This is a genomic window from Mesorhizobium sp. C372A (assembly GCF_030323245.1).
Taxonomy (GTDB): domain Bacteria; phylum Pseudomonadota; class Alphaproteobacteria; order Rhizobiales; family Rhizobiaceae; genus Mesorhizobium.
Map to the genome: position 1 here is coordinate 5,267,647 of NZ_CP100475.1, position 111,131 is coordinate 5,378,777.

Here is a 111,131-nt window from a genome sequence, read left to right on the forward strand (position 1 = left end):
GGCGAGGGCCGGTCCGGGTCGATCTGCTCCAGCATGCGCGCCTCGACGCAGCGCTCGTAGAGGATGTCGGCGGTGCGCGACGCCACGGCATCGACACGGTTGCCCCAGAAGCCGCGGACATCGACCTGCGGCACCGGCAGTGGGCGGAAGGCGAGTTTGCCGGGCTTGGCGGATGGTTGAACGGTCATCGTGTCACTCCGTTGGATATTGGTCATTCACGGCGGGTCATTTCACCGCGCCGGCCATCAGGCCGCGGATGTAGAAGCGCTGCAGCAACAGGAAGAGCACCAGGCACGGCACCATCATCACTGTGACGCCCGCCTGCACGGCGCCCCAGTCGATGGCGCCGAAGCGGCCCGACTGAAGTGCGGTCATCATGATCGGCAGCGTGAATTTGGACTGGTCGGTCATCAGCACCAGGGCGGCCAGGAATTCGTTCCAGGCGCCGAGGAAGGCAAACAGCGCGATGGTGACGATGCCCGGCCAGACCAGCGGCAGCATCACCTTGAGCAGCATGGTGACGTTGTTGGCGCCGTCCATGCGCGCGGCCTCCTCGATCTCGCGCGGCACCGCGTCGAAGGCGTTGCGCATCATGAAGATCGAGAACGGCAATTGCAGCGTGGTGTAGACCAGGACCAGCCCGGTCAGCGTGTTGTGCAGGCCGACCTTGGTCAGCACCAGGAAGATCGGCGTCAGGATGGACTGGAAGGGGATCATGATCGTCGACAGGATGACGATGAAGAGCACATCCTTCATCGGAAAGCGGAAGCGCGAAAAGCCATAGCCGGCCAGCACGCTGACGACGACCGACAGGATCACCGTCATCGAGGCGACATAGAGGCTGTTTTGCGCCGGCAGCCAGAGGCCGTCGCCAAAGGTGTCGAGCGTGCGATAGTTCTCGACCGAGAAGCCGGTCGTCGGCCACGGCGGCAGCGGCGGCTGGCGCGCCTCCTGCGCCGGCTTGAAGGTCGACAGCACGGCCCAGACGATCGGCGCGATGAACAGCACTGAGGCGATCATGCCGGTCGAATGCTCGGCGATCCTGAGCCAGAGGCGGCTGCTGCGGCTTCTTGCCTGCGCCATCAGTCGATGCCCTCCGGCTTGCGCAGCAGCCACAGCTGAACCAGGCTGAGCGCCACCAGTATGGCCAGCAGGATCATCGACAGTGCTGCGCCATAGCCGAGCTTGAACGAGACGAAGGACTGGTTGAAAATCCAGTACACGGCGGTCAGCGTCTGGTTGCGCGGGCCGCCACGCAGGATGATGTAGAACTGGTCGAAGGCGAGGATCGAGCCGGCGATCGACAGGATCAGCGCCAGCGCCAGCGTGCGGCGCATCAGCGGCAGGGTGATGGCGCGAAAGCGCGCGAACGGCCCTGCCCCGTCGATCATCGCCGCTTCCTGCAGATCGGTCGGGATCGACTGCAGGCCGGTCATCAGGATGATCATGGTGAAGCCCGCCACCTTCCAGACGACCATGGCGATGATCGACCAGAAGGCCGGCTGGAACGTCGCCAGAAGGTTGAACTTTTTCGCGGTCAGGCCGAGGTCGTAGGCGGCCGGGCTGAACAGGCCGGAATCGACATTGAGCAGCCAAGACCACAGCAGGCTGGCCGAGGCGAAACCGACGACCGCCGGCATGAAGAAGGATGTCCGGTAAAAGCCGGTCAGCCGCCTGGGCTTTTCGATGAACAGCGCCAGCGGAAAGGCGACGGCGAAGATCACGATGGTGACGATCACGGTGTAGTAGGCGGTGAAGCTCAGCGCGTTCCAGAAACGGTTGTCGCGCAGGATCGCCCGGTAATTGTCGAAGCCGATGTAAAAATGCTCGCCCATCAGCGGCCAGTTGTGCAGCGACATCCAGGCCGTCATGCCGAGCGGAATGATGAAGAACACGACGACCAGCGCCACGGCCGGCGCGACATAGAGCAGGCCGATCCACTGCCGGCGGCCAACGCCGACCAGTTTTCTGGCGCGTGGCGGGGTGGTGGTGATGGCGGTCATTTACCCTCCCCCTTGTGGGGAGGGTCTGCGCAGCAGCGGGGTGGGGGTGCGGCGCCGGCCCCCCACCCGAACCTGCGGTCCGACCTCCCCGCAAGGGAGAGGTAGGGCGTCGGTGCCATGATTGCGAATGCCAGGGGTCATGCCTGCTCTTCCGTTGGATCTCGTAGGGCGGTGGGACACACCTCCCCCACCCCGCTGCTTCGCAGCGACCCTCCCCACAAGGGGGAGGGTAAGGAGCGCCGGCCGCCCGTCCAGGGAGACGGACCGGGCGACCGGATCAGGACCCGCGACGGCAGGGGCGTTGCACCGCCCTCGCCGCCGGCCAGTCCTTATTTCTGCGCCTGGTCGATGATCGACTGCATGGTCTCTTGTGCATTGGCGATGGCGCCATCGACGTCGTCGCCGAAGACGACCTCGTTGATCATCTGCGTCCACGGACCGTTGGCCGAGTTGATCAGGTCGTTGAACACCACGGAATAGGGCGTGCGGCCCTTGGCCATGGCTTCGGCGGCGATCTGGTAGCGCGGATCGAGATCTTTCAGCGCCTCCTTGGCGATGTCGCCGCGCACCGGCAGGCTGCCGTATTTGGCCAGGATGGTCTGGCCTTCGAGCGAATAGGCGAAGTCGAGAAACTCCTTCACCACGGCGAGCTTCTTGGTGCCCTTGGTGACGACGAAATTGTCGCCGCCGGCAAACGAAGACCAGCCGCTGTCCTTGCCCGGCAGGAAGGTGACGCCATAGTCGATGTCCGGATACTGCGTGTTGAGCGCGCCGATGGCGAAGGCGCCGGACGGCGAAATGCCGATATTGCCGGTGGCGAAGGCGGCAAAGAAATTGGCGCCGGTGTCGGTCTGCGCGCCGGCCGGCACCAGATCCTTCTTGACCATCGAGCGGTAGAGGTCGATGGCGCCACGCAGCTGCGGGCTGTCCAGCGTCGCCTTGGAGCCGTCCTCGCTCAAAATGTCGCCGCCAGAGGCCCAGATCAGCGGCGTGAAGGTGAAGATGTTGCAGCCGCCGCAATTGCCGGAGAAATAAAAGCCCTTGATGTCGCCGCCGAGCGCGTTGACCTTTTCGGCATCGGCCTCGATCTCGGCCCAGTTGGCCGGCCCCTTGTCGGGATCGAGCCCCGCCTGCTTGAACAGCTTCTTGTTCCAGATCAGCACCGAGGCGTCGGCCGAGAACGGCAGCCCGTAAATGTGGTCCTTGTAGGTGCCGGTCTTGACATGCGCCGGCGACAGGCTGGCGAAATAGGGCAGCGATTTCGCCCAGTCGGTGATGTCTTCGAGCTGGCCGGCGGCGGCAAAGGATGGCGTGTAGATCAGGTCGAGCGACAGTGCGTCGGGCGCCGTGCCGCCGGCGGCGGCGGCGCCATATTTCGGGATGATCTCGGCATTGGGAATGATGTCCAGCTTGACCTGGTTCTCATGGCCCTTGTTGAAGGCATCGACGATGCGCGGCATGAAGTTCGAGCCGTCGGCGCGAACCCAGATGTTGGCGGTGTCGGCAGCCATTGCAGGCAAGGCAATGATGCTCGCCGCGAGCGCGAACCCGGTAATCATGGTCTTCATGGTTTTCCTCCTCATGGTTTTTCTCCTCCTCCCTGTTGCGGCGCTCTTGGATCGCGCCGCGCGTTCTCCTAGCCGTCCGGTGGACGGCCGCATGACTGACGCACCACCAGCCGGCACGGCAGTTTTCGAATGCCCGGCGCGGCGGCTTGGCCGCCGACGAGCGATAGCAGTGTGAGGCCGGCCTCGCGGCCGAGCGCTGCCAGGTTCATGTCGACCGAGGTCAGCGGCGGGCGGGTTGCCTCCGCCACGATCTCCCAATTGTCGAAGCCGATGACGCCGACATCGCCGGGCACGCCAAGGCCGCGCTCGCGCAGCGCATCGATGACGCCGCGCGCGATCTGGTCGTTGCCGCAGAACACCGCATCGGGTTTCTCTCCCTTGTTGTTGAAGAGCGTTGGGCCGTCGAACAGCTTTCCGACGGCTTCATGCCCCCAGGCTTCCGACCACGAGCCGAGCAAGGGCTCGGTGACCGGCAGGCCGTGCGCGGCCAGCACATCGCGAAAAGCCTGTGCCCGCTCATTCACCACGGCAAAACTTTCGGGACCGCTGACATGGGCGATGCGCCGCCGCCCGAGCCGGCAAAGATGCTCGACCGCCAGCCGCGCGCCGCCGGCATCGTCGGAGACGAAGGCGATGGCATCGGGATCGGGCTGGCTGAAGGCGTAGATGACGGGCACGCCGAGATTGGCGAGGTCGACCGGCAGATGGCGGTCGATGCGCTTGCCGCTGGCGATGATGCCATCGATGCGCTTGTCCAGCATCGCCTCGACATGCAGCTGCGCCAGCCGCGGATCGTCCTCGACATTGCACATGAACACCGAAACGCCGGCATCGACCAGCGCATCGGAAATGCCCGACATGACCGGCAGCGAAAAGCGGCCATAGGTGTCGTTGGTCAACAGCCCGACGGTGAAGGAACGCCGCCGCAGCAGGCTCTGCGCCAGGCTGTTGGGGCGAAAACCGAGCCGCTGCGCCGTCTCGCGAATGCGCTGCCGCGTCTCGGCCGTCATCCGCCCCTGCCCGTTCAGCGCCTTCGAGGCGGTGGCCACACTGACACCAGCCATCGCCGCGACTTCACGCAGGGTGACGGGTTGTTTGGCGGCTGGTGGCGTGTCGGAGGGCATGGGTCGGGTGTCGGTCCTCGGTTTGGGAAAAGGTTTTCTCTTACTGGCCTTTGGCGTGTCGATATGGGTAGGTCGCGGATGCTGCGCGGGCTGGGAAAAGGTTTTCTCAAGGCGAGATTAGGATGAGAATTTGAGGATGGCAAGGGGGTGCGGCGGGTGGGCGACGATCAACGCGGTTGTTCGTCACAGCCGCTTTGCGCCAGAGGCTGTCATTGACGACCAGACGTTCTTGGGCTCCTCCATTCGCATCGCTGGTTCATTCTTTGTTCTTTGCCCAACGCGCGTAAGACGCTAAGGTCCGCGGATGAGCGTCATGCCGAAACCACCTGCCAAGAAAACCAGAGCAATAGTGTCGTCAAGCGCAAGCCAGCGCGACAATTTCGCTGAGCCGACCAAGCGCCTGATGGCCCAACGTGTTGGCTGGCTATGCTCCAATCCGGATTGCAGGAAACCTACAGTGGGACCGCAAAAAGGTGGTCCTGGCACCATGAACCTGGGAATCGCTGCGCACATAACGGCCGCGTCAGAGGGATTTGCACGTTACGACGCGCGTCTGACACGGGAAGAACGAAAAGCGCCGGAGAACGGAATTTGGCTATGCAGTGACCATGCCCACCAGATTGACCACGACGAAAAAGCGTTTCCTGTTGAATTGCTCCACAAATGGAAGCAGGAGGCGGAGGACCGGGCTTTTGAACAGCTGCTAACGGGTGGTCGCGCCCGTGTTGAGCCTATGGGCGGAGAACTCGCGGAGGCCCTTCAGTATCTTCGCCGGCATCTTGGTATTCCGCAGGGTGAGGACCTGACCTCCTCGATGGACAGGGCGCGTTCTGCCGCTGAACGTCACATTGAGACCTTTTCTCACCAGGGTCCCGCGCACGCCGTATCGCTTTCTTTGACGGCGGCCTCATCACGAGGAAAATCGTTCACCCACGTCGAAATGGCCGCAGCGCTACGGTCCTGTGGCATTTTGGACCTTGTAGGCGAACCGGGTCAGGGCAAGTCGACCACCTTAATCCAGCTCGGTTTCGAGCTACTGGAAAGCGGTCCCGTTCCGCTCTTGGTCCCGCTTGCCGAAGTCGGCCCGAGTGTGGACGACCTCTTTTCGTGGATGGCTAGTCGCCAGGCCTTTGCAGGCGTGCGATCCGAGGACCTGAAGTTTCTCGCAGCGCACGGCGAGTTGGCATTCCTATTGGATGGCTGGAACGAGGTGACACCGGCTGCCCGGCTGGCTCTCATGAAAACCCTTCGAGCCCTTCGCCGCGAATTCCCGCTTGTGGTCATTTGCATAACCACGCGCCCTCAGGCCGTGGCGGTGCCGTTTGTGGCGCGGACAATTCACATTGAAACCCTGTCCGACGATCAGCAGGAAGAGCTGGCCTCCCGACATGGAAGCGTTGGGCAGGATTTGCTTGACCGCGTCCGAAGAACTTCGGGCGTTCGGGACCTTGCCCGAGTGCCTTTTTATCTTCAGGCTCTCCTACAGGTGGGAGACACCGGTACCCTGACTACCACCAAAGAAGGCACGATTTCGCTGCTGGTGGCACAGCACGAGGGCATTCCCGAACGCGCGGAGCAGCTACGACAAGGCATGCTGGGGCAACACCGGCGCTATCTGGGTGATTTGGCCGTCTCCATGATGCGGGCGCGGACGACGGCGTTGGATGAGACCGAAGCCCGACAGTCACTCCGGGCAACCAATACGAACCTGTTGACTGAGGGGCTGGTTCAGACCGCTCCGGAACCCGTCAACATCCTGGACACACTCGTCGCTACGCACGTGCTTGTTCATGGCGAAGGAGACAAGTACTCATTCCAGCATCAGCAATTTCGAGAGTGGTATGCCGCTGGGCATGTCGTGGCAATGACGCGTGGGCTTCCCAAGGAAGCCGGCCTCGAAAGCACCTTTGCCCAAGAAATTCTGAACGACCGCATGTGGGAAGAGGCAATTCTTTTCGCCTGTGAGCGACTGGCCGTGGATGCACCCGGTATCGCCGTCGTCGGACAGGTGGTGAGGCTCGCGATGTCTGTGGGACCGATGCTTGCGGCTGAAATTGTGTACCGAGCAGGAGATGACGTTTGGAACTTGGTGGCGCCCGACGTGGAAGCTTTTGCACGTGCATGGCACCAACCTGATCAGGTGGATTTGGCTGTCGCATTCATGATGAAGACTGGCCGGGCTGTCTTCGCCGGTCTGGTTTGGCCACTGGTTTCCAACTCAACCGACCAGATTCAAAGCGAGGCCCTGAACTTGGGCGATCGTATCCGGCCGTCTGTCTTCGGGACCCACCTGCGGGACGATTACGAGCATCTGGAGGAGCGGGTGCGGGAAAGGCTGGTTTCCGGCCTTATCTTCGGCGGGGGCATCGAAGGTCTGGAAGCCGCGTTCGACCTCGCAAAGAAGGACCCCAGCGTCACTGTCAAGTCAGAAGCGGTTGAAGCCCTGCTTTTCCGTGGCGCTCCAAGACAGGCGACAGCGGTGCTCGATGGTGCGGATGATGAAGTTTGGCGCCGCGTTGCCGACCGGGATTATTTCGACGGGCTGACTGCCCCCCATGTCCTGAGCCGCTTGATAGGGCTCCAGGAAGACGACTTGAAGGCCAACCCCAGCCCAGCCCGTAATCTCAATCGCATTGCCCACAGGGCACAGCTTTCGGGGGATGTCACGAACCTCGCCGCGATCCTTGGCAACGAAAAGTTGGACCTCCGCGCAGACTATACCGCGGCCGCATTTCATCAGGCGAATAGCGTGTTTCCGGAAGTCGTTGCAGCGGCGATGAAGGAACGGATTTTGGCCGGCCTGTCGTTGCCCTTTCGGGTCCAAGGATATCTTTCGCCGCAACCTGTGAGTGAGGAAGCGGCCTTGTCGAGGATCGTCGCTGACAGTCAAGACATCGACGAGCAGACGAGCGGTGCTCTCTTCCTAGCCGGAGCCGGTATTGTTACCGGAATGATTGGCGACTTTCTGGCGCTGAAGCCGAAGGTCTATGCGAACGGGATGCCCACTGCGGTCGACTACGCACCTCTTGGGCTACTTCGGGACAAAATCTCGAGAACGCGCCCAGAAGCGTTCGTCGAAGCAGTCGTGTCGTTCTCCGCCGCCCAGGAACATCGCGACATTGAAGCCCTCGCCGACCTCATCACCTGCCACGGCAAACACGGAACAAACGAGAAAATGGACGACGTTTCGGCCGAAAGCCGTCGCAAGCTCGTTGAAGCGCTGAATGGGTGGGCCGCTCGCCTTCTGAGTCCAGGCCCGCCATCGCGGCATGATATGGCCGAGGTTGTAGATGCCATGCGGCGAGTCCCGGACCCATCCCAGATGAAGTGGGTCTCAGTCTTCCTGCAGGAAGACCTTCAGCAGCGGGACGCTCTCAAGGAATTGGCCAAGGCTGGTCGCGACCAAGCGGCGCTGAATGAGTGGCGCACCAGCCATACCCTCTCGTATCGGCAGGCGCTCTACGAGATTGGTACCGGCGAGGCGTACGAGATCGCAAAGTCGCTCCTGCGGCATCCGGAGTTTGGCCATGACGCAGCGATTGCACTGCGGCTCATCGCGATGCCTGCCCTCTTGGAGAAGAGAACGACGTCTGGCCTGATCTGGATCGTGCTCAGGCCGCACTTGAAAGGCGGTCGAGCCAGCCCGACCTGTCGCTTGATGCCGCAGAAAGCATACTGGACGTAGCGGAAGAGCTGGCCGCCGGCGAACCGCCGTATGGTCGTGCTGTAGCGCTGGCCGCGATCGCGGTGGTGATGCCACACATAGCTCGACCAGAACTGACGGCGAAACTTGCCGGGTTCGAGTTCAGGTCACACAACAAGCTCGACCTCTTCAACGGCATGATTGTCGGCGGACTTGTCCCTTCAGCCGATTTGGTCCTTGGGGAATTCCGCAAGGTCTTGGCTGAAAAGGAGAACGGGTGGTGGGATGACCAAACCTCCTACGCGATGTTCAACTGGCTGAAAGTATTTCCGAACACCGATCGTCCGGCCTCCGTTTTTGACGCCTTGTCTCTGATTCCCGAAAAGAATGTTTCGAGATGGCAGATCAGGGATATCCTGCCTCAACTGAGGCTGCTCGACGATGAAACCAGAGCGAGCATGTTGCGTGAGTTTGCCCTGATATCTCCCGATATGCTGTCGGAACACGAGTGGTTCGACCAAGTACGAAAGCTAGGCTTCCGCACGGCAATGGACTTGCTTCTGCAGGGGGCCGAAGGTGATTTAGGTAAGGGCTTCGACCTCAAGGCCGGTCATTTCCTGCTACCAGAGCAGCTCGCATACGCGATGGGTGACGACGATCTGCCCTACGCTTTCGAGAAGCTGGCTGCAGCGCGATCCGAGGGCGCAAAAGCGCTGGTTTTCTCGGTTATTTTGAAGGCCTCTTCGTTAGAAGGTCTGCTCGCCGCCACAGAGTCCCCGGTGGGACGGCAGACCCTACGCCGACAAGGAGAGCCCGGCGTACAAGGCATGATTTATACCAAAGAGCTACACAGCCCTGACGGCACGTCCTACGAGCTCAGACCGCGCAATGCTTCTGAGCTTAGGAAGCGACTGTTTGCGCTGACGATCTCACCCGACCAAGATCAGGCGGCGTTTGCCGTGGAATATCTCAGTCGCATCGACGCGCTTCGGCAGGCCGATGGCGCAGCTGAGGATGAGCCTAGGCATCCTGATATCGAGAGTGGACGGCCGTGGCCCCTACACCGAAATGACCGCCCGTGGTTGCCGTGACTTATGTCAACTTTCGGGCGAACGCAAAGGGATGTGGAATGGCCGAAATAGGGCGCAAAGCGGTCATGTGCGCCCTCACCTGTGCGAGTCTGCTTTAGGTCAGAAGCGGCCGTTTTAGCTCAGTTGGCCACCCGCTTCCTTCATGAGAGCGAGCACGCGGTATTCGTCGCCAGACACCGTATCACCCCGACTGGCGCCACCTTGCCGCCAGCCTCCAGCCAGGGCGCCAATGGAAGGCGCTCATCAGCAAGTGCATCGGCACCATGCCGTCGAGTTGTGAAGCAGCCTGCCCGCCCATGCTCAGCATGGCTGCATCGCGCCATGAGCGCGAAGGCTTCCCAGGCACATTCCAGAAACAAAATTCAACAGTTCGGAAAAACCGGCGAAAAGATCGGGTGGCATAGGCTTCCCAGTCGGGATTCCAGGTTCTTCCTTTTGGAAGCCCTCCACCAACAAAATCGCGGCGACGGCGCAGCGCCTGCTCCAGCGGCGGCATGAACAGCCGGGCAATGCCCAGGTAGAACCTGCCAATTACCAAGCTCAGCTTCATGATCCAAACAGTCTCGGGTCAGATGCGATGGCGGAGCGCGTCGATGATCACCGCCATCGCAGGGGAGAGCTGTCGCCTGCTCGGATAGTAGAGGTGATAGCCCGCAAATGGCGGGCTCCAGTCGTCGAGCACGAGCCTGAGGCGTCCGTCGGCGATGTGGTGGCTGACGAGGTTTTCCGGGACATAGGCGATCCCGAAACCGCTTGTCGCAGCCTCGATCATGGGAATGGACGAGTTGAAGGTGAGCTGGCCTTCCACCCGCACACGAAGGTCGCGGCCATCCCTGGCGAATTCCCAGGCATACAATCCGCCGAACGTCGCCTGCCGCATATTGATGCAGTCGTGATCGACCAGGTCCTGGGGCGCGGTCGGAACCGGATGGCGGGAAAAGTAGTCCGGCGAAGCCACGGCCACGAGCCTCCAATCCGGCCCGATGCGCACTGCGATCATATCCCTGTCGATGCTCTCGCCAAGCCGCACGCCTGCGTCGAAGCGCTCCTCCACAATGTTCTTCATGCCGTTGTCGCTGTAGAGCTCGACGCGCACGTCGGAATTGTCGTTGAGCAAGGGCTCGAGCTTCGGCCAGACGGTCGTCTGGAGCGCATGGTCGGACAGGGTGATGCGGACCGTTCCGGAGGGCTTGTCGCGAAACGCCACCAGGCTTGCAAGGTCGGATTCGATTTCCTCGAAGCGGGGAACGAGAGATTGGAATAGTCGCTCGCCGGCCTCGGTCGGAGAGACGCTCCGCGTCGTACGCGTCAGCAGGCGGACGCCAAGGCGAGCTTCAAGCTCCTTGATTGTCGAACTCAGGGTCGACTGCGAGGTTCCGAGCTTTGCCGCCGCCCTGGTGAAACTGCGCTCCCTGGCGACCGCCACGAACCAGAGCAGATCCTTCATGCCGTCGCGCTGCATAGGGCACCTCCCGCCGGACATTCATATCATGAGCAGATAAGTCCATGCGGATTACTTAGTCTACTTAAATGGGTTCCCCTGCAATATCTTCTGGCAGCGACGGCGGCTGATCCGTCCGGCCGCTTTGCCAGGATGCCAATCATGGAAACCACATACGACACAAGGCTTGTTGAAAACCGCGCCGCATGGGGCGCGGTGTTGTCGATGGCGCTGTGTGTTTTCGTGCTCATCGCGTCGGAATTCATGCCGATCAGCCTGCTGTCGCCGCTAGCGGCCGATCTCGGCATCACCGAGGGCCGCGCGGGACAGGCGATCTCGATTTCGGGCGCTTTCGCCGTGGTGACCAGCCTGCTGGTCGCCGGCCTCACGCGCCACATCGACCGCCGACTGGTCGTGACCGGCTTCACCCTCCTCCTCATCGTGTCCGGTCTGGCTGTCACCTTCGCGCCGAACTACGCGTTGCTCATGGTCGGCCGGGCGCTGCTCGGCATCGCGATCGGCGGGTTCTGGTCGATGTCGACCGCGATCGTCATGCGCCTCGTGCCGCAAGACATGGTTCCGAAGGGTCTCGCCATGCTGAACGCCGGCAATGCCATTGCGGCCACCATCGCGGCGCCGCTGGGCAGTTTTCTTGGCGCCTATGTCGGCTGGCGCGGCGCTTTCTTCCTCGTCGTGCCGTTTGGCCTCCTGGCGCTGGCCTGGCAGTGGACAAGCCTGCCGGCGCTGCCGCCGCGCCGCAGGAATCGTGCCGGCAATCCGCTGGCGCTGCTCGGCCGTCTTCCTGTCGCTACCGGCATGGCGTCGATCATGATGCTGTTCATGGGCCAGTTCGCGCTCTTCACCTATCTGCGGCCCTTCCTCGAGAACGTCACGCGGCTCGACATCGCCGCCCTCTCGGCGGTCCTGCTGGCGATGGGGCTGGCCGGGGTGCTCGGCACATGGTGCGTCGGCCGGCTTTTGCGCACGCGTCTGTTCAGCATTCTCACCGTCATCCCGCTGGTCATGGCTGCGCTGGCCGCTGCGCTCATCGCCCTCGGTGCACTCCCGGGTCCCACAGCGCTGCTGCTCGTTGCCTGGGGCTTCTTCGGCATGGCCGCGCCGGTTGGTTGGGGCACGTGGCTCAGCCGAACGTTGCCGAACGACGCAGAGGCCGGCGGCGGGTTGCAGGTAGCCGTCATCCAGCTCGCCATCACCGGCGGCGCCGCGATCGGCGGCACGCTGTTCGATACGGTCGGCTGGTGGGGACCGTTCACTCTGGGCGCGGTGCTGCTCTGCGGATCGGCGCTCGCCGCCCTTGCCGCAGCGCATATGGCCCGGAGGTCTTTGCCGTGACGATCGAACATGCGCCGCTCAGCCGCCGGACATTGCTCGGCGTCGCGCTCGCGGTGGCGGCCCTGCCTCGCACAGCCGCCGGCCAGGAAAGCCAATCTCCCGTCAGCCAGGAGCCCACCGACATGAAGATCAGGATGGTTTTCAACGGCCGCACCATGACCGCCACGCTCTACGACAATCCCTCGGCGCGCGACTTCTTCTCCATGCTGCCGCTCGACCTCGAGATCGAGGACTACGCCCACAACGAGAAGATCGCCTATCTGCCACGCAAGCTGACGCAGGAGGGAAGCGGTCCGTTCGCCGACGAGCAGCCCTATGACCTGTGCTATTTCATGCCCTGGGGCAACCTGGCCATGTTCTACGCCGACTACCGCCATCCCGGGCTGATCAGGCTTGGCCGCTTCGACGAGGGCGAGCAGGCCCTGCACGTTCGCGGCAAATTCCCGCTTCGCATCGAACGCATTTGAGATCGCAAAGGAGATCACCATGGACATTCTTCGCGCCGGCACCAGGCCTTCCGGCAAGGGACCACCTGACTGGTTCACCGGAACGGTGCGGATCGATCCGCTCTTCAATCCCTTCGACGCCGAGCGGGTTCAAGGCGCACAGGTGACCTTCGAGCCCGGCGCCCGCACCGCCTGGCACACGCATCCGCTCGGCCAGACGCTGATCGTCGTCTCCGGCCTCGGCCGAGTTCAGCGCCAGGGTGGCCCGGTCGAGGAAATCCGTCCGGGCGACGTCGTCTGGTTCGCGCCCGGCGAAAAGCACTGGCACGGCGCGTCGCCTCGGACCGCCATGACCCACATTGCCCTCCAGGAGGTCAAGGACGGCAAGGTCGTGGACTGGCTGGAACATGTCAGCGACGCCGACTACGGCGCCTGATCTCTCCTCGAAAGGAACCAAAATGCTTGCAACCGTTCTTCACAAACCGGGCGACATACGCTGCGAGGAAATCGCCGATCCGAAAATCATGCGGCCGACGGACGCCATCATCAAACTGTCGGCAAGCTGCATCTGCGGCTCGGACCTGTGGCCCTATCGCGGGCTGCAGCCGGTCGCCGGGCCGATGCATATGGGCCACGAATATTGCGGCATCGTCGTCGAGGTCGGCGCAGAGGTGCGCACGGTCCGCCCCGGCCAGTTCGTCGTCGGGTCGTTCTGCCTCTCCGACAATACCTGCCCGCATTGCCGCTTCGGCTTCCAGTCGTCTTGCGTGCAGCGCGAGTTCATGTCGGGCGCGCAGGCGCCTTACGCCCGCGTGCCCCTGGCCGATGGCACACTGGTCGCCACCGCCGAGGTGCCGCCGGTCGACCTCATCCCTGACCTGCTGGCTGTGTCCGATGTGCTCGGCACCGGCTGGTACGCGGCCGACGCAGCCGAGGTCCGCGAAGGATCGACGGTGGTGGTGGTCGGCGACGGTGCGGTAGGCCTGATGGGCGTGCTTGCGGCCAAGGAGATGGGCGCCGAGCGCATCATCGCCATGAGCCGGCACGCCAGCCGCCAAAAACTCGCCCGCGAGTTCGGCGCGACCGACATCGTCGCTGAGCGCGGCGAGGAAGGCGTGGCCCGCATCAAGGAACTCACCAAGGGCGTCGGCGCGGACTCCGTGCTGGAATGCGTCGGCACGGGAGAATCCTTCGACCAGGCGCTGGCCTGCTCCCGCCCCGGCGGCACCATCGGCTATGTCGGCGTGCCGCACGGCGTGAACTTCGACGGCCAAAAACTATTCTTCGGCCAGAAACGCATGCTGGGCGGCCCGGCGCCGGTGCGCCGTTTCCTGCCCGACCTGATGGACCGTGTGCTGCAAGGTCGGATCAAGCCCGGCAAGGTCTTCGACCTCAAGCTGTCGCTGGCCGAGGTCGCTGAAGGCTATCGCGCCATGGACGAGCGTCGCGCCATCAAGGTCATGCTTTCGGTGTGAGCAGCAATCGGGCGGACGGCCTGTGCGCACCAAAACTCAGAAAAGGAACAACATATGACGATGAGATTGAAGATTGCCGCCCTTGCGCTTGCGCTTTCGGTCGCCACGCCGGCTTTCTCGCAAGAGTCCGCGATCATCGGCGCATGGCGCATGATTTCGCTCGAGGCCGGCGCCGAGGGAAACCTCAAGCCCGTGCCATATTCCGGCCAGGTCATCTTCACCGAGGCCGGCACCCTCTCGGTGCAGGCGCAGAACCCCGACCCCAAGGCGCCGGACACGCCTTACACGGCGAATGGCTACGAAGCCTATTACGGGCCGGTCGCCATCAACGACAAGGACAAGACCTTCGTCATCACGATCGAGTCCTCCCTGGTCCGCAACCTTGTCGGCAAGAGCATGAAACGCAAATTCGAGGTCTCGGACAACAAACTGGTCCTCACGCCTGACAACCCGGCCGAAGGCTGGCGCGTGACCTACGAACGCTACTGATCCGAACAGTTGGATTACCGATTGACCAAAATGGCGCGGATATCAGACCGAAATGGCGTCATGGCGGAACTGACGCCGATCATGGCGGCTGTCTTCGCCGGCTTCCTGCTGATCGGCCTGGCGCTACCCGTCCTGCCGCTGCATCTTCACCAGCAGCTTGGCTTCGGCCCCTTCGCAGTGGGACTGGTGACGGGCAGCCAGTTCGTCGCCTCGATGCTGTCGCGCATCGGGGCTGGCAACTATGCCGATGGGCGCGGCGGCAAGCGCGCCGTCGTCGTCGGCCTCATTGCCGCTACCCTTGCCGGGCTATTTTACCTCGGCTCGCTGGCATTGCTCGACCGGCCGGTAGCGTCCGCATCGGCGCTGTTCGCCGGACGGGCGGTGCTGGGCGCGTCCGAGAGCTTCATCATCACCGGCGGCGTCGCCTGGGGCCTCTCCGTTGCGGGCGGACAGAACTCCGGAAAAGTCATAGCCTGGGTGGGCACGGCGATGTTTGCGGCGCTCGCGCTGGGGGCGCCGGTCGGATCTGCGCTTTATGCGGCGAGCGGTTTCACCGCGATCGCGCTCGCGACGATCATCCTGCCGCTGGCGACGCTGCTTGCCATCCTGCCGATGCGCGGCACCAGCGCCGCCTCGGGCAGCGTGCCGCAGTCATGGAGGAGCGTGGCGAAAGCGGTCTGGCTTCCTGGCGTCGGAGCTGCTTTCAGCAGCCTCGGCTATGGTGCTATTCTGGGCTTCGGCGCCCTGCTCTTCGCCGAGCGGGGCTGGCAGCCGGTATGGCTTCCTTTCACGGCCTATGCTGCGTCTCTGATTGTGGCAAGGCTGTGCTTCGGCCACCTGCCCGACAGGCTTGGAGGCGCACGCGTCGCCGTGATCTTCGTTGTGGTCGAGGCGGCAGGGCTGATGCTGATCTGGCTTGCGACCGGGCCTGTTGTCGCCGCAATCGGAGCGGGTCTGACTGGCCTCGGCTACTCGCTGGTCTATCCCGGCCTCGGCGCCGAGGCCGTAGGCCGTCTTCCGTCGCGCAGCCGCGGCCTGGCCATGGGACTCTACACCGTCTTCCTCGACGTGGCGCTCGGCTTCGGCAGTCCGGCGCTCGGCCTGGTCGCTGCGTCGACCGGGCTGCAATTCGTCTTCTTCGCCGTCGCGGCGGCGACGCTTCCGGCGTTGGGCATAGCTCTGCTGCTGGGTCGCCGTAGCGCTCCATTATAGACAGCTCGCCGGCGCCGTCCGCATGAGGTTCGCTCATAGTCTCTTTCCGGGTCGCCACTGAGGCTGAACCCCTGCCCCGCAAGGGTCGACGAGGCCCGGCAAATTCCCGCCCAGACACACTCCAGAAACAAAATTCAACAGTTCGGAAAAACCGGCGAAAAGATCGGGTGGCATAAGCTCCCCGGTCGAGATTCCGGGCTCTTCCTTTTTGGAAGCCCTCCACCAACAAAATCGCAGCGGCGGCGCAGTGCCTCCTCCAGCGGCGGCATGAACAGCCGGGCAATGCCCGGCGAGGACGAGAAAGTATGGACATGGACTACGATATCGCCGAACTGGACAGCGACGCGGCAACGGCGATCGGCAGCCTGGCAAGCATCGATGCGCTGGCAAGGATCGCTCGCGGCCCGGCAAGGGACGGCCAGGTCCTGACGGGCGCCGACTTTGCCCTGCAGCCGGGTGAGCGGCTCGATACGGTCTTCGAGCAGCTCGCCGTAACGTTTGCCGCACTGCCGGCGGTGATCTCCGAAGAGCGCGTGTGGACCTATCAGGAGCTGAACAGCCGTGCCAACCAGTTCGCCCGCATGCTGATCAAGCACGGCGTGCGGCCGGGCCACCGGGTCGGGCTCATTCTCGATCGGTCGGCGGAGACCTATGTCGCGTTGCTGGCGGTGATGAAGGCGGGGGCTGCCTTCGTGCCGCTGGCCACCGCGTTTCCGCAGGAGCGGATGGCGCTGATCATCGAAGACGCCGCCGTCAGCATGATCGTCACCATCGCCGCCTATGCGTCGCGCGCCGGTCAACTGCCCGTTCCCCATGTGCTGATCGACAGCGCCGCCGCCGAGATTTCCGCGCAGTCGCCCGCGCCGCTGAAGCCGCAGGCGGCCGACGACATTTGCTACATCCTCTATACCTCGGGCACCACTGGCAAGCCCAAGGGCGTGGTCATCACGCACCAGAGCTTCGTCAATTTCATACACGTCGCGGCCGCCTCCTACGGCTACCGGCCGGGCGACCGGGTGTATCAGGGCATGACCATTGCCTTCGACTTTTCCTCCGAAGAGATCTGGGTGCCGTTCGTCGCCGGCGCGACGGTGGTGCCGGCTCCTGGCCAGATGCCGCTGGTGGGCGAGGAACTGGCGGATTTCCTGCGCCTCCATGACATCACCTGCATGGCCTGCAGCCCGACCTTGCTGTCGTCGATGACATCGGACGTTCCCAGCCTGCGCACGCTTCTGGTGGGCGGCGAGGCCTGCCCGCACAATCTGGTGGTGCGCTGGTCGAAGCCGGGCCGGCAGATCCTCAACACCTACGGGCCGACCGAGGCGACCGTCACCGCAACGATGGGGGCGCTGACGCCGGACCGTCCCGTCACGATCGGCGCGCCGTTGCCGACTTACTCGATCGTCATTCTCGACGCTTCGCTGCCGCAACTTGCCGAGCCCGGTGAACTGGGCGAGATCGGCATTGCCGGCATCGGGCTCGCCGTCGGTTATCTGAACCGGCCGGACCTGACCGACCAGAAATTCATCGCCGATTTCGTCGGCCTGCCGAACAACCCGTCGCAGCGCATCTACCGCACCGGCGATCTTGGCCGGATCAACGATAGCGGCGAGATCGAGTATGCCGGGCGCATCGACACGCAGGTGAAGATTCGCGGATATCGCATCGAACTCGGCGAGATCGAGGCGGTGCTGCTCGACCAGCCCGAGATCGCCCAGGCCGCCGTGACCACCTGGGAGATCGAGCCCGGCCGCGTCGAACTCGTTGCCTATTACGCGCTTAAAACCGGCGTAGCGGCGGTTTCCCGTGCGGATCTCGCCCAGACGATGAAGCGGCGGCTGCCCGACTACATGGTGCCCGCCTATCTGGAGGAACTGCCTGCCATCCCGATGACCGTCTCCAACAAGGTAGACCTGCGCCAGCTGCCGAAGCCGACGAGCATCCGGCTTTCGGCCGATCGCACGATGGTGCCGCCCGCCAATGAGGACGAGCGTTTCCTGGCGGAAGCGCTGGCCACGGTGCTGAAATTCGACGCGGTGTCGGTCGAGGATCACTTCTTCGACGATCTCGGCGCCAACTCCTTGCTGATGGCGCATTTCTGCGCGCGCGTGCGCACCAGGAAGGAATGGGCGACGACGTCGATGCGCGACATCTATCTCTATCCCACAGTGGCGCGCCTGGCGCTGCATCTGGGGGTAGCGGAGGAGATGACGACGGCAACCAACGAGCCGGTCCTCACCCGCCGGGCCTCGAATTTCGCCTACTGGACCTGCGGCGCGGCGCAGCTTTCGTTCTACGGCCTCTACAGCTACGTGGCGCTCTGGGCGATCAATGACGGCCTCAACTGGATGTATGACGCGCTCGACGATCCGCTGCAGCTCTATATCCGGTGCGTGGCGCTCTCGGCCGCCGTGTTCTTCGGCATGTCGGGCTTTGCAGTCCTGGCGAAATGGGTGCTCATCGGCCGCTGGAAGGCCGAGGCGTTTCCGATCTGGGGCGTGCGCTACTTCCGCTTCTGGGTGGTCAAGACGTTGATCCGCACCGCACCCGTCGTGCTGTTCCGCGGCAGCCCGCTCTACAGCCTCTATCTGCAGCTGCTCGGCACCAAACTCGGGAAAAACGCCGTCATCGAATCGAAGTCCGTGCCCGTCTGCACGGATCTTATTTCCATCGGCGCCAACACCATCCTGCGCAAGGAATCGATGATCCTCGGCTTCAGGGCCCAGTCCGGTTATATCCACACCGGGCCGCTGACCATCGGCCGCGATGCCTTCGTCGGCGTCGGCTCCACGCTCGACATCGACACCAGGATCGGCAACGGCGCCCAGCTCGGCCATTCGTCCTCGCTGCATCGCGGGCAAAGCATTCCCGACGGCGAGCACTGGCATGGATCGCCGGCGGTGCCGACCACGGCGGACTATTGCAAGGTGCGCAATGTCAATCCTTACCAGGTCCGGCGCTTCCTCTATGAAGCGCTGCAGCTGGTCGGCCTGTTTGGCCTCGTCACCCCGCTGCCGCTCCTGTTCCACAGCTACTGGGAATATGTCGGCGACGACTATCAGGAGACGATCGGCCTTGTCGCAATCGGCACCACGGTCACGCTTTTCGGCTATATCGCGGCGGCTTTCCTGGCAGCGACGCTGGTGCCGCGCCTGACGAGCCTGATCTTCAAGCCGGGCCGCACCTACACGCTTTACGGTTTCCGCTACTGGCTGCAGACCGTCGCCGAATTCGCCAGCAATTCCCGCGTGCTCGGGCTCCTGGCCGGCGACAGCTCGGCGATCGTGCACTACATGCGCGCCATCGGCTGGAACCTCAACAGAGTGGTGCAGACCGGTTCCAATTTCGGCTCCAACCAGCAGCACGAAAACCCGCTTCTGTGCGAGATCGGCACGGAGACCATGGTCTCGGACGGGCTGTTCATGATCAACATGCACAAGTCCGCCTCGGCCTTCAGGCTCGAGCCGACGCGCATCGGCGAACGCAACTATCTCGGCAACAACATCTACTATCCGCCGGACGGCCGCACCGGCGACAACGTGCTGCTCGGCACCAAGGTGATGATCCCCATCGACGGGCCGGTGCGCGAGAATGTCGGCCTTCTCGGTTCGCCTGCGTTTGAAATCCCGCGCATGGTGAACCGCGACAAGGAGCTTATCGCCGGCGTCGACGAGGCCGACCGGCGCCGGCGCATCCCGCACAAGAACCGCCACAACCTGGTGACCATTCTTCTGTTCCTGGCAACGCAATGGGTCATGCTGTTCGTCACGCTGGCGATCTGGGACCGGGCGCTGAACTACTATACGGAATGGGCGGAGGTGGCGCTGTTCGCCGCCGTCATCTTGACCTCGGCGATCACCATTCCGTTCTACATTCTGGTCGAGCGGGCAAGCCTTGGCTTTGGCCGGCTGAAGCCGCAGATGACGACGATCTACGACGTCGCCTTCTGGCGCCACGAACGCCACTGGAAGCTGGCGGATTCGCCCATCGTGCGCCTGTTCGCCGGCACGCCGTTCCGGCCGATGATCCTGCGCCTGCTCGGCGTCAAGGTCGGCAGGCGGGTCTATGACGGCGGCAGCAATTTGACCGAGCGTTCGCTGGTCGAGATCGGCGACGACGTCACGCTCAACGAGGGCTGCGTGATCCAGGCCCATTCGCTGGAAGAAGGCGCGTTCAAGTCCGATTTCATCCGCATCGGCGATGGCTGCACGCTCGGGCCTTCCGCCTTTGTCCACTACGGCGTGGTGATGGGCAAAGGCTCGATGGTCGATGCGGACTCCTTCGTGATGAAGGGCGAAGAGCTGGAGCCCAACTCGATCTGGCGGGGCAACCCGGCCAAGCTGCATCGCTTCGTCACGCCGGTGCCGGAGGATAGCGTCAAGGCAACGGCTTGATGAGCGCCGACATCCGCCTCGTTTCGGTGACCGGGGCCAACCGGGCCCTGGTCGCGGCTCTGGAACTGGCTGCGGATCAGATGGATTTCGTCGCCAGCAATGCGGAGTCGCTGGACGAAGCCGAAAGCGACGGGGACGCTCGGCCGCGCGTCGTCATGGCAGGGGATCGCGTCGTCGGTTTCCTGATGTACGAGGCGCCGCAGGACGACGACGAGGCGCGGATCTACCGCTTCATGATCGATCGCGTCCATCAGGGCCAAGGCTACGGCAAGGCCGCTTTGCGCGAAGTGCTGGATGAAATCATGCGGCTCGGCCACATCAGCCACGTTTCGATCTGCTACGAACCTGGGAATGAAGCGGCACGCCGCCTCTATCGCGCTGCCGGTTTCGTCGAAGAAGGGCCCGACGAGGACGGGGAAATGATCGCCGACCTCGCTCTGCGGGGCGAACAGCCATGACGCGCCGGCTCGATGCCGGTGCCAGCCTGTCGGCGCAGTTGCTGGCGGCGATGGCCGCCATGGCACCGGCCGGCGTTCGGATCGGATGCCGCACGATCCGCGAAGGCGATGAGAACCATTTGCTGCCGCAGGAAGCACGCTCCATCCCGTCACGCCTGCCGCTGATGCGGCGGGCGAGTGGCGCGGCGCGGTGGATCGCGCACGAGCTGCTGGCGGATATGGGCTTGAACGACGTCGCTATCCTCCGCGGCTCCTCCGGCGCACCGGTATGGCCTCATGGAGTAACGGGGTCGCTGGCTCACGACGACGAGATAGCCGTGGCGGCCGTCGCGCCGCTCTCCCACGTCGCCTCGCTCGGCATCGATATCGAGCCCGCTTTGCCCCTGCCCGACGACATCTTCGCGCTGGTTGCAGTCCCCGCTGACCGGATCGACGCAACCGACTTGTGTCTTGCCGGTCGCATCCTTTTTGCCGCCAAGGAAGCTGTCTACAAGGCCGCCTACCCGCTTGATGGCGAAGTGCTGGGCTATGAGGACATCACCGTCGATCTCGACGCAAGCGACGCTGTGACGAAGACGGGCCGCAGAGCGAAACTGGTTTACTGCGTTGCTCCGTGTGTGGTCGTTCTGGCGTTTGTCGATGGTGTCCGAAGCGCCCCCCTTTAAGCGCGATGGGCCAGCGCCCGACAGCAACGCCTGCTCAACAAAGCGCTTTTTTTTCGCAGAGCGGTCGCAAAAGGCTCACACGGTTCGTCCTTTGACAGAAGAAGGAGAGCGCCATGAGAAACCTTATTATCACCGAGTTCATCAGCATCGATGGCATCGCCGAGGTCGAGAAGCTGCCCAGCGTGACCTGGAACGATGAGATGCAAAGGTTCAAGGAGGACGAGCTTGCCGACAGCGGGGCCATGCTTCTGGGGCGCACGACCTACGAGATTTTTGCCGGCTCTTGGCCCAAGGAAACCGGAGATTTCGCCGACCGGTTCAATGCGCTGCCGAAATATGTCGCGTCGACAAGCCCGAAGGCACTCGACTGGAAACCGGCCGAGTTGCTGAAGGGTGTGTTGCCGGAAGCGGTTCGGGCGCTGAAGCAAGGCAGCGGCGGCAACATCTATGTGCATGGCAGCCTGAGCGTCGCGCGGGAATTGCTGCGCCATGGTCTGGTCGATCGCGTCAGGCTGCTGAGCTACCCTGGCTCCGTCGGGGAGGGCAAGAAGCTGTTCCCGCCCGATATGCCGGTGGCGTTGGAGCCGATCTCGACCGTACAGTTCAGCAATGGCGTGGTGGCGCTGGAATATGCGGCTGGGAGGGTGTGAGACGCTGGTGGGGTAATCTCCCCTTTAGGGGAGATGTCGCCGAAGGCGACAGAGGCGGTCGGTCCGTCCTGACGCAACCTCCTATCGACAGTAGGAGGTCTAGCTTCACGCGAGACGACCCCCTCTGGCCTGCCGGCCATCTCCCCCTCGAGGGGGGAGATCGGCAGCTCACCCTGCTTTCTTCCCCCGCTTGCCCTTGCCACGCGCCTCGACCACTCTTTCCACCTCGCGCTTCAGTTCGTCCTTGACCTCGTGCGTCTCGGCAAGCAGCGTGTCGATCTTCATGAAATCGAGCACGCGGTATTTCGACACCGGCGGGCGGATCAGTATGTCGGGGGGGCGCTGGTTCAGCTTGTGGGCGATGATCGACTGCATCATCAATTGCGTGGCGCCGTACATCAGATCGACGGTGGTCGGGTGCTTGCGCTCGGCCTCGCTCGGCGCACCGACGACGTCGATCGCGATGATGATGTCGGCGGCGTCTTCGATGAGGTCGAACGGCACCGGATTGTAGATGCCGCCGTCGATCAGCACGCGGTCGTCGCGCGTCACCGGGCGGAACACGGCGGGAATGGCAGCCGAGGCGGCGAGCGCCGAATGCAGGTCGCCCTCGTCGAAGACGGCCAGCTTGTGACCGAAATAGTCCGTCGCCGTCACCTTGAGCGGGATCATCAGCTCGGCGAAGGTTTCCGGGATGGCTTCCGGCAGGAACGCCTTCAAGATGCGCTCTATGTTGAACTGGCTGACGCGGATGCCGCCCTGCATCGCCTCGGCGATGGTGCCGGGACGCGAGCGCCACATGCGCGCCGCCACCTCGGCGCGGCGGCCGAGGATCGAGCGGGCGTAGTCCTCGATGTCCTTGCCGCTCATGCCCGAGGCCATGCCGGCGCCCATGATGGCGCCGATCGAGGAGCCGGCGATGGCCACGGGCTTGATGCCGAGCTCATCCAGCGCCTCGACGATGTGGATATGGGCGAGGCCGCGCGCGCCGCCGCCGCCAAAGGCGATACCGAAGGTGGGGCCCGAGGTGGAGCTCGTCATTTGCCCTCCAGCTTCGGCCCGATGCTCATGATCGCGGGCGCCGGCGTCAGCAGCTTCTTCGCCGCTGCCTTGACCTGATCGAGCGTCACACCGTTGATGAGCGCCGCGCGGCGCTGCACGTAATCGATGCCGAGATTGTCGAGTTGCAATTCGACCAGGGTCGCGGCAATGGCGCTGGAAGAATCCAGATTGCTGATAGCATAGGAGCCGACCATGTATTTCTTGGTGGCGTCCAGTTCGGCCTCGGTCGGCCCCTCCTCGGCCATCTTCTTGACCACCTCCTTGACGATGCCGAGCGTCTCGGCGGCGCGATCGGAACGCGTTGCGGTGGTGATGATCAGCGAGTTGGAATGCTGGTGATCGACCAGGTTGGAATCGACGGAATAGGCCAGGCCGCGCTTTTCCCGCACCTCGTCATAGAGGCGCGAGGTGAAGGTGCCGCCGCCGAGAATCTGGTTCATCAGCACCGCAGGGAAGAAATCCGGCGCATCGCGCTTCACACCGGGATAGGCAAACTGCAGCGAGGTTTGCGGCAGGTCGTAGTCGACCTCGAGCTGCTGGCCGAGCTTCAGCTCGGTATCGGCAACCGGTTGCAGCACCTGCTTTTCCGGCAGATCGCCGAAGACCTCATCGAGCTTCCGTTTCAGCGTCGCGGCATCTATGTCGCCGACCACCGCAACATGCAGGCCGCTGCGGGCGAAATTGGCGTTGTGGAAGGCAGCCAGATCCGCCGCCGTGATGGTGGCGATGCTGTCTTTGGTGCCCTGGTCGGGCCTGGAATACGGATGTTCGCCATAGATGGCGCGCAGCCATTTGGTTTGCGCGACGGTGTTGGGGTCACGCTCATTGGCGATGATGCCGGACAGGATCTGGGCGCGGATGCGGTCGATCGGCGCCTGGTCGAAGCGCGGGCTGGTGACCGCCAGCCTGAGCAGGTCGAAGGCCGCATCCTTCTGCTCGGCCAGCATCCGCATCGCTCCATAGGTGCCGTCGCGCGCCGCTTCGAAGCCCATCTCTGCGCCGGCATCGTCAAGCTTGATCTGGAAGGCCTCGCTGTCGAGGTCGCCGGCGCCCTCGTCGAACAGGCCGGTCATCAGATTGACCAACCCTTCCCGCCCCGCCGGATCCTGCGTCGAGCCGCCATCGAAGACGAAGCGGATGGCGATGATCGGAATGGAGTGGTCCTCGACCAGCCAGGCATTGACGCCCTTTGACGAGGTCACCGGTTGGATGTCCATCGCGTGCGCGGCAAGCGCCGGCAGGATGAGGAAGAAGATGCCGAGGAACAGTGTGGCGAGGGCGTGGAGAACCGCGATGCGCCTATGAGCAATCGCATCAGGCCATTGATCGCCAAGGTCAGCTCCGCCCCTCATCGCGCTGCCGGGCACTTCTCCCCGTATAGTGACGGGGAGAAGGGGTCTCGCCGCGACGCTGGCGCTCTTCTTACGACGCTGATGGTTGGCGAAATCGACGATGACAGCGCCCCTCTCCCCGTCACTATAGGGGGAGAGGATGCCGGCAGGCAGGTGAGGGGCAGCGCTAACGCTCAATCTCGTCATCATCAATTCCCCGCCTGTTGCTGCGGCAAGAGATAGCCGGTCGTCGTACGATCGAGCAGCAGATAGCGTGCGGCGACCGCCTTGATCTCATCGGCGGTGACCTTGCGAATGCGGTCCGGCCATTCCTCGATATCCCTGACGTTGCCGCCGGTGGCGAGCTCGGCGCCGTAGAGATTGGCCATCTCGTCCTGCTTGTCGCGGGCGAAGATCATGGCCCTGATATAGCGGGCCTTGGCCTTCTCCAGCTCGTCCGCGGTGACGCCGTCCTTGACGATGCGGGCGATCTCGGCGTCGACGGCCGCCTCGACGTCGCTCAGCTTGGCGTCGCCGCGCGGCGCGCCATAGACGGTGAAATTGGTGGCGTCGAGCATCGTACCCTGGAAGAAGGCGCCGGTCGCCGATGCGATGCCTTGCTTGACCACGAGTTGCTGGTAGAGCCTGCTGCGGCTGCCGCCGCCAAGGATCTCTCCCAGCAGGTCGAGCGCCTCGGCCTCGCCGGGTTTTGCCGTGTGGTAGGACGGAACCACCCATTGCGTCGAAAAGCTCGGCACCGAAACGCGCCCATCGGTGAGCGTTACCGTGCGCTTGGTGTTCTGCTCCGGCTCGACCGGGCGGATGCGCGGGGGCAGGTCGGGACCGCGCGCGACCTTGCCATAGGTTTTTTCGGCCAGCGCCTTCACGACCTCCGGCTCGACATCGCCGGCCACGATCAGCACCGCATTGTTGGGGCGGTAGTATTTGTCATAGAAGGCAACCGCATCGGTGCGGTTCAACTGCTCCATCTCCTGCATCCAGCCGATCACCGGAATGCGGTAGGGCTGGTTCTGCCAGAGCGTCGCGTCGACCTCTTCGTCGAGCACCGCCTGCGGATTGCTGTCGATGCGCGAGCGGCGCTCTTCCAGGATCACGTCGCGCTCGGTCTTGATGACCTCGTCGGTCAAGATGAGGTTGCGCATGCGATCGGCCTCGAAGCTCATCATCTCACCAAGTGCCGAGGGCGCCACCGTCTCGTGGAAGGCAGTGTAGTCATATGAGGTGAAGGCGTTGTTGGAGCCGCCGATGGCCGATATGGCGCGGTCGAACTCGCCCGCGGCGTGGTTGGTCGTGGCCTTGAACATCAGGTGTTCGAAGAAGTGCGCTATGCCGGACTTGCCTGGCGGCTCGTCGGCGCTGCCGATCTTGTACCACACCATATGGGTGACGATGGGGGCGCGATGATCGGGAATGACCACCACCTCCATGCCATTGTCGAGCAGGAAGTTGGCCACCTTGCCATCATCCGCGGCCAGGGCCGGGCCGGCCATGGTCAGCGCGGTGGCGAGCAAGGCTCTCCGCAGCCATTCAGTATGAAATGTCATTGATGGCTCCGGTTGTTATCGCGCGACGATAGGCAAGGTTAGCCGGGGAGGCAAAGTGAATTGTGCGTCATTTTGAAGGCGCCGATCGCCCCACCCTTACGCAAGCTCGACGAACCGGATCACCGTCTCGCCGTAGTTTCGTTCATCAAGCACCGAGAATTCCGGCCCAATCTCGAAGGGCGCCGAGGCGGCTTCCTCGACCACGCACAGCGCGCCTGGCAGCAGCCAGCCGCCATCCCTGGCCGAGCGCAGGGCGCGCTCGCCAAGGCCCTTGCCATAGGGCGGATCGGCGAAGACCAGGCCGAATGCCGCAAGCGTACCGGCCTCACCCAGGGCAGTCGCGTCGCGGCGGAAGATCTTGGTGCGGCCGGTAAGGCCAAAAGCTTCGACATTGGTGCGGATCAGGCCGCGCCCTTCGGCCGATTCTTCGATAAAGACGCCATAGGAAGCGCCGCGCGACAGCGCTTCGAGGCCGAGAGCGCCGGTGCCGGCGAAAAGGTCGAGCACACGCGCGCCGTCGAGCTTGTCGGCAAAGCGGTGCGCCAACACGTTGAAGACGGCCTCGCGGGCGCGGTCGGTCGTCGGGCGGATGGCATGGTCGCGCGGCGTCGCCAGCGGACGCCCGCGAAATTGGCCGCCGACGATTCTCATTTATGCCCGGGTCTCATTTAAGGCCGGATCTCATTTAAGTCCCGGCATCATCTGGTCCTCGGGCCCTTGGGACCGTTGCGTGGCCGCTCGCCGCCCCGACCGCCATCCGGACGCTCGCCACCCGGCTTGCCGAACGGCTTGGCTCCGCCCGGCTTGCCATAGGACGGCTTGCCATAGGACGGCTTGAACGACGCCTTGCGCGCCTTGGCCTCGGCCGCCTTGGCGGCATCGGCTTCCGCCCTGCCCTTGCCGATCGGACGCGCGCCCGGCGCCATCCAGACATTAGCCTTGCGCTGGCCCGGCGGATCGATCGGCCGCTGCTCGCGCTCGGGCTTCTTGCCGCCGCGCGGTTTGTCACCAAAGGCGCCGCGCGGCTTGTCGCCGAAGCCCCCACGGGGCTTGTCGCCAAAATCGCCGCGCGGCTTTTCGCGAAACTCGCTGCGCGGCTTGTCCGAAAACTCGCTGCGCTCGGGTCTCGGGCCGCGTTCGCCAAAGCTCTTTTCCGGCCTCGCGCCCCTTTCGGGACTGGTCGACAGCTTGCCGAGCGCTTCGTCGCGGCTGCCTTCGCGGCGCTTGCGGTTCTTGATCAGACCGCCCTCGCCGATCGGCCGATGGTCGCCCTCGCGGGTGACTTTCGGCCGTTCCGGCTCCGCGTCACGCTCTCGCCGCACCGGCTGGTTGGAAAACGGCTTGATGATCTCGGCGTCGAAATTGGCGCCGGATTCCTCGACCAGCCGCTCGCCGAGCTGGTCGCGCAAGACGCGGCCCTTGATCTCCAGCACATGGCCTTCGGCGAGATCGTCGAGCTGGAACGGTCCGTAGGAGATACGGATCAGCCGCGTCACGTCGAGGCCGAGCGATCCAAGGATGTTCTTCACTTCGCGGTTCTTGCCTTCGCGCAGGCCGATCGTCAGCCAGGCGTTGGTGCCTTGTTCACGATCGAGCGTCGCCTCGATGGCGCCGTAGAAGACGCCGTCGACGGCAATGCCTTCACGCAGGCCTGCGAGCATGCTTTCCTCGACCTTGCCATGAACGCGCACGCGGTAACGGCGCAGCCAGCCAGTGGCAGGCAGTTCGAGCACGCGCGACAGACCGCCATCATTGGTGAGTAGCAGCAGGCCTTCGGTGTTGATGTCGAGGCGGCCGATGGTCATCAGCCGCGGCAATTCGGCCGGCAGCACGTCGAACACGGTCTTGCGGCCCTCGGGGTCGCGGTTGGTGGTAACGACGCCGGCCGGCTTGTGAAACAGGAACAGGCGGGTGCGCTCGATCGGCGGGATCTCCATGCCGTCGAGATGGATGATGTCGCCCGGCATGACGTTGAAGGCCGGCGAGGTCAAAGCCCGGTTGTTGACCTTGACACGGCCCGCCGCGATCAGGTCTTCGGCGTCGCGGCGCGACGCCAGGCCGGCGCGGGCCAACCGCTTGGCGATACGCTCGCCGGCTTCTTCCGCATCTGCCGGACGCGGGCGCGGCTTGAAGGCGCCGCCAGATGCTTGCGGCCGGTCGCCACCGAAATCGCGCTTGGGGCGATCGCTGAAGTCACGCTTGGGACGATCTCCGGCGTCGCGCTGCGGGCGATCGCCAAAATCGCGCTTTGGCCGGTCAAAACGCTTTTCGCCCTCGGCGGAAGCAGGCCGATCGCCACGCGGTGCGTAGGGCTTGCGCGGCCCTTCACGCTTTTCGAAAGGCTTGCCTTCGGGACGCGGCCCCTTGCTGAATGGCCGATCGCCGCCCTTGAAATCGCGCTTTGGCCGCTCGCCATCGGCCGCAACCGGCCGATCGCCGCGCGGTGCATAAGGCTTGCGCGGCCCCTCGCGCTTTTCATACGGCTTGCGTTCACCCTCGGCCGCCATAGGGCGATCCCCACGCGGCGCATAGGGTTTGCGCGGCCCTTCGCGCTTTTCATACGGCTTGCGCTCGCCTTCGGCCGCCATCGGCCGGTCACCGCGTGGTGCATATGGCCTGCGCGGTCCCTCGCGCTTTTCGAAAGGCTTGCCTTCGGGACGCGGACCCTTGCTGAATGGCCGGTCGCCACTTTTGAAATCGCGCTTGGGCCGCTCGCCCTCAGCCGCTGCCGGCCGGGCGCTGCGCGGTGAATAGGGTTTCTTGGCCCCGAAGGAGGGTTTGCCGCTTTTGCCGGCGGCGCCATCGCGGCGCGGCCCCGCGGCTCCAGGGCCGCTTTTGCCCGGGCCTTTGTGGCGCGGAGATTTCTTGTCGTTGTCGTCCATGTGGCCTTTGCCTTGTTGCGCTGCTACAGCGTGGCGCATCCTTTCGGACGCGCAAAGGACGCTATAGCACTTTGATTTGGCGCATGATCATTTCCGAAAATCTGTTCCGATATTCGGGTTGACGCGCTCCATAACAGGATCACCGCCAAGTGGCGAGGAGATAATCGGAATGGAAACCGCGTGAAGCGGCCGGATTTCATGGCGCTGGCGCTGAAAGAGGCGCAAGCCGCCGCCTTGCGCGGAGAAGTTCCGGTTGGCGCCGTCATCGCCAGCGGCGACACGGTGGTGGCATCCGCCGGTAACCGCACCCGCGAACTTGCCGATCCGACGGCGCATGCCGAAATGCTGGCCATCCGCGCGGCCTGCCAAACGCTCTCCAGCGAGCGGCTGACCGGCCACGACCTCTATGTGACGCTGGAACCCTGCGCCATGTGCGCAGGCGCCATTTCCTTCGCCAGGCTGCGCCGGCTCTATTTCGGCGCGGCCGACGAGAAGGGCGGCGCGGTGGTCAACGGCGTGCGCTTCTTCGCTTCGCCGACCTGCCACCATACGCCCGACATCTATCCGGGCATGGCCGAGGCCGACGCGGCGCTGCTGCTCAGGGAATTCTTTCGGGAAAGACGCGAAACGTAGAGCCTTCAGCTACCGAAGGCGACGGTTCCTACCAGGAGGGCAGCCAGTCGAAGAGCCCGCCGCTCTTGCCCTTGGCGGCCGCTTCCTTCTTGAGGCGGCGTTCCTTCTTGTATTCATCCTCGCCGAGTTCGCCCTGCGGCGCCGTGTCGGAGGCAGCCCGATAGGCCAGAGGCGGCTCGCTCAGATATCTGCGAGTGTTGGGATCGCCCTGCTTTTGCTCTGCGGTGCGGCGCTGGATCTCGGCGGCGCGGCCCTTGTCTGAATCCTTCGGCGACCAGGCCGGCGGGTGGCTTGAGCCCGAATCCGCCAGCGCCTTCTTCACGGAAGCCGGATCGGTCTGCACGTCGTCGACGATCCCCGACTGATAGGACGGGTCGTCCTGGTGGGCAGTGGCGTCGGCACGCAGGCGGGCGCGGCGCTGCTCGGGCGATTCGGGCCAATCGGTGCTCGCCGTCTCGATGCTTTCCTGAGGCGGCGGCAGCACTTCCTTCTGCCCCGGCGCCGGCTTTACCAGCTCCGGACGCGGCCTGTAGTCGATCTGTTCCTTGTGCTTGGGCGTGATGGCGAAGGCGCCGGAAAGGTCGCCGGCAAGCTGCTCGCCAGCCGTCTTGTCGGTGCCGTAGGTCGGCGAACCCATGCAGCCGGACAGAGCGAGGCCGGACGCGACAAGCGGCGCCAGCAGCGCAACGCGCACGGAAGTTCTGTCGATCATGCCAAAAAGTCCCACTCTAGACAGCCTCTCGATCGCCACCGGCCGAAGGTCCGGTCCCCATCGTCCACGCTCTTGCGACGGAATTCCGGCGACAATTTGTCTTCCGGAGTTTCGTCTGTTTAGCTGAACCACTCGTTAAGGGCAACGCGCGGGCGGTTTTCACCCGCCCGCCGTGGCATTTGTGCACCGGCTTATGAGCGCTTACAAACGCCCCAGAGCCTTGAGTTCATGCAGCACGGCGGCATCGCGGGCAGACACGTCGGGGAATTCCACGTCCTGCCCGACATCGGCGGTATAGCGCCACGAGCGCGCGCATTTGACCAACCCACGGTCCTCGGCCTTTTCAACCACCACCGCGACACCCTTGACGTCGTCGAGCGCAAAGGCGCCTTCCGGCGCCTTGCCGTGGGCGATGACGAGATCGCTGGTGATCGCCATTTCGGCGATGTCGACATCGGCGATCGCGGCTTCAAGCGCGGCATCGTCGAGGGTCACGACCGGCACGGCTTCCAGCGAGGCACCGATGACCTTCTGAGCGCGTGCGATCTCGAGCGCGCCGGTGACGACTCGGCGGACCTGCCGCACCTTGCGCCATTTTTCCGCCAGTGCCTCGTTCTTCCAGTCGGCCGGAATCTCGGGGAACTGGTCGAGATGCAGCGAGACAGCATCCGGATGACGGTCGAGCCAGGCTTCTTCCGTGGTGAAGGGCAGCATCGGCGCCAGCCATTTCACCAGGCAGTCGAAGAGGTGGCGCACCACTTGCACCGAGGCCTTGCGCTTCACGCTGGCGGGTCCCTCGCAATAGAGCGCGTCCTTCCTGATGTCGAAATAGAAGGCCGACAGCTCGACCACCATGAAGTCGAGCAAAGTGCGGGTGATGCGTTTGAACTCGAACGCGTCGTAGCCCGAGCGCACGACCTCATCGAGCTCGGCCAGCCGATGCAGCATCAGCCGCTCCAGTTCCGGCATCTTGTCCAGCGGCACCTCCTCGCCATCGTCATGGGCGAGCGTGCCCAGCATCCAGCGGATGGTGTTGCGGAGCTTGCGGTAGGCGTCGATGTTGGTCTGCAGCACGTTCTTGCCGAGACGCTGGTCTTCCCAATAATCCGTCGTCACCACCCATAACCGCAGAATGTCGGCGCCGGACTGCTTGATGACGTCTTGCGGCACCACGGTGTTGCCGAGCGATTTCGACATCTTTCGCCCCTCCTCATCCATGGTGAAGCCATGGGTGACGACGGTGTCGTAAGGTGCCCTGCCCCTGGTGCCGCAGCTTTCGAGCAGCGAGGAGTGGAACCAGCCGCGATGCTGGTCGGAGCCTTCGAGATAGACGTCGGCCGGCCATTTCAGGTCCGGACGGTCTTCCAGCGTGAAGACATGCGTCGAGCCCGAATCGAACCAGACGTCAAGGATGTCCATCACCTGCTTCCATTTGGAGGCATCGTGATTGCCGAGGAAACGCTCCTTGGCGCCGGCAGCGAACCAGGCGTCGGCGCCTTCCTGTTCGAAAGCATCCATGATGCGCTGGTTGACGGCTTCGTCCTTCAGCACGTTGCCATCCTCATCGGCAAAGACGGCGATCGGCACGCCCCAGGCGCGCTGGCGTGACAAGACCCAATCCGGGCGTTCCTCGATCATGGCGCGGATACGGTTCTGGCCGGCCGCCGGCACGAAGCGTGTGTCGTCGATCGCCTTCAGCGCACGGCTGCGCAACGTCGTGCCGTCGCCGAGGTCCTTGTCCATATAGACGAACCATTGCGGCGTGTTGCGGAAGATGATCGGCTTCTTCGACCGCCAGGAATGCGGGTAGGAATGCTTCAGCCGGCCGCGCGCGAACAGCGCGTTGCGCTTGATCAGTTCGTCGATGACCGCCTGATTGGCATTGCCCTTCTTGCCGTTATCGTCGATGACACGCGCGGCGCCACCTTCGCGATCCGGGCCAAAACCCGGCGCGTCCCTGGTGAAGAAGCCGGCATCATCTACAGTGAAGGGGATGGCAGGGTCGATGCCACGTGCGCGCAAATCCGATGCCGCATCCATCCAGGCATCAAAGTCCTCGCGGCCATGGCCCGGCGCGGTGTGGACGAAGCCGGTGCCGGCGTCGTCGGTGACATGATCGCCGGCCAGCATCGGCACGGCGAATTCGTAGCCGCCGCCGAGACCTTTGAAGGGATGTGAAAGTGTAAGGCTTCCAAGCTCTTCGACCGAAACGCTGCGAAGGCGATTCAAGGTGACCTTGGCCTTGGCCGAAGAGTCTTCGGCAAGCGCATCTGCAAAGATCAGCTTTTCACCGGGCTGTGGACCGAACGAATTTTCGGCTGCGGTAACTTCATAAAGGCCGTAGCCGATCCGTGACGAATAATTGACGGCACGGTTGCCGGGGATCGTCCACGGGGTTGTCGTCCAGATGACGACGTGGGCGTTGTCCAAAAGTGCAACGCTTTCCGGAACGCGCATGGACGGTGCAGCGTCTGATACAAAGTGCTCAACGCTCCAAAATCCTGACACAACTGGAAACTTCACCCAGATCGTATCCGACTCATAATCCTGGTACTCGATCTCGGCCTCGGCCAACGCGGTGCGCTCGACCACACTCCACATCACGGGCTTGGAGCCACGATAGAGCTGGCCGGACATGGCGAACTTCAACAACTCCCCGGCGATGCGTGACTCCGAATGGAAAGCCATCGTCGTATAGGGGTTCTTGAAGTCGCCGATGACGCCCAGTCGCTGAAACTCCGCGCCCTGCACGGAGATCCAGTTCGCGGCGAACTCGCGGCATTCGTTGCGGAATTCGTTGACCGGCACCTCGTCCTTGTTCTTGCCCTTGGCGCGGTACTGTTCCTCGATCTTCCATTCGATCGGCAGGCCGTGGCAATCCCAGCCCGGCACATAATTGGCGTCATAGCCGCGCATCTGGAACGAGCGGGTGATGACGTCCTTGAGGATCTTGTTCAGCGCATGGCCGATATGGATGTTGCCGTTGGCGTAGGGCGGGCCGTCATGCAGCACGTATTTTTCGCGGCCGGCCGCCTCCTCGCGCAGCTTGCGATAGAGGTCCATGTCCTGCCAGCGCTTGACCAGCAGCGGTTCCTTTTCCGGCAAGCCGGCGCGCATCGGGAAATCCGTCTGCGGCAGGTAAAGCGTCTTGGAATAGTCGATCGTTTCAACAGTGTCGGTCATTGGTCTGCCATATGCATTGCCCGGCGGGCGTAAAAGCTCGGGCGTGAACTATCATGATTGGAAAAGCGCGAGGGGGCGCGCAAAACTCCCGGCGGCTCCGGCGGCGCTCAGGCCGCCCGGAACACCGGGCCTGTAATTCGTATCGTCAGCGCGCGAAGGCGTGAAAAGCTCGTCATTGCCGGGCTTTTAGCCGAGAAAGCCGCAGGAATAAAGCGTCTCTTGTTCGATTCACTTACATCGCGAAGTCGAAGCGATAGGTGGTCGAGACGCCGGCCGTGAACTGGTTACGGTCGCCGCGCTCCTTGACCAGGCTGGAATCGGCGGCCGGGCCCATCAGGCGCGCATATTCGCCGAACAGGCTGGCGGTCATCGGATCGGTCACCTTCCAGGTGATGGCGCCACCAAGGCCGGTCGATTTCAGGCCGCCGCCAGGATGGTATTCGCTCAGGTCCGAGGCCGCAGCCTCCTTGGCGTTGACACCATAATAAGAGTCGAAATAGCCCGACGAGGCAAAGGACACGCGTGGTCCGCCCGAAATTCTGACAGTCGGCGTCACGTCGTAGAAAGCATCGGCGGCGATGTCGGCGACAAAGCCATCATGGGCACGAATGCCATGGCGCAGTTCGGCGCGGGCGCGCAGCCAGTCCGTCGGATAGATTTCGAAGAAGCCGCCGACCTCACCGCCCCAGCGCACCGGGTCGAGGCCCTTGAGCTCATCCTTGCTGTCGCGCGAAAACAGGAATTTTCCGGTCAGGCCGGCGCGGACGCCGCCATCGTCGACCAGCGCCAGCGAGATGTTGTCGTTGCGCGAGGTAAAGCGCGCGGCCGGGCCGGCCTTGCCCAGCGAGATGATCGGCGATGCGCTGAGCAGATAGCTGTTGGAGCCCTCGAATTTCGGCGCGACCATGCCGGTGGCGCCAAGCGTCAGGTACCAGTCGCCGGACATCCAGCCGAAGGCACCCTCGCCCGCATTGGCGGTGGACACAGTGAGCAGCGCCGAGGCGAGAAACAGCGGAATCGTCCAGACAATACGCATCATCACCCCATACGCGAAACAAACGGAGAGAACACCCGGCAGCCAAAGCCATGGCGCCGGTTCGGTAAAATTTGACTTAAAATCTACAGCAGTGGCGGCAACTGCGACCCTGTTTTTTTGCGCTGTGGCCCATTTGAACAGGGCGCCGCCGGGCCTGTGGCGATTTGACAGAAATAGCGAGGTTGCCTAAATTCGCGTTAGTGCAGACTAACATGAACACATGGACCGCGCTTGGCGACCCGACCAGGCGGACGATCTTCGAACTGCTGGTCGAACAACCCTGTTCGGTCGGGGAATTGGCTCGTGCGCTTCCTGTCACCCGGCCGGCGGTCTCGCAGCACCTGAAGGTGCTCAAGGACGCCGGCCTCGTGGCCAACACACGGCTAGGCAAGCAACGCATCTACCGGGTCGAACCGGAAGGCTTGGCCAGCCTGCGCGCCGAACTCGACCGGTTCTGGAGCAAGACCTTGGCGGCCTACAAAGTGGTCGTCGAACAGCCCTTGAAGGAGCAGGAATGAGCACACATCAACCGCCCGTGAGGCACTCCATCCTTGTCGAGGCTCCGATCGCACATGCCTTCAAGGTCTTCACCGAGGACTTCGGCAGTTTCAAACCCAAAGAGCATAACCTGCTTGCGGTGCCGATCGCGGAGACGATCTTCGAACCCCGCGTTGGCGGTCACGTCTACGACCGCGGTGTGGATGGCAGCGAGTGCCGCTGGGCACGAGTGCTGGCCTACGAGCCGCCGAACCGACTGCTTCTGAGTTGGGATATCAGCCCTCAATGGCAGATCGAGACCAATCCGGACAGGACCAGCGAGTGGGAAGTCCGGTTTACGGCGGAGACGAATAGCCGGACCCCCGCGTCGAGATCGAGCATCGCAATCTCGAACGTCATGGCGAAGGCTGGGAAGGCGTGCGCTTTGGGATTGACGGTGATCGAGGCTGGCCGCTGTATCTCAGGCGATTCCAAGATCTTTTTGCCAGCAAGGTGACCTGAAGGAGCACAATTATGGAACCCTATTGGCTAAGCATCCTCGGTGTACTGATCCTCTGTCTTTTGTCAGTCGCGCTGGCGGTTTACTCGGGTTCGTCCAAGGGATTTGCCGGAGCGCTTTCCGGTCCGGTGATCCCGGCCGACGACGCCAATCTCCTCTACAGGATCGACCGCGTGCATATGAACTCGGTCGAGGCGCTGGCGCCTTTTGTCGTCCCGGCGGTGCTGGCCATGATGGTTGGCGTTGGGTCGGCCACGTTGGCGACCATTGTCTGGGTTCATGTGGCGATACGCCTGCTTCACCTGGGGGTTTACCTACGCGGCGGCAATGCCGCCAAGGGTGGCAGTGTCAGAACGATCGTCTACGTCTCTGGAGCGATCGTCACGCTTGTCCTCGTCCTTGTGACTGGGTGGGCTGCCATAAATTGACACGTACGCGCGAACCTCAAGCCACCAACGCTTTGTTTGTTTGCTAGCCGTCGCCATCGGCTGGACGTCCGCTACAGCCGGGGCTAACCTCCCGGCAAGGTGCCAGGCGATTTCGAGGAGATGCAGCCATGACCCTGCACGGTGATACCCTCAAAGATGCGATCGGCCGGACACGGGACAAATGGGGGTGGTTCGTCGCGCTCGGCGTGCTGCTGCTCATCTTCGGCGGCATTGCCTTCGGCAATCTGTTCATCGCCACCGTCGCCTCGGTCTATGTCGTGGGCTGGCTGATGCTGATGGCCGGCATCATCGAGATCGTGCATGCCTTCGGCGTGAAGACCTGGAGTCGCTTCTTCTATTGGCTGCTCAGCGGCCTACTTTATGCCGTTGCCGGTTTCTTTGCCTTCGACAATCCGCTGCTGGCCTCGACGGTGCTGACCTTGCTGCTGGCGGTGGCGCTGGTCGCTTCAGGCGCGCTCAGGGCCTGGGTCGGCTATAGCCACCGACCGGAAAAGGGCTGGGGCTGGGTCGTCGCGGCGGGCCTGATCAGCGTGCTGGCGGGGCTGACCATCGCCATGGGCTGGCCGGTCAACAGCCTGTGGGTGCTCGGCCTGTTCCTGGCCATCGACCTGATCTTCCAGGGCTGGAGCTTCATCGCTCTCGGACTGGCGTTGAAGAAGTAGGGGCTTGAAGAGGTAAGCGGCCGGAAGGCTCAAAAAGCGATGGCGCCGTCCAGATCCGAAAGCGGCCTGACGCCGGCCAGCAGCGCGCGCGCCTCCGCCTCGTCGCGCTTCATTTGTGCCACCAGCCCATCGAGCCCATCGAACTTCACCTCGGGACGCAAAAAGCCGAAGAGCGATACGTCGCAGATCTCGCCATAGAGATCGCCGGCAAAGTCGAAGACGAAGGTTTCGAGCAGCGGCGCGCCATTGTCGTCGACAGTCGGGCGACGCCCGAAGCTGGCGACACCATCATAGAGCGTGCCGTCGGCGCGGCGAAAGCGGACGGCATAAATCCCTTCCTTCAGAGTCGTTTCCGGCGAAAGCCTCATGTTGGCTGTCGGGAAGCCGAGCGTGCGGCCGAGCTGCTGGCCGCCGATCACTTCGCTTTCGACGGTGAAGCGGTAGCCGAGCAGGCCTGCGGCCTCGGCGACCTCTCCCTCGCAGAGCAGCTCGCGGATACGGCTCGACGACACCACCTCGGCGCCCTCGTCGCGAAAGGCGTCGACCAGGGTGACGCCGAAACCATGGCGCTCGCCTGCCGCCATCAGAAACGCAGGACCGCCCTGCCGGTCCTTGCCGAAGTGAAAATCGAAGCCGGTGACGGCATGGGTGATGCCGAGGTTCGTCTCCAGCACATCGGTCACGAAAGCCTCGGCCGACAGGCCGGCAAAGGCGCGCGTGAACGGCTGTTCGACGAGTGCGGCAAAGCCCAGATGCGACAGCAGCCGCGCCTTCATCGGCGGCGGCGTCAATACGAACAGCGGCATATCGGGCCTGAACACCTTGCGCGGATGCGGGTCGAAGGTCAGCACTAGCGCCGGCACGCCGCGCCGCCCGGCTTCGGCAAGCGCGCGATCGAGCACCGCCTGGTGGCCGCGATGGACGCCGTCGAAATTGCCGATCGCCACCACGCCGCCGCGCAAATGCGGCGGCAGCGGCGCGGTTGCTGAAATGTGTTCGAAAGCTGCGCTCATGCAGCAACCCTACCGCAGTCTCGGAATGACGGCGACCGGCCGGTAGCCGTGCTTTTGCAGAAAGGCTGCAAGCCTGGCGGGGTCCGGCTGCATGGGATCGCCATAGTCGCGCGCGTGAATGCCGCCCGAGACGTAAAGCACGTCGATGCCGTTGTCGGCGGCGCCCTTGACGTCGGTCATCATGCCGTCGCCGATGGCCAGCACCTCGGTGCGCGCGACGTCTCGGCCGAGAAGCACGGCGACCTCCCGCAGCGCTACGTCATAGACCGGCGCATAAGGTTTTCCGGCGATCAGCGTGCGGCCGCCAAGCTGGGCATAGTCGCGCGCCAAGGCGCCGGCGCACCAGATCATGCGCTCGCCGCGTTCGACCACGATGTCGGGATTGGCGCAGATGAAAGGCAGGTTCCTGGCGCGCAGCCGGCGCAGCAGATCGGCGTAATCCTCAGGCGTTTCCACCTCGTCGTCGAACAGCCCGGTGCAGACCGCGCCGGAGGCCTCGAACTCCTCGACGAGCTCGACGTCCAGACCGTCATAGAGGGTGAAATCGCGGTCGGCGCCGATATGGAAGATTTTTCGTGGGCCTTCGGCGATAAGGTCGCGGGTCACATCGCCTGAGGTCACGACGCGGTCGTAGGCGGCGGCGGGAACGCCGATCGCATTCATCTGCGCCACCACATCGGCATTGCGGCGCGGCGAGTTGGTGATCAGGACGACCGGGACCTTCGCCGCACGCGCGGCGGCAAGCGCTTCGGCAGCCGCCGGAAAATGCCATTCGCCATTGTGGATCACGCCCCAGACATCGCACAGGATGGCCGAGTAGGCGCCCGACAAATCCGCGAGCGAGCCGATGATATCAGGCGAATCCGCCATGCCGTTTACCTGCTGTGACGATCATTGCGAGAGCTGCAGCCGACGGTCCGCCGCAACCGGCCCCGCATTAACCGAAGCGTTTCATCCTGTCACCAGCTTTTCGGCACTTGCCAGGCTGTTGCGCAACGGGCTGATCGAAGGTTGCACAGGCAGGAACCACCCTTCTCCGAGCTTCGGTCTATCGAAACAATGTCGCACCGCTGATCACCAGGGCCGAGTGGTTAACGAGCCTTGAAAAGATGGGCCTATGTTGAACGCATTTCAGCAACCTGAAATTTAACGATTTTGTGGGCATCTTCGGACCGATATTGGGGTCCTGGCAGGGGTGCTGAAGGCATGATCCGCAGATTTCTGAACGACAGACGCGGCAACTATGCCTTGATGACAGTGATCACCATGGTGCCCTTGATGGGCGCGCTGGCGCTTGCCATCGACTACACCGATCTCTTGCGCCAAAAGCAGAACATGCTGAACGCGCTGGATGCCGCCGGGATTGCCACGGCACAGCAGATCGTCACCGGGGCGACCGACACGGCAGTCAAGGCCTATGCGAAGGATTTCTTCGAAGCCAATCTCGGCCGCGTCAAAGCAGCCAATACGGCCCTGACGGTGACGCTTCCCAACAACAACGCAGGTGGTGGCACGCTGAAGCTGTGCGCCGAATTGACGTACCACCCCTATTTCCTGCCGGCAGCGGCCATGATGATCGGAAGAACCGCCGCCGACGTCACAACATCGGCATGCTCGGAGATCCGCCTCAAAAACACGCTGGAAGTGTCTCTCGTGCTCGACAATTCCGGCTCTATGAGCATCAACGGCTCCGGCACCGGCCAGCCGCGAATAGATTTGCTCAAGAAGGCCGCGACCGAGCTTGTCAATACAATGGCGCTCCAGGCCGCACAAATGAAGCAGGTGACCAAGCCGGTGCAGTTCTCGCTGGTCCCGTTTTCTGCGTCGGTCAATGTCGGCGCTCCGATCCCCCCGGCTCCATTGCCGACGTGGCTGGACACGACCGGCATTTCCCCGATCCATCATCAGAACTTCGATTGGTCGACGATGACAGCGGCGGCAAATGCCACCAAATGGATCGAAAAAGTAGGCAGCGTTTACTACCAGCGCGGCACGGGCTGGGGCACAGACAAAGACAAGGAGATGACGCGTTTCACCCTCTATCAGGACATGATGGCAACGACCTGTACGAAGAAAAACTCGAACGGCACTTGCAAGACCTCCGTCGTCGCCAAATACGAAGCCTGGAAGGGCTGCGTGGAGGCGAGGCCGTATCCCTATAATGACGACGACACGTCGCCGACCACTGGGACGCCCGCCACCATGTTCGTGCCGATGTTCGCGCCGGACGAAGCTGGCAATTTCTGGACCGACACAACTCGCACCAGCACATCGACGTGGGGTTACGCCAACAATTGGTGGATCGATTATTCCGACACGCTGACTGTCCCCAAACGCCAGGCGGATATGCGCAAGTATTTTCTGACAAAGCCCTGGGACGCAGCAGCCGCTGCGGCCGATGATGGACCCAATTCGGCATGCACGACCGCCGCGATCACGCCGTTGCAGGACATAACCACCACCGATGGCAAGAAAATCCTGACGGATGCCATCAATGCCATGGCCCCGACGGGCAACACCAACGTGCCGGAAGGGCTGGCCTGGGGCTGGCGGACGGTGTCGAGCAACGAGCCTTTTACGCAAGGCCGGCCGAACACCGAAAGAGGCAACGACAAAGTGGTCATCGTCCTGACCGACGGCGCAAACACCTATAGCATCGGCCCCAGCAACGACATGACCAGCAACTACGCCAAGAATGGATCGACCTACGCCGCCTATGGCTACACCGGCCCTAATTTTCCGAAGCCAGTGGAGCCTGCGACCCGCCTGTTCGTCAACACGACCGTCGCCAAGACAACCTATACGGCGACCAACTACACGGCCGCGCTTGACGAGCAGATGCAAACCCTTTGCGCCAATGCGAAGAATTCGAACATTCTCTTGATGACCGTCTCGCTCGACCTTGTTAGTTCCAAGCCGGCGGAAAAGACTGCCATAGATGCGCTCAAGAAATGCTCCTCGGATTCGCGCTTCCGCAAGGATCCGACCGACCCGAGCAAACCGGCGAAGCTGTACTGGAACGCGACCGGCGCCACCTTGTCGCAAAGTTTCAAGGAAATCGCCGACGAACTGTCGAACCTGCGCATCGTCAGCTGATCGGCGCGATCTTTCGAACAAGGCGCTCCGCCTCGGCGGGGCGTTTTGCGTTCGGCAGCTGGCGCATTTGGTTAGCGCCTGGTGAAGCGCTATCCGCGCAATCGAGCAGTTTCCCAAACCCGTCCTTCAACGTTTTGTGAAACTGTGGCGGCATTGAAGAATCCGCAGGCGGGGCCGCTTACATCACATGCGTGAACTCTGGCGCACATTCCGGCGTGACTTCTGGCGTGACCGCCGCGGCAATTACGCTCTGATGACCGTTGTGGCGATGGTGCCACTGATGGGCGGCGTGGCCATGGCCGTCGACTACACCGGCGTGGTCAGCGAGAAGCAGAGGGTGGTCAACGCGCTCGACGCCGCCAACTTCGCCACCGCGCGCCGGCTGGTGGAAGGCGCCACCGACGACCAGTTGCGGGCCTATGCGCTCGACTTCTTCAAGGCAAACCTCAACGACGTCGATCCCGCCGACACGACGCTCAGCGTTACGCTGCCCAGCAGCACGACCGGCGGCGGCATCGTCAAGCTGTGCGCCAGCCTGGTCTACAAGCCCTATTTCCTGCCGGCAGCGGCGATGCTGATCGGCAGGACGTCGGAAAACGTCACCTACTCCGTGTGTTCGCAAGTCCGGCTGAAGAACACGCTGGAAGTGGCCATGGTGCTCGACAATTCGGGGTCGATGTCGAACACGGGCACGGGTGCCGGACAAAAGCGCATCGACCTTCTCAAGCAAGCCGCCAAGCAGCTCGTCGACACGCTTGCCTTGCAGGCCGCGATGATCAAGCAGATCGACAAGCCGGTCCAGTTCAGCCTTGTGCCGTTCGCCGCCTCGGTCAATGTCGGCGCCAGCAACGACAACGCGTCGTGGATCGACGCCTACGGGCTGTCGCCCATCCACAATGAGAATTTCGCCTGGTCCACGCTTAACGCAGCCGACAAATATGCCCAGAAGATCGGCGGCATCTGGTACAAGAAAGGCACTGGCTGGGGTGAGCAGGAGGGGCAGATGCTGACCCGCTTCTCGCTCTACCGCGACATGAAGGTGGTCACCAGCCACGAGCGCATCGTCGGCAGCAAACGCGTGGTCTGCGACAAATATCGCGCCAATCATACATGCTCGGACAGCCACAACGAATACGACTACAACGACACATACGGACCGTTCGCCAGCTGGCAGGGCTGCGTCGAAGTGCGGCCCTATCCCTATAATGTCAACGACGCGCCGGCCTCCGGCGGACCGAACAACACCGGCACCGGCGTCGGCGATCCCGCGACCATGTTCGTGCCGATGTTTGCGCCGGATGAGCCGGGCAATCATTGGTACATAACGCAGGACCCCGACGAGGTGGCCCCCAAGACCTATGGCGCGGCCAACAGCTGGTGGAACGACGATCCGGCGAGCACCACCGGCAAGACCAGGCAATCCAACATGGCCAAATATTTCCAGCCACGGCCGATGAACGCGCCGGTGCTGGGGACGGGTGCCGGTCCGAATTACAGCTGCACCACCACGCCGATCACACCCCTGACCGACGTCGCCAACGCCGCCGGGCTGACAAAGATCAAGGCTGCGATCGACCTTATGGCGCCCAACGGCAACACCAATGTGCCGGAAGGCATGGCCTGGGGCTGGCGCACCGTCTCCAGCACGGAGCCTTTCACAGGAGGACGTCCTGAGACGGAGCGCGGCAACGACAAGGTGGTCATCGTGCTCACCGACGGCGAGAACACCTATTCGACGGTGAGTTCCGACCCCGCCGGCAACAAGTCGACCTATGCCGGCTATGGCTATGCCGGCGTCGGCTACAACGGCACTGCGGTCACCCGCCTGTTCGGCGGCACGTCGAGCGCCATCGGCCAGCTCAACTATTCGTCGAGCAACTACACCGCCGCGCTCAACGAGCAGATGGCGACGCTGTGCAACAACGCCAAGGCGGCCAACATCATGGTGATGACGGTGGCGCTCGATATGTCGACGACCGACGCCGGCGACAAGAGCGCGATGGAGGCACTGAAGACGTGCTCGTCGGACTCGCGCTTCCGCAAGGATCCGACCGACCCGAGCAAGCCTGCAAAACTGTTCTGGAACGCGACCGGCGCCACGCTGTCCGACAATTTCAAGGAAATCGCCAACGAGCTCTCGAACCTGCGCGTGGTGAGCTGAGGGTTGAAGCTGCTGATCTTCCCCCACCTTGCGGGGGAAATTGGCGGCTTCGCCGCTTTCGCCAATTTTCGACGCTGGCGCAAAGGCTCCGGCCATCATGCTCTTGCGGTGAGGTCAAAACGCGTGGTGGGTATCGTCACCGCTTCCCGGAGATTGCCAGTGCCCGAAACCGCCAACCATCTCGCCTTCGCGCTGGTCTGCCTGGGCATGGTGCTGACGCCCGGGCCGAACATGATCTACCTGATCTCGCGCTCGCTGTCGCAAGGCCCGAAGGCCGGGCTGATCTCGCTCGGCGGCGTGGCGGCCGGCTTTCTGTTCTATGTCGTATCGGCTGCGCTGGGCATCACCGCGCTGCTGCTTGCCGTGCCGTTTGCCTATGACGCACTGCGCATTGCCGGCGCGCTCTATCTGCTATGGCTCGCCTGGCAAGCGGTGCGACCCGGCGGGCGCTCACCATTCCAGGTGCGCGAACTGCCGAAGGATAGGCCGCGCAAGCTGTTCGCGATGGGCCTGATGACCAATCTCCTCAACCCCAAGGTGGCGGTGCTTTATCTGTCGCTGCTGCCGCAGTTCATCTCGCTGGGCAAGGGCCATGTGCTGTCGCAGCTTCTGGTGCTCGGCGCCACGCAGATCTCGATCAGCCTGACCGTCAATGCCATCATCGCGGTAACGGCCGGTTCGATCGCGACCTTCCTTGCCGGACGGCCGCTATGGATGGTCATCCAGCGCTGGATGATGGGCACGGTGCTTGCTGGGCTGGCGCTTAAAATGGCGACCGACGCGCAACGCTGATCGGACGCAGCGCGCCGAGACTACATCGGCCGCCGACCTTCCCATTCGAATCGGCCGGCCGAACCTGCACGGAGGCCAGCGATTGAGATTTTCGCGGCCCTGCCCGGCAAAAGCCATGATCGCCGCTAAGTCAGGCAGGCATGACAATGATCTGCACCACCAATCACCCGCTCGCGCAAACCCGCTCTGGCGCAGCAAGTCCAAAACCAAACAGGCGCCTACTGCTGATCGGCCTTGCAGCCATGGCCGGCCTCGCTGCTTGCAGCACGGTCTCGGTGCCGACCGGCGAAGGCGCCGGTGTCTCGTCCTCCGCCACCGCGACGCTGGCCGGCATCCGAGCTTCGGCCGGACTGCCGGCGCTGGTGCCGGACGCCCAGCTCGAGCAGGCCGCTCGGCAGCAGGCCGGCTATATGGCCTCACGCGAACGCATGAGCCACACGACGGGCTGGGGAAAGGATTTCGCGTCGCGGATGAAGGACAATGGCGTGCGGGGCGCCGCCGCCGAGAACATCGCGGAGGGCCGCTTCGACCAGCAGAAACTGTTCGACATCTGGATGCATTCGGCCGGCCACCGCCGCAACATGCTCGATCCGGATTTCAGCCGCTTCGGCCTCGCCTATGTACGCGACGGGCGCGACAGCGCCATCCGCTACTGGAGCCTGGTGCTCGGAAAGTAAAGACCAGCGGCTACGACGCGAGCCGGCCGTCAGCCTTTCGCGATCAACTTGCCAATATCCCCGGCCGACAGCGGTTTGCTGAAATAATTGCCCTGCACCTCGTCGCAATTGTTCTTGCGCAGGAAGGCGACCTGGTCTTCCGTTTCGACACCTTCGGCCAGCACCCGAAGGTTCAACTTCTGCCCCAGGGAAATCACGGCGCCGGTGACCGCCTGATCGTTCTCGTCGGTCGCGAGATCGTTGATGAAGGACTTGTCGATCTTCAGCCGCGCCACCGGAAACGTCTTGAGGGCGCTGAGACTGGAATAGCCTGTTCCGAAATCGTCGATCGATATCTGCACGCCGAGCTTTTGCAGTCCGTTCATCGTTGCGACCGCCAGCTCGAAATCCTGCATGATCAGGCTTTCCGTCACTTCGAGCTCGAGATACCTCGCCTCCAGGCCGCTTTCCTTCAATGCGTTGACGACGCGGTCGATCAGGTTCTTCTCCCGGAACTGCCGCGCCGACACGTTGACGCAGACGGTTACGGGCGACAGACCGGCGCGCTGCCAGGCTTTGTTCTGCCGGCAGGCTTCGTGCAGGATCCAGTCGCCGAGCGGCACGATCAGCCCGGTCTCCTCGGCGGTCGGGATGAACATCGCCGGCGAAACCAGGCCTCGCGTCGGGTGGTTCCAGCGCACCAGCGCTTCGACGGCGAAAACCTGCCCCGATCGCAGATCCACCTGTGGCTGATAATGCAGAGCGAATTCCGACCGGGCGAGCGCGTTTCGCAATTCCTCCTGAAGCAGGAATTTTTCATGTGCCGTTGAGTTGAACTCCGGGGCATAGAACTGGAAATTGTCGCGGCCGAATTCCTTGGCGCGATACATGGCGGCGTCGGCATTGGCCAACAGCGTATCCGGGCTGGTCCCGTCCTTCGGGTAATTTGCGATGCCGATGCTGGCCGTCGTTCTCAGCCGATGCTCTCCGACAAGAACCGGTTCCGCGATCGCATCCCTGATCGTCTGCAGGGTTTCCGAGACCACATCGACATTGGTGGTTTGGTCGAACAGGACGATGACAAATTCGTCGCCGCCAAGCCGCACGACGGTGTCGGTGGCCTTCACGCATCCAACCAAACGGCTGGCGACGGTCTTGAGGAGTTCGTCGCCGGCATTGTGGCCAAACGTATCGTTCACCAGTTTGAAATTGTCGAGATCGATGAACACCACCGTCATCCAGCGATTGTATCGCTGCGCGTAGAGGACCGCCTGGGAAAGCCGATCCTCCAGCAAAGCGCGATTGGGCAGGCCGGTCAGCGCATCATGGTTGGCCATGAAGTGGATCTGGTCTTCCGCCAATTTGCGCTCGATCGCGATGCCGGCAATGTGTGTGGTGAATTCGATCAGGCGGGTCTCGGCATGGGTGGGTTCGCGCACGGTCATCGAATACATGGCAAAGGCGCCCAACACGACGCCCCGATGCGACAGGATCGGGGTTGACCAGCACGAACGATAGCCATGGGGTGCCGCCAGTTCGCGGTAATCGTCCCAAAGCGGATCCTGCAGAATATCGGTAACAATGACCGGTTCCCGCCGGTAGATGGCGGTTCCGCAGGATCCCACCTTGGGACCGATGGCCGCCCCATCGATGGCGCTCGTATAGGCTTTCGCCAGGCCCGGCGCCGCACCGTGACGCAAATGAATGCCGTCCTTGTCGAGCAGCAGGACGGAACCGAATATCCCCTTCAACTGAGCCTCGACGAAGCGCATGAGGCGGTCGAGCACGTCCTCCAGCGGCGCGCTCGTGGCAATCATTTCGAGGATCTGCGCCTGCCCGCTGCGAAGGACATCCGCCTGCTTGCGGGCGGTGATGTCGTGGGCAATGCCAACCAGGCCGAAGATTTCATTTTGGCGATTGCGCAACGGCACCTTCGTCGACGAAAGCCATTTGCCGTTCCCCGACGCATCGACGACAAACTCTTCCGCGTCGATCACTGGTTGTCCGCTCTTGAGCAGGCGCTGCTCGACCAGGCGAAATTTCCGCGCAACTTCCGGGGGGTGGAGATCAAAATCGGTCAAACCGATCATGTCGCTGGTCTTGTTGCGGCCGCTATCGGTCGCAAGGGCGCTGTTGACCACGACGAAACGGCTTTGCGTATCCTTGACCCAGAGATAATCGGGCACCCAGTCGATCAGCGCCTGCAGCGAAATGCGCTCGTCGACGATCTGCCGATTGGCGAGGAGTTCAGTGATGTCCTCATGCGTGGCGATCCAACTGCCATCGGGCATGGGCTGGTTACGGATCTGGATTGTGCGACCATCGACAAGTTTGGCGGTCCAGAGCCGCGAAGCCTTGCCCGAATTGATCGAGCGAGCCGTTGCGAGATAGGTGTCGGCGGCCGTCGCCGCCGTGCCGGCGGCAACGCGGCGTTCGACTATTTCGCTCAGTGTCACGCCAGGCCGCAATTCCTCGGGCGCAATGCGGTAGATTTCCGCATAGCGCCGGTTGCTCAGGATCAGGCGTTCATCGGCATCGAAAAAGCAGATGCCTTGCGAAATATTCTCGATCGCAGTCTCGAAGCGCAGGGTCTGCCCTTCGAGACCCGCAATGGTCGTGCGAAGTTCTCCCTCGAGCGTATCGTAGGAAACGTCAGCCAGTCTTGCCAATGCGGCTACGCCCACCGGCCCGCGCGCCCCGACGGATCTTCTGGATGACTTCGTGACCAAACAGACCTCCTCCGGTTTGGCACCTGAAACAAGAAAGGGCCTCTGTCGTGCCAGACGAAAGTCGACTGACAATGTTACAGATGTGCTAATTCAAGATGAACTGTAACGGAATTGGAGGCGTCAGCAACCAGATACCAAAGGTGCAAATGTCATTTCAAATCAACTTCCAACGGCTCATTATCGATATTCTTTTGCACACGCGGGTTTTGACGATCATCCGAGCAACAATCATCAGGGGCAACCAGCTTGCTGCCAGCGCTACCGGCGCCCGCCTCAATCCATATGCGCGGCAGGAGCGGCCGCGCCGGCCGGAGCGGTCTTCGGCTTGCGCAGCAGGAAGACAAACGGAATGGCAACCAGCGTCATCACCATCAGCAGTTTGAAGTCGTTGACGTAGGAGATCATCATCGCCTGGATGTTGACCATGCGGTCCACCTGCGAAAGTGCCGTCGGATCGCCGCCTGCTGCCGCCGGCGAGGCCGCCCACAAATTGGGGTTGAACGGGTTGATGAAAGCCGACAGTTCGGTGTGATTGACCTGCGTGTTGCGCACCATGAGAACCGTCACCACCGACACACCGATCGACGAACCGAGATTTCGAACCAGGCTGAACAGGGCCGTGGCGTCGGTGCGGAAGCGCACGTCGAGCGTGGCGAAGGCCACCGTCGACAGCGGCACGAACACCATGCCCATGCCCAGGCCCTGGATGACGCCGGAGCTGAGGATCAGCCAATCGTCCATCTGCGGCGTGAAGGAGGACATGGTGTAGAGCGACTGCGCGGTGAGCAGAAAGCCGATGACGACGAGGATCCGGGCGTCGATCCTGCTCATGAGCCGCCCAACGACAAGCATCGAAATCATCGTGCCGACACCGCGCGGCCCCAGGACGACGCCGATGGTGACGGTCGGATAGCCGAAGATGGTCGACAGCATCGGCGGCAGCAGCGACATCGAGGCCAGGATCAGCACGCCCATGACGAAGATGAAGGCCAGACCGGTGACGAAATTGCGGTCGAGGAAGATCTTGGGGTCGATGAAAGGCCGTTCCGCCGTCAGTGTATGGATGATGAAAACCCAGAAGCCGGTGATCGAAAGAGCAAGCTCGATCCAGATTTCGACCGAGGAAAACCAGTCGACCTCGCCGCCGCGGTCGAGCAGCAGCTGCAGCGCCCCGACGCCGAGCGAAATCATGGCGAAACCGAAGAAATCGAAGCTGCGGATCCGCCGGGCAACGACCGGCAAATAGGCTGCCATGCCGAGGAAGGCGATGATGCCGACCGGCAAATTGATGAAGAACACCCAGCGCCAGTTGAAATTCTCGGTCAGCCAACCGCCCAGCGTCGGACCCAGGATCGGCCCCAGCATGATGCCGGCGCCCCAGATGGCCATCGCCTGGCCGTGGCGTTCCCTGGGGTTGATGTCGAGCAGGAAGGTCTGCGACAGCGGCACGATGGCTGCGCCGAACACGCCCTGCATCAGCCGGAAGAACACTATGCTCTCCAGGCTCCAGGCAATACCGCACAGCATCGAGAACACGGTGAAGCCGACAACCGCCGCCAGGAACAGTTCCTTGCGGCCGAAGCGGTCGGCCAGCCAGCCGGTCACCGGCGTCATGATGGCGGCGGCAACGATGTAGGAGGTCAACACCCAGTTGATGTTGTCGGGCGAGGCGCCGAGGTCGCCGGTCATGGTCGGCAGCGCGACATTGGCGATCGTGGTGTCGAGCGCCTGCATGACCGTCGCCAGCATCAGCGCCACTGTGATCAGGCCGCGATGCGGCACTTCCTTGAAAGTTTCTGGTGTGGTCATCATGCGGAACTTCCGACAGGTAACAAAAACGTGTACACTAGGTTTCCGGGCGGCGAGGCCTTCTCTGGTGAAGAGACCCTCATCGCGGTGGGACGCGATCTATCGATGTGGGGGTTACATCGATCGAAGGTCTCGACACATCAGGCGCTTGCCGCCCGGAAATCCAAGGTCCGAAGGATGGGCGCCGAGATGGTCCAGGTTCTGGGCAGGCCGCGATGCGGCCCGGTCCAATCCACCCCTCGTTCAACCTGCCGTCGGACCGATCCTGTCATCTCAACTTCACCTCGCCTGCGGCGGGCGTTCTGCCGGGCCGTGATCCTGCTTTTCGAGATCACGGTCCATTCACAGTCTATTGTGCTTCGCCTGCGGTGGCGTGGCCGAAGATAGTGGGGAACCCGCGAGCAACGCCGGTATCCACCGTAACCGAGGCGCTCATGCCGGTGCGCAGCGCCATTTTGGCGTCGGCATCGGTCAGCTCCAGGCGCACCGGAATGCGCTGCGTGACCTTGACCCAGTTGCCGGTGGCGTTTTGAGCTGGCAGCAGCGAAAACTCCGCGCCGGTGCCGGCGCCGATCGCCTTGACGGTGGCCTCGAAAGTTCTGCCCGGATAGGTGTCGACGACGATCTCGGCCTTCTGGCCAGGCTTCATGTGGGTAAGCTGGGTTTCCTTGAAATTGGCATCGATCCAGGTGTCGCCGGTCTCGACCAACGCAAACAGCGGCGTGCCGGAACCGACATACTGGCCGACCTTGAACGAGGAGGCCTGGCTGATGACGCCGTCGGCCGGCGCCTTGACCGTGGTCTGCGCCAGATCGTAGGCGGCCTTGTCGCGCGCGGCGAGTGCGGCCATCACCGTCGGATGCTTGTCGGTCTCGATATCGGGATTGCCGGCGAGAGCCGCCTTGGCGCTGATGATGCCTTGCTCGGCAACGGCCAGTTGCTGCCTGGCCTTGTCGAGATCGTTCTTGGCCTCGTCCAGCGACGATTTGGCGTTGATGCCCTTCTGGGCAAGGTCGGCGGCGCGGTCATACTGCGACTGCGCGTAGTCGACCTGGCTGGCATCGGACTTTTCCTGCGCCAGTGCCTGGCTGTAGGCGGCGCGCAGCTGTTCGATTCCGACGCGTGCGACTGCGACCGCCGCGTCGGCCTGGGCTAACGCGATCCGGTAGGGCTCGGGGTCGACGGCAAACAGCACATCGCCCTGCTTGACCTGCTGATTGTCCGAGATGCCGACCTGAACGATGCGGCCGGCCGTGTCCGAGGCGATCGACACCTTGGCCTGCTGCAAATTGGCGTTCTCGGTTTCCTGATAGCGGCCGCCGGTCACCCAGACATAACCGCCACCAATGGCCAGCGCGGCCGGCAGGGCGACCATCAGCAGCAAGCGGCCGATGCGGCGCTTCTTGACCGGAGCCGGAGCGGGTTGAACCGGGGGAGCCACCGCGACAGGTGCTGCGGCCGGCTGTGCAGGCGCTTCGGCAGCCGGCTGTGCAGGCGCTTCGGCAGCCGGCTGTGCCGGCGTCTCGATCTTGGTAACATTCTCGTCTAGTTTGGCTGCCGCGTTCATGCTGCTGCCCCTTCCGTACTCTTCAAGGACGACGTCTCGCCGTCCGCCAGGTTTTGCACGATGGTGTCCAGCGCCCGGATCAGGACGCGGCGGTCGTCCGGCGAAACGCCGACCAGCGATTCCTCATAAACTTCGCCCGCAAGGCTTTTGACCTCGGCATAGGCCGCGTTCGCCTTGGCTGTCGGGAAGATCATGCGCACGCGCCGGTCAGTTGCATCGGAGCGCCGTTCGATCCAGCCGCCCTCCTCCATCCGGTCGACGAGGCGTGAAACGCTGATCGGCTCGATTTCGAGAAGTTCGGCGAGGCGAGCCTGGGCGACGCCGGCCTCCTTGGCGACGCGAACCAGAAGCCGCCATTGTGCCGAGGAAAGGCCAAGACCGCTGGCGCGCGCCTCGAAGCGCTTGCGCATAAGGCGCTGCACGTCGTGGATCAAAAAGCCCAATCTATCTATGCCGTCGGAAACCATGAGCGGTATATATTATAAGCGTGCTTACCATTCAAGGCGCCGCATTGCGCCAGAGCCGAAAAAGAGGGATGGCAGCCATGCAGATGCGGTCACGGCACAGGCAATGACGGTTGCGGATGACCTCCCGACCGAGACGTGAATTGCCGTCGAGAACGCCGTGAGAAGAAAGGTCGTCTTGCGCGTCCTCGCCACCGGCACACCTAGGCTTTCGGCGGCATTTCGCCGGCGGCGAAGGCATCGAGCCGGCGGTGGTTCCACAGGGCATAGGCAAGGATGGTGCCCGCACCCAGCGCGCCCGGATATTGTCCCAGCGAGCCAGGCCGAGGCCGCCCAGCAGCGGCTTTCCACGATGGTGACCTGCCACAGTCGACCAGCGCCCTTCGATTTTACGACAGGCGCAATTTCGATCAAACTGGCCTCGCAAAAGCCGACAAAATGTGCCGCCAAATGCGAGGAGACCTATGAACCCGACCGAGAAAGCGCTGTGGTTTGTCGAGAGCCATCTGCCGGAAGCGATCTCGCTTGAAGATGTCGCGCAAAGCAGCGGCGTCTCGCGCTTTCATGTGACGCGCGCCTTTGGCGCCGCCACCGGCCGTTCGGTGATGGGCTATATGCGCGCGCGCCGGCTGACCGAAGCGGCGCGCAAGCTGGCTTCCGGCGCGCCCGACATCCTCGCGGTCGCGCTCGATGCCGGCTACGCCTCGCACGAAGCCTTCACCCGCGCCTTCCGCGACCAGTTCGGCACGACGCCGGAACTGGTGCGCGCGCAGGGCAGCCTCAGCAATCTCGATCTCGTGGAGCCGATCCTGATGGACCAGTCCTTCCTCGCCTCACTGCCGCCGCCGCGCTTCGAGACCGGCCGTCCCTTCCTCATTGCCGGCCTCGGCGAGCGCTACAGTTGCGAAACCAGCGCGGCCATTCCGATGCAGTGGCAGCGCTTCGGTCCCTATATCGGCAACATTCCGGGCGAGACCGGTGACGTCGCCTATGGCGTCTGCGTCAATGGCGACGATGCCGGCAATTTCGACTATATCGCCGGGGTCGAAGTTTCGGATTTCTCGGACCTGCCGAAGGAGCTTTCGCGGGTGCGGGTGCCGGCGCAGAAATACGCCGTGTTCACCCATGCCGAGCATATCTCCACCATCCGCCGCACCGTCAACACGATCTGGAACAAATGGCTGCCGGCCTCGGGGCACGATATAGCCGACGGCCCCGAATTCGAGCGCTACGGCCCGGAGTTCGATCCGCGCAGCGGCAATGGCGGGCTGGAGATATGGGTCCCGGTGGCCTGAACGCCGCTACAGCTCCAGGTTCCAGTTCTGGCCGACCAGATCCTTGCCGAAGGCGTGATGGCGCTCTTCGTCCACCAGCCTGAAGCCGGCACTCTCGTAGATGTGGCGGGCGGCGGTCAGGATGTCGTTGGTCCATAGGGTCAGCGTCTTGTAGCCCTTGGCACGAGCAAAGCCGATGCACTCCTGAACCAGCCGCTTGCCAATGCCGAGGCCGCGCGCCGATGGTTCGACATAGAGCAGGCGCAGCTTCGCCACCGCGTCGGATTTGCGCACGACGAAGACCGAGCCGACCACCTCCCCTTGCCGTTCGGCAATCCAGCTGCGTTCCCATTCTGGATCGAAGGATTTTACGAAGGCGCCGAGGATTTCGGCGACCAGCGCCTCGTAGGTTTCGTCCCAGCCATAGTCCTGTGCGTAGATCTGTCCTTGGCGGCGCACCACCCAGCCGATGTCGCCGACCTGCAAGGGGCGCAGCATATACGGCACTTTGGACTCCGGGCTGTCGCCCAGGAGTTGCTGCACCGTCTGCATGGCCTTGACCAGCCGGTCCTGTTCGGCAGCAGGAAGCCGCTCCAGCAAGGCCGCGACCTGGTCGTGCGAAGCCCGGTTCAGCGGCGCGAAGGCGTGCCGCCCCACCGGCGTCAGCGTGATCGACGACTGCCGCGCATCCGACGCCAGCGGCGCGCGTGCAATCAGCTGCAGGTGCTCGAACTTCTTCAGGAGCCGGCTGACATAACCGGCGTCGAGGCCGAGATCGCGGATGAGATCGCTGGCAGTCAAGCCATCGCGATGCGCCAGCTCGTAGAGCACCCGCGCCTCGGTCAGCGAGAAGGCGCTTTTCAGCAGGCCTTCGTCGAGCAGACCTATCTGGCGGGTGTAGAAGCGGTTGAAAGCCCGCACCGCGTCGATGCGTTCCTTGCCGGGTTGATGATGGATCGTCATGGGAAGCCTCCTGCCCATCAACGATCGGTCATTTATTTGACTTAGTCAAGTATCGAGGAGATGCTCCCCCGGTCGTGTCTCAGGCGATGGCGCGGCGGCGCCGTGCGATCAGGACGAACAGGCCGAGCAGCACGACGCTGGCCGCAGCACTGGCGGCGGCAAATTCCGGCACCGGCCGAAAATCCTTGCCGTCGATCAGCAGCGATGCCGCGACCGGGCCGATCGCCAGACCGAAAAGCTGGGCCGCCGGCACCAGAAGCACGGCCGTGCGCGTCTCGTCGGCGGTGATCGCCAGCCGGATCTGATAGGGCACGATGAACAGAAGGATGAAGCCCATGATCAAGGCCGCGACCCAGAAAACCGTCAGGCCGGGGCTGCCGGCGAGCACCACGGAACTGGCGACGGCGACCACGCCGATCGCCACGATGGCGAAGCGGTAGTCGATACGCGCCTCGAAGACGGTAGCCGTCATTGCGCCCAGCACCTGCAATGCCAGGCTGGCCGAGACGATCAGGCCGACGCTGCGGCCATCGATGCCGTATTGTGCGCCAAGCGGCTCGAGAAACGCCCAGACGGAGCCGAAGAACATAAAGTAGCAGAAGACGCACAGCAAAGCGGCAAGCGAAGGAACGGTCAGCACATTGCTGAACTGTTCCTCCTTGGGCAGGTCGGCATAGCTATCGGGAACGATGAAGGCGACCGCCACCGAAGCGATGCAGACGACGGCAAGGACGATGAAGCCGCCTGCCGATCCGGCGGCCGGGATGACGTAAAGCGCCAGCAGCAGGGCAAGGGCGCATTGCGCCAGGGTCTGAAGGGTGACGAAGAAGCCGCCGATGCGCTCGGCCCGGCGCGAACGGGCGATCAGTTCCGTGGCGACCGCCACCAGCCCACCCTCGGCGAGGCCCGCCACCGCGCGGGCGGCAATCAGCGAGGTCGAGGTCAGCGCATAGGCGGTCGCCCCGTTCGCCAGCGCCAGCAAGAGCAGAAGGACGGCACTTTTCAAGCGCATATTGTGGGCGGACAGCATCATGGCGATGGCCGCCGATCCGATGCCGATGGCGATCATCTCCGCCGTGGCGACCAGCGCGAGTTCGTCACCGCTGACATGCCCTTCGGTGTAGAGCGCGCCGAGAAGCACCGGCTGCAGCCCGAGAACGAGCAGGCCGACCGAGCCGATCCACAATGCCGAGGCGAGTTGCGCCCCAGTGGGGTTGCCGACCAGCCAGTCGCCGTTCCCGGCATCCGCGTTACCAGCAGAAGTCACGGTCGCCTCCCAACGTCCTTGCCTGACGGCAAAAAAACTGACAGTCTGTCAGCATTTAGAAACTGATACTCGATCATATTCGTTTGTCAATCAGTAGCGGGACTTGGCACCAACAAGGCTGGGGATGGTCTTGGCGATCGAATGGTCTGGGCGATCGAGAGGATGGCGGCATGAACGAAGCAGTGCAGATGACGACCGAACCGAGGCGCAGGCCCAAACAGGAGCGCAGCCGCGAGCGCATCGACGCCATCCTGTCGACGACCATGCGGCTGATCGGCGAGAAAGGCATCGACGCCGTCACCATGAAGGAAGTCGGCGCACAGGCCGGCGGGCCGATCGCCACCGTCTATCATTACTTCCCCAACAAGTCGGCGATCCTGGCGATGCTCTACGAGCGATTCTCCGAAGTGAGCCGCGCCCGGCTTGCCGCCATCGTTGCCGACATTGGCGGGCTGGACGACGTTATCGCTGCGGCCGACCGGCTGCTCGACGACTACTATGAGCGCGTCGCCGGCGACCCCGCCATTCAGGACCTGCAAAACGCCATCCAGGCTGACAAGGCGCTGAAGAATCTCGACATCGCCGAAACCCGGCGCCAGGCGACGATGTTCTGCGACCATGTCGGCCCCTTTCTCGCGCCAGAGCGACGCAATGAGTTCGGCCGTATGGTTTTCCTGATCTTCCAGCTGGCCGGCGGCGTCGTGCGCATGGCGCTGACCCAGAACCAGGAGGAAAGCCGCCACACCATCGAGGACTACCGGTCGATCATCCATACGCAGTTGGGACTGTTTCTCTAGCGCCCGATTCGACCCCGTCCGGTCTGGTGGATGAGGTTTTCGAAGCCGTCGGCCAGGTTGGCTGTGCCGGCGGCAACGATCTTCGACAGGTTCCTGGCGCGACCTGGGGTCTTGTTGGCATCGAGCAGCACGGCCCTGCCCTCATGCACGACAAAGTCGAATTTGCCATAGTCGAAGCCCAGCTTCCGACGCAAGGCGCGCAGTTCGTCGGGAACCGCAACCGGCTGCCGGCGGACGGTGTCGTCGCCCTTGACCAGGCGCTGCGGCGAGACATAGCGGGTGCAGCGCTCCCGATCGCCGCAGAATATCCAGAACCGCGCCGCAAACCCGTCGGGCTCGATTTCGGGAATGAATTTTTCCACGATCAGGTCGGCACGCCTGAAAATCTCCGGCGCCACATCGGCCAGCGAGGCATGCACCTGATAACGGTCGAAGGTCTGCGCGCCCGGGAAAGGCACTGCCTTGCCGGCGCGAACGGATTTTCGGTTGAGCTGCTCCTCGGGCGTCCCCCAATGATTGAGGTTGCTCTTCACGATGACCTGGCCGCTCCAGTTGGCACCCTCCTCGAGGATCGCACCACTGATGCGGCGCTTGGAAATGTCGGTTGCACCAAGATTGAGACAAATCGGAAATCCGCGCGCGTAGTCGACATAGTCCGATGGCGTCACTGTCGCGTCGACATGCAGGACGGCAATATCGGCGTTATGACTTGCCGAGGGTCCACGCATGATCTGCACGGAGTGACCGCGCCGTTTCAGCTCCGCCAGGACGTCGAACAGCATGTAGGGGCTGTCCTGGCGCAGCAGGAGGCCCCGCCGGCTCTGGAAGCGGTCAAATTCATGCGTTATGACGGCAATGCGGGCCATGGCCTTTCCTGCATGAGGTAACTCGCAAGGCAACCAACAGCCTGGAAGGAAATATGTCCAGCCTTTCCCCAAACCGTTCCGCATGACTGAGCATTGGGACGCAATTCGCCGTCATTGGCGGCTTCTCGGGTCGCCGCTGTGTCCGCCCCCGGAAGCTGTCGCCGCCTATGAGCGCGAACTTAGCCTGCAATCAGTCGATGTGGTGCTGCTCGGGGTCACGCCGGAGCTTGCCGGCCTCGGAAGGACCATGCTCGCGATCGACGAGTCCACTGCCATGATATCGGGCATCTGGCCGGGCGATACCGCCTCACGCAAGGCGGTGATCGGCAACTGGCTGGAGTTGCCGCTGGGCGACGAAAGCGCCGGGGCGGTGATCGGCGACGGCTGCCTGTCGGCGCTGGACTCCTCGGTTGCACGGCAGGCGCTGCTTGCCGAGATCGCGCGTGTGCTGAAGTCCGGTGGGCGGGCTGCATTGCGCGCCTATGCAAGTCCTCAGGTACAGGATGATCTGCAGGAGGTCCGGGCGCTGACGCTTTCCGGTGGTGTCGCGACCTTCCACGAACTCAAATGGCGCATTGCCATGGCTTGTGCCGGCGGCGATCCCGACCGCGCCATTCCGGTGCGGGCGATCCTCGACGCCTTCGATGCGCTGTTTGCCGACCGGGATGCCCTTGCCGCGACGACCGGATGGGAGATGCCGGTCATCGGCACCATCGATGTCTATGCGAATTCGCAGACTGTCTACAGTTTCGCCCCGGCGGCGACGCTGGTCGAAGAGGCGAGCCGGTTTTTTGACAGTGTCCGCCTCGCGCCGACAGGGGGTTATGGGCTGGCGGAACGATGCCCGCTTCTGGTGCTTGAATCGCCGCGGCGCCGGTAGGGTCTGCCGTCGGATCGCGGCACGGCTCCAATTGGCACAATTGTGCTCACCGTTCGCCTTGACTCTCGAAAGCCACGCGCTTATTTCAGCGCACGTTAGCACTCTCCCCAGGTGAGTGCTAACGCACATCCGGCACCGCCGGATCGAGGAACAGCTCTCACCGTTCTCATTCGAGGAAGAAAAAATGGCAAAGTCGAAGTTCCGCCCGCTTCATGACCGCGTGGTCGTACGCCGGGTCGAATCCGAATCCAAGACCGCCGGCGGGATCATCATCCCGGATACGGCAAAGGAAAAGCCGCAGGAAGGCGAGATCATCGCCGTCGGCTCCGGCGCTCGCGACGAAGCCGGCAAGCTGGTCCCGCTGGACGTCAAGGCCGGCGACCGCATCCTGTTCGGCAAGTGGTCGGGCACCGAAGTCAAGCTCAATGGCGAAGACCTTCTGATCATGAAGGAATCCGACATTATGGGCATCATCGGCTGATCATCGGCCTCACCGTCAACTAATTTCGGGCTTGATCGCAAGCCCCCTGCCAGGAGCTAAAAAATGGCTGCTAAAGACGTAAAATTCTCCCGCGACGCCCGCGAGCGCATGCTGCGCGGCGTCAACATCCTCGCCGACGCAGTGAAGGTCACGCTCGGCCCCAAAGGCCGCAACGTCGTCATCGACAAGTCGTTCGGCGCACCGCGCATCACCAAGGACGGCGTCACCGTCGCCAAGGAAATCGAGCTTGAAGACAAGTTCGAAAACATGGGCGCGCAGATGGTCCGCGAAGTTGCTTCGAAGACCAACGACATCGCCGGCGACGGCACCACGACCGCGACCGTTCTGGCGCAGTCGATCGTCCAGGAAGGCCACAAGGCCGTTGCCGCCGGCATGAACCCGATGGATCTGAAGCGCGGCATCGATCTGGCCGTCACCGAAGTCGTCGCGGCTCTCGGCAAGGCTGCCAAGAAGATCAAGACCTCCGAGGAAGTTGCCCAGGTCGGCACGATCTCGGCCAATGGCGACGAGTCGGTCGGCGCCATGATCGCCGAAGCGATGCAGAAGGTCGGCAATGAAGGCGTCATCACGGTTGAGGAAGCCAAGACCGCCGAGACCGAGCTGGAAGTCGTCGAAGGCATGCAGTTCGACCGGGGCTATCTCTCGCCCTACTTCGTCACCAACGCCGACAAGATGGTTGCCGAGCTCGAGGACGTCTACATCCTCCTGCACGAGAAGAAGCTGTCCAACCTCCAGGCCATGCTGCCGGTTCTCGAAGCCGTCGTGCAGACCTCCAAGCCGCTTCTTATCATCTCGGAAGACGTCGAAGGCGAGGCTCTGGCCACGCTGGTCGTCAACAAGCTGCGCGGCGGCCTGAAGATCGCCGCCGTCAAGGCGCCGGGCTTCGGTGATCGCCGCAAGGCCATGCTGGAAGACATCGCCATCCTCACCGGTGGCCAGGTCATCTCGGAAGACCTCGGCATCAAGCTCGAGAATGTCGGCCTCAACATGCTCGGCCGCGCCAAGAAGGTGTCGATCTCCAAGGAGAACACCACCATCGTCGACGGCGCCGGCAAGAAGGCCGAGATCCAGGGCCGCGTTGCCCAGATCAAGCAGCAGATCGAAGAGACCACGTCGGACTACGACAAGGAGAAGCTGCAGGAACGTCTGGCGAAGCTCGCCGGCGGCGTTGCGGTGATCCGTGTCGGCGGCGCGACGGAAGTCGAAGTCAAGGAAAAGAAGGACCGCGTCGATGACGCCCTCAACGCGACCCGCGCGGCCGTGGAAGAAGGCATCGTTGCAGGCGGCGGCGTCGCACTGCTGCGCGCTTCGGCCAACATCAAGGTCACCGGCGTCAATGCCGACCAGGCTGCCGGAATCAACATCGTTCGCCGTGCACTGCAGGCTCCGGCCCGTCAGATCGCTTCGAACGCAGGTGCTGAAGCTTCGATCGTTGCCGGCAAGATCCTCGACAACAAGGGCGCGACCTACGGCTACAACGCCCAGACCGGCGAGTATGGCGACATGATCGCCATGGGCATCGTCGACCCGGTCAAGGTCGTTCGCACCGCTCTCCAGGACGCGGCTTCGGTCGCCGGCCTGCTCGTCACCACCGAAGCCATGATCGCGGAGGCTCCCAAGAAGGAGTCGGCTGGCGGCGGCATGCCTGGCGGCATGGGCGGCGGCGGCATGGGCGGCATGGGCGGCATGGATTTCTAATCCAAGCTATCTGGCTTATGCATACGGAAAGGGCGCCGAGAGGCGCCCTTTTTTGTTTTGGAAAGCGGATGGTTAGGCGGCGCTGTCCGCCTGCCGCGCAACCTTGCCTGCAAGCACCGCCTGCTCGACAAGTGCCGCCACCTCGTCGGCCACCACCAGCACCGGTGCACGGTCGCGGGTGGCCCGCGCAATCACCATAAGCCCTTCCAGCGACGATTCGATCAGCAGCGCCAAAGCGTGCGCGCGGCGTTCGGGCACCCCTGCCCTGACGAAGGCCTGTCGCAGCAAGCCGATCCATTGCTCGAAAGCCGATCGGCAGAGTTCCGCCAGTTCCGGCACATCGGTGGGTGAATCCAGCACCACCGGCGCGATGGGGCAACCCAGCGAAAAATCATTGTCCTCCAGCATGCGCCCGACCGACTGGTAGATGTGATGGACGGCCACTGCAGGATCGCTTTCGGCTGCCAGTGCTTCGCCCAGCCTTTTCGTGACGTCGGCAACGCTGTTGCGCGTCACCTCGATGACCAGTTGGTCCTTGCCGCCCGGGAAATGAAAATAGAGCGAGCCGCGCGGCGCCCCGCTGGCGCCCAGAATGTCGTTGAGCGAGGTGCCGTGATAGCCGCGCTGCCTGAGCAACAGGCCTGTGGTCTCGAGTATGCGGGTGCGGGTGTCGTTGGCCATGTCAACCTCTGTCAACAGTGACGCATTATAGGCCTCGCCAAGAATATGACAATCGGTCTATATAATATGTGGATCAGTCTATATACTATTAAGGAGAGTGACATGCGCAGCTACCGGCTCGAAGGGTTTGGTGGAACCGAATCCCTGGCGATGCGCGACGAGGCGCGGACGGAACCGAAACCGCATGAGATCGTGGTGCGAGTCCGCGCCGCCTCGCTCAATCGGCGCGACACGATGATCCCTGCACCTATCCGTTGCCGGCGCGGCAAGGCATCGTGCCGCTGAGCGACGGCGCCGGTGACGTCGTCGCAATCGGCGATGCCGTCACCCGTTTTGCCGTCGGCGACCGCGTCACCGGCAGCTACTTCGCCCGCTGGATCGATGGCCGCATCAATGCCGGTCTGATCGACCAGCTCGGCTGTACGCTGGACGGCATGCTGACTGAGTTTGCCGTGCTCGACGAACAATGGGCGGCGCGACTGCCCGATCATCTGAGCTGGCACGAAGCGGCGACGCTGACCTGCGCCGGCGTGACGGCCTGGAACGCGGTGACCGGGACCCGGATTCCGAAGCCTGGTCAATGGGTTCTCACCATCGGTTCGGGTGGCGTTTCGCTGTTTGCTCTGCAGTTCGCCAAGTTGCTCGGCTGCCGGGTTGTCGCCATCACATCGCGCGCGGAGAAGGCCGACAGGCTGCGGGCGCTGGGCGCCGACCTCGTTGTCTCCAGCACCGACATACCGGAATGGGGCGGCTGGGCGCGCGAGCAGACAGGCGGCATCGACCTCGTCGTCGAAACCGGCGGCCCGGCCACCTTCGCGCAGTCGCTGATTGCCAGCACGCTTTATGGACACATCGTGCTGCTGACGCTGCAGGACGCCAGTGGCAGATCGATCGAGATGCCGGCAGCGCTTTATCAGCGCAGCCTCGCCACCATCAGCCGCCTGTTCGTCGGCAGCCGCAGCAATCTCGAGGCCATGCTGCGCGCCGTGTCGCAGCATCGCCTCAAGCCCGTTATCGACAGGGTCTTCCCCTTTGCCGAAGCCCCCGAAGCGTACCGCCACTTCCGGCAGGGCGACGTGTTCGGGAAGGTTGTCATCGACTGCGCCTGACCCAATTGCCCGCTTTTCAACCCCGAACCAGGAGAACGACCATGACCATCCGTGAAGCTTCCGCAGAATGGCAAGGCACGCTGAAGGAAGGCGGCGGCCGTCTGCGGCTTGGCAGCGGCGTCTTCGAAGGCGCCTATTCCTTTCCGTCGCGGTTCGAGAACGGTCCGGGCACCAATCCCGAAGAGCTGATCGGGGCAGCACATGCCGGCTGCTTCTCGATGGCGCTGACCTTCATCCTCGGCCAGGAAGGCCACGTCGCCCGCACCATCCGCACCGTCGCCAAGGTGCATCTCGGCGCGACCGCCGCCGGGCCGACGATCACCCGCATCGAGCTCGAAACGGAGGCGGAGGTCACGGATCTCGCCGAAGACGAGTTCGAACGCCTGGCGCAGTCGGCCAAGGCGACTTGCCTCGTCTCGCGCGCCTTGGCCGGCGTGCCTCAGATCACCCTAAAGGCCGTGCTGGTCAAAGCCGTCAAAGATCGATGAAACCGGGAGAATATGATGAAACAGGAGCTTATCATGGACGCAGTCGGGAATGATTTGTCCCGGCAGACGGCCGAGATCATGCATCGCTTCAACGATGTGTTCCAGCTGCACGATCCGTCCGCGCTTGCCGAGTTGGTGGCGAAGGATTGCGTTATCGAAAACACCGTGCCGGCGCCGAACGGCGCCCGCCATGCCGGCAAAGAGGCATGCATTGACCTATGGTCGGCGATCGCCACCCAGCCTGGCACGCGCTTCGACCTCGAGGAGACATTCGTCGCCGGCGAACGGGCGACGATCCGCTGGCGCTACTTCATGGCCGGCGGCAACTCCATCCGCGGCGTCAATCTGATGCGCGTCGCGGATGGGCTGATCGTCGAGGCGATGGGTTACGTCAAGGGATAGAAGCGTTGCCCGGCACTCCCGTTCCCAGCCCGGAATCTCGCTCAAGTCGAGTTTCCGGGCCGGTTTTCTGGTCACTGGATGACGCGGTGCAGCTTCACCGTGGTGCTGGGACTATTCTGGATGGTCTGGAAGATCACGCAATAGCGATCCGTGAGTTCGAGCAGTTGGTCGAGCTGACTTTGGGGAGCGTCGGTGTCGATGTCGAACCGCAAGCGGATTTCCTTGAAGCCGACTGGAACACCCGCAGTCACGCCGAGCGTGCCGCGAAGATCGACGTCACCTTCCGCGGAAACTTCGGCGGACCTGATCGGAATTTCGAGCACGGCCGCCGCCGCGCGCATCGAGACACCGGCGCATGCGATCAGCGCCTCCAGCAGCATGTCGCCGGAGCACAGTTCCTGGCCGCTGCCCCCGGCCATCGGATGGATGCCGGCAAGCGCCAGCCCGCGTCCGGTCTCGACCTTGCAGGTCACGGTGGACGCGTCGGCGACGCCTTTGGCCTTCAAGGTGAGGAACGCGGCCTTCGCATCCCTGCGATAGAGATCCTTGATCGGCTCCTGCGTGGCGCGAAATGTTGCGATTTCCATGAACAATCTCCTGTCTTGAATTGCCGTTGTCAAAAATGGCGAGCAGTGGCCGGGCCTTATTCCGGCACCGCGATGCCGGAGCCGCCGAGCTCAGCCGGAAAGTCCCTGAGCTTGGGCAGCCCGTCCTTCATCGGCAGCACGGTCTCAGCGTAGTTGACGTGAACTCCAGGCGTGAATTTCACGCCTGGTATCGTTGCCGCATAGACATCGACCAGGCCGAGCGGCGGATGAACGGTCATCAGATGACCACCGCATTTCGTGCAGAACTGGCGATCGCTCATTTCGGTCTTCTCGAACCCGGACAGGAACTCCGCGCCCCCGGTGACCTTGACGTTCTGAGGCTTCCACAGCGTGAATGCGTTCACGGGAGACGCCGACCACGATCGACACGAACCGCAATGGCAATAGCCCATTGCCTCGGCGGCTCCGTGCACTTCGATTTCCACAGCGCCGCAAAAACACCCGCCCTTATGTACCGTCATGATATTTGTCCCTGGTTGGTTTCGACAGCACTCAGCGCCCACTCTCGGCAGCGCTTGAGCACCGGTGCAGGTTTAGGAGTTCTGGCCGCGAACTGAATGATACGGCGTCCGCCTCGCTTGACAGCGCGTCCGGAACTCGAAAGGGATGGCTGGCCGGCTAGCCGGGTGCGGGACGAAACGGAATGGCCGGGGATGCTCTGTCTGACCTGTTGAGGACGGTACGCCTTACCGGCGCGACGTTTTTTGACATTGAGGGCCACGAGCCGTGGGCCGTCTGCTCGCCGGCGCCATCGTCCATCCTGCCGAAGATCCTGCCCGGTGCGGACCATCTGATCTCCTACCATGTGGTAACGGCCGGTCGCTGCTTCGCGCGCATCGTCGGCCAGGAAGCGATCGCGCTGGAGGCAGGCGAAGTCGTCGTCTTCACCAGGAGCGACCCGCATATTATGTCCAGCAATCCGGCGCTGCGCGCCGATCCGCCGACAGCCGACGTTCTCGACATCGCAACATCCAGCCGGATGCCGTTTTACATCAACTGCGCCGGCGACGGCGCTACCTCGGCCAGGCTGGTTTGCGGCTATCTCGCCTGTGATGCACAGCCATTCAATCCCCTGCTCGAGGCTTTGCCGCCGGTGATCAAGGCCGGAGATGCCAAAGGCGATGGCGGCTGGCTCAGCCAGTTCATCAACCTGGCTGTCACGGAGGTGGCGCAAAAGCGCGCAGGCAGTGAAACGGTGCTCACCAAACTGAGCGAACTGATGTTTGTCGACGTGTTGCGCCGTTACTTAGAATCGCTGCCGCCACAAACCACGGGATGGCTGGCTGGCCTGCGCGATCCAAACCTGGCGAGGGCACTGGCGCTGATCCACGACCGGCCGGCGCATAACTGGACGGTGGAGGCGCTGGCGAAGGACTCCGCGCTGTCGCGCAGCGTGCTCGCCGAACGCTTCACCAGGCTGGTCGGCATGCCGCCAATGCATTATCTCGCCAAATGGCGCATGCAGATCGCCTCGGAGCTGCTCAGCGCCGGCACCAGTAACATGGCCAGCATTGCCGCTGAAATCGGCTACGAATCCGAGGCAGCGTTCAGCCGCGCCTTCAAGAAGATGATCGGCCTTCCGCCCTCGGCCTGGCGTCTAGGCATCCGGACCGGATCCGGAACCGACGAAGAGTAGGCCGAGGCCTGGCAGCTCCTGTTCTATCGATCAGCCAGCGCCAGCTTGGCGCCAAGCATGACAAAGGCGCCGGCGAAGGTGCGGCGCATCCAGGTCAGCACCATCGGCCGCGACACGACATGGCTGCGGATCGAGGCCGCAAAGATGCCGTAAGCGACGAAGACGACGAAGGTCAGTAGCATGAAGACGCTCGAGAGTTCGAGCATCTTGGCAAATGCGTTCGGTTCGGTGGTGCTGACGAATTGCGGCAGGAAGGCAAAGAAGAAGATCGACAGCTTCGGGTTCAGGATGTTGATCAGGATACCGGAGGTGATGACCTTGGCTGCCGAGCGGGGTGCCGCGTTTTCATCGACGCTCAGGCCGCCCTTCTCCTTCAGCGTGTTCCAGGCCATGTAGAGGAGATAGGCGACGCCGAGATATTTCAGCGTCTCGAAGGCGACAGCACTTGTGTGCAGCAGCGCCGCCAGGCCGGTGATGGCGGCGGCCATATGCGGGATGATGCCAAGCGTGCAGCCGAATGCAGCAGTGATCGAGGCGCGCGCGCCTCGCGAAAGCCCGGCGCTCAGCGTGTAGAGAACGCCGGTGCCGGGCGAAGCCACAACGATCAGCGACGTCAACAGAAATTCGATGCTCATGGTTCCTCCGACGCCCTGCCCGTGGTCGAAGCTATCGGGGGATGTGGGATGAGGCAAGGTGGGCGTCGGCTAGATCGTTGGCATCTCGTGCGCCTTGCGCGCCATCAGGCAATCGTCGCCGCCAGGCATGCAGGCGTGGCAGACGTCGGGGCGGATCTCGTAGATGCCGCAGGCCGTGTGCTTGCCGATCTCGCCCGTAAGCGCCGAACAGCGCACGCCCTCGCAGCGCATCCCGGACAGGTCGGCGGACACGAACTTTTCCGGAATCCGGTCAAGTTGCGCATCGTCCTCGGTCGAAAAGCGCGGCCATTCGGCCGAGTAGGAGCAGCAGGCGCCGCAGCTCTGGCAATCGAAAACCGGCTGGTCGTCCTGTTTTGACGACCGGATATCCCTGGCGGCCAACGCGACCAGCCCAGGCGCTGCGAGATTGCGATCGGCTTGGTGCGGCAAGGCGCTATTTCTTCTTGCCTGCCTTGCCCTTGGGCGTGGCGGCTGGCGCCTCGAACAGATCGGTCGCCGACGGTTCGGCGGCCTTCGGCGCGGCAGCGGGCTTGGCCTGCTTTGCAGTGGCAGCAGCCGGCGCTGCCGGCTGGTCCTTGGTGGAAAACTTTATGGCCATGTCAGTCCTCGTCGGAAAAGCGGGATGATGGTGCGCGCGGATTGCGCAAGCGGCCGATCAGCGCCGAGACCGCTGTGATGTTCATTTCCTCGGGCGACCAGTTCCTCGCCTCGGCAATGTGGTGCGCCGCCAGTTCGCGATGCGTGCTGCCGCTATAGGCGGCATCCTGGTAGGTGACGCGCTCCTGGGTCTTTTTGTCCTCGCGGACATATTCGACCAGATAGTTCGGGGCTTCGGCACGGCCGCGCACGCCGACGCGCACCTGAGCATCGCCATGCGCGCGCTTGCAGCGCTCGAGCTTTTCCAGCACACGGCGGACATATTCGACCGGCTTGTCCAGGCCCGGGACCATGGACGCTATGGTCGCATCGGCATCGATCGGCGTCGGCGGTACGCGCTTGGTGGCCATCAGCGTTTGCCTGCCCGCTTCGGCAGCGCCGCAAGGGCTGCGGCCGCTGCCATGTCGTCGGCTTCCTTTTCCTTGCGCAGTTCGCGCAAGCGCGCGGTCTTGGCTTCGCGCGCCTCGCTGACGGCATCACGCTCGGACAGGATGCGGTTGAGTGACATCGACTGGGTTTGCGTCTTGCTGAACAGCGAGCCGGCCTGGTCGGCGGTCTTGGATTGAGTGGTCAAAACTTTCTCCTGTCGGGAGCCTGGTGCCGATAGAGCGAGAGCGGTCTTCGATTACGACCAAAGCAATACGGCAGCGGGGCAGTATGGGCGGTTCAGATTGCTGGAGCGTCCCTTAGCACGTTCCGGCCGGCGTGCGGCGCACTTTTAGCGGCACGACGCACAAAATGAAAAAGGCCAGGCACCGCCTGACCTTCCATGAAAGCGCCGCGCATCCAGTTGGATGCGCAAGGCGCTCCTTTCAGCCTTTCATCGGTGCCAGTACATCCGTGGTCACCGGAAGGCCGAATTCCTTATCAGGCCGCCTTCAACTGGTCGGCGGACATCTTGCCCGACTTGTTGTCGCGGGTCATCTCGTAGCCGAGCTTCTGACCCTCGACGATGTCACGCATGCCGGCGCGCTCTACGGCCGAGATGTGGACGAAAACGTCGGCGGAGCCGTCGTCAGGCTGAATAAAACCAAAACCTTTGGTGGCGTTGAACCATTTCACTGTGCCGGTGGCCATGAAGAACCCTTTCCCTGGCAAATATTCGTTCACCATCGTGCGACTGCACAACAGCGTTTTGTCTCGATTTTTGATGGGGAAGTTCGTCAAAGGCGCGCATCATGCGCGGATAACAAAAGTCGGTCAAACAAATATCGACATATTTCTTATAGACTTCTCTTAGCGCCGAGTCAATTTCTGGTTTGGCCACAGCCCAAATTCAACCTGAGGATGCCTGAGGCATAAGCCTCAACTGACGAGGTGGCGGAGCGCAACGCGTTCCCAAAAAATATTCCACGCCCCGGAACCAATCGCAAGCCGGCGCATTTCCATGGTGTCAGCAATTCAGAGAGCAATCTCAGTAATGCTGGCAAAAGGACGCCTCCCGCACATTGAACGGTGCGAGAGGCGTTCTTGTATGTGCCGTTGTCTGACACAATTCCCAAGGGAAAACCGTTTCACACTTTTCCTTAAACTTACGCTCGTCTACAGGATCGCGCTGATCAGCGGCAGGATCTCGTAGCGGAAACCGCGGCCGGAGCTCGACACCGGATCGCCGTCGGTGACCGCTCTTGCCTCGGCTTCGCTGCCGACACGCAGGATCAGCAGACCCCAAGGGCCGGCCGGGTCGGCGACCGGCCCGGCGAGGATCATGGTGCCCTCGGCAAGCTTGCCGCGCAGATAGTCGGCATGCCGGCCCATCAACTCCCTCTCCTCCTCAATCAGGGTGAAGGCGAAGTCCGGCCGAGGCGGGATCAGCCGGCAGTGGAAGATTGTTGGCGCGGTAGTCTCACGCGGTCCATCATTGCTGGCCATCGGTCACTCACCGTGAAGTCATTAGTGGTCCTATTCGTCCGGGCCGGGTTCCGGCCAAGTCTCCTTCGCTGCTTCCGCATACCAGTGCCGCATCGCCGGCGTTGCCAACACGGCGTCGACGTAGGCGCGCGTGTCGGGCGCGAGCTTGCCGCCATAGGTGTCGAAGCGGGTGACGACAGGTGCATACATGGCATCGGCCGCGGTGAAATGACCGAACAGGAAGGGGCCGCCTTTGCCGTATTGTTCCCGGCACTGGCGCCAGATCGTTTCGATGTGCGCGCGCTGCATTTCGCCTTCGGCGTCGAGCGGCTTGTGGCCCTTCGGCCGGCGCAAATTCATCGGCCAGCCATAGCGCACCTCGCGAAAGCCGGAATGCATCTCGGTCGCTACCGAGCGGGCCAGCGCTCGGGCGCCGATATCCTGAGGCCAAAGCTTTTTCTCCGGAAACAGGTCGGCGAGATATTCAAGGATGGCAAGGGTTTCCCAGACAATCCTGCCATTGTGATTCAACACTGGCACAAGGCCGGTGGGCGAGACTTTCGCCAGAGCGGCAAAGGTTTCGGGCGTGCGCAGGCGCACGAAACCTTCCTCGAAAGGGATATCCAGATGCTTCATCGCCACCCATGGCCTCAGCGACCAGGACGAAAAGCACTTGTTGGCGATGATGAGCGTAAATTCAGCCAAGGCGGTCTCCCCAAAATTTCGTCACACTAGTCACACGATACGACGCGGCAAAGCGTTTCGGCGACCATATAAGCGACCAGATGCGACGATGATCGCCGCCCAGGGAACCTAAGCCAAGCCGGCCCGTTTGCCTCCTGCGAATGAATCCCCGGAAAGCCCAGGAGATGTAAAGATGGTGAACAAGGATCAGGTTGCCGGCGTGGCCAAGCAGGTCAAGGGCTCGGTCAAGGAGGCCGGCGGCAAGGCGACCGGCAACAGGCAGACCCAGGCCGAAGGCACGGCCGACAAGACCGCCGGCAAGGTGCAGAAGGTCTATGGCGACGTGAAGGACAAGATCAAAACGGCGCTCTGATTCGATCTTGGAGGCAATGAGGAAGGCGCCTCAAGGCCGCCTTTTTCTTGTCAGAGGCTGAGGCTTTTGCTGAAGGCGCTGGTGAACTTGACCTCGCCGTGGTCGCCGGCCGCCTCGCCCAGCACCACGTCCATGCTGTCCCCGGTTACCCTCACCAGCGCGAAGCCACCCAAATAGGCAGCCTTCGGCTTGAACAGGTCGAGGCCATCGCTTTTGTAGATCATCGGCACTTCGTGCTGATGGCCATGGAAGATGGCGATGACATTGTAGCCCTTCAGCGCCGCCAGCATCGCCTGGCGGTCGGCCTCGCTCCACCAATGCGGCGCGCCTGCGCCGTCATCGTCATAGGTGCGCTTGGCCGGGTCCCAGCGCTCGACCGAGAAAGTGTCCCAGCCATAGTGCTGGAACAGGATGACGGGACGGCCATCCGCCGCGTAGGTCGCCAGATCCTGCTTCAGCCACGGCAGGCTGCTCACCGCGCCATGGCCGGTGTCGCCGGCAAACCGGTGGGTCTGGACGAGATGCAGGCCGCCCCAGTCCCAGGAATAGCAGTCGGTGTCGACATCGTATTCGGTGGCCGGCACCGGGGGCTTGAAGAACACGCCGGGGCGGTGGTTGACCTCGACATAGTCGCGCAGTTCACGCCGATACCAGTCGACATGGGGCGGCGAGCCGTTCTGGTCGAGATCGTGGTTGCCGAGGCCGACATAGACCGGCATGTGCACGCGGTCCGGGCCGACGCCTTGTTGATAGCGCTGGCTGAACTGCAACAGTTGCGTGCCTTCGCTGGGCTCGGTGATCTGGCCGCCGCCATCGTCGGTGATGTCGCCGCCGACAACGAGGCCGAGCGGCGCATCGATGCGGCTGCCGGCCGAACGCAGGCGGGTTGCAACGCCATCGATCTCGACTGGCCATTGCCGGCCGGCCAAGCCATTGAGGACAGCGACATTGCGCAACAGCGCGGCATCGGTCTTGCCTTCCTCCAGGCAGTTGGGGCTGAGGCCGCTCGACATGCGGCAGGCATGGACGTCGGCGATGAACAGAAAGGTGGCGTCGATGGGCTGGATGCGCTTGCCGGTCTGGCCAAGCGCGGCGCGCGGCAGCATGCCAGCCATGGTAAGGCCGGCTGCCTGTGCGAGGAAATTGCGACGGGAGAGGACGAGCTTGCGATTCATGACCTGAAATTCAGCACAGCCGGCGCCCCACCGTCCAGTTGCCAGGAATGGCAGGTCGACACGGCACTGTGGCTCTGGCATTTCTTGGGTCATGCTGGCGCGCAGCAAATACAAGCAGAGGGGGAGGATTTCATGAGAGCCTTTTCGATAGGCGTGGTGCTGGCTGGGTTGCTGCCGGCGGCTGCGGTGCATGCCGCCGATTGTGTCGACGCAAAATCGGCCAAGGCCGGCTTCGTGCTGGAAATGCCCGGCGTCCGCAGCGAGTTTCGGCCGGCGGCCGGCGGCATGGTCTCCGTTGCCAACACCTACGAATCGCAATCGCCGCAGACACAGTTCCTGTTTGCCGGCCTGGTCGAAGTGTTTCGCGACAGCGATACCGGACGGGTGGCGACGATCCCGTTTTCCGATCTGCGAAAACTGTTTCCGCTGAAGACTGGAGCCAAGAGCACGATCGAATTCGTCGAGCTGTCGCCGAACAAGCAGCCGAAGAGCACCAAGACGCTGAGCCTGGTCGTCAAGGGCAAGGAGACGTTCAGTGTCGGCGGCTGCAAATACAACGTGCTGGCCGTCACGGAGACCTTCAAGAACGGCGCCGGCGAAACGCTGGACACATTTACCGCACTTTATGCGCCCGATCTGCAAGCGTCCCTCGCCCGGCGCTACGACGAAGGGACCAGCGCGGAATCGGTGAACGGTTACGAGACGATCAAGCCGCTTTCCAACTAGAACAGCGCAGTTCCGGCCTCAAGGTTTTCCCGGCCGCAGCAGGATCCTGCTACGCCGCTTCGCTCTGCTCGGGAATGGCGGCGTTGAGCTACCCTGAAGTTCGGCCAGGCAATCGCGCAGCACGCTGGCATCCTGTGCCGCCTTGGCCATCGACATGGCGCCGGAATAGGCGGCGATGGCGAGTGCCGCAAAGCGCTCGGGGTCGGTGCCCTGCTCCCTCCCCGACTGCTGGTCGGCTCGCACCTTGTCGGCAACCGCCTGACGCCATCCGGCAAAGATATCGTCCAGAGCGGCGCGGAAATCCGGGTCAGCGAGCGACAGTTCATGCGCCAGATTGTTGAGCGGACAGCCGCGCACGAAGCCTTGCTGCTCAAGCTCGGTCGCCACCGCCTCGAACACCGCGCGCACGCCTTCGCGCGCCGAGCCTGCCGCCCGTACAGGGTTGATCCAGGTTTCATCGAGGGCCGCTGCCACGCGCTCCTCGATCACCGCCAGAGCGAGCGCCTTCTTGGTCGGGAAATGATGATGCAGCGCGCCGCCGCTGACGCCTGCGGTCGTCATCAACTCGCCAAGAGCGGATGCATGATAGCCACGCGCCTGGAACGACGCTTCGGCGATATCGAGCACCTTGTTGCGCAGCCCTTCGGGATCGTTGGTGCGTTTTCGCGGCGGCCCTTTCGGAGCCCGAGCAATCTCTGCTGACATTTGCCAACGATAGCAGATTGACAAAACAGGACAACCGGTCTGTTTTATAAACCGGATGATCATCCTGTTTTTTGGAGACGACACAATGACCGTACCCCTGAATGCGCCTGCGACGGCAAGCCTGCTCGCTTCGCCTGTCGTAGAGTTGCGGCAGTACACGCTGAAGCCGGGCCGGCGCGAGACGCTGATCGACATCTTCGACAGTCGGTTCATCGAAGGCCAGGAACACGCCGGCATGACCATCATCGGTCAATTCCGCGACCTCGACCGCCCCGACATATTCGTCTGGCTGCGCAGCTTCGATGGCATGGAAGCGCGGAAGCAGGCGCTCACCGCCTTCTATGACGGGCCGGTGTGGACGGCGCACCGCGACGCCGCCAATGCGACGATGATCGATTCCGACGATGTGCTGCTCTTGAAGCCGGCATGGCCAGGCGCCGGCTTCGATCTGTCAGGCGCGCAGCGAGGCGCCATGCCGGCGGATGGAAAGCTGAGAGCAGACAATCGCTTGACCGGTGTTGTTGTCATCCAGATTCATCATCTGCGGTCTGGCGCCGAAGCCGATTTCGCCGGCAATTTCGACACATATGCCCTTCCGGTCCTTATCGGCGCCGGCGGACGGTTGCTTGGCGCCTTCATCACCGAGCACGCCGAAAACAGCTTTCCCCGCCTGCCGGTGCGCTTGAGCGAAGACGTCTTTATCGCGGTGACGGGTTTCAACAGTCCCGAGGCGCATGCCAATTACGAAGCCGCAGTTGCCGCTTCGCCCCAATGGCAAGCGGCCGATGTGACCTGGCGGACCGAAACCTTGCGCCTGACGCCGACGTCGCAGTCGCTGCTGCGGTAACCGGATCGGCACGCGGCCAACCGAAGTTCATACTGAGCGATAGGCCGGCGGCTTGACCGCCCTCGCCGATCGGCATTGCCTTCGTGACGCGGGCAACAGCGAGAGCATTCGATGCGACTTGGCCTTCAATGAGACTTTCTGGCAAGCGAGCACTGGTGACCGGCGGCTCGGACGGCATCGGCCTGGCGATATCGGAAGCTTTCTTGCGCGAGGGCGCCGACGTGCTGATCGTCGGTCGCGACACCAGCAAGCTCGAGACCGCCCGCGAGACACTTGCGGCGGCGGGCAACGTCGGCACCCAGTCGGCCGATCTCTCGACCTCTTCCGGCATCGATGCCGTGGTCGATCGCGCGAAAGCAACCGGCCCACTCGACATCCTCGTCAACAATGCCGGCGTCGCTTATCTGGTGCCTTTCGAGACCGTCACCGAGCACCAATTCCAGCAATCCTTCGCGCTCAATGTGACGGCGGCGTTCTTCCTTACCCAGCGGCTGCTGCTGCATCTCGGCGCCAACGCCTCCGTCATCAACATCTCGTCCTACTTCGCCGACAAGATGATCCCGAAGCGGCCGTCGAGCCTGTATTCCTTGTCCAAGGGCGCGCTGAATTCGCTGACCAAGTCGCTGGCCTTCGAGCTTGGTCCGGGCGGCATCAGGGTCAATGCGATTGCGCCCGGCACGGTCGATACCGCCATGCGGCGCAAGTCGATCGACAACCTGCCGGCGGCAGCGCAGGCCGAGCTGAAAACCTATGTCGAGCGCAGCTACCCGCTGGGCCGCATCGGCCAGACCAGCGATCTTCCGGCATCGCCGTCTATCTCGCCAGCGACGAGGCGGCGTGGACCAGCGGCGGCATTTTCGCGATCGATGGCGGGTATACGGCGGGGTGACCGTTTGGACGGCCCTCGGCCTCGAACAAGCGGAGCACTTGACCAAACTTCCGATACCGCGTCTGTCTGCAGATTGAGCAATGCTTCAGACATTCGTGGTGCCATGCCGTCTATCGATCCACTGATCCTCTTCTACACAACGTTCTTCAGCAAACCCGTCGATATCGCGTCGATACAGTGCGAAATGCCCGGGCGGTGGACACTGGACAAACGACGGATTTCCGAGGCCGCGGCAGTCGTCTTCCATATTCCGAACTTTCGCGAAGTTGGCGATGCCTACAAATACCCTGGTCAATATTGGGTCGCCTGGTCGATGGAATGCGGCCAAAACTACAAGCGACTTGCCGACCCCAAAATCATGCGGCACTTCGATATCATCATGACGCATGAATCCCGGTCCGATGTCTGGGTACCCTACCTTCCGCGTGCGGTGTGGTGGAAAGATGCGCTGGCCAGACCAATCGTGCCGAAAACGGAAGAAGCGCCGGTCGCACTCTTCCAGTCGGCCGGCCTGAATTATAGCGGCCGTGTCGATTTGGCGAACGAACTGGCGCGCCACATCAAGATCGATTCTTATGGCCGATATAGCAACAACCGATCGGTCTCTGGCCCCGATCTGGGCTCGAAGACCAAGATCGAAACCATTGCGCGGCACAAATTCTGCCTGGCCATGGAGAACTCGATCGAGGCCGACTATGTCACCGAGAAAATCTATGACGCGTTCATGGCGGGCACGGTGCCGATCTACCTTGGCGCTCCCAATGTGGACGAGTTCGTTCCGGAGCACTCCTTTATTGACGCCAGTGCCTTCGCCAGCGCCAGCGATCTTGCAGCCTATCTCCAGCACCTGATCGCAACGCCGCAAGACTACGAGGCTTATTTCGACTGGCGCTCAAAGCCATTGCCCGACAATCTCGTCAAACGGGTGCAATCATTGGAAACACCCGCGTTCTGCAGACTGATGAGCGTCGTGCGCCAGCGTCTGGAGGCGCGGACAAGCACGCCTTCCGGACGGCGAACACTTCCGTTCGGCTATAGAGCCTATCTCAGGACAAAGCTGCGCCGTTGGAGGAAAAAGGTTCCGAGCTGACGGTCCGCGATCAGGCGCGCTTTCAGCAAAATACCGAGGACAAAGAGCGTCTCTTGCGACGTCGAGACGGCTTCGACCTTGCCGCAATGCATCTTGGAAAACTCCGAGGCCATGTGGAGGCGCTCCCAGGGTGGACTTGAAATTCTCGGCTTCGCGATCCGAAGCTCGATCCGGATGCGATGCCGGATTTTGGTCGGGAAACTGAACAGAAGGACAAGTGCATAAGCTACCTCATCGCTGCTGTTGCCAGTGAGACGCCGGCACGGATGGTAGTTTGTGTGGCAGCGTCGCTCGTAGGTAGAGTAGGTAGACATGAATTGCGCATTGCTGATCCTGGGGGAAGTTTGCGTAGAGCAATCCGCCAGCTCGACATGATCTTATCGAGCTAAATCCGCAAGTTTCCGTCCACTTTATGGGATCAAGCCGCACTGAGGAGCAATTTCCTTCACACGAAAGTGGAGGGTGCAGGATCCCGAAGGGCGGCGCTACTGCTTCAACCGATTTACTGCCTGCCGGCCGCAATCTCTGCTTGAAGGCCATTGTGCAACGCGATACGCCGTTGCCGAATTCGATCGTCGGAGAGACAAGTGACCGCTGCCAGGACCAGAACCGAAACCGACACGTTCGGCCCCATCGAGGTTGCCGCCGACCGTTACTGGGGCGCGCAGGCGCAGCGTTCCCTCGGCAATTTCAGGATAGGCTGGGAAAAGCAGCCGGCCTCGATCGTGCGTGCGCTCGGCATCGTCAAGCGAGCGGCGGCGGAAGCCAATATGGAGTTGAAGCGGCTCGATCCGGCAGTCGGCAAGGCGATCATCGAGGCGGCGCAAGAGGTGATCGACGGCAAGCTGAACGATCATTTCCCGCTGGTCGTCTGGCAGACCGGCTCGGGCACGCAGTCCAACATGAACGCCAACGAGGTGATCTCCAACCGGGCGATCGAACTTCTGGGCGGCGTCATGGGCTCGAAGAAGCCGGTGCACCCCAACGACCACGTCAATATGAGCCAGTCGTCGAACGACACCTACCCGACAGCCATGCACATCGCGTGCGCCGAGCGCATCGTGCACGATCTGCTGCCGGCGCTGAAGCATCTCCACGCTGCGCTCGAGGTCAAGACGAAGGCCTTCGCCCACATCATCAAGATCGGCCGCACCCATACGCAGGACGCGACACCCCTCACGCTGGGCCAGGAATTTTCCGGCTACGCCGCGCAGGTGGCCTCTTCGATCAAGCGCGTCGAGATGACGCTGCCCGGCCTGCAGGAACTGGCGCAGGGCGGCACCGCCGTCGGCACCGGCCTCAACGCGCCGGTCGGCTTTGCGGAAAAGGTGGCGGCGCGCATCGCCGAAATCACCGGCATCGCCTTCGTCACCGCGCCGAACAAGTTCGAGGCGCTCGCCGCGCACGATTCCATGGTGTTCTCGCATGGCGCCATCAACGCGGCGGCCGCCGCCCTCTTCAAGATCGCCAACGACATCCGCTTCCTCGGCTCCGGCCCGCGCTCGGGCCTCGGCGAACTGTCGCTGCCGGAAAACGAGCCGGGTTCCTCGATCATGCCGGGCAAGGTCAACCCGACCCAATGCGAGGCTCTGACGCAGGTCTGCGTGCAGGTGTTCGGCAACAACGCCTCGCTGACCTTCGCCGGCAGCCAGGGCCATTTCGAGCTCAACGTCTACAACCCGCTGATGGCCTACAACTTCCTGCAGTCGGTGCAGCTGTTGGCCGACGCTTCGATCTCCTTCACCGACAATTGCGTCGTCGGCATCGAGGCGCGCGAAGACAACATCAAGGCCGCGCTCGACCGCTCGCTGATGCTGGTGACGGCGCTGGCGCCGACGATCGGGTACGACAATGCCGCCAAGATCGCCAAGACCGCGCACAAGAAGGGCACCACCTTGCGCGAGGAAGCACTGGCCACCGGGCTGGTCAGCGAGGCAGACTACGACCGGCTGGTGCGGCCGGAGGACATGACGCATCCGGGTTAAGCGATTCCAGGGGAAGTGCCTTCCTCGAAGCGCGCAGCCCTTCCTCTTTGGAATTGCGTCAACTAGAAATCCGAATTGTGTGGCGGGACAATTTGCTCCCGCCGCTGCTGGCCGCGACAAGAATTTTGCGTCGGTCGAACGATCCCGAAATGTACGTCCTGTGAACAATGTGTCGCCGGACTGGCGGCTTTGGTGAACAGTCGGCTTGGTCTATCTGACGGGACATCAACCCTTTTCGGAGAGCCACCATGTCCATCAACACTTCCGCTGCCGGCGCCGGCATCGCGTCCAACAGCTCCACCACCATCCTGCTCGGCCGCATCCTGCTCGCCGCCATCTTCCTGCTTTCCGGCTTCGGCAAGCTCACCGCCATTTCCGGCACCGCCGGCTATTTCGGCGCCATGGGCCTGCCGGTGCCGACCATAACGGCCATTGTCGTCGGCCTGATCGAATTGCTCGGCGGCCTTGCCGTGCTCGTTGGCTTTCAGACCCGCATCGCCGCCTGGGTGCTCGCGGTCTTCACCATCGCCTCGGCCTTTGTCGCCCATACCGGCTGGGCCGACCAGAACCAGATGATCCATTTCCTGAAGAACGTCGCCATCACCGGCGGTTTCCTGCTGCTGGCTTCCTCGGGCCCTGGCGCCTACTCGATCGACGCCAAGCGCGGCTGAGCTTTCCCTCCCAAGCCTGAAAAAAGCGGCGTGGAATTTCCACGCCGCTTTTTCGTTGTCTGCCCAAGCGCGCGCCCGCCCGATCCCTGCTAGGATCGGTCTCGAAACAGCCTGCGGACAGACAACGGAGATGACCATGCCCCGCGATGCATTGCTTCTGATTTCCCGGCTGCTGCTCGCCGCCCTGCTCGTTCCCTCCGGCTACCACGCGCTCGCCGACATTGCCGGGACGACCGGCTATTTCGCCGGCCTCGGCATGCCATTGCCGACGCTTGCCGCCTGGGGCACCGGGCTGTTCGAGTTGATTGCCGGTCTCTTGATACTGGTCGGCTTTCAGACGCCGGTCGTTGCGATACTTCTTGCCGCTTTCTGCATCGTTGCAGGCTCCATCGGCCACTACGGCCAGGGCGGCGATGACCCGATGCTCACCTTCCTGCACCAGCAGATGCTGATGAAGGATATTGCCATCGCCGGTGGATTCCTGGCGCTAGCCATGGCCGGCGCCGGGGCCTGGTCGATCGACGGGCGCCGCGCCGCGGTCTGATATCGTCAAATATCGTCCCGGTTGAACCATCGACGTCCGTGCCAGGTCGACCCCCACTCCGTCTCGGCTTCGTCGAGCCACCTCTCCCCCGATCGACGGGGTAGAGGAAGGGCGCGAGCCTATTGCCGCCAACGCTTTCCAACGAGGCTCCCTTCCCTTTCCCTCCGGAGGGGGAGGTGGCGCTGCGAAGCAGCGACGGATTGAGGAAGCCGGTGCTCGAACGCGAGGCCGACGACGACATGGTTTTGCTGTCAGGCCGCGCCTACTTCACCGACACGCTCTGCCCACCCTCGACCGCCAGCACCAGCCGGCGGTTGGTGATCCGCGCCAGTTGCGCCAGCCGTCCGGCCGGGCGTTCGCCGTAAAGATCGGAAAGTGAGGCCGGCAGCACCAGCGCCAACGTGCCATTGCCGCGGTTTTCCCATTTCAGCCGCGGCATGACGCCGGGCATGGCCGCCGTCAGCAGATAGACGACGCGCAGCACCGCCGCCAGGATGCGGGCGCGCTCGAGATAGCGCGGCGTCGCCAGGCCGCGGATTTCCGGCGCCGCATCGTTGAACACGCCTTCGTGGCGGAACAGGCCGACCAGCGCCAGGAAGGCACGGCCGGGGTGATCGACGCCAATGAAGGAGGCGTGGGCAATGATGTTGAGCGACTGCTTGCCGCGATATTCCGGGTGTGCGCGCCAGCCTATATCGGCCAGCAGACAGGCAGCGTGGCGATAGCGCGCCTCATCCTCCGTCTCGTCGATGCCGAAGGCGGCAAAGGTCTTGTCCGTCCATTCGACAAGCTCATGCGCATGGGTGACCGAGCGCGACCGCAGCCGCGCCAGTTCCTCCGAAGCGGAGACCAGCGGATCGGCCTTCTGCTCGGCAGGGTCGAGCAGCGAATAGAGAAACCCTTCGCGCACGCCCAATGCCGAGACGATAATCTTCGACGGCTGCATCGCCGCCATGATCTCCTGCAGCACGACCGCGCCATAGGGCAGCAGCGAACGGCGGTTCTTCGACACACCTTCGATGCCCTTGACCTTCTCGATCTCGCCTTTCGCCACCTGCTTCAGGAAATTGGCGGCGCTTTCGACACCGATCTCATAGTGGTGCATGACGCCAAGCGGGTAGTTGGTCATTTCCATGTGCAGCCGGGCAAGGTTTCGCCAGGTGCCGCCAACGGCGTAAAAGGGCCGTCCCGGCCCGCCCTTCAACAATTTGGCGTGCGCCAGTTCGTCGCGGGTGATCTTTGCCGCCTGGGCGAGCGAATTCCTGGCCATGTCCTGCAGCCGCAGGCCACCCAGCGGCAGCGTGATGCCGTCGCCGATCGCCTCGCCATTGATGTCGATAAGCTCCAGGCTGCCGCCGCCAAGATCGCCGGCAATGCCATTGGCGGGGTGGAAGCCCGAAATGACGCCAAGCGCCGAATAATGCGCCTCCTGCCGGCCAGTGAGCACGCGGATCTCGGTCTTGAGCACATCCTGGGCCCGGTGGATGAAATCGGGGCCGTTGATCGCTTCGCGGGCCGCGGCCGTTGCCAGCACAAACATGTGCTCCGCACCCGCCTGGTCGGAGAGCGCGCGGAAACGGCGGAACTCCTCCATCGAGCGCGTCACCGCCTCGGGATCGAGCTTGCCGGTCGAAACGATGCCGCGGCCGAGACCGGCCAGCATCTTTTCGTTAAACAGCAAGGTCGGCGAGCGCGCCAGCCCTTCATAGACGACAAGGCGGATCGAGTTCGAGCCGATGTCGATGATGGACAGCGGCCGGCGATCCTGCAGCCGGCCTTGGGACGTTGAAATCATCAGCCGGTGTTCTTCTTGCGACGCTTGAACTGCGCGATGCGCTTGGGCGCATGCGACTTCAGCGCGTCACCCCGTCCCGACAGGCTCGGATTGGTCATGAAATATTCCTGCGCGTTGAACGGTTCCTCACCCTCCTCCAGCACGACGCGCCGGGAGGTTCCGTCAGCCAATACGTCGAAACTTTGCTGGTTGTCCATGATGTTGCCCAGCATGATCTGGCCAAGGATCTGTTCATGCACCGTCGGATTGGTGATCGGCACCATGGTCTCGACGCGGCGGTCGAGATTGCGTGGCATCAAGTCGGCCGAGGCGATGTAGACGATCGCCTCGTCCGACGGCAGGCCATGGCCGTTGCCGAAGCAATAGATGCGGCTGTGTTCGAGGAAGCGGCCGACGATCGACTTGACCCTGATGTTTTCCGACAGGCCGGGCACCTGCGGCCGCAGGCAGCAGATGCCGCGCACGACGAGATCGATCTCGACGCCGGCACGGCTGGCGTCATAGAGCGCGTCGATGATGTTGGGATCGACGAGCGCGTTCATCTTCATCCAGATGCGCGCCGGACGGCCAGCCAGCGCGTAGGCGACCTCGTCGGCAATGTGCTTGAGGATACGGCTGCGCAGCGTAAACGGCGAGATGGCGATCCGCATCTCATCGGTCGGCTCGGCATAGCCGGTGATGAAGTTGAACAGCTGGGCGACATCGCGCGCGATCGTCGGATCGGTGGTGAAGAAGGACAGGTCGGTGTAGATGCGCGCGGTCACCGGATGGTAGTTGCCGGTGCCGAGATGGACATAGTTGCGCAGCTTGCCGTCCTCGCGCCGCACCACGAGCGACATTTTCGCATGGGTTTTCAGTTCGAGGAAGCCGAACACGACCTGGACGCCGGCGCGTTCGAGGTCGCGCGCCCAGCGGATGTTGGCTTCCTCGTCGAAGCGCGCCTTGAGCTCGACCAGGGCGGTTACCGACTTGCCGGCCTCGGCCGCGTCGACCAAGGCGCGCACGATCGGGCTGTCGTTGGAGGTGCGGTAGAGCGTCTGCTTGATCGCCACCACCTCCGGGTCGGCCATCGCCTGGCGCAGGAATTGGACCACCACGTCAAAGGATTCATAGGGGTGGTGGACGACGATGTCCTTCTCGCGAATGGCCGCGAAACAGTCGCCGCCATGCTCGCGGATGCGCTCGGGAAAGCGTGGATTGTAGGGGGTGAACTTCAGGTCGTCGCGCGGCACGGCGACGATCTCGGAAATCTGGCTGAGCGCCAGCGGGCCGGTCAGAACGCTGATGCGGCTCGAAGAGACGCCAAGCTCGCCGGCGACGAACTCGCGCAATTCGCCGGGCATCGACTTGTCGAATTCGATGCGGATGACCGAACCGCGGCGGCGCCGCTTCAGCGCCGTCTCGAACAGGCGCACGAGATCTTCCGACTCTTCCTCGACCTCGATATCGCTGTCCCGGATGATGCGGAAGGTGCCGGAACCCTTGACCTCATAGCCGGGGAACAGCTTGCCGATATAGAGGCCGACAGCCTCCTCCAACGGAATGAAGCGAACGTGCTGCTTGCGGTCGGGCAGACGGATGAAGCGCTTCAGCGCCACCGGCAGGCGCAGAAGCGCGCTCATCTCCTCGCCATTCTTGCGATGGCGCAATTGCAGCGCCATCGAGAAGCCGAGATTGGGAATGAACGGAAACGGATGCGCCGGGTCGATCGACAGTGGAGTCAGCACCGGGAAAACCTGGTCCTGGAAATGGTCTTCCAGCCAGACTTTTTCATCCTTGGTTAGTGCATCGCGGGTGATGCTCTCAATGCCTTCCTTGTTGAGCAGCAACATCAGCGCCGAAAGGCTGTTCTGCTGGTCCTCCTGCAGCCGCTCGACCTCGCGCAGCAATTGTTCCAGCTGCTGCTCCGGCGTGCGGCCGTCGGGGCTCTTTAGCGCAATGCCTTCGCGCACCTGGCCCGCAAGGCCGGCGACGCGGACCATGAAGAATTCATCGAGATTGGCGGCCGAAATCGACAGGAAACGGACGCGTTCGAGCAGCGGATGGTGCTCGTTCTGTGATTCCTCGAGCACACGCCGGTTGAACTGCAGCCAGGAGAACTCACGGTTGACGAACCGATCGGGGTTGCCGCCCTCGGGGCTCGCCACCTCGACATTGATGAATTCGCTCTGCACCGGCTTCAGTTCGTTCATGGTTCCTGCTCTTCCCCGCCAACCGTCCCTTGGAGCGCCGTTGGACGTGCCATGCCTCTAACACGCTTTTGTGACGCATGACCCTTCGGCGAAAACCGTTCCGATTTCAGGGACATGCACTTAACCGGCTCAACGTATCCTCTGACAGGCTTTTGCGACAGTTTCATTTCATCGATCTTGCAAACAGGCCTGTTATGTTCCAGATGCTTTTCGACGAGATCAAGGAGACGACGATGGCAGGCGGTTCCATTCCCCATTTCCAGAACGATGCGGGCCATCCGGCAATCGACATCGGCGTCAAGGAATTCATGTGCACCGGCGCCAACCCGCCCTTCGACCACCCGCATGTGTTCCTCGACATGGGCGACGACAATGAAAAGGTCTGTCCCTACTGCTCGACGCTCTACCGCTATTCGGCGAAGCTGAGGGCGACGGAAACGCTGCCGGCTGGTTGCCTTTATATCGACCAGGCCGCCTGATCCTTCCGCGACAAGCCCGATGGAAGACATCAGGTCCCGGCAGGTCATAATCGCCGGGGCCGGCATCGCCGGGCTGACCGCTGCCCTTGCCTTCGCCGGACGGGGTTATCCGGTAAAGCTTATCGAACAGGCACAGCACCTCGAAGCGGCCGGCGCCGGCATCCAGCTTTCGCCCAACGCAACACGCATTCTTGGAAAACTCGGCGTGCTCGACCGACTGCTGCCCGCAGCGTTGCGGCCGGAAGCGGTCGTGCTCAAGGACGCCGGGACGCTGCGCGAACTGGCGCGGGTACCGCTCGGGCACGCCGCCGAAGCGCGCTGGCAGTCGCCTTATCTCGTTGCTCACCGCGCAGATCTGCAGGCAGCGCTGTTGGCGCAAATGGCTGAACGGCCGGAGATTGAGTTCATCACTGGCGCCCGCGTGACCGGCATCGTCAAAGACGCGCAATATGTCGCCGTGACCGCCGAAGTGGACGGCCGCGAGATCGAGGCACGCGGCAAACTGCTGGTCGGCGCCGACGGCGTCTGGTCGGCGGTCCGGGCGCAACTCGCAGGCGAGGACTTCGTCAAAAGCCGTTTTTCGGGCGAACTCGCCTGGCGAGTCACGATCGCGGCCGAGAGCGCCTCCGGCGAAGCCTTTGTCGCGATCGGCGCCGCCGACTGCGTCACCACGTTCCTGCATCCAGGCTTCCACATGGTCGCCTATCCCGTCAGCAAAGGCCGGGCCTTCAATCTCGCCGCCTTCACCAAGGGCGAGCGCATGGCCGAAGGTTGGTCGGGCCATGCCGATCCCGCGATCCTCACGGCTGCCCTGCGCGGCACCGCGCCGGGCCTGACGAAGCTTGTGGCACTGGCCGGCCCATGGACGGCCTTTCCGATCCACACCGTCGAACAACAGCGGTGGACGAGCCCGCAGGGCATCGCGCTGATCGGCGACGCTGCGCATGCGATGACGCCGTTTGCCGCACAGGGCGCGGCAATGGCGATCGAAGATGCCATCACGCTTGCCGACGCTATCGCCGATTTCCCTGGCGATCTGCCCAGAAGTTTTCAAATCTGGGAAAATCTTCGGCGGCCGCGTGTCGCCAAGGCCGCGCGTCGTGGGGCCGTAAACCGCCTCGCCTGGCATGCTGCCGGCCCGGTGGCGATCGCCCGCAATCTGTTCCTGGCCATGCGCTCGCCCGACAAGCTCGCCGCCGACCTCGACTGGCTCTATGGATGGCGAGCGGACACTCGGCAGTCTAGATCGTCGACGTAGCGATCCTTCCCACCCCCCTCTGTCCTGCCGGACATCTCCCCCGCAAGGGGGGAGATTGGATGTCGCCGTCGCCTTCGCCAAAATCGCCGGCGTTGCAGCAGGAGCGCGGGCAAAACGGCTGATCTCCCTCTTGCGGGGGAGATGGCCGGCAGGCCAGAGGGGAGTGCTGTCCCCGCGGTGCGATGAAGGACTGCTAGTTATAAAACCGCATCGACAAGCCCAGCGAGGCCGGCAGCGGGTTCCACCAGCCGGTGCGCAGGCCGGCGGTGCGCAGGCCGGCGGCTGTCCAGGTGTTACAGCCGACAAGCGCGTTGAAATGGCCGTTCGCCTCGAAGAAGCGGTCGAAGCTGGAATAGGCGGCGTTCTCGATGACGACCGGACCATGCGGCCCTTGCTGGAAACTCGCGTCGATATAGTCGAGCAGCGCTGCAAAACGTTCCTCATCGATGTCGAAACCGGTGACAGCAGGGTGCGGCTCGGCGATGGCCCCGGCGATATCGACATGCATGACCGAGGCGTCCAGTGTCAGCGCCTTGAGGACGGGCACTGCTTTCAGCTGCGACCAGCTCGGCGTCTCCAGATAGAAGGCCCGGCCGCCCCAGCCAAAGACGATGTAGCGCACTTCCGGGGCGTCGACAGGGATGCCGGCAGCGACCAGGAAATGGAAGCGCCGGCGCACTTCGTCGTCGACGGGAATGGCGATGTCGGTGTGGATCGGATTCTCCAGCACCAGAATATGGCGCGTGCCCTCACCCGCCGCTGACGCCGGCCACAGCGGACGCGGCACCAGCGTGCCGAGCGTGGCAGCGAGCGCGACCACGATAATCAGTATGGCCACGAAACGCAGGGCTTTTCTCATGCGGCGGCGGCTTTGTGTTTCAATGGAGAAGATCAACCCCGACCCCAGATAGCAAAAGAGCCCGGCCGCATTACGGCCGGGCTCTTTTGCTTCGCATGAAAATGCTCAGTGCAGGATCTGCGACAGAAACAGCTTGGTGCGCTCGTGGCGCGGATGGTCGAAGAACTCGGCCGGCGTGTTCTGTTCGACGATCTGGCCCTGATCCATGAAGATCACCCGGTTGGCGACTTTGCGGGCAAAGCCCATTTCGTGGGTGACGCACAGCATGGTCATGCCTTCCTCGGCCAGGCCCACCATCGTCTCCAGCACTTCCTTGATCATTTCTGGATCGAGCGCCGAGGTCGGCTCATCGAACAGCATGATGCGCGGGTTCATGCACAGCGAACGCGCGATCGCCACGCGCTGCTGCTGGCCGCCCGACAGCTGGCCCGGATATTTGTTGGCCTGTTCGGGGATCTTGACGCGCTTGAGGAAGTGCATCGCGATTTCCTCGGCCTGCTTCTTCGGCGTCTTGCGCACCCAGATCGGCGCCAGCGTGCAGTTCTCCAGGATGGTCAGATGCGGGAACAGGTTGAAGTGCTGGAACACCATGCCGACCTCGCGGCGCACCTCGTCGATCTTCTTGAGATCGTTGGTGAGTTCCTTGCCGTCGACGATGATCTTGCCCTTCTGGTGCTCTTCCAGCCGGTTGATGCAGCGGATCATGGTCGATTTGCCCGAGCCCGAAGGACCGCAGATGACGATGCGCTCGCCGCGCATCACCTTGAGGTTGATGTCCTTCAGCACATGGAACTCGCCATACCATTTGTGCATGCCGATGATGTCGATGGCGACATCGGTGGTCGAAATGTGCATCTTCTTGGCATCGACCTTGATCTCTTCGGCGCTGACGGCGTTTTCTATGACCATGGCAGGTTCCCCTTTTTTTCTGTCTATGATGCATGTCGTTGTCCCAAAACCGCTAAACACTTTTGGGCGACATGCATCAACGTTTGTGGCCGGTGTCGAGCCGGCGTTCCGTGTACATCGAATAGCGCGACATGCCGAAGCAGAACAGCCAGAAGACGAAGGCTGCAAAGATGAGACCGGATCTCGCGGTCTGTGGCGTCGCCCAATTGGCGTCCGAGAAGTTCTGCTTGACGACGCCAAGCAGGTCAAACATCGAGATGATGATGACGAGGCTTGTGTCCTTGAACATACCGATGAAGGTATTGACGATGCCGGGGATGACCAGCTTCAGTGCCTGCGGCAGCACGATCAGCACCATCTTCTGCCAGTAGCCCAGGCCAAGCGAATCCGCACCCTCATACTGGCCCTTGGGGATCGCCTGCAGGCCGCCGCGCACCACTTCCGCCATATAGGCCGCGGCAAACAGCGAGACGCCGATCAGCGCCCTGAGATATTTGTCGAACGAAACCCCGGCCGGCAGAAACAGCGGCAGCATGACGCTGGCAAAGAACAGAACGGTGATCAGCGGGATGCCGCGAACGAACTCGATGAAGACCACGCACAGTGTCTTGACGATCGGCATCTTGGAGCGCCGGCCGAGCGCCAGCACGATGCCCATCGGCAGCGACACGGCAATGCCGACAAAGGACAGGCTCAGCGTCACCAGCAGCCCGCCCCATAGCTGGGTCTCCACATGCGGCAGGCCGAAGATGCCGCCGACCAGGAGCACGAACGCGATGATCGGCAGTGCCAGGAATAGAAGAATGGCGTTCAACCCCTTCCGCGGCACACGTGGCATCAGCAACGGCACCAGCAGCGCCACGAACAGGACGGCGACCAGGATCGGCCGCCAGCGCTCTTCCAGGGGATAGCGGCCAAGCATCAACTGGCCGAACTTCGCGTTGACGAAGGCCCAGCAGGCGCCTGACCAGCCGTCCGGCTGGATGCCGCCTTGCGCCACCGTGGCGCATACAGTCCGGTCCGGCCCCGTCCACTGGGCGTTGATGAAGGCCCAGTTGACGACGGGCGGCACGATCATCACCACCAGCGCAATAGCCACTACAGTCAGGATGACGTCGCCCACCGAACCGATCAGGTTCTTGCGAACCCAGGCCAAAGGCCCCCGCACGCCGGCCGGGGCTTGTTGAGCGAGTGCCATTTCGGTCCGCACCCAGGAGGTATCATGTTCCTGCATGGTCTTACCTCTCCACCAGCGCCATCCTGGCGTTGACCACATTCATCACCGCCGACGTCACCAGGCTGATGATGAGATAGACGACCATCATGATCAGCACACCCTCGACCGCTTGACCGGTCTGATTCAGCACTGTGCCGGCGATCGCCGTCAGGTCGGGGTAACCGATGGCAATGGCCAGCGACGAGTTCTTTGTCAGGTTGAGATACTGGCTGGTCAGCGGCGGGATGACGATCCGCATGGCTTGGGGAACGACGACAAGCCGCAGGATAGATCCCGGCCGCAGCCCCAGGGCGCCAGCCGCTTCGGTCTGACCCTTGCTGACGCCGAGAATGCCGGCGCGCACGATCTCGGCGATGAAGGAGGCCGTGTAACAGGACAGCGCCAAATAGAGAGACAGGAACTCCGGCCCGATCTGAAAGCCTCCGGTCAGGTTGAAGGTCGATTGCTTTGGAAAGTCGAAGCTCAAGGGAAAGCCGCTCAGCGCATAGGCCAGGAGCGGAAGGCCGACGATCAGCGCCGCCGAAGTCCAGAATACGGGAAACTGCTGGCCGGTTGCCATTTGCCGCTGGCGTGCCGTGCGCGCGACAAAAAAAGCCATGGCGATGCCGACAAGCAAGGCGACAAACATCAGCCAGGAGCCGTCGCCCCAGATAGCGCGCGGAAAATAGAATCCGCGTTGGTTGAGGAAAGAGCCGAACGGCAAATTGAAACTGTCGCGAGGCGCCGGCAGTACCGCGAGCACGCCTGAATACCAGAAGAAGATCACCAGCAGGGGCGGAATGTTGCGGAACACCTCGACATAGACCGTGCAAATCTTGCGAACCAGCCAGTTGCGCGATAACCGGCCGACGCCGACAATGAAGCCAATGATGGTCGCGGTGATAATGCCGGCAACGGCGACGATAATGGTGTTGATAAGCCCGACGACAATGGCCTGGCCATAGGTCGAATCAGAATCATAAGCGATGGGCCTGACTGGAATGTCAAAGCCTGCTCGGTTGTTCAGGAAGCCAAAACCGGAAGTAATATGCAGGCGCTGCAGGTTGACGATGACGTTGTGGACGATCCACCAGACGCCCGCCACCAGCAAGATGACAACCACCGCCTGGAAGAAAAACCCGCGGACTTTCGGATCGTTGATGAAGGAACCGCGGCTCGGCTCCTCGCGAAGAACTTCCTGCGATGCCATTGCTCATCCCCTGGAAAGAGAAACCGGAAGGCAGATGATCTGCCTTCCGGATCACATTTCGATCAGCGGATCGGCGGTGCGTATTGCAGGCCGCCCTTGGTCCACAGCGCATTGATGCCGCGCGCGATCTTCAGCGGGCTGCCGGTGCCGACATTGCGCTCGAACATCTCACCGTAATTGCCGACTGCCTTGACGATGTTGACGACCCAGTCATTGCTCACGCCAAGGTCGGTTCCGATCTTGGTTTCGGCTTCCTGACCGAGCACGCGCTTGATCTCCGGATTATCCGAGGTCTTCATCTCTTCGACATTGGCCTGGGTGATGCCCAGTTCCTCTGCCTGCAACAGGGCGAAGTAGGTCCACTTGACGATGTGGTACCACTGGTCGTCCCCCTGGCGTACGGCGGGGCCGAGCGGCTCTTTGGAGATGATCTCGGGCAGCACGACATGGTCGGCCGGCGCACTCAGCGTCAGGCGGATGCCATAGAGGCCGGATTGGTCGGTGGTGTAGACGTCGCAGCGGCCGGCGTCATAGGCAGCGTTGACCTCTTCCAGCTTTTCGAAGACGACCGGGTTGTACTCCATCTTGTTCGCCTTGAAGTAATCGGCGAGGTTGAGCTCGGTGGTAGTGCCGCTCTGCACGCAGACTGCCGCACCTGAAAGCTGCAGCGCCGAATTGACGCCAGGCAGTTTCTTGGCGTTGATCATGAAACCCTGGCCGTCATAATAGGTGACGCCGATGAAGTTCAGGCCAAGCGCGGTATCGCGATTGATGGTCCATGTGGTGTTGCGCGACAGGAGATCGATCTCGCCCGACTGCAACGCGGTGAAGCGCTCCTTGGCGCTGAGCGGCGTGAACTTGACCTTGGAGGCATCGCCGAAGACTGCGCCAGCGACAGCGCGGCAGAAATCCGCGTCGATGCCTTTCCAATCGCCTTTGTCGTCAGGCGCCGAGAAGCCGGCCAGGCCCGTCGAGACACCGCACTGGATGAAGCCCTTCGCCTTGACGGTATCGAGCGTTGTCGCCGACGCGGCCGAAGCCATCCATCCAAGCGCAGCGGCACCGAGAATGCCAATTGCAATATGTTTCATAACCCACAGACCCTTTTCTGTTTTCAGGTAAACCCTGATCCTCAGGCAAATCCTGATCTTTTCCCGCGTGAACCCGGCTCCCATCCGGCTCATTCCCGGAACCTCGCGTCGTAACCGACGCCCGGCCCCTCCCATTCACGAACTGCATCGAAGGCGATTATCTCTGTGAGGTCAAGGGAAATGACCGTTTCACGACAGCTTTGAAAACCAATTGCCGCAAATGCCTGAATTGCGGACAACACCCTCAGGAAAGCAGCAAGCCCCGCAAACAAAAACGGCAAAGTCCGTCGACGCTAATCCACATCCACCCATGAAATCCGCGGCTCTGGATTGCCACGCGTTCCAGACTATTCATAGGGGAATTGGCCTATGCAAAGGGCACCGCGTGGCGGGCGCCCGCTGTTGCACGGCCAATGCCGCCGCTCTATGGCTAGCGCTTTCACCACAAGGCGTAGAGCAATGGCGACTGACGGCAACGAAATGGGTATCAACACGCGGCTTGCCCATTCGGGCAACAATCCGCACGACTATTTCGGCTTCGTCAATCCGCCGATCGTGCATGCCTCGACCGTGCTCTATCCCAATGCGTCGGCGATGGCGGCGCGCAGCCAGAAATACACCTATGGCACACGCGGCACGCCGACCACCGATGCGTTGGCGCATGCGATCGACGCGCTGGAAGGCTCCGCCGGCACAATAATCGTGCCGTCGGGCCTGGCGGCGGTGACCGTCCCGTTGCTGGCGTTTCTCTCGGCAGGCGATCACATCCTGATTGTCGATTCCGTCTACCATCCGACCCGCAATTTCGCCGACACGATGCTGAAGCGGCTGGGTGTCGAGGTCGAGTATTACGATCCGCATGCCGGCGCCGGCATCGCCAGCGTGATCAAGCCGAACACCAAAGTCGTGTTTACGGAATCACCGGCCTCCAACACCTTCGAGGTGCAGGACGTTCCGGCGATCGCCAAGGCGGCGCATGAAACGGGCGCCATCGTCATGATGGACAACACCTGGGCAACGCCGCTCTATTTCCGTCCGCTCGACCACGGCGTCGATATCTCGATCCATGCGGCGACGAAATATCCGGCCGGGCATTCGGACGTGCTGCTGGGCACAGTGTCTGCCAATGCCAACTGCTGGAAGCAGCTTTGCGAGACGTTCTACACGATGGGCTGCTGCGCCGGCCCCGACGACGTCTACCAAGTCCTGCGCGGCCTGCGCACGATGGGCGTTCGGCTGGATCACCATCAAAAGAGCGCGCTTTCGATTGCCACATGGCTTGAAGGCCAGCCCGGCGTGGCCCGCGTGCTGCACCCGGCGCTTCCCAGCCACCCCGACCACGCGGTGTGGAAGCGTGATTTTTCCGGCTCGAGCGGCATCTTTTCCATCGTGCTCAAAGGCGGCGGCCAGAGACAGCAGCATGCCTTCCTCGATGCGTTGAAAATTTTCGGTCTCGGCTATTCCTGGGGCGGCTATGAGAGCCTTGCCGTGCCGGTCTTCCTTGGCGACCGTACCGTTGCCAAGGGCCCCTATGACGGCCCGCTGATCCGGCTGCAGATCGGGCTCGAGGATGTCGAGGACCTCAAGGCCGATATCCTGCGCGGGCTGGAAGCGGCCGCTGCGGCATGACACCAGCAAACTTGCGAAGCTGATTCCGCTGGTCCGCCCAACCCGTTGAAAGGATTGGCGAGCGACTTTCGCAGGCGATCGACGTCGCAAAGCCGCTCATCGGTCAACCAAGCGCAATGTTATTTCCCCAATGCGCGCTTTTTCGGATCGGTTTGACTTTCAAAATCGTCGGTCCAACGCCATTGCAGGCGCTGCGCGCACAATTCCAGCCGGACTGAGCTTGCCATGGCCTTTCGTCTCTTTATCTCCATTCTCGCCGGCGCGACGCTGCGCGAGCGCCTCATCGCCTGCATCGGGGCGATGATCGGCATTGCGCTGACCGGCGCGATCGGCGCGCTGGTGCTTGGCAATGGCCCGCATGTGCCGCTGCTGGTGGCGCCGATGGGGGCGTCGGCGGTGCTGCTGTTCGCGGTGCCTGCAAGCCCGCTGGCGCAGCCATGGTCGATCATCGGCGGCAATACAATATCGGCGCTGGTCGGCGTGATCGTGGCCCATTTCGTCCATCAGCCCGTTCTCGCCACGGGCATTGCCGTGGCGATGGCGATCGCCGCCATGTCGTTCTCACGCTGCCTGCATCCGCCGGGCGGAGCCGCCGCACTGACCGCCGTGCTCGGCGGGCCGGCCGTGATCGGTGCCGGCTTCCTGTTTCCGTTCGTGCCGGTGGCGCTGAACTCCATGATGCTGGTCGCGCTCGGCTATGCTTTCCACAGGCTGTCGCGACGCAGCTACCCGCATGTGCCGGCCCCTGCCCCGAAAAGCACGCACGGAACCATCGATCCGCCGGCTCAGGAGCGCATCGGCTTCCGGGCCGAGGACATCGATGCCGCGCTGGCTGCGCTCGACGAGACCTTCGACATCGACCGCAACGATCTCGAACAACTGCTGCGACAGGTCGAACTGCAAGCGACGATGCGCGCACACCGAACCATGTTGTGCGAGGACATCATGTCGTGCGACGTGATTTCGGTCGATGAACACGCGTCCGCCGATCGGGCGCGTCATCTGCTGCTCGACCACAATATCCGCACGCTGCCGGTTGTAGACAAGGACGCCAGACTGGTCGGCACCGTTGGATTGAGGGAATTGGCGCGAGCCGACGAAGCCGTCGGAAGCGTTACGTCGACAGCGTCGACCGCCGCCGCCGGTACGCCCGCCATGGCCCTGCTACCGGTGCTCACCGACGGCCGCACCCATGCAGTCATCATCGTGGACGGGGACAGCCGCATCCTTGGCCTGATCACGCAGACCGACCTGCTTGCGGCAACGGCACGAGCGCAGGCTGCTGACAAGCCGCTGGCGGAAGCAGTATTCTAGGCGCCGTCGGAGCCGGGCGAAAATGGCCGGGAACCTTTTGCCGGCGATGTCATCCAATGTCTTGATCGAGGTTTCGGACGGGGATTGGATCGAGGAACTGGCCATGCCTGCTATGTCTGTACCAATGCCCACGGCTGCTTCAAGCGAGATGCTTCTCGTGCGCCGCGCGCTGGCACGCGAAGGCAACGCCTTCCGCATCATCATGAAGACCCATAATCAGCGGCTCTATCGCATCGCTCGCGGGGTGGTGCGCAACGATGCCGAAGCCGAGGACATCGTCCAGGAGGCCTATGTCAGAGCCTTTGCCCATCTCGATGCCTTTCGCGGGGAGTCCTCATTGGCCACCTGGCTGTCGCGCATCGTCATCAACGAGGCGCTCGGTCGTCTGCGCAAAAGGCGGCGGACGGTGGCGAAAAACCCGCAAGCCGAAATCATCCAGTTCCCCCTCAATCCCAGCGACGACCCGGAGCGGACGATGGCGCAGCGGCAGATCCTCGAGTTGGTGGAACGGGCGACCGACAGCCTACCCGATGTTTATCGGACGGTGTTCGTGGCGCGGGTTATCGAGGGGCTCAGTATCGAGGAGACCGCCGAGCTGCTTGGCGTGCGGCCGGAAACCATCAAGACAAGGCTACACCGCGCCCGCGCCCTGGTACGCAAGGCACTCGACGACCAGATCGGGCCGGTGCTGCTCGACGCCTTCCCGTTTGCCGGCCGGCGCTGCGACAGGCTGACCAGCGCCGTCATGCAGCGGCTCGGCCTGGAGAGCTGATCATCGGCTGATTTGGCCGATTTCCCCGGGAACGTTTGCCGCCGCTGCGCATCCAATGAGCGTCAACTGAAAAACACGGCCCGGCGCGATCCTGCGTCCGGGCGAAGGAGATGCCATGCTTACCCGACACACCGCCGCCCTCGCTGCCTTGCTGCTGCTTGGCGCTGCCCCGCTCGCGCAAGCCGCCGACAAGCCGACGGACCCGCAGATCGCCCACATCGCCTACACGGCAGGCGTCATCGATGTGGAAGCCGCCAAGCAGGCGATCAAGAAATCGAAGACCAAGGAGGTCGTGGATTTCGCCAACGACATGGTGCGCGACCACGAAGCGGTCAACGCGCAGGCACTGGAACTGGTAAAGAAGCTGAAGGTGACGCCGGAAGACAACGCAACCAGCCAGGCGCTGACCAAGGCTGCGGCCGAGGAGCGGGCGAAGCTCGCCAAACTCGACGGCGCAGCCTTTGACAAAGCCTATGTCGACAACGAGATCGCCTACCACAAACAGGTCGACGGCGCGCTTGAAACCCTTTTGATCCCATCGGCCAGCAATGCCGAGTTGAAGAGCCTGCTGCAGACCGGCCTGAAGATTTTCCGGGGCCATGAACAGCACGCCGAGCATGTTGCAGGTATGCTGAAGTAAGGACCAGGCTATGTCGAAACGGCTGCTATGGATTGCACTGGCGCTGGTCTTCGGGACCTCACCCGTGCAGGCCGAAACCATCCAGGTCACCATCGACAAACTTATCTTTTCGCCGGCCACCGTCGACGCGAAGGTCGGCGACACGATCAAGTGGGTGAACAAGGACGTGTTCGCACATACGGCTACCGTCAAGGGTGGCTGGGAAGTGATGATCCCGCCGAAGACAACAGCGAGCCTGACCCTGCGGAAGGCGGAAGCGGTCGAATATTTCTGCCGCTTCCACCCCAACATGAAAGGTCATCTGGCCGTGACGGCGCCTTGATCCAGGTCCGCAAGCCCGTCCTGCTGCGTTGAGGCTCACCTGGCTTCATCCGGCCGGGTGATGTGCGTCCACGAGCCGTCACAGCCCGGCTGGCGCCGTGCGATCCAGGCATCCAGCCCTTCGCGCAGATCAGCGGTCGGAGCCATGCGGGCGAACTGCTCGGCCTCGACAGCCAAGCCTTCCGCGATGCTCTGGCTCAGGCCGCGCGCCACTGCTGTGAGGATCGAGGCAATTGCTGCAGGAGAATGTCTGGTCATGCGCCGGGCAAGATCAATTGCGGCGGGCATCAGCTCCTCATGCGGCACCACCTGGTTGACGAGGCCGAGTTCGACGGCGCGCGGCGGCGGGAACCAATCGCCGGTCAACAGCAGCTCGAGCGCCCTCTTGCGCCCTGCCAGTCTCGGAAGCCGCTGCGTGCCGCCGAAAGTAGGCGGCATTGCAAGGTTGATCTCAGGCTTGGCGAACAAGGCGCGGTCGCTGGCGATAGCGAGCGGCACGGCTTCGGTGATCTCGCAGCCGCCGCCGAAGGCGATGCCGTTGACGGCGGCGATGACGGGCTTGCGGAATGCCTCCAGCCTTGCCGTCAGCCGCTGTCCGCGCATGACGAAGTCGCGCAGGGCAACGTCGACGCCGAGGGCCACGCTGCCTGAGAATTCATGGATGTCGCCGCCGGCGGAGAAGGCGCGCTCTCCTGCTCCAGTGAGGATGACGGCGCGGATGGCACCGTCGGTCTCGGCGGCATCGAGGAGCGCAAGCAGGCGATCAATCAGCGCATAGTTCAAGGCGTTGAGCTTTTCCGGCCGATTAAGTGTGAGGATGGCGATCCCGTTGCGGGCCTCGGTGAGCACAAGCTCGGTCATGTCTTTTCCTTCCGTGTGTTTGTCGACGGAGAGGATCAGGCTTTCGGTTGTATGTATATTCACTGGTCGGTATACTTGCGTATGAGCGAAGCACCGAGCCCTACCCGCAAACGCATTGTCGATGCCGCAACGAAGCTGTTCTATGCCGAGGGGATCGGCCGCGTCAGCGTCGATGCAGTGGCGGAAAAAGCCGGGCTGACCAAGCGCACGCTCTACTATCATTTCAAGAGCAAGGACGATTTGATCGCGGCCTATCTCGACGGTCGCGACCAGCCGAACCTCAAGCAGATGGCCGGCTGGTTCGAGATGGCCGAAGGCGATGTCGAGCGCAAGGTCGAGGCGATTTTCACCAATCTGGCGCGCGTGGCGAAGCACCCGAAATGGAGAGGCTGCGGCTTCCTGCGCACGGCAGCCGAACTCGCTTCCATGCCCGGACACCCCGCCGTTAAAGCGGGGGCGCGGCATAAGCAGAATTTCGAGACCTGGTTGGCCGGCGAACTCTCAGGCCACGGCGTCGACGAGCCGCGGACCCTGGCGCGCGAAATCGTGCTTTTGATGGACGGCGCGTTCTCGATCATGCTGATCCACCGCAACCCCGACTATGTCGAGGCGGCCGGACATGCCGCTGCAACGCTGGTTCGGGCAAGGTTAGGATCGGCGACTATCCGCTAGAGCGTTTCACCGTCTAATGGAGACGGCGAAACACTCTATCTCTTTGTTTTGACGCAATCCGGACGGAAAACCGCTTCACACTTTTTCCTGAAATTGCTCTAGAATCCAGCCGCCAGCCATGCCGTCCCGACGGCAAGGGTCAGCAGCGTCAGTGGCAGGCCGACCTTGAAGAAGGCTGAGAAGGACAGCTGCGTGCCGGCCGCCCGCGCCTGTTCGGCGACGATCAGGTTGGCGACTGAGCCAAGCAAGGTGAAGTTGCCGGCCAGCGTCGAGCTCATCGCCACCACCAGCCAGGCACGCCCGGGGTTTTCAAGGCCGGGTACGAATGGCCGCAGCGCCAGCACGGCCGGAACATTGCTCATGATGTTGGAGAGCACCGCGGTGAAGCCCGATAGCCGCCAGACGTCGTCCAGCCCGAGGTTCTTGGCCGAGGCGATGATGTCGGGCGTCAGCAGCGTCTTTTCGGCGCCGGCGACAACGATGAACAGGCCGGCGAACATGAACAGCAGCGGGCCGTCGATCTCGCGGTAGATGCGTGCCGGCTTGATGGCGCGGGTGAGCAACAGGATGGCGCCGCCGATGAGCGCTGCCTTGGCAACCGGAACGCCGGCGAAGAAGGCGATGGCCAGGCCGATGCAGACAACCACCGCCTTCAGCACCTGTCCCGGCAGCATGCGGCCGCGATAGACCTCCGGGTTGAGATCGGCGGTGCGGGCGAATTCGGCGCGGTAGACGATGCGCACGATGACGATGACCGCGACGAGGCCGAAGAGGGCAACCGGCGCCAGGGCGGCCGAAAAGGCTGGGTAGGAAATTCCCGACAGCGCGCCGATGACCATGTTCTGCGGGTTGCCGGTGATGGTGGCGACGCTGCCGCAGTTGGACGCGGTGGCGGTGGCGATCAGATAGGGAATGGGATTGCGATTGATGACACGGGTGACGTGGACGACGATCGGCGCCATGACCAGGCAGATGGCGTCGTTGACCAGGAACGCCGACAACACGCCGGTCAACAGCGTCACCATCACCAGCAGCACGAAAGGCGCGTGCGCATGCTCGATAGCGTAGGCGCCAAGCGCCCGGAAGGCGCCCGACACCTTCAGATGCGCCACCACGATCATCATGCCGAGCAGCAGCGTAATGGTGTCGAAATTGATGGCGCGATAGGCATCTTCCATACTGAGTGCGCCGATGGCGATCATCGCCGCCCCCCCCAGCAAGGCGATCCCTGCCCGGTCGAGACGGAGGCCTGGAATACGCCCGATTGCGACGCCGGCATAAGTCAGGACAAGGATCAAAAGTGCCGCTGCGCCCATCAATGTCATTGGCAGACATCCTTGTCCAAACGAACCGACGCAGGAACGGACTGTTCCCGCCCAGGCATTTGCCGGGCAGCTTTAACGCCGCTCCAGCAAAGCGAAAGCCTATAACGATCCGAATGCGAAAATCGGTGGGCAAAATCGCGGGTCGACCGATGCCGGGAGCAACCGGAGCTTGACTTTGAGACGGCCGAAATTGGGAACGAGACACGCGCGGCGGACTGCCGGTGGCCTGAGATCGCCATCCGCGAAACTTCCCCCTCGGAAGGCTCGTGATCTATGTGATTAAATTCTAATTTAGGCTTTCCGGGTATGGATAGCTTAGCCGTATTTCGGCCTTGGGGTTTCAGATGGTCCAGGTTCTTGAGAGGGAATGCCGTGTCTCGGAGAACGAGGCTCTGCTGGCGCGTCCGATAGAATGTCCACAATGCCACGGAACCCGCAAGGTGTTTGTCTGTGCCCGGTGGGCGAGCTCGAACGGCCATTGCTGCCCTGGAGGAACACACCGGCTCAGGTGCCCCGGTCACAGCGTCACGTGCATGGAGTGCGAAGAGAACCTTGAGCGTATCTGAAAGCGATCGCGACCATTTCCTGTTCGGAAAACGCAAAAAGCCCGCTCCGGCGAACCGGAGCGGGCTTTGCAACAATACGCCAAGAGTACCCTGCTGAGACCAGTACCCTGCCGAGAGCCGACCCGCTTTGCGTTTCCGCCACTGCAATAAATTGGTAGCGGCACTTCCAGAAAAAGCGATTGTTGGCTAACCGCCGTCGGATTACTCGCCCGACTGGCCGTCGCCAGTCACACTGCTGCCCAGAATTCCAAAGTCCTGAGACTTAGTTCCTTGTCCCGCAGTCAGGAATCCATCCGCATCCAGGCCGCGCCGCAGCAGTTCCCGCACTGCCGCGGACCGGCTTGGCATGCGCTTTTCGAAGCGCCAGTTTTCCAAGGCAGCCAATTCCTCGGCTGTCAGCATGATCTGCAGTCGCTCGGGTCGTTCCAGCTCGGCCATTCGCGCCTCCAACCGTCAAGACCAAAAATATGGTGAGTTAGTATGTGTCTCAATTGCAGTATAGCTAGGGGTCCCCGTGCAGCGCGTCAAGAGAGGCTGATGGGTGACTCACATACAAGACCAACGATGAGGAAGACACGCCGATAGCACAACCCTCGCAGTCTGCTAACTACTTGATTTACTTGAGAATATTTTATATTCTTCTTGCCATCTGAAGGTCGTTGGCGCATCTTGATCACGACGGGACAACCGGCTCCTGAAAGGAAGGTTTCCATGCGCTACGGATATTCGGCTCGGCTACGGGAGGATCTCAATTCACGGGTCCTGGGCGCGCTGCGCTCGCGCGGAATGGTCAATATTGCGGTGGTTGCCGAGGACATACGATTGCGTAACCTGGACGAGAACGTCGCCCTTGAAGACGTCGAGCGGCTTGTGATGCAGACGGCCCAACTCTACGGCGCGGTGATGGAATTGGACGGACTGACCTCCGTCGAGGCGGGGAGATTGACTTCGCTTGCCGACGATAAGCACGAACTGTCTGGCATCGGCAATTCCGACACCACAGGCGGCCAAACCGCTCCCCTGCTGGGATTGTCCTAAGCGCGACCCTCTCTTTCAATCGACAAAATCCGCGAGAGAGATTTGGACCGAACTCGGCGGCGCCTGGAGCGTCCAGACGACGCCTTGTCCCCAAATTCCAGTTGTCCGGTGCCGCTAAGCGCTTGTGGCGCAACCCGCTGGAGGACGACGGAGCCAAAACCGCGGCGCGTCGTCCCACTCATTCGGCGGCCTCGTTGTAGAACGTGATGCGGCCCCGTGTGTCGATGGTGTAGGCTGCAACGGGCAACGCTCCCAACAAACTGGCGGGCCCGACACCTGGGATTCCAATCCCCGCATGTTGGATGACGTATTTCCCTACCCCAAATTCCCCACCTGCTCGATTTGCCCGTTCCGCGGTAGCTGAGATGCACGTGCGAGGTTTCGGTTCCCGTCGTCCCCTTGGGACGGCAATTGTTCTCCTGCGAAAAGGCGATCACCCGCCGGGCGGCGCCGGATCTCAGGGCTCGCGCAAATGTCGACAACGAAGCGCAACTCAGGCCGTCTTTGTCGGAAGCTCGTCAACCCGAGGCGGTTCTCCCGTTAGCCCCGCCTGACGCCAGCAACAAGTTGCCTGGGACTGTGTCGCCGATGGCAAACGACAACCATTGCGGCAAACAGGCCCTGATCGGCATCCAGCTTCAAAGGCTGCGGAACGTTGTTTCGCGGCCTTCACGCTGCGCCGATGGCTTCGCATCGACAGGAACCAATCAAGGGCCAGAGCGTTTGCCGCTGCGTACTCTTCTCAGACGTAGCCAGACGGAGTGAGGGACATGGCTTCATCGGTACTTATCGGCATTCTGATCACTTTCCTGGTGATCGTCCTGGTGCTCTATCTCATCCAGCGTCTGCCGCTCGATGGCCGCACGAGGCAGATCGCGCAGATCGTTGTCCTCATTATCGGCATCATTTCGCTGTTGAAATACCTGGCCGTATTTTAGGATAAGGATCGCCATGACATCCCAAACAATCGCATGGATCATTGGAACGGCGTTGTTTGCAGCAACAAGCACGGCCTACGCCCGACCCGACACGCGTTCGATGAGCTGCGAGGAGACGCAGCGCCTGATCCAGAGCCATCACTCGGCGGTGTTGACGACCGGCCGGAATACTTACGATCGCTATGTCCGCCAATACGGCAACGAGTGCGACTGGCCGGAGGTGCCGGTCGCTGCCTCCGTTCCGACACGTGATCGCCAGTGCCGTGTCTATTGGTGCCGGGAACCGGTGTTCGATTTCCCGAACTGACACATCCAGCAGCCTTGCGGCGGTCGTTGCCATGGCGCTCCCGGGTTCAGACGATGCTTTGCGCGAGGCGACATGGAACCCTTGCGCTGCGGGTGAATTGATTGTGCGCATGGCGCTGCAAGATGTAGTGGTGTGATGCCCAACCAGATGGAGGAGCGGTCATGCCCAATGATACAAGGCGGAGCGGCAGCTGCCTGTGCGGCGGCATCCAGTTTTCGGTGACGGGAGATCCCTTTCGGATTGGCCTTTGCCATTGCAAGGACTGCCGCAAGGCTAGCGGGTCGGCTTTTTCGGCGTTTGCAGTGTGGCCGCTCGAGGCGTTCGAAACGACGGGTATCGTCAGCAGCTACGGCGACAGAAGTTTTTGTCCCACCTGCGGCGGCCGGGTCCCTTTGGTTCGTGAGAATGAGGTGGAAGTGACGATTGGCAGCCTCGATGAGGTGCCCACCGAAGGGCTGGAGCCCAGCTATGAACTCTGGGTCAATCGCCGTGAGCACTGGTTGCAACGCTTGCCTGCCGCCCGGCAATTCGAGCACGACCGGGTCGATGACGAGCCGACAAACCGGACAGCCGGACCGATTTCTGACGGTGTCGAGACGGCGTCAAGCTTGCCGCAACGCAAGTCGGCCTAGCGCGAGCGGCGCAGACAGCCGGCTGGCAGGAAATTCATTCTCGAAACCGCCCGATGCCGACAGGACCGGGTCCGACAACATTTCACCCGGTAGAAGCCAAACGCAAAAAAGCCCGCCTTGGCGTCAAGCCAAGGCGGGCGGTAGATCGTCCGGCCTGCGCTGCCGTGGAACGACGGGTTGGCCAAAGCGCTGGGCTGAGACCCGGTGCCGTTTGTAACCGGCGATTGACTACGGAGCGGCCCGGTCAGCTGGAATTCGTCTTGTGGTTGCAAGGATGCTACATTTGTTTGGAAACGAGAGCTTAAGACCACGCAATATCGTTACGTCAACTACGCTGCCCAAGTATCTCGTGGTGTGAACTGGAGGAACCTTCCTGACTCGTACAAAAGAACGCTTTGTTTATTTTGTTTCCGTCACATAGTGTAGCGAATCTTGAAGCCGGATGGGGCGGCTGTCATGCAGCCAGCGCCTTCGCAGGATCGCGGTCCGCACGTGCAATATCCACTTCACGGCAATCTTCATGCAAGCATAGCCAGCGCAAAGTTCATACGCAGACGTTGGGGGGCACCGATGGACCAGCCGAGCAAAATGGAGAACCTGCAGTTCGCGCAAGGGATACTGCGGGAGCTTAGGCAGAAAGCCGAAGCCGACGGCGAGAAGCTTCTGACTTATCTCATCGACATGGCCTACCTTGAAGTCAGCGACCGCATCCGTGCACATTGGGTCGGCAATCACGAGCCCGAAAGCCGCAGGGCCATGGGGTAACCGAAACGCGGCGATGGTTGCCCCCACGGGGCGTTTTTAACCAGACGCCTGGGGCCGGCGAGACCATTGGGCGATACCGGCTGAGAGGTCAGCCAGAACCTCGCTCACCCGAGTTTCGCTGATGCCCCGCGTGTCCTTGACCCAGCTGGGCGTCGAAAGCGGCGGTTCGATAAAGCGAACATGGTTGTTTACGGGCCCATGCACATAGGGGCGATTCAGCCCGTAGATGAGCGCGCATGGGACGTTCAGGGCAGCGGCGGCGTGGGAAATGCCGCCATCAACCCCGAGGAACATGGTCGACGCAGCGATCTGGCACATCGCGTCAGCAATCGACGGGGTCGAGGTGAAGTCGATTGCCTCAGGAATGGCGGCGCGGATTTTTGCGGCACCGGCGTGCTCGCGCGGTCCGCCTACAATCCAGATTGCCCAGCCGCGATCATGATGGTCTCTGGCGATCGAAATGAAGCGCTCGACGGGCCATGAGCGGAAATTCTCAATGTCGGCAGTATAGAGCGCCAGTGCCGGTCGGTCGGCATCGATCTTCTTGTGCTGGCGCCATTCGTCCAGTTCGGCCGGATCGACCACAAGCCGGGGCGCCGGCCACTCTGCGCCCGCAGCCGGCTTTTCGCCAAGCGAGGCAATCGAGCAGACCTCCTCGAACAGCCGCGTCTTGCGGGGTCCGAAGGCCCATAGATGGGCCAACCAGCCGGCGGGGAAGCGATTGAGGAGGCCGAATTGCAACTCCTGCGGATAGCCGATGCGCTCCTCTATTCCGGCCATGAACGCCATCAGCGCCGCCTTGGTGCTGCTGGTCATCAGATAGGCCGTACGGTAATTTTCCTTGCGCAACTCGCCAACCAGGCGGCTGCGCTCGCCAAAACCGGGGCGCTGATGACGCTTGGCAAGCGCCCAGCCCTTCCTGACATGCGGCATCAGGCGCGCCAGCGGCGCTGCAACGGGCGAGGTGACGACATCTATGGGGCGATCAGGAAATCGCGCGGCAATGATCTGGATGGCGGAATGGCAACGGACGAAGTCGCCGACCGCGGGGAAGCCGACGAAGAGGATTGGATCGCCGGTCGTCAAGGAAGCGCTTCGCCGTCAAGGATGCGGGCATAGAGATCCAGATAGCCGCGCGCCGCTTTTTGGATGGGAAATCTCGTCGCGGCCGATTCGCGGCATTGCTGAGGCGTAAGGTCGGCGACGGCCTCGAAAGCGGCCGCAAATTCTTCATCGGTCTCAAAGAAGCGCCCGCTGTCGGCATCGACCGTCTCGGGCAATGCGCCTCGCGTCGTCGTCAGCACCGGAGTGCCGCACAACATGGCTTCGACCGGTGCGTTGCCGAACGGCTCCTCCCAGGCGATGGGGTTGAGGAAGGCTCGCGCTTCGCCGAGAAGGCGAAGCTTCGGCTCGCCGTCAACGATTCCGTGGAAACGGTATCGCCTGCCAAGGCTCTTGAAAAACAACCCTTCGCGGCGGGTCTGACTTCGGCCCAGCAGTTTCCAACGCGAGCCACCGGCGATATCGAGACCGAAATCGAATTTTTTGGCGAGATCGACGGCGCGGTTGAGGCCTTTGCTTGATCGTGCAATGCCGGCGAGAAATAGCAGGCGGTCGCCCTTTGCAGCCGACAAACGATAGGCGTCCACCGGAAAGCCATTGTAGACGAATGTCTCGCGCCCATGCTGGCGGGCATGATTGGCGCTGATAAAGCTCCAGTTCGCAACTGGCATGGGCTGGTCCGGCATAAAGCCGCGCTGCGTATTCAGCGTTGGAAATGGCACCTCGACGGGCCAACTATGGGTGTGGACGATTTGCGTGTCGCGCGGAATGGCTGCCCGGCATTCGGCATCGGTCGAAGCGTGCCGGACTTCGAAGAGCGGGTGGCTGGAGCCAGGGCCAGCGATCACCACGACTTCGTGTCCGAGACGAACCATCTCCGTGGCCAGCCATTCGACCTGACGCTGAATCCCACCGTAACCTCGGCAGGGTATTACGCCCTTCAAAACGAGCGTCACCCGCATTGACCTTGCCTCACAATGCTCTCAAAGACGGCCCAGTTGCGTCACGGGCTGGGCATTGTCAAGGTCGCGCCAGAAACGCAAAAAGCCGCGGCGGCCTCGATCGGGTTACGGAATCGTTAATCAGCGCTTGCTACTATACCGGATGACCAAGAATCTCGGCAATGCACCCAGGACCATCTCCAGGCAACAGCCAAAGACCTCCGCTCTTGGTGGGCTGACGCCCGCCCTGTTTCCCCTTGTGGTCGTCGCGCTCGGATACATGATCGGTCGGCAATTTTTCGGCTTCTAGGGCGACTCGTCTAGGCGCGCACGGTAAAGGCTCGCGCCACGCGGGGGACGCCGTCAATGTCCACCCAACCTCCAAAACCAACCGGCGGCACCGTACGCCGCTACCCACTGCCCCGCACGTAAGCAAATTTTGTGCAATCACGGGAACGTGATATTCACTGATCACCGGACAAGGGGGCGCTGATGAGGTGTCTGGTGATCAATCTTGATCGTTCTCGCGATCGGCTGGCGCATGTCGCGTCCGAGTTCGGCCGGATCGGAGTACCATTTTGAGCGTGTCTCCGCCATCGATTGCCCCGATTGCTGCTCTGTCGCCAAAAGCCCGCTAAGCGCTGCTGAGGTTTGCTGTTTCCTGAGCCACCGCTCGTGTTGGGAGATCGTTGCGAACGGCGCGGATCAATATGGCGCGGTTTTCGAGGACGACGTCGTTTTCGGCGCGGGCGCCGGCTCGCTGCTTGCTTCCGATCGATGGGTGCCGCGCGATGCCGATGTGATCAAGCTGGAAACGCATTTTGCCAAAGTGAGGGTCGGACGCAAGGAAGTCGCTCTCGATGATGGGTTTTCGCTTGCCAGACTTTATGGCCTGCACGCGGGCGCCGCAGGCTATGTCATCTCCAGATCGGCAGCGCAAAGATTGCTGCGCAGGACCATGCATCTGAGAGGAGAGGTCGACTTCGTTCTTTTTCACCCAGGATTCATGACCTGCTCGCTCAACCGAATCTATCAGATCATGCCGGCGCTTTGCGCACAGCACCATTTTGTTTCGGGACGAGAGCGCTTTCCAAGCCTCGTGCGACGGCCCGGGAGGCGGCCAAAACCGTTTCTCGATCGAATTGTCGGAGAAGCGGTGCGAACCTTCGCCTATCTTCGAAACCAGAGCCTGACCGGAACAAAGAAGATCGAGGCCGTCGCGTTCTCAGGCTCTGAGGTCGACGGCAAACCCGTCCACGGCGCGTTCATCTATGGGCAGCCCGAGCACGGCCACCTCAACAAGGCGGCCGGCATACCGATCGCGCGGAAGAATAGTTCGACCGCCAGATAAGCAGACGATAGCGGCTGCGTTACGAAACAGCCTTTTCGCGGACCGGAAGCTTCCAGCCCGGCCTGACAAAGTGGCAGGTATAGCCGTTGGGGTATTTCTCGAGATAGTCCTGATGCTCTGGCTCCGCCTCCCAGAAATCGCCCGCCGGCGCAAGCTCGGTGACGACCTTGCCCGGCCACAGTCCAGAGGCATCGACATCGGCGATGGTGTCTTCGGCGACGCGCTTCTGCTCGTCGCTGGTGTAGAAGATCGCCGAGCGATAGCTCATTCCGACATCGTTGCCCTGGCGGTTTCTGGTGGTCGGATCGTGGATCTGGAAAAAGGATTCGAGCAATGTGCGAAAGCTGATCCTGGCCGGATCGAAAACGATCTCGATGGCTTCGGCATGGCTGCCGTGGTTGCGATACGTGGCGTTGGGCACATCGCCACCGCTATAGCCGACGCGGGTAGAGATCACGCCGGGATAGCGCCGGATCAAATCCTGCATGCCCCAGAAACAGCCGCCGGCAAGGACTGCACGTTCGGTGGACGTCGCCATATCATACCTCCATTGGATTGCTCCTTAGGTAGGCATTGTCGCTGGCTTCTTCCAGCATCTCAAGTGCATCACTCGTTGCCGGCCGAGCCGAACCGCCGCACGATGACCTCGAAGACGATGTCGGAAATCCACATGGCCGAGACGCCGATCAAAAAGGCGGCGGCGAGCGTCGTGGTATCGTCGGCCGGATCGGGGATAGGCATGCCGGTTGCCCTGACCCAGGCGACGGCAGGCAGCGTCAGATACGCAGCCGCCAGCGCCCCGCAGATCGGCGAGGCAATCATCTCGCGCAGCTTGTAGCGATGGCGCGACAGTGCTCGCAGCACGCCGCCGGCTAGCCCGGCGGCGACGACCGGCCCCTTGATGCCGAGCATGTCGAAGAGGTCGTGCATCGGCTAAGGCCTCCATCCGCAGAGCTTTTGTCCCTTGCGGTTGTGCGCCAGGAGCGCTCTCGCCTCGGCGTCCGACAGGACGTCGACGGCTTCGGCCGACAGGCGCAGCGGGCTCGAAATCGCGCAGAAGCCGCCCGAAGCAGTCGTGCACCCGGCAAGCGCCACAAGCAGCGCAAGCATCAGTCCCTTGCCCATGATTTCAGCTCCTTTCGAACAGCGTCCGCCGGCAATGCGCCGACGTCGTTCTGCACCTGCTCAGCGACCGCGCGCGCCGCGGCCTCAGCGGCCGCCAGTTTGCCGCGCTCGGCCCTGGCGCCGGCCAGCCGCTGGTGAGCGCCCCAGCAAAGGGCGGCGATGACCGATGCCAGGAAGCCCAGCAGCGCTTTGTTGCCAAGCAGGACGGCGAGGAGCGCGCTCACAGCAGCCACCCGGCGACAAGCCCGGCGGCAAAGCCGATAGCATAGGGTTTCGCGGCTTCGAGATAGGCGACGAGCAGTTGTTGAAACCCTTCCATGTCAGTGCTCCCAGCCGGATTTGCAGGCCAGCCAGTGCCAGGTCTCGGTGACCGAGGCGATGGCGAGACCGGCGGCGATCTCCAGACCAGCTTGAATGTCGGGGTCGGAAGAAAATGCCGCCGCGTCGTCGGCGCCGAGCAGGCCACGCGCGACCAGAACACCGGCGCCGTAACGCAAGCCGATGCGGATGAAGACGGCGATCATGTCGAACTCCTTGCGAAAATCGATTTCAGGATTTGAAGCAGCGCACGCCAGAACGGCAGGCGTTCGACGGGGCTGACGCGCCCGCCGGTAGACACCGGCGGCATCGCACTGCCGGGCTTCGGCGAGAGCGCTGATGGCTGGGGCGGGGTGCCCGGCAAGGTGCCGCGGGCTGTAGTGCCGACATCAACAGCGCCTGGGAACGGACCGACCGGATGCGATCGCTCCAACCCTTGCCGAAAACCGGCCAGGTCGGCAGCCGCCGCAGGAATGCCAGGCGGGCATCGCAAAGATCGTCGATGACTGCGCCCGGTGGCCTGGCGCCGACAGCTTTGAGCGTGGCCGGGCCGATCCTGCCGTCCTGTGCGGTGCCAACTGCCGCCTGCAGATATTTAGCCGCCCTGCCCGGCCCACTGTTCACGGCGAAGTCGAAGACGGCATAGTCGACACCGCCGGGAAGCTCGGCGCCCGCAGCGGCATCCCAATAGAAGCGGCGATAGACCGTGGCCACCTGAGCATCCGTGATATGGCGAAGGTCGTCCTTCGTCGCATCCGCCTTCACGTAGCGGCGGAAGTTGGCCAGCGTCACGCCCTTCATGGTTGCGCCGCCGGGATCGGCCGGATTGTCGGACCAGCCGCCTTCCGATTTGAGGACGAGCGCAAGCGCCCGCGCGAAGTTGCGGTCCATTGGGGTTTTCCTTTCTGCCCGCGAAAGGCAGGTTGTCGATTTGCGAAGCTGCTTGCGGTTAGGCGTCGATCATCGAGACAACGTCGCTGGAGACCTTGGCGGGGCGGTATTTGGTGGCGTCGGCCGGAAAGGAGATCGGAACGGCGAACCGAGCGACGGCACCATTGCCGTCGTCGCCGCTGCGATGGTGATCGAAGATGCACCTCCGTATGCAGTGTTAGGAAGAATTCCGGCAAAGGTGATCAAGAAGCGCTTCGACGACGAAAATAGCCGAGGCTTATTGAGATTCGGTGGTGGATTGGGCAGACGCCATATCTCGAAAAGAGAGAGCGGCCTTTTGATCTTTCTTTTGAAGAATTCACTGGAATTTATGCTAGGCCCATGCCCTAATGACAAGCTGCCAGCTTGCATTGGTAATATTTAGAAATCCACCAGTGTCTTTGCGTGTAATCTGAACGGCACTAGAAGCCTGCGACCCAAATCTAACGACCATATTTGTAGCATCGGGAACGACACTTAGGCCTCGATTGGTGCTCGCTTCGTGCGATCCAATCGAGACAGGTTCTTCGTCTCCAATAGAATAGCCACCCTCAGCAGTGGTGCACTGTAAGAATGCAAGGTAATTTTTCGGCTTCACCCCCAGCCCATGAGCCAACGTCAGCGACCCGCCGGATGTGATGGTCTGTTGCGGGCTTTCATAAAACTTCTGAAGCAACGCCGTGGACGACTGGACATAGCGTGCATCCTGTTCGGCCTGCGACCATTGCAGCTTGATCCATCCTCCCCAGGCACCGCCAGCCTGCCTGCGCCGCCATAGCTTTTGGTCTGCCGCCGTAGTGTCGTTGACGAAATCATGCACCGTCTGCGTCCGGTAGCCAGTGCTTCCGTGCGCTTCCACAAACCCCAGGAACCAATTTACGCCGTCTGGCGCATTAGCCGCCGCCGAGGCCATATACCAGCCGTTGTCCAGGGCGTTGTTCCAATCGGTGATCGTCTGCGCGACGACACCAAGGTTGGGTCGGCTATCAAGTTTCAGATCAAACCCAGCCTTGACGAACCCCGTTGTAGCCAATTGCGTGGTATTCGTTCCAGGCGCTGCGGTCGGCCCCGTTGGCGTCCCGGTAAATGTCGGGCTGGCCTTCGGCGCCAGGCTGGACACCGCGATCCCACTATCCTTCCCCACCTTGCCCGTGGTGCCCGCGAAAGTGACAATATTGTCGGTTGCCGAAGACGCAGGCCCCAAAAAATCTCCTACTCCCGTCCCGTCGGCGCCTCTGTCGCCGGCACGGTCGAACATCAGCCAGATGCCGTTGGCCACCGTCGGCAAAGTGCCGGCGCCGCTGACATAGGCGAGCGTCAGTTTGCGGTAGCGCGTCGCGGCCATCAAATCGTCGCGCAGTTTCACCACCTTGCCGTCCTTTCGGTGAAAAAGCCTGAATTCCTCGAACCAGGGCAGCAGCGTCGAAAACACCTTGAAGCGGCCGGATTGCATGCGGTCGAGCATTTCCATCAGCCCCGCCTCGACCGAGACCGAGCCGTCGGCGAAGCGGGCGTGGCCCGACAGCATGTTCAGCCCGTGCGCGGCGTATTGTCTGGCAAGCGCGGTGCCCGCGCCTTCCAGCGTCTCGCGGCGGCCGTCGCGCGGCCAGGCCCAGGGCAGCCACTCGCCCCACGGCTTCAGGGCCAGTACCTGCATGGCCGGCGTCTGCTGCGAGGCCCGCGCCGCCTTGGAGATATAGACGACATCGGCCTCCGTATCCCAGGCCAGCTCGACCGCGGCCGACGGATGGTCCCAGCCGAAATCGAGGGCGCCGATCCGCGGCCAGTAGCGCGGCAGCCGGAACGGCTCGCAGGCAATCAGCTCCTCGGCAATCGGAAAGATGCGGCCGGAGCCCAGCACCGGAATGCCCTTGGCCCTCGCTTCGCGCTCATGTTCGGGATAGGCGGCGATGATCGCGGCACGCTCGTCCGGCGAATAGTGTTCGACGTCGTCTATGGTCATGAAGGTGACGTGACGGGTCATGCAAGCATGCTCCAATAGAGTGTGGCCATTGATACCAGCGCTCATCAATGCGAAGCTGACCCAAGACTTGGGGGAACACATGATTCGGATTGCAATCGTTGTCGGCATTGCCGCCAGTGCATCGGCATGCACCAGCCAGGCGAATGTTCCTTACGATACTAGTAAAAAAATCTGCAGAACCCGTACCGATCCAGGAACAGGGTTCAAACGCGAGGTCTGCGTCCCCGACACTCCCAATCAATCCTGTATGCTCTATATATATCAGTATACCGGTCGAGAGAAAATATTGTGCGGCCCATTAACGCGCAAATCGTCAACCGCCGAAGGTCGTGCCAGGCAACTTGCCGGCACCAAATACCCCTGATTCGACTTAACTGGGTTTGATGCGGATCACCTTTGGCGCCTGCGCATCCATGAACATGTAGCACCTGCCAAGCAGCGCCTTTTTGCCGAGCTCATCGAACACATTCTGCCCCAGCGGCGTGATCAGCACCTCGCCCGTAGCCAGCCCATCCTGGTGGCGGGCCTCGATCTCTTGCCAATGCGCATTCGCAACGTCGGAAAGCACGACATTGAAGGCTGGATGATTGTAGCTGACCAGCACGTTGCCATCATCCATGTCAGACGGCTTCATGTCCGGGTGATAGTTGTAAATCATGGCAAGCGTCTGGATGGCGGCCATGGCTGCCGCCTCATCGGACAGGCCGGCTTCCGTCAGCACGCAGGTGCCGTTTCAAGGATGGCAAAGTCACGGCCTCTGTCGAAGTAATAGCCGAACCGTTCCTCGATGCGATCGATGGGTTGTGAAAACGAGGGTCGCCATTTGGGCACCTGGGGCTTTGATACCTCAGCACCACCCGCCGGCGACACGACAAGCGAAGACAAACCGCCTGTCAATACCTGCCGCCTGTTCATGGACTTGGTTCCTCGACAACCTGGCCACCAGTCTAGTCGCGGTTCGCAATTCCGCAACGCGCCGAAACGGGAAAGCTTCGCTCTCATCTTTTCCTTTATCGCTTTATGCGGTAGGTCTTGCCGTGCATCGGCGACATCGATGCGTCTGGGCTGGTGCATTCTGCGCGGCCTGTACTCTACGCGGGTGGGACAGCCACTCTTTGCCATGACAGATCTATTCGAGGCGATGCGCCTGTCCGCCGAGGACAGCGAGGTTGCTCATCTTTTTTTCAGCGAAGGCGGTAAGATCCTGCTGCCACTCGGCAAATCGACAAATGCCATGACAGGTCAGGAGATGCTGGAGCGGCTGCTGTCGTCCCCGCATGATGACGATGGCGCGCTTGCCAACGACCTTCTCGGCGAGCTCGGCAAGACGGTGCCGTTGGAAAGCCTTCGTCTCCTGCTGACATCTGCCAATGCTGAGACGCGAGCGGCGGGTGCGTTTATTGCCACCTTTCAAAACCAGAACATAAGTTCGATGGTGGGTGAGCTGGCCGCGCTGCTTGGGGACAGCAACCCGCGCACGCGCTTCGATGCCGTGGAGTCTATCTTGCGATGCAGTACGCGGAACGATGGTCAGCATCTCGCGCAGGCGTTGTTTGCCCTTGATGATTATCACGATGGTGTACGCATGGGAGCCGTCAAATTTGTGCGCTTTGCAAAAGACTGGCAGTTAAAGCTTGCGCGTCAGCACGCCGCGTTGCTCAGGCCGCAAACGCCGTTTTCGGCGATCGCCGATATCTCCGGGCAATGGCGAGGTGATGCATCAGGCATGATCCGTGCTATGCTCGACCATTCAGAGCCGGTAGTGCGCCGTTACGGCTTGGGGCTGGCCAGCCGGGCGAGGTTGGTCGTTGTTGACGCGTTCGTCGAATGGGCGCAGGCGTCCGCCGATCCTGAAATCAGCAAACTGGCAACCGATTGCATCGAGCACAACCAGATATCGCACCACGCCGTATGGCAATCATCGTTGCCGGCAATCGCCTGAGGCACCGCTGATCTCGGGGTCAAGATAGCGACGTGACAGGACGTAGAGCCTGCCGAACTGATTCAAAGTAATGTCGTATGATGTTGTCCGCGCACGATATTTGCGCCGGGCGTGGCGGTTCTTACCTTCTCCCTTTGTGGGGTGAGAAGCGGTCCGCGTGGCGGACGAAAAGCCAATTGCTTGGCTTTTCGAGCTTCGAACGCCCTGAGCCTGCGAAGGGCCGGGTGGTGGCCGATCCAACCTGCCGGGTCCCCGCTGCTCCGCAGCGTCCCGGCGTTCGCCGGCCTTTCGTCGTGCCACTGGCACGACGAATTCGCTTCGCGAACCAGCTGCTCACCCCACAAGGGGGGAAGGGAGAACCTCCTGCGCCGTCAAGAACCGCAGCACCACGTCGCTCATGCCAAGCAGCGGCGTAAACGTCACCATGGTGATGCCGCCCGTCGCGTTGGTGCGGGTCAGGCCTTCGGAATAGATATCGAGCGGCGGCTCCTCGTCGAACCAGACGCCGTGCAGGGTTTCGCCCTGCCACTTTTCGCGGCCCTTCTCATAGCTCTTGAACGACAGCACCGATTCATCGGCCTGCACGTCGCCGCCGCCGCCCCAGCGCACCACGATGCTGTCGAGCGCGCCCGGCGCGCCGCGGCCCATCGTGGTCTGGCGGATGGCATCGGCGGGGATCATGCCGGTGCCCCATGCCGCCTGCTGCTGCGGCGGGCCGACCAGCACGCGCTGCGGGTTGTCTCGCGTGCCCTCGCCGGTCACGCCGGCAGCCCATAGCCTGACGGCGGCGTCGAAGGTCTTGCCCTGCCACCACGCGGGATAGCGGCCGGTGAGATGCATGGCCCATTCGGCGCCGCCGGCCCTGGTCTTGCCCAACTGGTTGCCGGCCATGAACAGACGTTCCCGGTTCTGCGCGCCGGCGGCGTGAAACTGCGCCTGCCTGGGATAAGGCCGGTAGGCGGCAAGCTGGTTAGTCCTGCGCCTGCGGTCCAGCTCCTGCAGCAGCGCCAGATAGTGGCGGCGCGTCTTCAGGCTGGTCGCCAAACGGCCCGAGGACGGCTTCGAGGCCACGGATGCGGCGGCGGATCTCGTCATCGCTCAGGGCTTCCAGATTGTCAGATGAAACATGCAAATCCTTGGCCAGATCCTTGGGTAGCACCGATTGCACGATCTTCAGATACTGGTCGGGCTTGTCGGCCCGGACCGCGGCAATGACGCCGGCGCCATGGGCGCTGAAATCGGCGCGAACCGCGTCGAGGAAATCATCGCCAAGCGTCTTCTTCGTCCGCTTCGGCTTGGCAGCGGCGGCAGTCGCCTTGCGGCCAGGGCGCGCACGCGGCGCCGTCCGGTCAGCCATGATCCGAGATCCCGGCGGGCTCGGCGGTAGGTGCCTGTTTCGCTGGCCGCTTGATCTTGCCGGACTTGATCTTGCCGGACTTGCGCCGTGCCGATTTTGGCCCTGACCGTGTTGGGGCGGCCTTGCGGGCTGCATCAGCGGCCGGCGCGTGGCGCTTTCCGGCAGACGCGGCTTTCAGGCTTGCCCTGGCGATCGCCCTTGCGTCGTGCGCGCCGCGCGGAAAGCCGAAGCCGCCGATGGCATCGACAGGACCACCGCGAACCATGCCGATCAGCACGCCCGGCACGACCGGCTCGATACGGCCGATGCGCGCCTGCGGGGCAGCGCCCTCGAACACGCCAATGGCGCTGACGACCTCGCGGCCGTCATCGTCGGTGATGATGGTGGCATAGCGGTTGGACAAGGGAGGCCTCGCGGATAAGGCAGAATGAACCGAGGATAGCGTTCCTTCACGCCCCCCTCTGTCCTGCCGGACATCTCCCCCTCAAGGGGGGAGA

113 protein-coding genes and 1 pseudogene (1 of these 114 running past the window's edge) are annotated in these 111,131 nt (G+C 62.6%); 53 read left to right on the forward strand and 61 right to left on the reverse strand.

Annotated features, from left to right (window positions below):
- From NLY42_RS25335 to NLY42_RS25355, 5 genes are all read right to left on the reverse strand, one after another.
- Positions 1-188, reverse strand: the 5' portion of a protein-coding gene (locus tag NLY42_RS25335; protein WP_023753741.1) for a glycoside hydrolase family 127 protein. The gene continues 1,780 nt to the left of window position 1, outside the view; 188 of the gene's 1,968 nt are visible here — the first part of the coding sequence; the start codon lies at positions 186-188; the stop codon falls past the left edge of the window.
- A 37-nt stretch (positions 189-225) separates the two neighbouring features.
- Positions 226-1,083 (reverse strand): carbohydrate ABC transporter permease, encoded by an 858-nt coding sequence (locus tag NLY42_RS25340; protein WP_023682951.1) that lies wholly within the window; start codon positions 1,081-1,083, stop codon positions 226-228.
- On the reverse strand, positions 1,083-2,003 hold the full coding sequence (locus NLY42_RS25345; protein ID WP_023753742.1) for a carbohydrate ABC transporter permease: 921 nt from the start codon (positions 2,001-2,003) through the stop codon (positions 1,083-1,085). Before NLY42_RS25345 ends, NLY42_RS25340 begins: the two co-directional genes overlap by 1 nt.
- A 329-nt stretch (positions 2,004-2,332) precedes the next feature.
- Entirely contained in the window at positions 2,333-3,571 is a 1,239-nt protein-coding gene (locus NLY42_RS25350) for an ABC transporter substrate-binding protein (RefSeq protein ID WP_023715223.1), read from the reverse strand.
- Positions 3,572-3,639: 68 nt separating this feature from the next.
- Positions 3,640-4,695, reverse strand: a complete 1,056-nt coding sequence (locus NLY42_RS25355; RefSeq protein ID WP_023753743.1) for a LacI family DNA-binding transcriptional regulator — start codon at positions 4,693-4,695, stop codon at positions 3,640-3,642.
- 313 nt (positions 4,696-5,008) lie between these two features.
- On the opposite strand from NLY42_RS25355, the gene NLY42_RS25360 reads away from it, so the two are divergent.
- A complete protein-coding gene (locus NLY42_RS25360; RefSeq protein ID WP_156933768.1) occupies positions 5,009-8,380 on the forward strand; it encodes an NACHT domain-containing protein in 3,372 nt (1,123 codons plus the stop codon).
- Between the two features lie 68 nt (positions 8,381-8,448).
- On the forward strand, positions 8,449-9,429 hold the full coding sequence (locus NLY42_RS25365; RefSeq protein ID WP_023753745.1) for a hypothetical protein: 981 nt from the start codon (positions 8,449-8,451) through the stop codon (positions 9,427-9,429).
- A 181-nt stretch (positions 9,430-9,610) separates the two neighbouring features.
- On the opposite strand, the gene NLY42_RS25370 is transcribed toward NLY42_RS25365, so the two are convergent.
- Positions 9,611-9,979 carry a hypothetical protein gene (locus tag NLY42_RS25370; RefSeq protein WP_023753746.1) on the reverse strand — a complete coding sequence of 123 codons (369 nt, stop codon included), beginning with the start codon at positions 9,977-9,979 and terminating at the stop codon, positions 9,611-9,613.
- A gap of 18 nt (positions 9,980-9,997) precedes the next feature.
- Positions 9,998-10,891, reverse strand: coding sequence for a LysR family transcriptional regulator (locus NLY42_RS25375; protein ID WP_023753747.1), 894 nt, complete (start codon positions 10,889-10,891; stop codon positions 9,998-10,000).
- Positions 10,892-11,032: 141 nt separating this feature from the next.
- Between NLY42_RS25375 and NLY42_RS25380 the strand changes: the two genes are divergently transcribed.
- From NLY42_RS25380 to NLY42_RS25425, 10 genes are all read left to right on the forward strand, one after another.
- Complete coding sequence (locus NLY42_RS25380; protein WP_031244612.1) at positions 11,033-12,223, forward strand: MFS transporter; 1,191 nt, start codon at positions 11,033-11,035, stop codon at positions 12,221-12,223.
- Positions 12,220-12,690, forward strand: coding sequence for a cyclophilin-like fold protein (locus NLY42_RS25385; RefSeq protein ID WP_023753749.1), 471 nt, complete (start codon positions 12,220-12,222; stop codon positions 12,688-12,690). Before NLY42_RS25380 ends, NLY42_RS25385 begins: the two co-directional genes overlap by 4 nt.
- Positions 12,691-12,709: 19 nt before the next feature.
- Positions 12,710-13,105 (forward strand): (R)-mandelonitrile lyase, encoded by a 396-nt coding sequence (locus NLY42_RS25390; RefSeq protein ID WP_023753750.1) that lies wholly within the window; start codon positions 12,710-12,712, stop codon positions 13,103-13,105.
- 22 nt (positions 13,106-13,127) lie between these two features.
- Positions 13,128-14,144 carry a zinc-dependent alcohol dehydrogenase family protein gene (locus tag NLY42_RS25395; RefSeq protein WP_023753751.1) on the forward strand — a complete coding sequence of 339 codons (1,017 nt, stop codon included), beginning with the start codon at positions 13,128-13,130 and terminating at the stop codon, positions 14,142-14,144.
- A gap of 54 nt (positions 14,145-14,198) precedes the next feature.
- Positions 14,199-14,633 carry a lipocalin-like domain-containing protein gene (locus NLY42_RS25400; protein ID WP_023753752.1) on the forward strand — a complete coding sequence of 145 codons (435 nt, stop codon included), beginning with the start codon at positions 14,199-14,201 and terminating at the stop codon, positions 14,631-14,633.
- Between the two features lie 60 nt (positions 14,634-14,693).
- Positions 14,694-15,845 (forward strand): arabinose transporter, encoded by a 1,152-nt coding sequence (locus NLY42_RS25405; protein ID WP_245260096.1) that lies wholly within the window; start codon positions 14,694-14,696, stop codon positions 15,843-15,845.
- Positions 15,846-16,150: 305 nt separating this feature from the next.
- Positions 16,151-20,239, forward strand: a complete 4,089-nt coding sequence (locus NLY42_RS25410; protein ID WP_023753754.1) for a Pls/PosA family non-ribosomal peptide synthetase — start codon at positions 16,151-16,153, stop codon at positions 20,237-20,239.
- Complete coding sequence (locus NLY42_RS25415) at positions 20,239-20,697, forward strand: GNAT family N-acetyltransferase (RefSeq protein ID WP_023697683.1); 459 nt, start codon at positions 20,239-20,241, stop codon at positions 20,695-20,697. The genes NLY42_RS25410 and NLY42_RS25415 overlap by 1 nt, the downstream gene beginning before the upstream one ends.
- Positions 20,694-21,362, forward strand: a complete 669-nt coding sequence (locus NLY42_RS25420; protein WP_023753755.1) for a 4'-phosphopantetheinyl transferase family protein — start codon at positions 20,694-20,696, stop codon at positions 21,360-21,362. Before NLY42_RS25415 ends, NLY42_RS25420 begins: the two co-directional genes overlap by 4 nt.
- A 113-nt stretch (positions 21,363-21,475) precedes the next feature.
- On the forward strand, positions 21,476-22,012 hold the full coding sequence (locus tag NLY42_RS25425) for a dihydrofolate reductase family protein (RefSeq protein WP_023697685.1): 537 nt from the start codon (positions 21,476-21,478) through the stop codon (positions 22,010-22,012).
- Between the two features lie 168 nt (positions 22,013-22,180).
- Here the strand turns inward: NLY42_RS25425 and NLY42_RS25430 are convergent, their stop codons facing one another.
- From NLY42_RS25430 to NLY42_RS25450, 5 genes are all read right to left on the reverse strand, one after another.
- Positions 22,181-23,053, reverse strand: coding sequence for a patatin-like phospholipase family protein (locus NLY42_RS25430; RefSeq protein WP_023753756.1), 873 nt, complete (start codon positions 23,051-23,053; stop codon positions 22,181-22,183).
- A complete protein-coding gene (locus NLY42_RS25435) occupies positions 23,050-24,426 on the reverse strand; it encodes a M16 family metallopeptidase (RefSeq protein WP_081731677.1) in 1,377 nt (458 codons plus the stop codon). Before NLY42_RS25435 ends, NLY42_RS25430 begins: the two co-directional genes overlap by 4 nt.
- Before the next feature lie 188 nt (positions 24,427-24,614).
- Positions 24,615-25,970, reverse strand: a complete 1,356-nt coding sequence (locus NLY42_RS25440) for a M16 family metallopeptidase (RefSeq protein ID WP_023715212.1) — start codon at positions 25,968-25,970, stop codon at positions 24,615-24,617.
- A 96-nt stretch (positions 25,971-26,066) separates the two neighbouring features.
- Positions 26,067-26,621 carry a 16S rRNA (guanine(966)-N(2))-methyltransferase RsmD gene (gene rsmD, locus NLY42_RS25445; protein WP_023730465.1) on the reverse strand — a complete coding sequence of 185 codons (555 nt, stop codon included), beginning with the start codon at positions 26,619-26,621 and terminating at the stop codon, positions 26,067-26,069.
- Between the two features lie 47 nt (positions 26,622-26,668).
- Complete coding sequence (locus NLY42_RS25450) at positions 26,669-28,852, reverse strand: pseudouridine synthase (RefSeq protein ID WP_023753758.1); 2,184 nt, start codon at positions 28,850-28,852, stop codon at positions 26,669-26,671.
- A gap of 180 nt (positions 28,853-29,032) precedes the next feature.
- Here NLY42_RS25450 and NLY42_RS25455 point away from each other — a divergent pair, with 180 nt between their 5' ends.
- Complete coding sequence (locus NLY42_RS25455; protein ID WP_023694762.1) at positions 29,033-29,485, forward strand: nucleoside deaminase; 453 nt, start codon at positions 29,033-29,035, stop codon at positions 29,483-29,485.
- Positions 29,486-29,513: 28 nt separating this feature from the next.
- Here the strand turns inward: NLY42_RS25455 and NLY42_RS25460 are convergent, their stop codons facing one another.
- From NLY42_RS25460 to NLY42_RS25470, 3 genes are all read right to left on the reverse strand, one after another.
- Positions 29,514-30,197: a hypothetical protein gene (locus NLY42_RS25460; protein ID WP_023682973.1), complete on the reverse strand. Its 684-nt coding sequence runs from the start codon at positions 30,195-30,197 to the stop codon at positions 29,514-29,516.
- A 201-nt stretch (positions 30,198-30,398) separates the two neighbouring features.
- Complete coding sequence (gene ileS, locus NLY42_RS25465) at positions 30,399-33,380, reverse strand: isoleucine--tRNA ligase (RefSeq protein ID WP_023753759.1); 2,982 nt, start codon at positions 33,378-33,380, stop codon at positions 30,399-30,401.
- Positions 33,381-33,612: 232 nt separating this feature from the next.
- Entirely contained in the window at positions 33,613-34,416 is an 804-nt protein-coding gene (locus NLY42_RS25470) for a MipA/OmpV family protein (RefSeq protein WP_023753760.1), read from the reverse strand.
- A gap of 212 nt (positions 34,417-34,628) precedes the next feature.
- Here NLY42_RS25470 and NLY42_RS25475 point away from each other — a divergent pair, with 212 nt between their 5' ends.
- The 4 genes from NLY42_RS25475 to NLY42_RS25490 all read left to right on the forward strand — a co-directional run bounded on the left by NLY42_RS25475 (position 34,629) and on the right by NLY42_RS25490 (position 36,524).
- Complete coding sequence (locus NLY42_RS25475; RefSeq protein ID WP_031244613.1) at positions 34,629-34,934, forward strand: ArsR/SmtB family transcription factor; 306 nt, start codon at positions 34,629-34,631, stop codon at positions 34,932-34,934.
- Complete coding sequence (locus tag NLY42_RS25480; protein WP_348528072.1) at positions 34,931-35,410, forward strand: SRPBCC family protein; 480 nt, start codon at positions 34,931-34,933, stop codon at positions 35,408-35,410. The genes NLY42_RS25475 and NLY42_RS25480 overlap by 4 nt, the downstream gene beginning before the upstream one ends.
- 17 nt (positions 35,411-35,427) lie before the next feature.
- Positions 35,428-35,841: an MAPEG family protein gene (locus NLY42_RS25485; protein WP_023671536.1), complete on the forward strand. Its 414-nt coding sequence runs from the start codon at positions 35,428-35,430 to the stop codon at positions 35,839-35,841.
- A gap of 128 nt (positions 35,842-35,969) precedes the next feature.
- Positions 35,970-36,524 carry an HdeD family acid-resistance protein gene (locus NLY42_RS25490; RefSeq protein ID WP_023671535.1) on the forward strand — a complete coding sequence of 185 codons (555 nt, stop codon included), beginning with the start codon at positions 35,970-35,972 and terminating at the stop codon, positions 36,522-36,524.
- 29 nt (positions 36,525-36,553) lie between these two features.
- Here NLY42_RS25490 and NLY42_RS25495 read toward each other — a convergent pair whose 3' ends face one another.
- On the reverse strand, positions 36,554-37,537 hold the full coding sequence (locus NLY42_RS25495; RefSeq protein ID WP_023682976.1) for a bifunctional riboflavin kinase/FAD synthetase: 984 nt from the start codon (positions 37,535-37,537) through the stop codon (positions 36,554-36,556).
- Between the two features lie 9 nt (positions 37,538-37,546).
- Entirely contained in the window at positions 37,547-38,407 is an 861-nt protein-coding gene (locus NLY42_RS25500; RefSeq protein ID WP_023671533.1) for a TIGR01459 family HAD-type hydrolase, read from the reverse strand.
- A 336-nt stretch (positions 38,408-38,743) separates the two neighbouring features.
- On the opposite strand from NLY42_RS25500, the gene NLY42_RS25505 reads away from it, so the two are divergent.
- From NLY42_RS25505 to NLY42_RS25520, 4 genes are all read left to right on the forward strand, one after another.
- Positions 38,744-40,633: a pilus assembly protein gene (locus NLY42_RS25505; protein ID WP_023694757.1), complete on the forward strand. Its 1,890-nt coding sequence runs from the start codon at positions 38,744-38,746 to the stop codon at positions 40,631-40,633.
- A gap of 187 nt (positions 40,634-40,820) precedes the next feature.
- Positions 40,821-42,794, forward strand: coding sequence for a pilus assembly protein (locus NLY42_RS25510; protein ID WP_023753761.1), 1,974 nt, complete (start codon positions 40,821-40,823; stop codon positions 42,792-42,794).
- Between the two features lie 159 nt (positions 42,795-42,953).
- The gene (locus NLY42_RS25515) at positions 42,954-43,586 is read left to right on the forward strand and encodes a LysE family translocator (protein ID WP_023730458.1); all 633 of its coding nucleotides are present in this window, start codon (positions 42,954-42,956) and stop codon (positions 43,584-43,586) included.
- A gap of 242 nt (positions 43,587-43,828) precedes the next feature.
- Positions 43,829-44,263, forward strand: coding sequence for a CAP domain-containing protein (locus NLY42_RS25520; protein ID WP_023700638.1), 435 nt, complete (start codon positions 43,829-43,831; stop codon positions 44,261-44,263).
- A gap of 29 nt (positions 44,264-44,292) precedes the next feature.
- Here NLY42_RS25520 and NLY42_RS25525 read toward each other — a convergent pair whose 3' ends face one another.
- From NLY42_RS25525 to NLY42_RS25545, 5 genes and pseudogenes are all read right to left on the reverse strand, one after another.
- Entirely contained in the window at positions 44,293-46,911 is a 2,619-nt protein-coding gene (locus tag NLY42_RS25525) for an EAL domain-containing protein (protein ID WP_245263484.1), read from the reverse strand.
- Between the two features lie 333 nt (positions 46,912-47,244).
- Complete coding sequence (locus NLY42_RS25530; RefSeq protein ID WP_023709707.1) at positions 47,245-48,780, reverse strand: DHA2 family efflux MFS transporter permease subunit; 1,536 nt, start codon at positions 48,778-48,780, stop codon at positions 47,245-47,247.
- Between the two features lie 349 nt (positions 48,781-49,129).
- Positions 49,130-50,347 carry an HlyD family secretion protein gene (locus NLY42_RS25535; RefSeq protein ID WP_023753763.1) on the reverse strand — a complete coding sequence of 406 codons (1,218 nt, stop codon included), beginning with the start codon at positions 50,345-50,347 and terminating at the stop codon, positions 49,130-49,132.
- Positions 50,344-50,814: a MarR family winged helix-turn-helix transcriptional regulator gene (locus NLY42_RS25540; RefSeq protein ID WP_023705728.1), complete on the reverse strand. Its 471-nt coding sequence runs from the start codon at positions 50,812-50,814 to the stop codon at positions 50,344-50,346. Before NLY42_RS25540 ends, NLY42_RS25535 begins: the two co-directional genes overlap by 4 nt.
- 126 nt (positions 50,815-50,940) lie before the next feature.
- A pseudogene (locus NLY42_RS25545) lies at positions 50,941-51,148 on the reverse strand (iron chelate uptake ABC transporter family permease subunit); the annotation flags it as partial.
- A gap of 127 nt (positions 51,149-51,275) precedes the next feature.
- Between NLY42_RS25545 and NLY42_RS25550 the strand changes: the two are divergent.
- On the forward strand, positions 51,276-52,106 hold the full coding sequence (locus NLY42_RS25550; protein ID WP_023705726.1) for an AraC family transcriptional regulator: 831 nt from the start codon (positions 51,276-51,278) through the stop codon (positions 52,104-52,106).
- 6 nt (positions 52,107-52,112) lie between these two features.
- Here the strand turns inward: NLY42_RS25550 and NLY42_RS25555 are convergent, their stop codons facing one another.
- A complete protein-coding gene (locus tag NLY42_RS25555) occupies positions 52,113-53,048 on the reverse strand; it encodes a bifunctional helix-turn-helix transcriptional regulator/GNAT family N-acetyltransferase (protein WP_023753764.1) in 936 nt (311 codons plus the stop codon).
- Positions 53,049-53,127: 79 nt separating this feature from the next.
- Complete coding sequence (locus NLY42_RS25560) at positions 53,128-54,315, reverse strand: MFS transporter (protein ID WP_023756407.1); 1,188 nt, start codon at positions 54,313-54,315, stop codon at positions 53,128-53,130.
- Between the two features lie 170 nt (positions 54,316-54,485).
- On the opposite strand from NLY42_RS25560, the gene NLY42_RS25565 reads away from it, so the two are divergent.
- On the forward strand, positions 54,486-55,112 hold the full coding sequence (locus tag NLY42_RS25565) for a TetR/AcrR family transcriptional regulator (RefSeq protein ID WP_023753766.1): 627 nt from the start codon (positions 54,486-54,488) through the stop codon (positions 55,110-55,112).
- Here the strand turns inward: NLY42_RS25565 and NLY42_RS25570 are convergent.
- Positions 55,109-55,978, reverse strand: a complete 870-nt coding sequence (locus NLY42_RS25570) for a hypothetical protein (protein WP_023715203.1) — start codon at positions 55,976-55,978, stop codon at positions 55,109-55,111. The genes NLY42_RS25565 and NLY42_RS25570 overlap by 4 nt on opposite strands.
- Before the next feature lie 82 nt (positions 55,979-56,060).
- On the opposite strand from NLY42_RS25570, the gene NLY42_RS25575 reads away from it, so the two are divergent.
- The 3 genes from NLY42_RS25575 (at position 56,061) to groL (ending at position 59,058) form a co-directional block, all read left to right on the forward strand.
- Complete coding sequence (locus NLY42_RS25575) at positions 56,061-56,858, forward strand: class I SAM-dependent methyltransferase (RefSeq protein WP_023753767.1); 798 nt, start codon at positions 56,061-56,063, stop codon at positions 56,856-56,858.
- 184 nt (positions 56,859-57,042) lie between these two features.
- A complete protein-coding gene (gene groES / locus NLY42_RS25580) occupies positions 57,043-57,339 on the forward strand; it encodes a co-chaperone GroES (protein ID WP_006203049.1) in 297 nt (98 codons plus the stop codon).
- Between the two features lie 63 nt (positions 57,340-57,402).
- Positions 57,403-59,058, forward strand: coding sequence for a chaperonin GroEL (groL, locus tag NLY42_RS25585; protein WP_023709705.1), 1,656 nt, complete (start codon positions 57,403-57,405; stop codon positions 59,056-59,058).
- A gap of 72 nt (positions 59,059-59,130) precedes the next feature.
- Here the strand turns inward: groL and NLY42_RS25590 are convergent, their stop codons facing one another.
- The gene (locus NLY42_RS25590; protein WP_023684303.1) at positions 59,131-59,739 is read right to left on the reverse strand and encodes a TetR/AcrR family transcriptional regulator; all 609 of its coding nucleotides are present in this window, start codon (positions 59,737-59,739) and stop codon (positions 59,131-59,133) included.
- A gap of 102 nt (positions 59,740-59,841) precedes the next feature.
- Between NLY42_RS25590 and NLY42_RS25595 the strand changes: the two genes are divergently transcribed.
- The 4 genes from NLY42_RS25595 to NLY42_RS25610 are packed head-to-tail and all read left to right on the forward strand — an operon-like array spanning position 59,842 to position 61,738.
- Positions 59,842-60,024: a hypothetical protein gene (locus tag NLY42_RS25595; protein WP_023755909.1), complete on the forward strand. Its 183-nt coding sequence runs from the start codon at positions 59,842-59,844 to the stop codon at positions 60,022-60,024.
- Positions 60,015-60,848 (forward strand): zinc-dependent alcohol dehydrogenase family protein, encoded by an 834-nt coding sequence (locus NLY42_RS25600; protein ID WP_023755908.1) that lies wholly within the window; start codon positions 60,015-60,017, stop codon positions 60,846-60,848. The genes NLY42_RS25595 and NLY42_RS25600 overlap by 10 nt, the downstream gene beginning before the upstream one ends.
- A 41-nt stretch (positions 60,849-60,889) precedes the next feature.
- A complete protein-coding gene (locus NLY42_RS25605; protein ID WP_023684306.1) occupies positions 60,890-61,336 on the forward strand; it encodes an OsmC family peroxiredoxin in 447 nt (148 codons plus the stop codon).
- Positions 61,337-61,351: 15 nt separating this feature from the next.
- Complete coding sequence (locus NLY42_RS25610) at positions 61,352-61,738, forward strand: nuclear transport factor 2 family protein (RefSeq protein WP_023756410.1); 387 nt, start codon at positions 61,352-61,354, stop codon at positions 61,736-61,738.
- A gap of 71 nt (positions 61,739-61,809) precedes the next feature.
- Here NLY42_RS25610 and NLY42_RS25615 read toward each other — a convergent pair whose 3' ends face one another.
- Together NLY42_RS25615 and NLY42_RS25620 are read right to left on the reverse strand one after the other, a co-directional pair.
- Positions 61,810-62,325, reverse strand: coding sequence for an OsmC family protein (locus NLY42_RS25615; protein ID WP_023671510.1), 516 nt, complete (start codon positions 62,323-62,325; stop codon positions 61,810-61,812).
- 56 nt (positions 62,326-62,381) lie between these two features.
- Positions 62,382-62,807: a GFA family protein gene (locus tag NLY42_RS25620; RefSeq protein ID WP_023715197.1), complete on the reverse strand. Its 426-nt coding sequence runs from the start codon at positions 62,805-62,807 to the stop codon at positions 62,382-62,384.
- 182 nt (positions 62,808-62,989) lie between these two features.
- Between NLY42_RS25620 and NLY42_RS25625 the strand changes: the two genes are divergently transcribed.
- Positions 62,990-63,982 (forward strand): AraC family transcriptional regulator, encoded by a 993-nt coding sequence (locus NLY42_RS25625; RefSeq protein WP_023671508.1) that lies wholly within the window; start codon positions 62,990-62,992, stop codon positions 63,980-63,982.
- 23 nt (positions 63,983-64,005) lie between these two features.
- On the opposite strand, the gene NLY42_RS25630 is transcribed toward NLY42_RS25625, so the two are convergent.
- The 8 genes from NLY42_RS25630 to NLY42_RS25665 all read right to left on the reverse strand — a co-directional run bounded on the left by NLY42_RS25630 (position 64,006) and on the right by NLY42_RS25665 (position 67,851).
- Positions 64,006-64,617, reverse strand: a complete 612-nt coding sequence (locus NLY42_RS25630; RefSeq protein WP_023689918.1) for a LysE family translocator — start codon at positions 64,615-64,617, stop codon at positions 64,006-64,008.
- Between the two features lie 69 nt (positions 64,618-64,686).
- Entirely contained in the window at positions 64,687-65,067 is a 381-nt protein-coding gene (locus NLY42_RS25635) for a YkgJ family cysteine cluster protein (protein WP_023712743.1), read from the reverse strand.
- Positions 65,068-65,071: 4 nt separating this feature from the next.
- A complete protein-coding gene (locus tag NLY42_RS25640; protein WP_023671505.1) occupies positions 65,072-65,236 on the reverse strand; it encodes a hypothetical protein in 165 nt (54 codons plus the stop codon).
- Position 65,237: 1 nt separating this feature from the next.
- Positions 65,238-65,645 (reverse strand): hypothetical protein, encoded by a 408-nt coding sequence (locus tag NLY42_RS25645; RefSeq protein WP_023671504.1) that lies wholly within the window; start codon positions 65,643-65,645, stop codon positions 65,238-65,240.
- Positions 65,645-65,869 (reverse strand): hypothetical protein, encoded by a 225-nt coding sequence (locus tag NLY42_RS25650; protein ID WP_023671503.1) that lies wholly within the window; start codon positions 65,867-65,869, stop codon positions 65,645-65,647. Before NLY42_RS25650 ends, NLY42_RS25645 begins: the two co-directional genes overlap by 1 nt.
- 293 nt (positions 65,870-66,162) lie before the next feature.
- Complete coding sequence (locus NLY42_RS25655; RefSeq protein WP_023671502.1) at positions 66,163-66,372, reverse strand: cold-shock protein; 210 nt, start codon at positions 66,370-66,372, stop codon at positions 66,163-66,165.
- A 465-nt stretch (positions 66,373-66,837) separates the two neighbouring features.
- Entirely contained in the window at positions 66,838-67,167 is a 330-nt protein-coding gene (locus NLY42_RS25660; RefSeq protein WP_023756411.1) for a YciI family protein, read from the reverse strand.
- Between the two features lie 30 nt (positions 67,168-67,197).
- On the reverse strand, positions 67,198-67,851 hold the full coding sequence (locus NLY42_RS25665; RefSeq protein WP_023755906.1) for a glutathione S-transferase family protein: 654 nt from the start codon (positions 67,849-67,851) through the stop codon (positions 67,198-67,200).
- A 172-nt stretch (positions 67,852-68,023) separates the two neighbouring features.
- Between NLY42_RS25665 and NLY42_RS25670 the strand changes: the two genes are divergently transcribed.
- Positions 68,024-68,203: a CsbD family protein gene (locus NLY42_RS25670; RefSeq protein WP_023755905.1), complete on the forward strand. Its 180-nt coding sequence runs from the start codon at positions 68,024-68,026 to the stop codon at positions 68,201-68,203.
- A gap of 50 nt (positions 68,204-68,253) precedes the next feature.
- Here the strand turns inward: NLY42_RS25670 and NLY42_RS25675 are convergent, their stop codons facing one another.
- Positions 68,254-69,378: a metallophosphoesterase gene (locus NLY42_RS25675; protein WP_023755904.1), complete on the reverse strand. Its 1,125-nt coding sequence runs from the start codon at positions 69,376-69,378 to the stop codon at positions 68,254-68,256.
- Positions 69,379-69,510: 132 nt separating this feature from the next.
- Here NLY42_RS25675 and NLY42_RS25680 point away from each other — a divergent pair, with 132 nt between their 5' ends.
- Positions 69,511-70,104: a hypothetical protein gene (locus NLY42_RS25680; RefSeq protein ID WP_023755903.1), complete on the forward strand. Its 594-nt coding sequence runs from the start codon at positions 69,511-69,513 to the stop codon at positions 70,102-70,104.
- 18 nt (positions 70,105-70,122) lie between these two features.
- On the opposite strand, the gene NLY42_RS25685 is transcribed toward NLY42_RS25680, so the two are convergent.
- Entirely contained in the window at positions 70,123-70,809 is a 687-nt protein-coding gene (locus NLY42_RS25685; RefSeq protein WP_023755902.1) for a TetR/AcrR family transcriptional regulator, read from the reverse strand.
- Between the two features lie 85 nt (positions 70,810-70,894).
- Between NLY42_RS25685 and NLY42_RS25690 the strand changes: the two genes are divergently transcribed.
- The 5 genes from NLY42_RS25690 to NLY42_RS25710 all read left to right on the forward strand — a co-directional run bounded on the left by NLY42_RS25690 (position 70,895) and on the right by NLY42_RS25710 (position 76,835).
- Positions 70,895-71,656, forward strand: coding sequence for an NIPSNAP family protein (locus NLY42_RS25690; RefSeq protein ID WP_023756413.1), 762 nt, complete (start codon positions 70,895-70,897; stop codon positions 71,654-71,656).
- Positions 71,657-71,784: 128 nt separating this feature from the next.
- Positions 71,785-73,635, forward strand: a complete 1,851-nt coding sequence (locus NLY42_RS25695; protein WP_023755900.1) for an SDR family NAD(P)-dependent oxidoreductase — start codon at positions 71,785-71,787, stop codon at positions 73,633-73,635.
- Positions 73,636-74,222: 587 nt separating this feature from the next.
- On the forward strand, positions 74,223-75,620 hold the full coding sequence (fumC, locus tag NLY42_RS25700) for a class II fumarate hydratase (protein WP_023753126.1): 1,398 nt from the start codon (positions 74,223-74,225) through the stop codon (positions 75,618-75,620).
- Positions 75,621-75,868: 248 nt separating this feature from the next.
- On the forward strand, positions 75,869-76,291 hold the full coding sequence (locus NLY42_RS25705) for a DoxX family protein (RefSeq protein WP_023671490.1): 423 nt from the start codon (positions 75,869-75,871) through the stop codon (positions 76,289-76,291).
- A 136-nt stretch (positions 76,292-76,427) separates the two neighbouring features.
- Positions 76,428-76,835, forward strand: coding sequence for a DoxX family protein (locus NLY42_RS25710; RefSeq protein WP_023712732.1), 408 nt, complete (start codon positions 76,428-76,430; stop codon positions 76,833-76,835).
- A gap of 262 nt (positions 76,836-77,097) precedes the next feature.
- Here NLY42_RS25710 and ppx read toward each other — a convergent pair whose 3' ends face one another.
- Together ppx and NLY42_RS25720 are read right to left on the reverse strand one after the other, a co-directional pair.
- Complete coding sequence (gene ppx / locus NLY42_RS25715; protein ID WP_023755899.1) at positions 77,098-78,630, reverse strand: exopolyphosphatase; 1,533 nt, start codon at positions 78,628-78,630, stop codon at positions 77,098-77,100.
- A complete protein-coding gene (locus tag NLY42_RS25720) occupies positions 78,630-80,822 on the reverse strand; it encodes an RNA degradosome polyphosphate kinase (RefSeq protein WP_023700662.1) in 2,193 nt (730 codons plus the stop codon). Before NLY42_RS25720 ends, ppx begins: the two co-directional genes overlap by 1 nt.
- A 233-nt stretch (positions 80,823-81,055) precedes the next feature.
- Between NLY42_RS25720 and NLY42_RS25725 the strand changes: the two genes are divergently transcribed.
- Positions 81,056-81,301 carry a zinc-finger domain-containing protein gene (locus NLY42_RS25725; RefSeq protein WP_023705697.1) on the forward strand — a complete coding sequence of 82 codons (246 nt, stop codon included), beginning with the start codon at positions 81,056-81,058 and terminating at the stop codon, positions 81,299-81,301.
- A gap of 19 nt (positions 81,302-81,320) precedes the next feature.
- Positions 81,321-82,559, forward strand: a complete 1,239-nt coding sequence (locus NLY42_RS25730; RefSeq protein WP_023755898.1) for an FAD-dependent monooxygenase — start codon at positions 81,321-81,323, stop codon at positions 82,557-82,559.
- A 193-nt stretch (positions 82,560-82,752) separates the two neighbouring features.
- Here NLY42_RS25730 and NLY42_RS25735 read toward each other — a convergent pair whose 3' ends face one another.
- The 5 genes from NLY42_RS25735 to NLY42_RS25755 form a co-directional block, all read right to left on the reverse strand.
- Positions 82,753-83,418, reverse strand: a complete 666-nt coding sequence (locus NLY42_RS25735; RefSeq protein ID WP_023694679.1) for a TIGR02117 family protein — start codon at positions 83,416-83,418, stop codon at positions 82,753-82,755.
- Between the two features lie 105 nt (positions 83,419-83,523).
- Complete coding sequence (locus NLY42_RS25740; protein WP_023671483.1) at positions 83,524-84,327, reverse strand: amino acid ABC transporter ATP-binding protein; 804 nt, start codon at positions 84,325-84,327, stop codon at positions 83,524-83,526.
- A 76-nt stretch (positions 84,328-84,403) separates the two neighbouring features.
- Positions 84,404-85,561, reverse strand: a complete 1,158-nt coding sequence (locus NLY42_RS25745; protein WP_023700666.1) for an amino acid ABC transporter permease — start codon at positions 85,559-85,561, stop codon at positions 84,404-84,406.
- 4 nt (positions 85,562-85,565) lie between these two features.
- Positions 85,566-86,753 carry an amino acid ABC transporter permease gene (locus NLY42_RS25750; protein ID WP_023671481.1) on the reverse strand — a complete coding sequence of 396 codons (1,188 nt, stop codon included), beginning with the start codon at positions 86,751-86,753 and terminating at the stop codon, positions 85,566-85,568.
- A gap of 62 nt (positions 86,754-86,815) precedes the next feature.
- Positions 86,816-87,844, reverse strand: coding sequence for an amino acid ABC transporter substrate-binding protein (locus NLY42_RS25755; protein WP_023671480.1), 1,029 nt, complete (start codon positions 87,842-87,844; stop codon positions 86,816-86,818).
- Between the two features lie 459 nt (positions 87,845-88,303).
- Between NLY42_RS25755 and NLY42_RS25760 the strand changes: the two genes are divergently transcribed.
- From NLY42_RS25760 to NLY42_RS25780, 5 genes are all read left to right on the forward strand, one after another.
- Positions 88,304-89,473 carry a cystathionine beta-lyase gene (locus tag NLY42_RS25760; RefSeq protein ID WP_023755895.1) on the forward strand — a complete coding sequence of 390 codons (1,170 nt, stop codon included), beginning with the start codon at positions 88,304-88,306 and terminating at the stop codon, positions 89,471-89,473.
- Positions 89,474-89,698: 225 nt separating this feature from the next.
- Positions 89,699-90,787, forward strand: a complete 1,089-nt coding sequence (locus NLY42_RS25765; RefSeq protein ID WP_023755894.1) for an HPP family protein — start codon at positions 89,699-89,701, stop codon at positions 90,785-90,787.
- Positions 90,788-90,890: 103 nt separating this feature from the next.
- Positions 90,891-91,559 carry an RNA polymerase sigma factor gene (locus NLY42_RS25770; RefSeq protein WP_023756414.1) on the forward strand — a complete coding sequence of 223 codons (669 nt, stop codon included), beginning with the start codon at positions 90,891-90,893 and terminating at the stop codon, positions 91,557-91,559.
- Positions 91,560-91,674: 115 nt separating this feature from the next.
- Complete coding sequence (locus NLY42_RS25775) at positions 91,675-92,199, forward strand: DUF4142 domain-containing protein (RefSeq protein WP_023755892.1); 525 nt, start codon at positions 91,675-91,677, stop codon at positions 92,197-92,199.
- Between the two features lie 10 nt (positions 92,200-92,209).
- Positions 92,210-92,521 (forward strand): cupredoxin domain-containing protein, encoded by a 312-nt coding sequence (locus NLY42_RS25780; RefSeq protein ID WP_023755891.1) that lies wholly within the window; start codon positions 92,210-92,212, stop codon positions 92,519-92,521.
- A gap of 35 nt (positions 92,522-92,556) precedes the next feature.
- Here NLY42_RS25780 and NLY42_RS25785 read toward each other — a convergent pair whose 3' ends face one another.
- Positions 92,557-93,381 (reverse strand): crotonase/enoyl-CoA hydratase family protein, encoded by an 825-nt coding sequence (locus NLY42_RS25785; RefSeq protein WP_023756415.1) that lies wholly within the window; start codon positions 93,379-93,381, stop codon positions 92,557-92,559.
- Between the two features lie 81 nt (positions 93,382-93,462).
- Between NLY42_RS25785 and NLY42_RS25790 the strand changes: the two genes are divergently transcribed.
- A complete protein-coding gene (locus NLY42_RS25790) occupies positions 93,463-94,053 on the forward strand; it encodes a TetR/AcrR family transcriptional regulator (protein ID WP_023739191.1) in 591 nt (196 codons plus the stop codon).
- A 98-nt stretch (positions 94,054-94,151) separates the two neighbouring features.
- On the opposite strand, the gene NLY42_RS25795 is transcribed toward NLY42_RS25790, so the two are convergent.
- Together NLY42_RS25795 and NLY42_RS25800 are read right to left on the reverse strand one after the other, a co-directional pair.
- Positions 94,152-95,378 (reverse strand): anion transporter, encoded by a 1,227-nt coding sequence (locus NLY42_RS25795; RefSeq protein WP_023756417.1) that lies wholly within the window; start codon positions 95,376-95,378, stop codon positions 94,152-94,154.
- Between the two features lie 767 nt (positions 95,379-96,145).
- Positions 96,146-96,382 carry a hypothetical protein gene (locus NLY42_RS25800; protein ID WP_023671471.1) on the reverse strand — a complete coding sequence of 79 codons (237 nt, stop codon included), beginning with the start codon at positions 96,380-96,382 and terminating at the stop codon, positions 96,146-96,148.
- Positions 96,383-96,655: 273 nt separating this feature from the next.
- On the opposite strand from NLY42_RS25800, the gene NLY42_RS25805 reads away from it, so the two are divergent.
- The 5 genes from NLY42_RS25805 to NLY42_RS25825 all read left to right on the forward strand — a co-directional run bounded on the left by NLY42_RS25805 (position 96,656) and on the right by NLY42_RS25825 (position 99,624).
- Positions 96,656-96,982 (forward strand): hypothetical protein, encoded by a 327-nt coding sequence (locus NLY42_RS25805; RefSeq protein ID WP_023727873.1) that lies wholly within the window; start codon positions 96,656-96,658, stop codon positions 96,980-96,982.
- 770 nt (positions 96,983-97,752) lie between these two features.
- Positions 97,753-97,920: a Thivi_2564 family membrane protein gene (locus NLY42_RS25810; protein WP_023755888.1), complete on the forward strand. Its 168-nt coding sequence runs from the start codon at positions 97,753-97,755 to the stop codon at positions 97,918-97,920.
- A 13-nt stretch (positions 97,921-97,933) separates the two neighbouring features.
- Positions 97,934-98,227: a hypothetical protein gene (locus NLY42_RS25815; RefSeq protein WP_023755887.1), complete on the forward strand. Its 294-nt coding sequence runs from the start codon at positions 97,934-97,936 to the stop codon at positions 98,225-98,227.
- 161 nt (positions 98,228-98,388) lie between these two features.
- Complete coding sequence (locus NLY42_RS25820; RefSeq protein ID WP_023756418.1) at positions 98,389-98,859, forward strand: GFA family protein; 471 nt, start codon at positions 98,389-98,391, stop codon at positions 98,857-98,859.
- Between the two features lie 570 nt (positions 98,860-99,429).
- Positions 99,430-99,624 carry a hypothetical protein gene (locus NLY42_RS25825; RefSeq protein ID WP_023697737.1) on the forward strand — a complete coding sequence of 65 codons (195 nt, stop codon included), beginning with the start codon at positions 99,430-99,432 and terminating at the stop codon, positions 99,622-99,624.
- Between the two features lie 36 nt (positions 99,625-99,660).
- Here NLY42_RS25825 and waaF read toward each other — a convergent pair whose 3' ends face one another.
- Both waaF and NLY42_RS25835 read right to left on the reverse strand, forming a co-directional pair.
- Complete coding sequence (gene waaF / locus NLY42_RS25830; RefSeq protein WP_023697738.1) at positions 99,661-100,710, reverse strand: lipopolysaccharide heptosyltransferase II; 1,050 nt, start codon at positions 100,708-100,710, stop codon at positions 99,661-99,663.
- Positions 100,707-101,648: a glycosyltransferase gene (locus NLY42_RS25835; RefSeq protein WP_023808296.1), complete on the reverse strand. Its 942-nt coding sequence runs from the start codon at positions 101,646-101,648 to the stop codon at positions 100,707-100,709. Before NLY42_RS25835 ends, waaF begins: the two co-directional genes overlap by 4 nt.
- A gap of 493 nt (positions 101,649-102,141) precedes the next feature.
- On the opposite strand from NLY42_RS25835, the gene NLY42_RS25840 reads away from it, so the two are divergent.
- Positions 102,142-102,978, forward strand: coding sequence for a glycosyltransferase family 25 protein (locus NLY42_RS25840; protein ID WP_023755885.1), 837 nt, complete (start codon positions 102,142-102,144; stop codon positions 102,976-102,978).
- Between the two features lie 19 nt (positions 102,979-102,997).
- Here NLY42_RS25840 and msrA read toward each other — a convergent pair whose 3' ends face one another.
- From msrA to NLY42_RS25880, 8 genes are all read right to left on the reverse strand, one after another.
- Positions 102,998-103,516 (reverse strand): peptide-methionine (S)-S-oxide reductase MsrA, encoded by a 519-nt coding sequence (gene msrA / locus NLY42_RS25845; protein ID WP_023694663.1) that lies wholly within the window; start codon positions 103,514-103,516, stop codon positions 102,998-103,000.
- A 68-nt stretch (positions 103,517-103,584) separates the two neighbouring features.
- Positions 103,585-103,908 carry a hypothetical protein gene (locus tag NLY42_RS25850; protein WP_023671460.1) on the reverse strand — a complete coding sequence of 108 codons (324 nt, stop codon included), beginning with the start codon at positions 103,906-103,908 and terminating at the stop codon, positions 103,585-103,587.
- A 3-nt stretch (positions 103,909-103,911) separates the two neighbouring features.
- The gene (locus NLY42_RS25855; protein WP_023671459.1) at positions 103,912-104,103 is read right to left on the reverse strand and encodes a hypothetical protein; all 192 of its coding nucleotides are present in this window, start codon (positions 104,101-104,103) and stop codon (positions 103,912-103,914) included.
- Positions 104,088-104,327, reverse strand: coding sequence for a hypothetical protein (locus NLY42_RS25860; protein ID WP_023684348.1), 240 nt, complete (start codon positions 104,325-104,327; stop codon positions 104,088-104,090). The genes NLY42_RS25855 and NLY42_RS25860 overlap by 16 nt, the downstream gene beginning before the upstream one ends.
- Before the next feature lie 96 nt (positions 104,328-104,423).
- Entirely contained in the window at positions 104,424-104,627 is a 204-nt protein-coding gene (locus NLY42_RS25865; RefSeq protein WP_023755883.1) for a Pam3-gp28 family putative phage holin, read from the reverse strand.
- Positions 104,628-104,652: 25 nt separating this feature from the next.
- Positions 104,653-105,312, reverse strand: a complete 660-nt coding sequence (locus NLY42_RS25870) for a glycoside hydrolase family 108 protein (protein WP_023755882.1) — start codon at positions 105,310-105,312, stop codon at positions 104,653-104,655.
- A 373-nt stretch (positions 105,313-105,685) separates the two neighbouring features.
- Positions 105,686-107,335: a terminase large subunit domain-containing protein gene (locus NLY42_RS25875; protein ID WP_023755881.1), complete on the reverse strand. Its 1,650-nt coding sequence runs from the start codon at positions 107,333-107,335 to the stop codon at positions 105,686-105,688.
- A gap of 370 nt (positions 107,336-107,705) precedes the next feature.
- Positions 107,706-108,056: a hypothetical protein gene (locus NLY42_RS25880; protein WP_023671453.1), complete on the reverse strand. Its 351-nt coding sequence runs from the start codon at positions 108,054-108,056 to the stop codon at positions 107,706-107,708.
- 75 nt (positions 108,057-108,131) lie between these two features.
- On the opposite strand from NLY42_RS25880, the gene NLY42_RS25885 reads away from it, so the two are divergent.
- Positions 108,132-109,277: a HEAT repeat domain-containing protein gene (locus NLY42_RS25885; protein ID WP_155922510.1), complete on the forward strand. Its 1,146-nt coding sequence runs from the start codon at positions 108,132-108,134 to the stop codon at positions 109,275-109,277.
- Positions 109,278-109,610: 333 nt separating this feature from the next.
- On the opposite strand, the gene NLY42_RS25890 is transcribed toward NLY42_RS25885, so the two are convergent.
- Genes NLY42_RS25890 through NLY42_RS25900 form a run of 3 tightly spaced genes read right to left on the reverse strand, consistent with a single transcriptional unit; the run spans position 109,611 to position 111,037 of the window.
- The gene (locus tag NLY42_RS25890) at positions 109,611-110,348 is read right to left on the reverse strand and encodes a terminase large subunit domain-containing protein (protein WP_245260097.1); all 738 of its coding nucleotides are present in this window, start codon (positions 110,346-110,348) and stop codon (positions 109,611-109,613) included.
- Complete coding sequence (locus NLY42_RS25895) at positions 110,248-110,634, reverse strand: hypothetical protein (RefSeq protein WP_023671450.1); 387 nt, start codon at positions 110,632-110,634, stop codon at positions 110,248-110,250. Before NLY42_RS25895 ends, NLY42_RS25890 begins: the two co-directional genes overlap by 101 nt.
- Positions 110,627-111,037: a hypothetical protein gene (locus tag NLY42_RS25900; protein ID WP_023671449.1), complete on the reverse strand. Its 411-nt coding sequence runs from the start codon at positions 111,035-111,037 to the stop codon at positions 110,627-110,629. The genes NLY42_RS25895 and NLY42_RS25900 overlap by 8 nt, the downstream gene beginning before the upstream one ends.
- Positions 111,038-111,131 lie beyond the last annotated feature (94 nt).

What these genes read in the sequence shown, in the direction of transcription:
- NLY42_RS25815 (WP_023755887.1), top strand. Translation starts at nt 97,934, where the DNA reads ATGACATCCCAAACAATCGCATGGATCATTGGAACGGCGTTGTTTGCA.
- NLY42_RS25610 (WP_023756410.1), top strand. Translation starts at nt 61,352, where the DNA reads ATGAAACAGGAGCTTATCATGGACGCAGTCGGGAATGATTTGTCCCGG.
- NLY42_RS25680 (WP_023755903.1), top strand. Translation starts at nt 69,511, where the DNA reads ATGAGAGCCTTTTCGATAGGCGTGGTGCTGGCTGGGTTGCTGCCGGCG.
- NLY42_RS25345 (WP_023753742.1), bottom strand. Translation starts at nt 2,003, where the DNA reads ATGACCGCCATCACCACCACCCCGCCACGCGCCAGAAAACTGGTCGGC.
- NLY42_RS25480 (WP_348528072.1), top strand. Translation starts at nt 34,931, where the DNA reads ATGAGCACACATCAACCGCCCGTGAGGCACTCCATCCTTGTCGAGGCT.
- NLY42_RS25655 (WP_023671502.1), bottom strand. Translation starts at nt 66,372, where the DNA reads ATGGCCACCGGCACAGTGAAATGGTTCAACGCCACCAAAGGTTTTGGT.
- NLY42_RS25705 (WP_023671490.1), top strand. Translation starts at nt 75,869, where the DNA reads ATGTCCATCAACACTTCCGCTGCCGGCGCCGGCATCGCGTCCAACAGC.
- NLY42_RS25895 (WP_023671450.1), bottom strand. Translation starts at nt 110,634, where the DNA reads ATGGCTGACCGGACGGCGCCGCGTGCGCGCCCTGGCCGCAAGGCGACT.
- NLY42_RS25785 (WP_023756415.1), bottom strand. Translation starts at nt 93,381, where the DNA reads ATGACCGAGCTTGTGCTCACCGAGGCCCGCAACGGGATCGCCATCCTC.
- NLY42_RS25670 (WP_023755905.1), top strand. Translation starts at nt 68,024, where the DNA reads ATGGTGAACAAGGATCAGGTTGCCGGCGTGGCCAAGCAGGTCAAGGGC.
- NLY42_RS25410 (WP_023753754.1), top strand. Translation starts at nt 16,151, where the DNA reads ATGGACATGGACTACGATATCGCCGAACTGGACAGCGACGCGGCAACG.
- NLY42_RS25875 (WP_023755881.1), bottom strand. Translation starts at nt 107,335, where the DNA reads ATGACCCGTCACGTCACCTTCATGACCATAGACGACGTCGAACACTAT.
- NLY42_RS25675 (WP_023755904.1), bottom strand. Translation starts at nt 69,378, where the DNA reads ATGAATCGCAAGCTCGTCCTCTCCCGTCGCAATTTCCTCGCACAGGCA.
- NLY42_RS25780 (WP_023755891.1), top strand. Translation starts at nt 92,210, where the DNA reads ATGTCGAAACGGCTGCTATGGATTGCACTGGCGCTGGTCTTCGGGACC.
- NLY42_RS25425 (WP_023697685.1), top strand. Translation starts at nt 21,476, where the DNA reads ATGAGAAACCTTATTATCACCGAGTTCATCAGCATCGATGGCATCGCC.
- NLY42_RS25555 (WP_023753764.1), bottom strand. Translation starts at nt 53,048, where the DNA reads ATGACGATCCATCATCAACCCGGCAAGGAACGCATCGACGCGGTGCGG.
- NLY42_RS25605 (WP_023684306.1), top strand. Translation starts at nt 60,890, where the DNA reads ATGACCATCCGTGAAGCTTCCGCAGAATGGCAAGGCACGCTGAAGGAA.
- NLY42_RS25460 (WP_023682973.1), bottom strand. Translation starts at nt 30,197, where the DNA reads ATGATCGACAGAACTTCCGTGCGCGTTGCGCTGCTGGCGCCGCTTGTC.
- NLY42_RS25520 (WP_023700638.1), top strand. Translation starts at nt 43,829, where the DNA reads ATGGCCGGCCTCGCTGCTTGCAGCACGGTCTCGGTGCCGACCGGCGAA.
- NLY42_RS25375 (WP_023753747.1), bottom strand. Translation starts at nt 10,891, where the DNA reads ATGCAGCGCGACGGCATGAAGGATCTGCTCTGGTTCGTGGCGGTCGCC.
- NLY42_RS25505 (WP_023694757.1), top strand. Translation starts at nt 38,744, where the DNA reads ATGATCCGCAGATTTCTGAACGACAGACGCGGCAACTATGCCTTGATG.
- NLY42_RS25740 (WP_023671483.1), bottom strand. Translation starts at nt 84,327, where the DNA reads ATGGTCATAGAAAACGCCGTCAGCGCCGAAGAGATCAAGGTCGATGCC.
- NLY42_RS25850 (WP_023671460.1), bottom strand. Translation starts at nt 103,908, where the DNA reads ATGCACGACCTCTTCGACATGCTCGGCATCAAGGGGCCGGTCGTCGCC.
- NLY42_RS25540 (WP_023705728.1), bottom strand. Translation starts at nt 50,814, where the DNA reads ATGGTTTCCGACGGCATAGATAGATTGGGCTTTTTGATCCACGACGTG.
- NLY42_RS25495 (WP_023682976.1), bottom strand. Translation starts at nt 37,537, where the DNA reads ATGAGCGCAGCTTTCGAACACATTTCAGCAACCGCGCCGCTGCCGCCG.
- NLY42_RS25370 (WP_023753746.1), bottom strand. Translation starts at nt 9,979, where the DNA reads ATGAAGCTGAGCTTGGTAATTGGCAGGTTCTACCTGGGCATTGCCCGG.
- NLY42_RS25365 (WP_023753745.1), top strand. Translation starts at nt 8,449, where the DNA reads ATGCCACACATAGCTCGACCAGAACTGACGGCGAAACTTGCCGGGTTC.
- NLY42_RS25340 (WP_023682951.1), bottom strand. Translation starts at nt 1,083, where the DNA reads ATGGCGCAGGCAAGAAGCCGCAGCAGCCGCCTCTGGCTCAGGATCGCC.
- NLY42_RS25855 (WP_023671459.1), bottom strand. Translation starts at nt 104,103, where the DNA reads ATGGGCAAGGGACTGATGCTTGCGCTGCTTGTGGCGCTTGCCGGGTGC.
- NLY42_RS25735 (WP_023694679.1), bottom strand. Translation starts at nt 83,418, where the DNA reads ATGAGAAAAGCCCTGCGTTTCGTGGCCATACTGATTATCGTGGTCGCG.
- NLY42_RS25775 (WP_023755892.1), top strand. Translation starts at nt 91,675, where the DNA reads ATGCTTACCCGACACACCGCCGCCCTCGCTGCCTTGCTGCTGCTTGGC.
- NLY42_RS25630 (WP_023689918.1), bottom strand. Translation starts at nt 64,617, where the DNA reads ATGAGCATCGAATTTCTGTTGACGTCGCTGATCGTTGTGGCTTCGCCC.
- NLY42_RS25415 (WP_023697683.1), top strand. Translation starts at nt 20,239, where the DNA reads ATGAGCGCCGACATCCGCCTCGTTTCGGTGACCGGGGCCAACCGGGCC.
- NLY42_RS25430 (WP_023753756.1), bottom strand. Translation starts at nt 23,053, where the DNA reads ATGACGAGCTCCACCTCGGGCCCCACCTTCGGTATCGCCTTTGGCGGC.
- NLY42_RS25660 (WP_023756411.1), bottom strand. Translation starts at nt 67,167, where the DNA reads ATGGCCAGCAATGATGGACCGCGTGAGACTACCGCGCCAACAATCTTC.
- NLY42_RS25690 (WP_023756413.1), top strand. Translation starts at nt 70,895, where the DNA reads ATGACCGTACCCCTGAATGCGCCTGCGACGGCAAGCCTGCTCGCTTCG.
- NLY42_RS25720 (WP_023700662.1), bottom strand. Translation starts at nt 80,822, where the DNA reads ATGAACGAACTGAAGCCGGTGCAGAGCGAATTCATCAATGTCGAGGTG.
- NLY42_RS25640 (WP_023671505.1), bottom strand. Translation starts at nt 65,236, where the DNA reads ATGGCCATAAAGTTTTCCACCAAGGACCAGCCGGCAGCGCCGGCTGCT.
- groL (WP_023709705.1), top strand. Translation starts at nt 57,403, where the DNA reads ATGGCTGCTAAAGACGTAAAATTCTCCCGCGACGCCCGCGAGCGCATG.
- NLY42_RS25450 (WP_023753758.1), bottom strand. Translation starts at nt 28,852, where the DNA reads ATGGACGACAACGACAAGAAATCTCCGCGCCACAAAGGCCCGGGCAAA.
- NLY42_RS25805 (WP_023727873.1), top strand. Translation starts at nt 96,656, where the DNA reads ATGCGCTACGGATATTCGGCTCGGCTACGGGAGGATCTCAATTCACGG.
- NLY42_RS25750 (WP_023671481.1), bottom strand. Translation starts at nt 86,753, where the DNA reads ATGGCATCGCAGGAAGTTCTTCGCGAGGAGCCGAGCCGCGGTTCCTTC.
- NLY42_RS25360 (WP_156933768.1), top strand. Translation starts at nt 5,009, where the DNA reads ATGCCGAAACCACCTGCCAAGAAAACCAGAGCAATAGTGTCGTCAAGC.
- NLY42_RS25395 (WP_023753751.1), top strand. Translation starts at nt 13,128, where the DNA reads ATGCTTGCAACCGTTCTTCACAAACCGGGCGACATACGCTGCGAGGAA.
- NLY42_RS25835 (WP_023808296.1), bottom strand. Translation starts at nt 101,648, where the DNA reads ATGCGGGTGACGCTCGTTTTGAAGGGCGTAATACCCTGCCGAGGTTAC.
- NLY42_RS25475 (WP_031244613.1), top strand. Translation starts at nt 34,629, where the DNA reads ATGAACACATGGACCGCGCTTGGCGACCCGACCAGGCGGACGATCTTC.
- NLY42_RS25380 (WP_031244612.1), top strand. Translation starts at nt 11,033, where the DNA reads ATGGAAACCACATACGACACAAGGCTTGTTGAAAACCGCGCCGCATGG.
- NLY42_RS25405 (WP_245260096.1), top strand. Translation starts at nt 14,694, where the DNA reads ATGGCGGAACTGACGCCGATCATGGCGGCTGTCTTCGCCGGCTTCCTG.
- groES (WP_006203049.1), top strand. Translation starts at nt 57,043, where the DNA reads ATGGCAAAGTCGAAGTTCCGCCCGCTTCATGACCGCGTGGTCGTACGC.
- NLY42_RS25500 (WP_023671533.1), bottom strand. Translation starts at nt 38,407, where the DNA reads ATGGCGGATTCGCCTGATATCATCGGCTCGCTCGCGGATTTGTCGGGC.
- NLY42_RS25595 (WP_023755909.1), top strand. Translation starts at nt 59,842, where the DNA reads ATGCGCAGCTACCGGCTCGAAGGGTTTGGTGGAACCGAATCCCTGGCG.
- NLY42_RS25440 (WP_023715212.1), bottom strand. Translation starts at nt 25,970, where the DNA reads ATGACATTTCATACTGAATGGCTGCGGAGAGCCTTGCTCGCCACCGCG.
- NLY42_RS25725 (WP_023705697.1), top strand. Translation starts at nt 81,056, where the DNA reads ATGGCAGGCGGTTCCATTCCCCATTTCCAGAACGATGCGGGCCATCCG.
- NLY42_RS25570 (WP_023715203.1), bottom strand. Translation starts at nt 55,978, where the DNA reads ATGGCCCGCATTGCCGTCATAACGCATGAATTTGACCGCTTCCAGAGC.
- NLY42_RS25575 (WP_023753767.1), top strand. Translation starts at nt 56,061, where the DNA reads ATGACTGAGCATTGGGACGCAATTCGCCGTCATTGGCGGCTTCTCGGG.
- NLY42_RS25615 (WP_023671510.1), bottom strand. Translation starts at nt 62,325, where the DNA reads ATGGAAATCGCAACATTTCGCGCCACGCAGGAGCCGATCAAGGATCTC.
- NLY42_RS25420 (WP_023753755.1), top strand. Translation starts at nt 20,694, where the DNA reads ATGACGCGCCGGCTCGATGCCGGTGCCAGCCTGTCGGCGCAGTTGCTG.
- NLY42_RS25550 (WP_023705726.1), top strand. Translation starts at nt 51,276, where the DNA reads ATGAACCCGACCGAGAAAGCGCTGTGGTTTGTCGAGAGCCATCTGCCG.
- NLY42_RS25565 (WP_023753766.1), top strand. Translation starts at nt 54,486, where the DNA reads ATGAACGAAGCAGTGCAGATGACGACCGAACCGAGGCGCAGGCCCAAA.
- NLY42_RS25470 (WP_023753760.1), bottom strand. Translation starts at nt 34,416, where the DNA reads ATGCGTATTGTCTGGACGATTCCGCTGTTTCTCGCCTCGGCGCTGCTC.
- NLY42_RS25620 (WP_023715197.1), bottom strand. Translation starts at nt 62,807, where the DNA reads ATGACGGTACATAAGGGCGGGTGTTTTTGCGGCGCTGTGGAAATCGAA.
- NLY42_RS25485 (WP_023671536.1), top strand. Translation starts at nt 35,428, where the DNA reads ATGGAACCCTATTGGCTAAGCATCCTCGGTGTACTGATCCTCTGTCTT.
- NLY42_RS25770 (WP_023756414.1), top strand. Translation starts at nt 90,891, where the DNA reads ATGCCTGCTATGTCTGTACCAATGCCCACGGCTGCTTCAAGCGAGATG.
- NLY42_RS25710 (WP_023712732.1), top strand. Translation starts at nt 76,428, where the DNA reads ATGCCCCGCGATGCATTGCTTCTGATTTCCCGGCTGCTGCTCGCCGCC.
- NLY42_RS25820 (WP_023756418.1), top strand. Translation starts at nt 98,389, where the DNA reads ATGCCCAATGATACAAGGCGGAGCGGCAGCTGCCTGTGCGGCGGCATC.
- NLY42_RS25870 (WP_023755882.1), bottom strand. Translation starts at nt 105,312, where the DNA reads ATGGACCGCAACTTCGCGCGGGCGCTTGCGCTCGTCCTCAAATCGGAA.
- NLY42_RS25530 (WP_023709707.1), bottom strand. Translation starts at nt 48,780, where the DNA reads ATGACCACACCAGAAACTTTCAAGGAAGTGCCGCATCGCGGCCTGATC.
- NLY42_RS25765 (WP_023755894.1), top strand. Translation starts at nt 89,699, where the DNA reads ATGGCCTTTCGTCTCTTTATCTCCATTCTCGCCGGCGCGACGCTGCGC.
- NLY42_RS25625 (WP_023671508.1), top strand. Translation starts at nt 62,990, where the DNA reads ATGGCCGGGGATGCTCTGTCTGACCTGTTGAGGACGGTACGCCTTACC.
- NLY42_RS25435 (WP_081731677.1), bottom strand. Translation starts at nt 24,426, where the DNA reads ATGAGGGGCGGAGCTGACCTTGGCGATCAATGGCCTGATGCGATTGCT.
- NLY42_RS25390 (WP_023753750.1), top strand. Translation starts at nt 12,710, where the DNA reads ATGGACATTCTTCGCGCCGGCACCAGGCCTTCCGGCAAGGGACCACCT.
- NLY42_RS25800 (WP_023671471.1), bottom strand. Translation starts at nt 96,382, where the DNA reads ATGGCCGAGCTGGAACGACCCGAGCGACTGCAGATCATGCTGACAGCC.
- NLY42_RS25795 (WP_023756417.1), bottom strand. Translation starts at nt 95,378, where the DNA reads ATGACATTGATGGGCGCAGCGGCACTTTTGATCCTTGTCCTGACTTAT.
- rsmD (WP_023730465.1), bottom strand. Translation starts at nt 26,621, where the DNA reads ATGAGAATCGTCGGCGGCCAATTTCGCGGGCGTCCGCTGGCGACGCCG.
- NLY42_RS25355 (WP_023753743.1), bottom strand. Translation starts at nt 4,695, where the DNA reads ATGCCCTCCGACACGCCACCAGCCGCCAAACAACCCGTCACCCTGCGT.
- NLY42_RS25510 (WP_023753761.1), top strand. Translation starts at nt 40,821, where the DNA reads ATGCGTGAACTCTGGCGCACATTCCGGCGTGACTTCTGGCGTGACCGC.
- NLY42_RS25400 (WP_023753752.1), top strand. Translation starts at nt 14,199, where the DNA reads ATGACGATGAGATTGAAGATTGCCGCCCTTGCGCTTGCGCTTTCGGTC.
- NLY42_RS25730 (WP_023755898.1), top strand. Translation starts at nt 81,321, where the DNA reads ATGGAAGACATCAGGTCCCGGCAGGTCATAATCGCCGGGGCCGGCATC.
- NLY42_RS25755 (WP_023671480.1), bottom strand. Translation starts at nt 87,844, where the DNA reads ATGAAACATATTGCAATTGGCATTCTCGGTGCCGCTGCGCTTGGATGG.
- NLY42_RS25745 (WP_023700666.1), bottom strand. Translation starts at nt 85,561, where the DNA reads ATGCAGGAACATGATACCTCCTGGGTGCGGACCGAAATGGCACTCGCT.
- NLY42_RS25685 (WP_023755902.1), bottom strand. Translation starts at nt 70,809, where the DNA reads ATGTCAGCAGAGATTGCTCGGGCTCCGAAAGGGCCGCCGCGAAAACGC.
- NLY42_RS25645 (WP_023671504.1), bottom strand. Translation starts at nt 65,645, where the DNA reads ATGGCCACCAAGCGCGTACCGCCGACGCCGATCGATGCCGATGCGACC.
- NLY42_RS25790 (WP_023739191.1), top strand. Translation starts at nt 93,463, where the DNA reads ATGAGCGAAGCACCGAGCCCTACCCGCAAACGCATTGTCGATGCCGCA.
- NLY42_RS25810 (WP_023755888.1), top strand. Translation starts at nt 97,753, where the DNA reads ATGGCTTCATCGGTACTTATCGGCATTCTGATCACTTTCCTGGTGATC.
- NLY42_RS25760 (WP_023755895.1), top strand. Translation starts at nt 88,304, where the DNA reads ATGGCGACTGACGGCAACGAAATGGGTATCAACACGCGGCTTGCCCAT.
- NLY42_RS25695 (WP_023755900.1), top strand. Translation starts at nt 71,785, where the DNA reads ATGAGACTTTCTGGCAAGCGAGCACTGGTGACCGGCGGCTCGGACGGC.
- msrA (WP_023694663.1), bottom strand. Translation starts at nt 103,516, where the DNA reads ATGGCGACGTCCACCGAACGTGCAGTCCTTGCCGGCGGCTGTTTCTGG.
- NLY42_RS25590 (WP_023684303.1), bottom strand. Translation starts at nt 59,739, where the DNA reads ATGGCCAACGACACCCGCACCCGCATACTCGAGACCACAGGCCTGTTG.
- NLY42_RS25350 (WP_023715223.1), bottom strand. Translation starts at nt 3,571, where the DNA reads ATGAAGACCATGATTACCGGGTTCGCGCTCGCGGCGAGCATCATTGCC.
- NLY42_RS25825 (WP_023697737.1), top strand. Translation starts at nt 99,430, where the DNA reads ATGGACCAGCCGAGCAAAATGGAGAACCTGCAGTTCGCGCAAGGGATA.
- ileS (WP_023753759.1), bottom strand. Translation starts at nt 33,380, where the DNA reads ATGACCGACACTGTTGAAACGATCGACTATTCCAAGACGCTTTACCTG.
- NLY42_RS25865 (WP_023755883.1), bottom strand. Translation starts at nt 104,627, where the DNA reads ATGATCGCCGTCTTCATCCGCATCGGCTTGCGTTACGGCGCCGGTGTT.
- NLY42_RS25490 (WP_023671535.1), top strand. Translation starts at nt 35,970, where the DNA reads ATGACCCTGCACGGTGATACCCTCAAAGATGCGATCGGCCGGACACGG.
- NLY42_RS25535 (WP_023753763.1), bottom strand. Translation starts at nt 50,347, where the DNA reads ATGAACGCGGCAGCCAAACTAGACGAGAATGTTACCAAGATCGAGACG.
- NLY42_RS25885 (WP_155922510.1), top strand. Translation starts at nt 108,132, where the DNA reads ATGGGTTGTGAAAACGAGGGTCGCCATTTGGGCACCTGGGGCTTTGAT.
- ppx (WP_023755899.1), bottom strand. Translation starts at nt 78,630, where the DNA reads ATGATTTCAACGTCCCAAGGCCGGCTGCAGGATCGCCGGCCGCTGTCC.